Source organism: Tenacibaculum soleae, assembly GCF_001693415.1.
Lineage (GTDB): Bacteria > Bacteroidota > Bacteroidia > Flavobacteriales > Flavobacteriaceae > Polaribacter > Polaribacter soleae.
Map to the genome: position 1 here is coordinate 864,829 of NZ_MAKX01000001.1, position 115,343 is coordinate 980,171.

Below are 115,343 nucleotides of genomic sequence, written 5' to 3' on the forward strand. Positions count from 1 at the left end.
TAACTCCGAAGAAAATACCTAGTAGTAAAAATTTTATATTTTTCATCTTACCCGAAAATTAAAGGGAATAATACCCATGTCATTAGTAAACCACCTATAAAAAAACCAATTACAGCAATTAACGATGGTAATTGTAAACTGCTTAAACCTGTAATTGCATGCCCAGATGTACAACCGCCGGCATATCTAGTACCAAAACCAATTAAAACACCAGCAATTAGTAAAATAGTAAAGCCTTTTAGAGTAAGCATATTATCAACGCTAAAAATTTCACTTGGTACAAAAGTATTTCCTGCATTGGCAAAACCTAACTCAGCTAGTTCTTTTACGGTTTTGGGGTTTAAATCAATAGTATTTGTTGCTGATAAATAATTAATGGTTATAAAACCACCAATAATAAGACCAAGTAAAAAAGTTAGTGCCCAATCGCGTTCTTTCCAATCTTTTTTAAAATAATCAGATACTTTACCCGCACCAGCCATGGTACACATAGTTTCTAAATTGGTAGAAACGCCAAAGCTTTTTCCGAAGTAAAAAAATAGGAAAAGCACTAAGGCAATTAGGGGACCAGCTATATACCAAGGCCAAGGTTGTAAAATAAAATCCATTATAGTGTTTTTTTAAGGTAATCCATTATTTTTTTTGTTGCGCCAAGGTTATCAGTAATATATTGTTGATTGATATTTCCTTGCTTAACTCTTAAATCATCATTGGTTTTTAAAGCTGTAAAAATACTAGAAAATTCATCATTCTTTGTAACAATTGTAACACCGCCTAAAGCAAGTAAATCAGTAGCTTCTTTAAATTTTTTGTATTTATTGCCCCCAATAACAATAGGTACGCCAAAAGTTGCAGGTTCTAGTATGTTATGTAAGCCTGTTTTTAATCCACCGCCAACATAAGCAGCATCGGCATATGAATATATTTTAGTAAGTAAACCGATGGTATCAATAATAAAAACTTGATTTTTAGATAAATCAGCACCATCTTTATCAGAATATAATATTGTTTTTTTGGTAATAGATTGTTGTAATTGATGTATTTGCTTTGTGTTGATGTTATGTGGAGCTATGATAAATTTTTCATTAGCTGGAGCGTGGTTATTAATATAGTTTACTAAAAAGTCTTCATCTTCTTTCCAAGTGCTTCCGGCAACAACTGTGTAGGTATTGTTTTTAAATGCTGCTATAAAATCTAATTCATTGTTTTGTTGTAAAATATCATAAACTCTGTCAAACCGAGTGTCGCCAGCAATGGAAACGTTGTTTATTTTTATGCTTGAGAGTAGTTTTTTTGAGTTTTTATTTTGCACAAAAAAGTAATCAAAAGCGTGTAGTTTGTTACGCATAAAATTACCATACCATTTAAAGAAAGATTGTTTTTTTCTAAAAATACCAGAGATTAAAATAGTTTTTATTTGTTGTTTTTTTAATTCAGATAATAAGTTTGGCCAAAATTCATATTTAATAATAATGGCAATTTCTGGATGTATTTGATTAATGAATTTTTTTACGTTTGATTTGGTGTCTAGAGGTAAGTAGCAAATAACATCTGCTAGCGAATAATTTTTTCGGACTTCATATCCCGAAGGAGAAAAAAAAGTAACTACAATTTTATGCTGTTTGTATTGTTGTTTTAATTTTTCAATAATAGGTCTTCCTTGTTCAAATTCGCCTAAAGAAGCTGCATGAAACCATATAACTTTATCGGCTTTATGAATACTATTTAGTTTAGCAAAAGTTTCTTTTCTTCCATTAACGAATAATTTTATTTTTTTGTTAAATAAGGCTATTATTGGTAGTAAAATGCTTGCTTTTAAAAGTAGTAGATTGTATAATAAATTCATATTGCGAATTTAAGGAATAAAAAAAATCAGTGAGATTAATCACTGATTTTTTTATTTATGTTGAAAATATTATGATTTCATTTCAAAATCTTCCATGAATTTTGTGGTGTAATTACCCGCAATATAATCAGGATGATCCATTAATTGTCTGTGAAAAGGAATCGTAGTTTTAATACCTTCAATGATATACTCATCTAATGCACGTTTCATTTTGTTGATTGCTTCTTCACGCGTTTGCGCTGTAACAATTAGTTTAGAAATCATTGAATCGTAATTTGGTGGAATCATATAACCAGCATATACATGTGTATCTATACGAACTCCGTGACCTCCTGGAGCGTGGTAAGAGGTAATTTTACCAGGCGATGGTCTAAAACCGTTATGAGGGTCTTCCGCATTAATTCTACATTCAATTGAGTGCATTTGTGGAAAATAGTTTTTACCAGAAATAGGCACGCCGCTAGCTACTAAAATTTGCTCACGAATTAAATCGTAATCCACTACTTCTTCGGTAATAGGGTGTTCTACCTGAATACGAGTATTCATTTCCATAAAGTAGAAATTACGATGTTTATCTACTAAAAATTCAACGGTACCAGCACCTTCATACTTAATAAACTCAGCAGCTTTTACAGCAGCTTCTCCCATTCGATTACGTAACTCATCGGTCATAAATGGAGAAGGAGTTTCTTCTGTTAATTTTTGATGACGACGTTGTACTGAACAATCTCTTTCTGATAAATGACATGCTTTACCGTAAGAATCTCCAATAATTTGTATTTCAATATGGCGAGGCTCTTCAATTAGCTTTTCCATATACATATCATTATTACCAAAGGCAGCTTTTGATTCTTGACGAGCTGAATCCCACGCATCTTTTAAATCTTCCGCTTTCCATACAGCGCGCATTCCTTTTCCACCACCACCAGCAGATGCTTTTAACATTACTGGGTAACCGGTTTCTTCGGCAGTTTTTATACAAGCGTCAAAATCTTCAATAACACCTTCACTACCTGGTACACATGGTACTCCGGCAGCAATCATGGTTGATTTTGCGTTTGCTTTATCTCCCATACGGTCTATCATTTCGGCAGAAGCACCAATAAATTTAATGTCATGCTCATCACATAATTTAGAAAATTTAGCGTTTTCTGATAAAAACCCATACCCTGGGTGAATTGCATCAGCATTTGTAATTTCAGCCGCAGCAATAATACGATCCATTTTTAAGTAAGATTCACTACTTGGGGCTGGACCTATACAAACTGCTTCATCAGCAAATCGTACATGTAAACTTTCAGCATCTGCTTTTGAATATACAGCTACAGTTTTTATTCCCATTTCTTTACAGGTTCTAATTACGCGTAACGCAATTTCACCTCTATTGGCAATTAATATCTTTTTAAACATACGTTCTAAAAATTTTAAAACTCCAAACAACTAAGATATACTTGTTGTTTGGAGTTATATGTTACTTAAGATGGATCTACTAAAAATAATGGTTGATCAAATTCTACAGGAGAAGAATCATCTACTAATACTTTAACGATTTTACCTGAAACTTCAGATTCAATTTCGTTAAATAATTTCATTGCTTCAATAATACAAACGGTATCACCTACTTTTACTTCTGTACCTACTTCAGCAAAATTTGGTTTGTCTGGAGAAGGTTTTCTGTAAAAAGTTCCAATAATCGGCGATTTTATAGTAATGTATTTAGAGTCGTCTTCAGCATTTGAAGCATCACTAGCTGGTGTTGCTGCTTGTGCTACAGGTTGTGCAACAGGGGCTTGTGCTACCATTTGAGGGGCAACACCCATTGGTGCAGCTGCCTGTATAATTGTAGTCTCAGGTGTTTCACTTCCAGTTTTAATGGTGATTTTAATATCTTCCATTTCTAACTTTACTTCACTTGCGCCTGATTTTGCTACAAATTTTATAAGACTTTGAATTTCTTTAATATCCATTTTCCTAAATTTTAATTGTTTGGTTCTTTATGAATTGTATGCCCATTTTAAATAGATGGCTCCCCATGTGAAACCTCCACCAAATGCGGCAAAAATTAAATTATTTCCTTTTTTTAATTCTTTTTCATAGTCGGCAATTAGTAGTGGTAAGGTTGCTGAAGTGGTATTACCATATTTATGGATATTTACCATTACTTTTTCAGACGCTAAACCAACTCTATTTGCAGTAGCTTCAATAATTCGGTTGTTAGCTTGGTGTGGTACAAGCCAGTCTACATCTTCTTTAGAAAGATTATTTCTTGTAAGCATTTTTTCAGAAACATCTGCCATGTTAGAAACGGCGTATTTAAATACCGTTTTCCCTTCTTGATGTACAAAATGTTGTCCGTTTTTAAGGGTTTCTTCTGAGGTTGGTAAAAGTGACCCACCAGCTTCAATTTTTAAAAATTCTCTACCAATACCATCACTTCTTAAATATTCGTCTTGTAAACCTAAACCGTCGGTATTTGGTTCAAATAATACCGCACCGGCACCATCACCAAAAATAATACAAGTAGCTCTATCAGTATAATCAATAATTGAAGACATTTTATCAGCTCCAATTAATAATACTTTTTTGTAGCGACCACTTTCTATGTATTTAGCTGCGGTAGACATACCGTATAAAAAGCTTGAACAAGCGGCTTGTAAATCGTATGAAAAAGCATTTACGGCACCTATTTTAGAGGCTGTATATGCAGCGGTAGAGGCAACAAGCATATCTGGTGTTGCAGTAGCAACGATAACCATGTCTATCTCTTTAGGGTCGATATTTGATTTTTGAAGTAAATCCTCTGCGGCTTTTATAGCCATATATGAGGTTCCTTTACCTTCACCTTTTAAGATTCTTCTTTCTTTAATTCCAGTTCTACTAGTGATCCATTCATCATTAGTATCTACCATTGTTTCTAGTTCCTTATTTGTTAAAACATGTTCAGGAACAAATTTTCCTACTGCGGAAATCGCTGCAGTTATTTTAGTCATAATTGTTTGTTTTGTGGTAAAACCAGTTTTCAAAAGTAGTGAAAAATATTTCACTTTTTTAAAGAAAAATTATCTAAAAAGTAAATTTTTAATGATAAAACGTAAAAAAACCCTCTATATAGAGGGTTTTTTAATGTTGTAAAAACTAATTTTTAAGCTTCAGCAACTGCACTTTCTAATACTACTTGTCCTCTGTAGTATAATTTACCTTCGTGCCAGTGAGCTCTATGGTATAAATGTGCTTCTCCAGTTGTAGGATCAACAGCTATTTGAGGTACAGAAGCTTTATAGTGAGTTCTTCTTTTATCTCTTCTAGTTTTCGATATTTTTCTCTTTGGATGTGCCATTTTATGTTTTATTTATCTGTTAGTAAATCCTTTAATTTATCCCATCTTGGGTCTGCTGATGTTTCTTCAACAGGTTTTTCTTCATGTATTCTTAATTCTTCTAATCTTTGTAAAGCGTCAGATTTCATAGTGCCGTTTAAAACGTCTGGATGAATTCTTTTACTCGGAACTGATAATATTGTTAACTCATATATAAATTGAGCCACATTCATTTGATAAGCTTCATGTGGAAGTATCAAAATTTCATCATGTTCGTCATTATATTCAGTACCAAATTTAACAACTAAATTTAAATCACCATCAATTTCTAGGTCAAATAACTCGCCAGTCGTGTCACAAGGTAAATTAACAGTACCTTTTATTGTAAAGTAAAGTTCGAATAACGTACTTTTTTTTACAAAATTTAAACTAGCTTTTACGTTTGTGTTGTTGTATTCATCAAACTGAAATGCTTCAAAGAACTTGTTGTCAATTTGATATTCAAATAAATGACTGCCTTCTTTTAAACCTACAAAAGGTATATTGAATTCTTTTATGTCTTTCATCTTAAGATCAATTTGAGCGGGCAAAGATATAAAAAATGTTTATATTTTTATATTTTCTCTAAAAAAAAATGCTATTTAACTTTTAACGGTTTTTTTGTGAGTTCTGCATATTGTTTTCGGTTCTTAAATATTTGTAATGAGGTAAATAAAGCTTCTTTAAACGAGGTTGAATTTGCTTTATTTTTACCAGCAATGTCAAAACCTGTTCCGTGGTCGGGTGAGGTTCTTATTTTGTTTAAACCAGCAGTAAAGTTTACACCATTGCCAAAAGATAATGCTTTAAAAGGCGCTAATCCTTGATCGTGATACATGGCTAAAACACCATCAAATTGTTTGTAGGTTTTAGAGCCAAAAAATCCATCGGCAGCATAAGGTCCAAAAACTAATTTGCCCGATTCTTTTATTTCTGCAATTGTTGGACGTATCATTTCATCATCTTCATTACCAATAATTCCGTTATCACCACAATGTGGATTTAAACCTAATATAGCAATTTTAGGTTTGGTTATGCCAAAATCTTGTTTTAAAGAGGTGTGCATCGTTTCAACTTTTTCCTTAATTAATTCAGGAGTAATCGTTGTTGCTACTTTTGTGATAGGAATATGACCGGTAATTAAACCTATACGCATTTCATCGGTCATTAAAATCATTAAGCTTTTACCGTTTAAATTAGCTTGTAAATATTCGGTATGTCCCGGAAAATTAAATGCTTCTGATTGTATGTTTTCTTTACTAATCGGTGCAGTTAGTAAAGTGTCAATTTGATTATTTTGTAAAGCTTTGGTAGCAGCTTCTAATGATTTGTAAGCAAATTTACCACCTATTTCGGTAGTCTTACCTAATTCTATTTTTACCTCTTCTTTCCACGAATTAATTAAATTTATTTTACCGTGCGCTATTTTATCAAGCGAGGTAATACCATGAATGTTAGTATGTAATTTTAGATTTTTTTTGTGGTAAGATATCAATTTTGTCGAAGCAAATAATACAGGCGTACAAAACTCCAGCATGCGTTTATCTTCAAAAGTTTTTAAAATAATTTCTACTCCAATTCCGTTGGTATCACCAACTGAAATTCCAACAATAATTTTATCTGTACTATCCATAGTTACTTTCGTAGGTAAAAGTTGTATTTTTGATGTAAACAAAAGTAACTAAAAAAATACAGAATGTTTACTGGAATAATTGAAACTCTTGGAATTGTAAAAAGTGTAGTTAAAGATAAAGAAAACTTACATATTGCCGTTAAAAGTGATATTACTAATGAGTTAAAAATAGATCAAAGTGTGGCACATAATGGTGTGTGTTTAACAGTTGTTGCAATAGCAGATGATGAGTATACCGTTACGGCAATTAAAGAAACGCTTGATAAAACCAATATAGGCGATTTAAAAGAGGGTGATGCAGTAAATTTAGAACGTGCTATGAAATTAGGCGCGCGTTTAGATGGGCATATCGTACAAGGACATGTTGATAAAACTGGTGTTTGTAAAAACATAAAAGATGAAAACGGAAGTACGGTGTTTACTTTTTCGTACAATTTTGATGGAAACAATGTAACTATTGAAAAAGGTTCAATTACGGTAAACGGAGTTAGTTTAACAGTAGTAAATGCTAAAAAAGATGAGTTTAGTGTTGCTATTATTCCGTATACATTACAGCACACCACTTTTAAAAATTTTGTAGTTGGTAGTAAAATTAACTTAGAATTTGATGTAATTGGTAAATATGTTGCCAGATTAAACCAATTAAAATAAATAAAGACAAAATTGTTAAACAGATAGTTGAAATAAAAGCACTTAGTTATACTTAACTAAGTGCTTTGTATTTTTATATAAAACTAGGTTGATATTGTTTGTAAAACAAATACGATATTAACTTTCTTTAATTACATAAACTATTACTCCTATTTGATTCTCTGTATGCTCGCTTGCATCAATACGTTGTATTCTTGCTTCAAATACATGTATACCACATGCTAATAATTTTGCTATGGCAGTATTTTTATCTCTAGGTATAAAGCCTAATTTATGCTTTTTATAATAAATAGCTACAGCATTTTTATCATAAGTATTATGTGGTTCAGTTTTTAAATGTAGTTTTTTACCTATGGTTAATTTATCAAATACAATACAGCCCTCATAATAACTAAATCCAGCTATTGTAAAACGCTCAAAACACACTCTTTTTAAATCACTCATAATCAATCTGTTTTAAATTTCTTGCAATATTAAATCTTAACTATGCAATAGTTGTGCACATATTTTTTTAAGTTTACGTTCATTATTAATAAGCCATGTCTACCAATAAAAATGCAATTATTCGTTACCAAACTTTAGATAGGTGTTTTCAAAACTTTGGAAAACGCTTTTATATTGAAGATTTACTTGCTGCTTGTAATGATGCATTAATGGAAATGAACCCTTTGTCAGAAGGTATTAAAAAGCGTCAATTATATGATGATATTCGTTTTATGGAATCTAGCCAAGGATGGAATATCAATTTAGAAAAAATTAAAGACGGTAGGCGTTCTTACTATCGTTATGCTGATAAAAACTACGCTATAAACCAGCAACCTATTAATGAATTAGAAGCCGAACAACTAAAATCGGCAATGTTAGTATTAAGTCGTTTTAAAGGTTTGCCACAATTTGAATGGATAAACGAATTAATACCTAAACTAAATAAAACCTTTCATTTAAAAGCACAAGAAGATTATATTATTAGTTTTGATACGAATGAGTATTTAAAAGGAAAAGAGTTTATTTCTCCTTTATTTAGCGCTATTAAAAACAAGCAAACTTTACAAATAACATATACCTCTTTTCAAACAAACAAAGCTATCGTTGTAACATTTTCTCCCTATCATTTAAAACAATACAACAACCGTTGGTTTTTATTTGGTAAGCAAGAAGATTTTGATAGTATTACCAATTTAGCTTTAGACAGAATTAATACCATAACACAAAGTACAGCAAGTTACAACGCTAGTTTACACACAAACTTTGATGATTATTTTGAAGATTGTATTGGAGTAACCAAACCTACTGATGCAAGCCTTATTAAAATTGAATTATTAGCAAGCCCAAAACTTGCTCCGTACATAAAAACAAAACCATTACACGGAAGTCAAAAAAAAATAGAAGATAATGAAAACGGATACTTATTTTCTATTGAAATAATACCTAATTACGAGCTAGAAAAACTATTGCTTTCTTTTGGTGAAGATCTTAAAATTATAAATCCTGCACCTCTAAAAGAAAAGCTAAAACAACGCATACAAAAACAATTAGCAAATTACACCTAAAATTAAAAGATAACCTACAATGACCGTCTCCCCTCTAAGGAGGCGGTCTAATTACCAATGCATAACTACTGCATAGTTTAATTTTACATTTGTATCAATATTAAAAAAATAAAGATGAATAAGAACAATAATGTTACTTGCCCTAACTGTAAAGAAATTTTTAAAATTGATGAATCTGTATATACAGATATTATAAAACAAGTAAGAGATAACGAGTTTGAAAACGAAATAAAAACCCGATTAGCTACCGCTGAAAAAGAAAAAGATTCGGCTGTAAAACTTGCAGAAACACAAATAAAAAGCACTTTAGAAAAACAATTAGCTCAAAAAGAAAATGAAATTGATACACTTAAAATTACAAATCAAGCAAAATTAACGCAAGAAGTAGCTAAAAAACAACAAGAAATAGATGCGTTGAAGCTAAAAAATAAAGCCGATTTAATTGAAGGAGTTTCTAAAAAAGACGAACTAATAAGAGAGTTACAATCTAAAATTGATAGCACTGAAATACAAAAAAAGCTAGAAGTTGCTAACGCTATAAACAAAATAGAAAAAGAAAGAGATCAACTTATAGGAGATTTAAAAAGTAAAGACACAGAAAAAGAACTTTTAGAAAAATCTTTAAACGAGCAATTTGCCAATAAACTAGCTATTAAAGAAGAAGCCTTAAAACTTAAAGAAGAAGAAATTGAACGCATTAAAAACTTTAAGCAAAAGCAATCTACCAAAATGATGGGAGAATCTTTAGAGCAACATTGCGAAATTGAATTTAATAAAATAAGAACCACTGCTTTTCCTAAAGCATATTTCGAAAAAGATAACGATGCCTCTGGTGGTACTAAAGGAGACTATATTTTTAAAGAACAAGACGAAAACAATAATGAAATTGTTTCTATTATGTTTGAAATGAAAAACGAAAATGATGCCACAGCTACCAAAAAGAAAAACGAAGATTTTTTTGCTAAATTAGATAAAGACCGTAAAGCTAAAGGTTGCGAATATGCCGTTTTAGTATCTGTTTTAGAGGCCGATAACGACTTTTACAATACAGGTATTGTAGATGTTTCTTACAAATACGAAAAAATGTATGTAATTCGCCCTCAATTTTTTATTCCTATAATTACCCTTTTAAGAAACGCCTCTTTAAAATCTTTAGTTTATAAAAACGAATTAAACATAGCAAGAAATCAGCATATTGATATCGCTAATTTTGAAGATAAAATAGACGATTTTAAAGAGAAATTTGGTAACAACTATCGTATTGCAAGTAATCACTTTAGTACCGCAGTAAAAGAAATTGATAAAAGTATATCTCATCTAAATAAAATAAAAGAAGCTCTTAACGCATCTTCTCGTCAATTAAGCTTAGCTAATGACAAAGCTGTTGGTTTAACTATTAAAAAGCTAACCCACAACAACCCAACTATGAAACAAAAGTTTAACAACTTAAAATAATACCATGATTACAGGAGAATTAAAAAGCAAAATAGATAAAATTTGGAACGATTTCTGGACAGGCGGAATCTCAAACCCGCTAACCGTTATAGAACAATTTACTTATCTTATATTTTTACGTCAGTTAGATGCAAGACAAACCAAGGCAGAACAATCTGCCAACTTATTGGGTATTCCGTTAGAAAACGAAATTTACGCCCCAAAATACAACACCTTTCGTTGGAGCCACTTTAAGCAATTAGAAGCCCAAGAAATGTTTAACATCTTTACCAGACCTAATAAAGATTTAAACGATTTAACCGCTTTTGATTTTATGAAAAACATCGGAAAAAAAGGCGGTGTATTTTCGCAATACATGAAAGGCGCTATCTTTATGATTCAATCGCCAAAACTATTAGACAAAGTAGTACAGCAAATTGATACTATAGATTTAGATAACCGCGATACCAAAGGCGATTTATACGAATACATGCTCTCTAAAATTGCCGAATCTGGTAAAAACGGACAATTTCGTACGCCGCGTCATATTATTCGTATGATGGTGCATATAATGCAACCCCAACAAGAAGACACAATTTGCGATCCCTCTAGTGGTACCGCAGGCTTTTTAGTTGCGGCAGGACAGTATATTTACGATCAACACCAAGATTGGTTTTTAAACGATCAATTTCGTAAACATTTTCACAACCAAATGTTTAACGGTGTAGAGTTTGACCCTACCATGTTACGTATTGGTGCTATGAATATGCAATTACACGGTTTAGACAATCCTAACCTTATTGGTAAAGATGCACTTAGCGAAAGTAACGGCGATATTAACGAACAATTTTCACTAATCTTAGCAAATCCACCATTTAAAGGAAGCTTAGATTATGATGAGGTAGAAAGCAGCTTGTTAAAAGTTACCAAAACCAAAAAAACCGAACTCTTATTTTTAGCCCTCATGTTACGCATGTTAAAAACAGGTGGACGTGCCGCAGTTATTGTGCCCGATGGCGTACTATTTGGTAGCTCTAACGCTCATAAAAGCATACGTAAAGAGTTGGTAGAAAACCAACAACTGCAAGCCGTTATTTCTATGCCTAGTGGCGTGTTTAAACCCTATGCTGGGGTAAGCACCGCTATTTTAATATTTACCAAAACCAACTCTGGCGGAACAGAAAATGTTTGGTTTTACGATATGAAAGCAGACGGACTTAGTTTAGACGATAAACGTAGCTTGTTGATTGATGAAGATGCTTTTGAACAATGCTTTACCCAACCAAAAAACATGGCTGCTAAAGTAAAAGACAAATGCGACATACCACAAATTTTACTAGATGCAAAACAACTATTAAATGTCAATTCGAGTGATTTTGAGAAGGATGAACAAAATAGTATCGAGAATAACTACCAAAACCGCACCCAACAAAGCTTTTTAGTGCCTAAACAAGAAATTATTGATAACGATTGGGATTTATCTATAAACCGTTACAAAGAAATTGTGTACGAAGAAATTGCCTACGAAGCACCCAACGAGCTACTACAACAAATAAAAGAGTTGGATGCCCAACGCAACAAAACTATGTTGAATCTTGAAAAAATGATGGAGTAATGGAGTTAGTTAAGTTAGGGAAAATTTGTGATTTAAAAAATGGTTTTGCTTTCAAGTCTAAAGATTATATAGAAACATCTAATACTTTAAGTTGTAGAATGAGTAGTATTAGACCTGGTGGTAGTTTTGATTTACATCACAATAAAAAATATTTACCAGATAGCTTTGCTTTAACTTATTCTGATTATTTATTAAATGATGGAGATATTGTTATAGCTATGACAGATTTAGCAGGAGATCCAAAAATACTAGGTGTGCCAACAATAGTTAATACCGAAGGTAATAACTTGCTTCAAAATCAAAGAGTTGGGAAATTAATAATAAAAAATAAAGAGAAAATATTTACTCCGTATTTACAATATGCTTTAAATAGACCTGAAAATAAAAACTATTATAAAAAATTTGCTGGAGGAGGTCTACAAATTAATGTAGGTAAAAAAGAAATTTTAAATAATAAAATCCCACTCCCACCCTTAGCAGAGCAACAACGTATTGCGGGTATTTTAGACGAGGCAGACCAACTCCGCCAACTCAACAAACAACTCATTACCAAATACGAGCAACTAAGCCAAAGCTTGTTTTTAGAGATGTTTGGAGACCCTGTGACCAATCCGAAAGGTTGGGAGAAGGTAGAGATGAATAAACTATGTGATTTTTCTAAAACTTCAATAAAACCAGAAAATATAAAACCGAATACAAAATACATTCCTTTAGATGCTATTCAAAAAGAAACAGGAAATATCATAGATTATGAGATGGTTTCTAAGAAAGATGTAAAAAGTAATAAATTTTACTTTAACAATAAGCATATTTTATATGGAAAATTACGACCTTATTTAAATAAAGTAGCACTTCCTCTTCAAGAAGGAATCTGTAGTACAGATATTATTCCTATACAACCTTTAGAAGAGAAAACAAATAGATATTTCATATCTAAAATTATGAAAAATAAAGGTTTTGTTGATTTTGCAAATGAAAGAAGTTCTGGAGCAAATTTACCAAGAATTAGCCCTAAAGAAGTTGAAAAATATAAATGTATAAATCCTCCAATCCAACTCCAAACCCAATTTGCAGCACGCGTACAGTTAATTGAGCAACAAAAACAACAAGCCCAAGAAGCCTTGCAAAAAAGTGACAATTTGTTTAACGCTTTATTGCAAAAGGCTTTTAAAGGAGGGTTGTAAAAGTATATGAATATCGGTAACCAATTACAAAAAAATATTCGTCAACCTGAACTTGTTTCAGGTTCTCATAATAAATAATTGGTTTATTAAGTAATGAATGGAGGAGATTCCGAAATAAATTAGGAATAACGTTTAGGTTTAAAAGTGTACTATAAAACGGTTACAACACAAGTGCTAAGTTTTATAAACAATACCACACATTTATTATAATTTTTTAAAACTATAATTATATATTTATACAAAAATATACATTGCTACTATGACAAATTTTAATTTCTTAAAAGAGGAGTTTCCGCAGCTATATCAAGAAGCTGTAAAAGCAGAACAATACACCTTTAAAGAACCAAAATTTGGCGCATTACAATGCAGAACTGTGTTAGAGCTTGGGGTTAAATGGTTGTACAATAACGATACCGAGTTTACCATGCCTTATGATACTAATTTAAGTAGCTTAATGCACCATCATAGTTTTAAAAACTCCGTTCGTCCAAGCATGTTTACAGAGCTTAACTTGGTGCGTAAAATAGGTAACAATGCCGCTCATGGTAAAAAAGTAGCTAACAGGCAGTCGTTGGCTACTTTAAAAGCAATTTTTTCGTTTTGCGTATATATTAGTAAGTTTTACAGCAAAAACGACCCGAAAATTAGTGTTTTTGAAGAAGCTATTATTCCGTTACCTACTAACCAAACTGCTAAAATTACCACCAAAGAGTTTGAGCAAAAGGTTAATGAAGCGGCAGCAATAACAAAAAAATACCAAGAAGAACACGAAAAACAAAAAGAGTTAGCTAAAAAAAACGAATTGTTACAACAACAATTACAACGTTTAGAAGCTGCCTTACAAGAAAGAAAAACAGCACGTATAACTACGGTTAATCTAACAGAAGATATACCACAGCTTACCCCAGAGGCCGAAACCAGAAAGTTATATATTGATGTGCTTTTAGAAGAAGCAGGTTGGAAAAATTTACAAAATGGTAAAGATATTGAATACGCCGTAACAGGTATGCCAATTAGTACCAATAAATCGGGCAAAGGTTATGCCGATTATGTGTTGTGGGGTAACAACGGTTTGCCTTTGGCAGTAATAGAAGCAAAAAGCACCTTGCAAGAAGTAAGTAAAGGTAAGCATCAAGCAAAACTATATGCCGATTGTTTAGAGCAAATGCACGGGCAACGTCCTATAATTTTTTACACCAACGGATACGAAACCTTTATTTGGGATGATACTTTTTATCATCCAAGAGAAATAGACGGATTTTACACCAAAGAAGAATTAGCATATTTAATTTTTCAACGCGCTAACAGAGAAGATATTCGAAACTTTAAAGTAGATACCGCCATAGCTGGTGGTAATGGTAGAGTATATCAGCTAGAAGCCGTACAAAGAGTTGCCGAAGCATTAGTAACTACTAATACCAATGGCAATTTAACAGGAAAAAATAGAGAAGCCTTATTAGTAATGGCAACAGGTAGCGGAAAAACAAGAACCGCTTGCGCCATTATAGATATGCTAACTAAAAATAAATGGGCAAAACGCGTATTGTTTTTAGCCGATAGAAACGCTTTAGTTAAACAAGCAAAAAATGCGTTTAAAGAACATTTACCACATTTAAGTGGTATCGATTTAACCCAAGAAAAAGAAGATAATGGTACACGATTGGTATTTTCTACCTATCCAACCATTATGAATAAAATTGATGCTTTAAAAAATGAAGATGGTCGTTTTTACGGAGTAGGTCATTTTGATGTTATTATTATTGATGAAGCCCACCGCTCTGTATATCAAAAATACCAAGCTATATTTGATTATTTTGATGCTATTTTAATAGGATTAACCGCTACACCTAAAAAAGAACTAGATTATAATACCTACGGATTATTTAATATTGAAGATGATAATCCAACCTTTGCTTATGAATTAAATGATGCCGTAAAACAAGGCTTTTTAAATCCGCCAAAATCTTATAAAGTACCCGTAAAATTTGTAAGAGAAGGTATTAAATACAGCGATTTGTCAGAAAAAGACAAGGCTAAGTTTGAAGAAAAATTTGGTATTCAATCAGATTCTGAATTAGATGTTACGATTGATAAAAGCAGCATTAACAAATTTTATTTTAACACCAAAACAGTTGATGTTGTTTTAGATTATTTAATGACCCATGGTTTAAAAGTAAACGGAGGAAATACCATAGGTAAAACTATTATTTTTGCTAAAAACCACCAACATGCTGTTTTTATAGAAAAGCGTTTTTACAAAAACTATCCACAATATAGCAGTCACTTTTTACGAGTAATTGATAATTACGAAAGTAAAGCACAAGATTTGTTAGAAAAATTTTGTGATGATAAAGAAACCTTGTTACCACAAATTGCCGTTTCGGTAGATATGATGGATACAGGTGTAGATGCGCCCTCTGTTTTAAACTTAGTGTTTTTTAAAGAAGTAAAATCATACGCAAAATATTGGCAAATGGTAGGTCGTGGTACACGTTTGCGTCCTAATATTTTTGCTCCAGGAAAAGACAAAGAGTTTTTCTTAATTTTTGACATTTGCAAAAACATTGAATTTTTTGAAGCCAATCCTGAAGGTTATAAAAGTAGCGCCCAAAAATCTATTACCTCTCAAGTTTTTGAAGCCAAACTTAACCTAATAATGGCTATTAGAAATTACCATGATGCCAGTAAAGAGGATGATGTATTAGCCAAGCAATACACTAACGAGCTACATACTTCTGTTGTTAATTTAAATCCTGAAAGGTTTGAAGTAAGAAAAGTACAAGCTACCGTAACTAAATATCAACATAAAAATGCTTGGGATAATTTATCGGTAGGTGATATTTCCGAAATTATTACAGATTTATCAGCACTTACTAACAACATTAATACGAATGAAATAGAACTTCGTTTTGAGTTGTTAATGCTTCGTTTTCAATTGGCTTTATTACAACAAACAAAAGCACAAGAAAAATATATTGGTAAAATTTTAGACATTGGTAATCAGCTATACAGAAAAAGAAACATCCCAACAATAGCAGCTAAAATAACTACTATTAATAATATTACTGATGTAGATTATTGGAAAACAGTAGATGTTGCTACACTCGAATCTATTAAAGAAGAACTTAAGGAACTTATAAAATTTTTAGATAAAGATAAAGCTAAAATTGTTTATACCGATTTTGAAGATGTGTTAGACAGCGCTAATGTAGAAGAAGTAGATATTTTAGAAAATTACACAAAATTACAACCGTATAAAGATAGAATTACTACGTTTATTAGAAAAAACAAATCGCATTTAGTAATTGATAAATTACATAAAAACATTCCTATTACCGTTGCGGAATTAGCCTTGTTAGAATCTTTTATATACGAAGAAACCAATAGTACAAAAGATCAATATACTAATGAATTTGGAGGGGTTTCATTAGGTAAATTTATCCGAAATATTATAGGTTTAGACGCAACAGTAGCTAATGAAGAATTTGCCAATTTTGTTAATAGCAAAAACCTAAACAGTTCGCAAATTACTTTTATTACTATTCTTATCGATTTTTTAACAAAAAACGGTACTATTGATAAAGGTTTATTAGTAAAAGCGCCATTTAACAAATCACACGATAATGGAATACTAGGAATATTTGAGAATGATACTAGTAAAATTACAAAGATTGTTTCTATAATAGACCAAATAAATGTAAATGCTGGTTAAAGCAAATACAGTAAAAAACACATAAATTATAACTAATTTAAAAGCGTTTTCTAAACCTTAATTTGAATTGCTGTGTTCAATAATACTTTTTGGCTTAAAGAGTTTTTAAGTTGCTATTTTAAAGTGTTATACTTTTTAATGAATTTTCTTAAAAAAATAAAACCTCATAATCAAAAGATTATGAGGTTTAAATGTGGTCCCACCAGGACTCGAACCTGGGACCACCTGATTATGAGTCAGGTGCTCTAACCAACTGAGCTATAGGACCAGCATAAATGCGGATGCAAAAATAGTAACTTTTTTAAATAAAAAAAGGTTTTTTACACTTTTCTGCTCATTAAATTTTCACCGAACAGTCGTAACCCTTTTTTAGCAGTATCGTTAATGTTTAAAAGGGTTAAGCTTTCAAATGACTTATTTGTGTAGTACTCAATAAGTTCGTGTGTGTAATTAGGTATGTTGTTTTTAGAAAAAATGGCAGAAACAGTGCTGATTTTTTCTGTAATATTTTTTTGCTTTTCGTTATAAAGAGCCATTAAATTTTCTCTATCAGCGTTATTTGCTACTTCTAAAGCTTTTAAATAAAGATATGTTTTTTTGTTTTCAATAATGTCACCACCTACTTGTTTGCCAAAAGTTTCAGGGTCTCCATAGGTGTCTAAGTAGTCATCCTGTAATTGAAAAGCAATTCCTAAATTCAACCCGTAATTGTATAGGTGTTGTGCTTCCTTTTCATCAGCTTTAGCAACTATTGCTCCCATTTTTAAAGCGGCTGCTACTAAAACGGATGTTTTTAAGGTGATCATTTTAATGTACTCATCAATAGTAACATCATTTCTGGTTTCAAAATCAACATCTAATTGTTGTCCGCCACAAACCTCAAGCGCAGTTTTACTAAATAATTGTGCTAATTTTTGAAAAACTTCAGGTTCGTAGTTTTCAAAATGTTGATAAGCTAAAATTAGCATGGCATCTCCTGATAGGATACCGGTGTTAATATCCCATTTTTCATGAACGGTTTCGTGTCCTCTTCTTAGCGGAGCATCATCCATAATATCATCATGAACAAGGGTGAAATTATGAAATACTTCAACAGCTAAAGCAGCAGGCAGGGCTTTTTTGTAATCTCCTGAAAAAATATCTGCCGCGATAAGAGTAAGAACCGGTCTGATTCTTTTACCTCCAAGTTGAAGAATATACTCAATAGGTTGGTATAGGTTTTTAGGTTCTCTATTTATTTTGTTAGAATCTAAATATGATAAAAAGTCTGATTGATATGCTAATATGTCCAAATCTTAATTTTTTTGTAAAAATAAGCTAAACAAAAATTGTAGACTAAACGTAATGTTAAAAAAAGATTAAAACTATGGAAACTTTTTTTGTTTTTAAAGTTTCCTGGCGTACATTTGCACCCGAATTATGAGAGACAAAATTATAGACAAAGCTGGAGTGTTATTTTTAAATTTAGGATTTAAAAGTATAACAATGGATGATATAGCAAAAGAACTAGCAATATCAAAAAAAACACTGTATAAATATTTTTCAAAAAAGACAGAGTTGGTTGATGCTAGTACTGATGCTGTTCATAATACTATAAATGAAGCAATAAATAATATTAAAGCACAAAATTACAATGCAATTGAAGAAGAGTTTGCAGTAAAAGCAGTTTTTAAAGAAATGTTTAAAAATGCAAAAACTTCACCAATGTATCAGTTAAAAAAATATTATCCAGAAACGTACACAAAGCTAATGGAGCGTGAAGAGTGCTTGTTTAGAGATTGTAATATTGATAATTTAATACGAGGTATTGAACAAGGATTTTATAGAAAAAATTTAAAAATTGAGTTAGCTGTAAAGTTTTATTTTACATTGATTTTCGGAGTTTTTGAAAGCGAAATGTACGGTAATGAAATGCAAGAATTAATAAAAATTGAATATGAAATTTTAGAATACCACATAAGAGCAATTGCGACTCCTAAAGGAATAAAAGAATTAGAAAAACAATTAAAAACGATAAATAAAAATTTATAACAATGAAAAAATACATATATAGTGTATTTATATTCTTTTGTACGAGCATTTTGTTTGCACAAGAAGAACTTAATTTATCAATGCAAGATGCAATTGAATATGCAATAAAAAATAATTATGATAATAAAATAGCGGTTAACAATATCGCAGCTGCTCATAAAAAAAAGTGGGAAACAACAACCATCGGTTTGCCGCAAATTGATGGTACGATAGATTATCAAAACTGGTTAAGACAGCAAGTGTCTTTATTGCCGGGAGAAATAGCTGGGGCTGCACCTGGTACGTTTGTGCCCGTAAAGTTTGGAACAAAACAAACCATGAATGCGACAGTTACTTTACGACAATTAATTTTTGATGGCTCTTATATAGTTGGGCTACAATCGGCAAAAACGTATTTAAAAATATCTGAACAATCAAAAGAAAAAACAGCACTAGCAACAAGAGAAGCTGTTATTAATGCTTATGGAAATGTTTTAGTTACCGAAAAAACAATTGCTATTTTAGAAAAAAATAAAGAGGTTGTTCAGAAAAACTTAGTCGAAACCCAAAAAATATATAAAAATGGGTTAACAGAATTAGAAAATGTTGAGCAATTACAAATAACACTTGGTAATATTGAAAACAATTTAAGCAATACTGTTAGAATGAAAGTAATTGCTTACAAAATGTTAAATATTTCTCTAGGAAACTCAATAGATAAGAAAATTAGATTAACTGATACGCTAGATAACTTAGTACTTTCTAATACTGATTTTAGTTTATTAACAAAGGTTTTTGATGTAAACAATCATATTGATTACCGAATGGTTGAGAATGATAAAGAAAGTAAAAGATTGTTAATGCGCTTAGAGCAAAGCAAAGCATTACCTAGATTATCAGCCTTTGTAAATTATGGAGCGTCAGCAAATTCAAATGATTTTACGTTTTTAAACGGTTCGCAAAAATGGTTTTCAAGCTCTTTATTGGGTGTTACTTTAAATGTGCCTATTTTTAGTAGTTTCGGAAGAAGTTCAAGAACAGCAATAGCAAAAATTGAGTTTGAAAATGCTGAAATTCAAAGAGAAAACGTTAAACAACAATTATTGTTAAAAGCAGCGTCAGCAAAAAGTGAATATCAATTAAGTATTGAAAGTTATCAAATAGCTAAGAAAAATTTAGAGCTATCTGAAAGAATTGAGAAAAAACAACAGATAAAATTTTTTGAAGGGATTTCATCAAGTTTTGATTTGTTACAAGCACAAAATCAACTATATAGCCAGCAAAATAGTTACGTACAATCAATGTTAAACGTAATTGCTAAAAAAGCACAACTAGAAAACGCATTAAACATACCACTAAAATAAAATAACTATAATGAGAAAAATATATTCAGTAATAGCAATCGCACTGTTATTAACTTCCTGTGGAGGAAGTAAAAAGCAATCAGTTGAAGAAGTGTTAGCTTCTAATGATTTAACAAAAATTAGAACAAAAAAGGCAGCTTTAGATGCGCAAGTACAAGCTTTATCAGGAGATATTAAGATATTAAATGATAAAATATCGGAGTTAGATACTACTAAAAGAATACCTTTAATAACGGTTATAGACGCAAAACAAACAGTGTTTAATCATTATTTAGAATTGCAAGGAGACGTAAAAACAAAACAAAATGTTTTGGTGTATCCTGAAATGGCTGGGCAATTGTACAAAATTTATGTAAAAGAGGGTCAGTATGTAAAAAAAGGTCAAATTTTAGCAAGAATAGATGATGGAGGATTGTCTAGTCAATTAGCTCAAATTGAAGCACAAGCAGCGTTAGCATCAACTACTTTTGAACGTCAAAAGCGTTTATGGGAGCAAAAAATTGGTTCTGAAATACAGTTTTTACAAGCAAAAACAACATATGAATCACAAAAAAGTGCCGTAAGTCAATTAAAAAGACAATTATCAAAATCAGTAATAACAGCACCATTTTCGGGTGTTATTGATGATGTAATAAAAGATCAAGGAACAGTAGTTGCTCCTGGGCCAGGATCAGAAGTTTTTAGAATCGTAAACTTACAAAACATGTATATTGAAACTTCTGTACCAGAAGGGTATATTACATCAATAAAAAAAGGAAAAAGCGTAAAAGTTGAATTTCCAGTTTTAGGGCAAACTATTGATTCTGAAATTCGTCAAGCCGGAAATTTTATCAATCCAGCAAATCGTACTTTTAAGGTAGAAATAGCTGTAAATAATAAAGATAAAAGTATTAAGCCAAATTTAACAGCAAAGTTAAAAATTAACGATTATACCAATAAAGAAGCGTTGTTAATTCCGTTAAGTATTATTTCTGAAAACGCAAAAGGAGAGCAGTATGTATATGTGGTTACAGATGTGAAAAATAAAAAAGGTATTGCAAAACAAAAAATTATAACTACCGGTAAAACTCAAGGGGATGTTGTAGAGGTTTTAGAAGGTATCGTTATAGGAAGTCAGGTAATTATGGAGGGTGCGCGTAGTGTTCAAAACGGACAACAAGTGCAAATTTTAAATTAATCGATAAGTTAAAAATCATTAAATATGTCTGAAAAAAATAAACAGGTAGATAAAGAATTTGGCTTGTCAACATGGGCAATTAACAACAAAACTACCATGTATGTGGTAATGTTGTTGATCTTTTATTTAGGTGTTTCAGCTTTTTTTGAAATGCCTCGTGAGAGTTTTCCAGAAATTAAAGAAACCAAAATTTATATAAGTACACCGTTTTTTGGAAACACAGCCGAAGATATTGAGAAGCTAATTACCGATCCGTTAGAAGAAAAGCTAAAAACGGTAAGTAATGTTGTAGAAATTACTTCAACATCACAAGAGGATTACTCGATGGTAATTGTAGAGTTTGATGAAAATATTGAAGTAAAAGATGCAAAACAAAAAGTAAAAGACGAAATTGAATCAGAAACATCAGGTGAAGATTGGCCAACTTTTAATGGTGCAAAAGTAGAGCCTAATGTTTTTGCATTAAGTATGAGTGAAGAAATGCCAATACTTAATATTAATATTTCGGGTGATTATACCGTAGGAAAGTTAAAAGAGTTTGGTGAATATCTTCAAGATGAAATAGAGGGATTACAAGAAATTAAACAAGTAGATATTCGCGGGGTACAAGATAAAGAGGTTGAGGTTGCTGTAGATATTTATAAGATGCAAGCAGCAAAAGTTAGCTTTGGTGATATTATAAATGCTATTAATGGTGGTAATTCAACCATGTCTGCTGGTAATTTAATTGCTAGTGGTCAGCGTCGTACGATTCGTATTTTAGGTGAAATTAAAAAGCCTTCAGAGTTAGAAAACTTTGTTGTAAAATCTGAAAAAGGAAACTCTATTTATTTAAAAGATGTTGCCAAAGTATTTTTTAAAGAAAAAGATATAACTTCTTATGCTAGAGAAGAGGGAGCACAAGTAGTTATGTTAGATGTTAAGAAAAGAGCAGGATCTAACATGGTAGCAGCTGCCAATCAGATTAGAGAAATAGTTAAAAATGCCAAAACAACTGTTTTTCCTGCAGATTTAAAGGTTACTGTTGCAAATGACCAATCATCAGTTACAATATCAGCAGTTGATGATTTGGTAAACAACATTATTTTTGGAGTTATTTTAGTAGTAACTGTTTTAATGTTTTTCTTAGGTTTTAAAAATGCAATATTTGTAGGTTTTGCTATTCCTATGTCGATGTTTATGTCGCTTATGATTTTAAACATGTTAGGATATACTTTAAATACCATGATCCTTTTTGGATTAATTATGGGGCTAGGAATGTTGGTAGATAACGGTATTGTAGTGGTAGAAAACGTATACCGTTTAATGGATGAAGAGGGAATGAATAAAGTAGATGCTGCTAAAAAAGGAATTGGAGAAATAGCCTTTCCAATTATTATTTCAACAGCAACAACAGTAGCTGCATTTATTCCGTTAGGTTTATGGCCAGGGGTTATGGGAGAGTTTATGAAACTTTTACCTATTACTTTAGCTATTGTATTAAGTTCATCATTAGTGGTAGCTATCTTTTTTAATTCAGTTTTAGTATCTAACTTTATGAGTACTGAAGATAAAAATATGCCAATAAAGCGTATCATTATTATGACTGTAATTATGGCCGTAATAGGATTGTTAGTATATTTTACAGGAGGAGTATATAGATCTTTAGGAAGCCTGATGATGTTTACCGCGATAATGCTATGGGTGTATAGATTATTTTTACGTAAATGGGCTAATAGTTTTCAAACTAAAGTGTTACCACGTTTAGAAAATTGGTATGAGCGTCAACTACGTAGAGCGTTATCAAAATCAGCACCTTATTGGTTAATTGGAGGTACATTTGCCTTGCTTATTATTTCTTTTATTGCTTTTGGAGCATCTGTAGCTAGCCAACGTACAAAAATTGAATTTTTTCCAGATAATAAACCAAATCAAATTATTGTTTACATCGAGTATCCGCAAGGAACAGATATCGAAAAAACAAATGTAATTACCAAAGAGATTGAAAAAAGAGTGTTTACAGTATTAAATGGTACTCAATATACAGATGGAGATTATAACTTTTTGGTAGAAAGTGCGGTTTCACAAGTAGGTGAAGGAGCTGGTAACCCAACTGCTGATGCTGGCTCAGGAGGAGAACTGCCACATAAAGGTAAAATTACCGCCTCAATGCGTGAGTATAAATATCGTCGTGGAGAAGATAGTGAATTGTTAAGGCAAAAGGTACAAAAAGCTTTAGTGGGTATTTATCCTGGAGTTTTAATATCTGTTGAAAAAGATGCTAATGGACCACCTGCAGGAGCGCCGATTAATATTGAAATAGAAGGTAGTGATTATAATGAACTAATTGTAACTGCCGAAAGAATGCGTGATTTTATTAACTCTAAGAATATTCCAGGAGTAGATGAAATTAAAATCGATGTAAATAAAGATAAACCAGGAATGCAAGTATTGGTTGATCGTAAAAAAGCAGGAGAGTTAGGTGTTAATGCATCACAAGTAGGGCAACAAATTCGGAATTCTATTTTTGGAGCAAAAGCAGGTATTTATAAAGAAGATGGTGAAGATTATGATATTTATGTGCGTTTTAATAAAAAAAACAGGTATAATTCAAGTGCAATTTTTAATCAAAAAATAACTTTTAGAGATAATACAGGTAGTTTAAAAGAAATTCCTATTTCAGCAGTAGCCGAACATACTAATAATTCAGGTTTTAGTGCTATTAAGCATAAAGATGTTAAGCGGGTAGTTACTGTTTATTCGCAATTATCACCTGGTTTTACAGATGCAGGAGCAATTGTAAATCAAGTGCAAAGTGAAATGGCATCGTTTAAAGATATGCCTAAAAACATAAAGATAGATTATACAGGGCAAATTGAAGAACAAAATAAGCAAATGGCATTTTTAATGGGAGCACTGTTAACTGGTTTAGGACTTATCTTTTTCATTTTAATTTTTCAATTTAATTCTATTTCAAAACCAACTATTATAATGATTTCGATATTATTGAGTCTTATTGGTGTGTTTGGTGGAATGGTAATAACAGGTTCATCGTTTGTAATTATGATGACAATGATGGGAATTATTTCTTTAGCAGGTATTGTGGTAAATAACGGAGTAGTTTTGTTAGATTATGCACAGTTATTAATAGACAGAAAAAAGCATGATTTAGGTTTAAAAGAATCAGCTTATTTAGAGACAAATGATTTATTTGAAGCAATTGTAAGAGCTGGTAAAGCACGTTTACGACCGGTATTGTTAACAGCAATTACAACCATTCTTGGATTAATTCCGTTAGCAACCGGATTTAATATTAATTTCTTTACATTATTTGCTGATTTTGATCCTAAAATATACATGGGAGGTGATAACGTAGTGTTTTGGGGGCCATTAGCTTGGACCGTGATTTACGGGTTATTAATAGCTACTTTTTTAACACTAATTGCAGTGCCAATTTTATTTTTCTTAATTACAAAGTTTAAAATGTGGTTAAAAAGGAATGTATAATATATTTCTTAATTTTTGTTAGTGAAAAAGAGTTGGAAACATAAAAGTTTTCAACTCTTTTTTTATTTTTGACTTATGAATAAGAAGGTTTTTACGGTTGATGAGGTTAAGAGAAAATTAGAGCAGTATTGCGTGTATCAAGATCGTTGTCATAAAGAAATAGAACAAAAAATAAAGGATTATAATTTAATTCCTGAAGCTAGAGAGCTAATTCTTTTAAGTTTATTACAAGATAACTTTTTAAATGAAGAGCGATTTTCTAAAAGTTTTGCAAGAGGTAAATTCCGAATTAAAAAATGGGGAAAACAACGAATAGTTAGAGAATTGAAATTTCGTAATATTTCAAAATACAATATAACAATAGCGCTAAAAGAAATTGATGAAGAAGAGTATATTAGTACTTTGTATAGTTTATTAGAAAAAAAGAATAAACTAACAATAGAAACAAATCAATTTAAGAGAAAAAAGAAAATAGCAGATTATTTATTATACAAAGGTTTTGAAAGTAGCCTGGTGTACGAAGCAATTAATACTATTTAAAACCACTAAATAAGCTATCTATTTTATTTGCCTTGTCAAAACTTTTTTTAGCATAAACAGCATTTATTTTATGATTCATGCTGCTAAAAAGAGAAAATATTTTATCTACTTGATTGTTAACCTCTTTTGATGTAATTGACGGTATGTAAGTCATATCAGCTAACCGCAAAACCTCGTTTTCAAACACATTTTCACGGGCCTTAAAAGCAGGTGTTTTAAGAGCTTTAATTGTTAAGCTGTCTTTTAGTTGTTTGGTTAATGTTTTTAATTCTAAAGCATTGTTTAGTGCTTCAGTAGGGCTGGTTTTTCTTAATTGTTGCATAAAATCTTCAACAGTAAAATACTCTTTCCATTGTTTAATTTCTTTGCTAGCAGCAGCATCTATTTTAGTGTAATTAGCATGTTCAACAACAGTGTTCATACCAGTTTTTTGAACAGGAATGTTTTTTTTAGAGGTTTCTTTTTGACAAGAAAAATTTATCAAAAAAACAGAAAAGAAAATAAAAAAATAAGGTCTCATTAATCAATGATATTAAAGAGATAAAAGTACATATTTTACTTGGTTTTTAAGGGGTACGAAAATTATAAGTTTGTAATCAGTTGTTTACAGTGCTATTTTGTTGATAATTAAAAAAGTAGAAATACTTTTTACGAATTATGAAATTTAATAACTTTGCAATCCTATATTTTTGAACTTTTAAGAATGAATGATACTATATTAATTTTAGGTGCTTGTGGGCAAATTGGAATAGAACTAACTCAAAAACTACGTTCCTTATACGGAAATGAACAAGTTATAGCTTCTGATATTAGAGAGGGTGGAACAGAAATGATGAACTCAGGCCCTTTTGAAATTATTGACGCTACAAGTAAAGAGCGAATTTTAGAGGTAATTCAAAAATATAAAGTTACGCAGGTGTATTTAATGGCAGCCATGTTATCTGCAACAGCAGAAAAATATCCATTAAAAGGTTGGGATTTAAACATGACTTCTTTATTAGCCGTTTTAGAAATAGCAAAAGAAAAACATATTAAAAAAGTTTATTGGCCAAGTTCAATGGCTTCTTTTGGGCCGACTTCACCAAAAATAAACACACCTCAACAAACTATAATGGAACCGTCAACAGTTTACGGAATTAGTAAAGTTGCTGGAGAACATTGGTGTAATTATTATCATGAAAAATATGGAGTAGATGTACGTAGTGTTCGTTATCCAGGTATAATTAGTTGGAAAACATTACCAGGAGGTGGTACTACAGATTATGCGGTTGATATTTATTTTGACGCTTTGAAAAAAGGAACTTTTGAGTGTTTTTTGTCTGAAAATACACGTTTGCCAATGATGTATATGGATGACGCTATCAACGCTACAATCCAAATAATGCAAGCTGACGCAGATAAGATTAAAACAAGAACTTCGTATAATTTAGCAGCAATTAGCTTTACACCTAAAGAAATTGCATCCGAGATTAAAAAATACATCCCAGAATTTACAATCACTTATAAACCAGATTTTAGGCAAGCAATTGCAGATAGTTGGCCGCAAATTATTGACGATTCTCATGCTCGAAATGATTGGGGATGGCAACATAAGTTTGATTTAGCATCCATGACAAATGATATTATAACCAATTTAAAAACTTTAAAAAAAGAGCAATTAACCTAAGTGTAAGTTTTTAATTAAAACTACGTCTATAATAACTCTTTTAAATACTGTAACTTTAGTTGCTGAGTGTTTAAAAGGAGAGAAATATATTTGTATCATAAAGTGATTAAGATGAAAAAAGTTATAGAAAATAGTTTGCAGAAAGCAATTTCATATTCAGCGTATAGAAATCTTGTAAAAGATTTATTAGTTAAAGGAAAATCAACAGGCTCAAATCAATCTGACGATTTATTAAATTATAGTTTATTAAATGATAAACGCATGCAACGTTTAGATAAAACTATAAAAATTTCAGAAGAAACAATAGCAAAACTAAAAGATATAAGCGAGCCGCAAACATGGTTAGTTATATCAGAAGGGTGGTGTGGTGATGCTGCTCAAAATTTACCAGTAATTAATAAAATAGCTGAAGAAAATAATAATATTAAGTTACAGGTGGTTTTAAGAGATGAAAACCTTGAGTTAATGGATAATTTTTTAACAAACGGAGGTAGGGCAATACCTAAATTAATTGCATTAGATAAAAATAACGAAGTAATTAATACTTGGGGGCCAAGACCAGATATTGCTACAAAAATGGTGACAGATTATAAAGCCGAAAAAGGCGCTTTAGATGCTGATTTTAAAAAAGATTTACAAGTTTGGTATAACAAAAATAAAGGACTAAATGTTCAAGAAAACCTTATTGCGTTATTAAAATAAAAATAGTTTTTATATAAAATAAATCTCCTTTTTGAATAGCAAAAAGGAGATTTTGTTTTCTGTATATTTGCCAATAAGAAAAAATAATTATGTTAGTAGATTTTAATACGTTGTCTGAAGCGGCAAAAGTTTGGATTTATCCTTGCAGTAGGAAATTTTATCCACAAGAAATTGAAGGTGTAAAAGAACAACTAAAAACATTTATTGAAGGTTGGAAAACAGAAGACGAAAACTTTAAAGCTTCTTTTGAGCTAAGGCATAATCGATTTATTATTTTTTTAGCTGAAGAAAATTCAATTTTATCAAATATAGATGTTGATGCTCAAGTAGGGTTTATTTTACAATTACAACAACAATATGAAGTTGAATTGTTAGATAGGATGAACGTTTGTTTTAAACAAGGAGAGTATACTCAATACAAAGATTTAAAAGATTTTAAGAAGTTAATTAAAAATAAAGCAGTAACAGAAAAAACAATAGTTTTTGATAATTTAATTGAAACAAAACATGAGTTAGATAATTACTGGGAAGTGCCAATTTCAGAAAGTTGGTATCATCGGTTTTTAAAAAAAACTAAATCCAATACCTAACGACACACTATCTAGATTACCATTTTTAAAATTACTGATTTTTTTTCTGTGAAAATCTAGATGAACAACAGCATGCCATCTTTTTGAGCCTCCAATCTGTGTTCCTATACCAAAAGCATAGTATTTTCCGTTTTCATATTTATTAGAAGGTCGCCATAAATTACCATAACTAACTTGTGTAAAAAAGCTATCATAACCATCTTCAGAAATATTATAGCGTAATGTACCAAACATAGGTATTGTGTTTATACCGAATCTAGTATGATAGTCGTATCCTATATTAATAATGCCGGCCCATTTTTTATCAAACTGATACCCTACACCAAAACGAGTCATTAATGCAGAAAACTCTATAAGTTCGTTGTCGTCGTCTGGTTCAAATAAAACATAATTTTTATTGAGAGCAAAAGTAAAATTTAAGCTACCTGTAAAAAATGGGCGTTTTTCTTGAGCGTTTAGTGATAAATTAACTAATAATATTACTGCAATTAATAGTAATAGTTTTTTCATAGTAGTAAAATAATTTTAGCACATTAATTCAAAAATTATTCCACTTCTAAAGAATTTATAAAGTTTTCTATACTTACTGCATTATCAACGTGAAAATTACCAATTTTTGTTCTTCTTAAGGCTGATAAATGAGCGCCTGATTTTAAGGCAACTCCAAAATCATAGGCTAAAGAACGAATATAAGTTCCTTTACTACAAACTACTCTAAAGTTCAGTTTATTGTCATTAATACTAGTAATTTCAAAGGTAGAAATTGTAATTTCTCTTGATTTTATTTCGGTGGTTTCTCCTTTTCTGGCTAATTCATACAGTCGTTTTCCTTCCTTCTTTATAGCCGAAAAAATAGGTGGTTTTTGTTGAATTATTCCTGTAAACTGTTTTGTTGTTTCATGAATTAATTGGTCGGTAATATGATTTGTGGCAAAGGTTTCATTTATTTCGGTTTCTAAATCGTAACTAGGTGTAGTTGCTCCAATTGTTATGGTACCTGTATATTCCTTTACTTGTCCTTGATATTCGTTAATAGTTTTGGTTTTTTTTCCTGTACATATAACCAACAAACCAGTTGCTAGCGGGTCTAAAGTACCTGCATGTCCTACTTTAATCTTTTTAATGTCAAAACGTTTACGAATATGCCAACGGAGTTTATTTACTACTTGAAACGATGTCCATTCAAGTGGTTTATCAATCAATAAAACTTGTCCGTTTTTGTAATCTTCTTCGGTTTTCATAATTAGTTAAATAATGCGTATGCTATTGCAATAAGTCCTACAATGGCACAGTAAATTGAAAAGTAAGATAATTTGCTTTTTTTAACCAAGGCAATCATCCAGTTACAGGCAACTAATCCTGCTAAGAAAGCAGCAATAAATCCAGCAGATATAGGTGCAATCTCAGAAGATTCAAAATTAATATCTCCACTCAAAAGATCTTTTGCTATTTTTCCGAAGATAAGAGGTACCACCATTAAAAAAGAAAAACGAGCTGCTTTACTACGATCTATACCTAATAAAACAGACGTTGATATGGTTGCTCCAGATCTTGAAATACCAGGTAGCATAGCAATTGCTTGCGAAATACCGATAATTACAGAGTTACTAAAAGAAACTTTTTTGTTGGTATTTTTAGCTTTGTCTGCTAATAATAATAATACCGAGGTAATTAAAAGCATTGCACCAACTAATAATATTTTTCCTCCAAAAAATGACTCTAATTGTTCTTCAAACAATAAGCCAATAATTACTGCTGGAATCATAGAAATGATAATTTTTAAAGAAAACTTTGTCTCTTCATTCCATTTAAATTGGAATAGGCCTTTAAAAATCTCGGCAATTTCTTTTCTAAAAACAACCAGTGTGCTTAATGCGGTTGCAAAGTGTAGTACTACAGTAAAAGTTAAACTTTCTTCTGGAATAGAAGTGTCTCCTAAAATAGCTTTGGCTAATTCAAGATGCCCACTTGATGATACAGGTAAAAATTCGGTAAGTCCTTGAATAACTCCAAGAATAATAGCTTCTAGTAAATCCATGCCTATTTTTTAGGATTGGCAAAAATAGCATAAATTTCAATACCTAGCCCAATAATTACTAAGGTTGGTGCTAAACGAATTCTACGCCAGCTATAAATTTCTTCATTAAAAATATTAGGGTTTTCACTTCCGCCGCCGGCCATTAAAATAAAGCCTAAACCAATTACGGTTAAGCCAATTAGCATGATTATATAATTTCGTTTACCGAACAAGAATTCTTGTTTTGGTTGATTGTCTTTTTTCATAAAAATCTTAATAATACAAATCGTTAGTTTGTAGGTTTAAAAAACGTTGTGTGGCAAAAAAGGTGCTTATCCAAGTAATAAAAAAAGCAGTAAATAAAACCCCGCCTGTTACGTATGCTAATGATACGTAGTCGGTTAATAATTCGAGTGTAGGAATGTATTTGTTAAGATAATAAATTACAATAGCTAAACCAATTAAAGAAATAACGGCTCCTAAAACTCCTAGCTTAATACTTTGCCAAATAAAAGGTTTACGAATAAAACTTTTGGTAGCGCCCACCATTTGCATGGTTTTAATGTTAAATCTTTTAGAATAAATAGATAATCTAATAGAACTGTTTATTAAAATAATGGCAACTAAACCAAAAAAACCACTTAAAACTAATAACCAAAAGCTAATTTTTTGAATGTTTTTAGTTAGTAATTCCACTAAAGGTTTATCATAGTTTATCTCAGCAACAAAATCATTTTTGATAAAACCTTTTTTTATTTCGTTCATCTTTTTAGGAGTAACAAAATCCGCTTTTAAGTAGATGTCAATTCCGTTTTTAAGCGGATTGTCTCCTAAAAATTTTATAAAATCTTCACCTAAATCTCTTTTGTAAGTTTTTGCAGCTTCATTTTTACTAATATAAACAACCTTTTTGGTGTATGTTTTCTTCTGAAGAATTTCCTTGAATTTTTTTAACTGGATGTCAGTCACGGCATCTTTTAAAAAGAGGGTCATTACAACTTTTTCTTTGAAATGGTTAGCAACTTTAGTTGATTTTAATAATACCAAGCCTAAAACTCCCATCATAAAAAGTACCAAAGCAATACTAACTACTACAGAAACATAAGAGGATTGTAGGCGTCTTTTTTGAAAAGAATCAAAAGAGTTTGTCATTGTTTAATATGAGTTTAGACTTTGCAAGATACAAATATTTAATAATTTTTTAGCGAATCAATTATTCGATTTCTTGGCATAATTCAATTAAAACACCATTAGTGGTTTTTGGATGTAAAAAAGCAACTAATTTATTGTCAGCACCTTTTTTAGGGGTTTCATTTAATACCGTAAAACCTTCATTTTGTAAACGTTTCATTTCGGCATTAATATCGTTAACAGCAAAAGCTATGTGATGAATTCCTTCTCCTTTTTTATCAATAAACTTAGCTATTGGACTATCGGGTTTTGTAGCCTCTAATAGTTCGACTTTGTTTACACCAGATTTAAAAAAAGAAGTTTTTACACCTTCACTAGCAACTTCTTCAATTTTATAATGAGGTTTGCCAAAAAGTGAAGCAAACAGCTCATTAGATTTTTCTAAATTTTTTACAGCAATACCAATATGTTCTATATTATTCATTTGGTAAAAATAATAAATTCTATCGGTAACTAAGAATAGTAAAAACCAAAGTGTTTGCTATGAGAAATAATTAGTTTAATCATTGATTTATATAAGATGTTTATTTTGGTTTTTATAGATTGGTGGTTTTTTAACCTTATTATACTTGGGGCTTTAATTATAGTGCGTTGCATCTTAAATTGTGAAAGGAGATTTTACAAAAAATAAAGAGGAGAAAGGAATTGATCAAATAATATAAAATTGTATTTTTTAGATAAGCACCCCGAAAAGTAACAAGTTTAATAATAAATTGCTATATTTAAAGGCATAGTATAATCCCCCTTATAAGATAATAGTAACCAAACCTACGTAATTATGAAATATTCAGTTGTAGTTGTAGATGATCATACATTATTGTCACAAGCTATTGAGGGGATGGTAAATACTTTTGAAAAATTTAAAGTATTATATACCAGTAAAAATGGAAAAGAACTAACCGCAAAGTTTTCTGCTTCGCCTAAAAATATACCAGATATTGTATTGTTAGATGTTAATATGCCAATAATGAATGGTATTGAAACAACTGAATGGATAGTTAATAACCATCCAAGCGTAAATGTAATGGCATTATCGGTAGAGGATGCAGATAATACTATATTAAAAATGCTAAAAGCAGGAGCTGTAGGTTACTTGTTGAAAGATACAAAGAAAGAAGTTTTAGAAAAAGCCTTGTTAGAAATGATGGATAATGGTTTTTATCATAGCAAAAATGTGACAAACTTATTGTTAGATTCAGTATCAAGCAAAAATGGAAAGCATAATGTGTCTTTTAAAGATAATGAAATGAAGTTCATGAAGCTAGCCTGCTCTGAACTAACTTATAAAGAAATAGCAGAAAAAATGTTTTTAAGCCCCAAAACGATTGATGGTTATCGCGATAGTTTGTTTACTAAATTGAATATTAGAAATAGGGTAGGGTTGGTAATATATGCCGTGAAAAATAAAATTTACACTCCGTAATTTTATCCTTATTTTTGCAAGATGGAAGAAACGAACAGACAACGAAAAATTGCAGGAGTATTACAAGAAGATTTAGTAGATGTTCTACAGCGAGCTGCGCAAGATGGAATGAAAGGGATTATAATATCTGTTTCAAAAGTGTCGGTTACTGCCGATTTAGGAGTTGCAAAAGTGTATTTAAGCGTTTTTCCTTCTGATAAAAGAGATGAAATTGTTGAGGGAGTAATATCTAATACACCTTTAATTCGTCATGAAATGGCGAAAAGAACAAGACATCAGTTAAGAAGAATGCCTGAATTGTTGTTTTTTGGTGATGATAGTTTAGATTATATTGAAGATATTGATAAATCTTTAAAAGGAGAAGATGTAGATCCTATAAAAAATCCAGATGTTTTACCTCGTCGTCAAAAGCGTTAATGAATTTTATTTAGAATGCTAATATAAAATTTATAGCTAATTGAAATTTTCACTATACATCGCTAAAAGATACCTGTTTTCAAAAACAAGCACAAACGCAATAAATATAATTACATTTATTGCCGTTTTTGGTGTTGTTATCGGAACTTTAGCATTGTTTGTTATTTTATCTGGTTTTTCAGGGTTAAGAACTTTTAGTGAATCGTTATTAAGTGATTCTGATCCTGATATAAAAATAACAACATCAGTTGGAAAAACTTTTGAATATACCGATGAAATACATCAAAAATTAATTGGTCAAAAAGAAATAAAAGCAGTTTCTAAAACTATTGAAGAGCGAGTTTATCTAAAATATAAAGATAAAAATCAAGTTGCTTTTATAAAAGGGGTTGATGAACATTACAATACCATTATCCCAGTAGATTCTTTATTAACTGTTGGAACGTGGATTGATCCTGAGTTTAAAAATACAGCCGTAATTGGTTACGGAATTTCATATAATTTATCATTAGGTATCTTGAATTTTGGAGAGCCATTACAAATTTTGGTACCAAAACCAGGCAAAGGGTTTGTAAACGTAAACAATGCTTTTTATTCGGTTTCAACACAAATAGTGGGTGCTTATGAAGGAACCGAAGAGTTTCAAAATAAGTATGTTTTTACCGAACTGTCTTTAGCGCAAGAGCTTTTGAAGTATCGTAAAAATCAAATATCGGGGGTTGAGCTAAAATTAAATAAAGCAGTTGATTTAGATGATTTTCAACAAAAACTACAACAAAAATTAGGTGAAGATTTTAAGGTTAAAACAAGAGCTCAGTTAAATAGTTTGTATTACAAAGTAATTAATACTGAAAATTTTATTTCTTATTTAATATTTACTTTGATAATAGCCATTGCTTTGTTTAATGTAATTGGATCTATAATTATGATGATTATTGATAAACGTAAAAACCTTAAAACCTTATACAATTTAGGAGCAAGTGTTGATGAAATAAAAAAAATATTTATCCTACAAGGATTTTTATTAACCCTTGTAGGGATGTTTGCAGGAGTTGTTTTTGGGGTTGTTTTAGTGTTAATTCAGCAACGATATGAACTATTTATGATAACAGAAACATTAGCTTATCCAGTTGAATTTAGATGGTTAAACTTATTGGTTGTACTGTTAACAATTGCCACATTAGGTTTTATTGCAGCTAAAGTTGCAAGTTCAAGAATATCTGTTAAATTTATTGAAAAATAAGATTACCCTATTTCAGGAATAATCATATTACCAAAGGTAGCTTCTACTTCATCAAAAGCAGCAAAAACATCTTTTGCATCATCTGAAGTAACCATTTTCATACGGTATTCTTTAAAATGAGGAATTCCCTTAAAATAATTGGTGTAATGTCTTCTAGTTTCAAAAACACCTAACACAGGCCCTTTCCAATCAATAGCCATTTGTAAATGCCTACGTGCCATTTCTACACGTTGTGCAATCGTAGGTTTAGCTAAATATTTACCTGTTTTAAAATAATGTTTTACTTCGTTAAAAAACCAAGGATACCCAATTGCGGCTCTACCAATCATACAGCCATCTAAACCATATTTATCACGCATTTCCATTGCTTTTTCTGGCGAAGTAACATCACCATTACCAAATACAGGAATGTGCATTCGTTGATTGTTCTTTACTTGTGCAATTGGCGCCCAATCTGCATCACCTTTGTACATTTGTGCACGTGTACGTCCGTGAATAGCAATGGCAGCGCAACCAACATCCTGCAAGCGCTCGGCAACTTCAACAATTCTTATCGAATCATGATCCCAGCCTAAACGTGTTTTTACGGTAACAGGTAAATTAGTGTGTTTTACCATGGCTTCAGTTAAAGAAACCATCAAATCAATATCTTTTAAAATACCAGCACCAGCACCTTTAGAAACCACTTTTTTAACAGGGCATCCAAAGTTAATGTCAATAATATCTGGGTTTGATTTTTCAACAATTTCTACCGTTTTTAGCATCGAATCTAAATTTGCACCAAAAATCTGAATCCCAACAGGACGTTCTTTTTCGTAAATATCTAATTTCATAACGCTTTTTGCAGCATCACGAATCAGTCCTTCTGATGAAATAAATTCAGTATATACCACGTCAGCACCATTTTCTTTGCATAAAGCTCTAAACGGTGGGTCACTCACATCTTCCATCGGCGCTAATAATAGCGGAAAATCAGGAAGTTCAATATTGCCAATTTTTACCATGTTGCAAAGTTACTTTTTATTTTTTTATTGAGTAAATTTTTAATTGTACAACGTTTTTCAAAAAAGTATCTTTGTCGGTCATAAGAAGTTAGAACACGAAGCATGAAAAAAATAAGAAACTTTTGCATTATTGCGCATATTGATCACGGTAAAAGCACACTTGCTGATAGATTATTAGACTATACAGGTTCGGTTACCGAGCGTGAAAAACAAAGTCAGCTTTTAGATAATATGGATTTAGAGCGTGAGCGTGGTATTACCATTAAGTCACACGCAATTCAAATGGAATATACGTATGAAGGAGAAGAATATGTACTAAATTTAATTGATACTCCAGGACACGTAGATTTCTCGTATGAAGTTTCTCGTTCAATTGCTGCTTGTGAAGGTGCTTTGTTAATTGTTGATGCAGCACAAAGTATACAGGCACAAACAATTTCTAATTTATATTTAGCGTTAGATAATGATTTAGAAATTATTCCGGTATTAAATAAAGTGGATTTACCAAGTGCAAATCCAGAAGAAGTTACCGATGATATTGTTGATTTATTAGGATGTGACGCCGAAGATGTAATTCACGCAAGTGGAAAAACTGGTTTCGGAGTAGATAATATTTTAGCAGCAATTATAAATAAAGTTCCTGCGCCTCAAGGTAATCCTGATGCGCCGTTAAAAGCCTTAATTTTTGATTCGGTATATAACTCTTACCGTGGAATTGAAACTTATTTTAGAGTAATTGATGGTTCTATCAAAAAGAATCAACGAATTAAATTCATGGCAACAGGTAAAGAGTATGGAGCTGATGAGGTTGGTACTTTAAAGTTAGAACAAGAAGTAAAAAAAGAAGTAAAAACAGGAGATGTAGGGTATTTAATTACAGGTATTAAAGCCGCAAAAGAAGTAAAAGTAGGAGATACAATTACCGATTTTGAAAACCCTACAACCGATACAATTGATGGTTTTGAGGATGTAAAACCAATGGTATTTGCGGGTATTTACCCTGTTGATACAGAAGATTACGAAGAGCTTCGTAACTCAATGGAAAAATTACAATTAAATGATGCTTCTTTAGTGTTTCAACCAGAAAGTTCAGCAGCTTTAGGTTTTGGATTTCGATGTGGGTTTTTAGGAATGTTACACATGGAAATTATTCAAGAACGTTTAGAGCGTGAGTTTAATATGACCGTAATTACTACGGTTCCTAACGTATCATATCATGCTTATACAAAGAAAAATCCAGAGGAAATTGTTTTATTAAACAATCCAACAGATTTACCAGATCCATCAAGGTTAGATCGAGTAGAAGAGCCTTTTATTAAAGCATCTATCATTACAAAGTCAGATTTTGTAGGGCAAGTAATGTCACTTTGTATTGAAAAAAGAGGAGAAATCGTAAATCAAACGTATTTAACAACCGAAAGAGTTGAATTAACATTTGATATGCCGTTGGCAGAAATTGTTTTCGATTTTTATGATCGATTAAAAACAGTATCTAAAGGATACGCGTCATTTGATTATGCTCCCATAGGAATGCGTACCTCAAAATTAGTACGTGTAGATATTTTATTAAATGGGCAACCTGTAGATGCACTTTCGGCATTATTACATGCAGATAACGCCTACACGATAGGTAAAAAAATAGTAGAAAAATTAAAAACGTTAATACCAAGACAACAGTTTGATATTCCTATTCAAGCTGCGATTGGAGCAAAAATTATTGCGCGTGAAACTACCAAAGCATTGCGTAAAGATGTAACAGCAAAATGTTACGGTGGTGATATTTCGCGTAAACGTAAGTTATTAGAAAAGCAGAAAAAAGGTAAAAAGAGAATGCGTCAGGTTGGTAATGTAGAAATTCCGCAAGAAGCATTTATGGCAGTTTTAAAACTAAATGATTAAGTTTTTTTAGGAATTAAAAGCCAAAACGAGAATTAATGAAAAAATCACATTATCAAATTATTGGTATATTTATAATTATCATACTTACTTCTTTTTTAAAGAATACTAATTACCAAGGTTTTTGGTTTTCATTTATTGTAGGGGTCTTATTTATAATTGGTCTTCTGTTTATTTTAGGAACTTTTCCAAGAAAAGAACAAAACGATAACTAATATGTTTGTTCCCCAGTGAAGGCAGTAACCCACGAAGATAAAAATTAAGAGTAGAAAAAAACCTTTTTGAGAAATCAAGAAGGTTTTTTTGTAGCTATTTCCTGCTTTTCATTATATCTTTTTTGAAAAAAACAAAAAAGGATGTCATTTCAATCAGGGCTATACTAGTTTAACAATATATGGCTATTTTAAGAGTAACTAATTGTAAATGTTGGCTTTTGTTTAGTTTTCAAGCCATTTTCTAAAATCAGAAGTAACAGCCGAGCTTGTCATTGATTTTTCCTTTACACCTTTCATGGTAATTAGCAACCGGTTTTTAAAATGACTTTCTATATTATCAATAAAATCGATGCAAATAATTTGACTTCTATTAATTTTAAAAAATTTAGAAGGGTTTAATTGCTGAAAAATGTTTCCTAAAGTTTGAGAAATATTGTGTCGTTTTCCAAAGTTGTCAGTAGCAATGCAAAAATCTCCAGACGCTTCAATCAAACTAATTTCTACAACACTTAATAATTTAATTCCTTTTGTTTTTTTTATAACAAATCGTTTTTTATACGATGTGTTTTCTTCTTTTAATGCTGATTTTAAATTAGATAATGTTTCAGAGTTTAAGTCGTTATAACTACCTTGGTTAAACAAAGATTGGTATTTTTTAATAGCCTTGTTAAAGTCAGATTTTGAATAAGGTTTTAAAATGTAAGCAATTCCGTTTGTATTAAATGCTTTAAATAAATATTCGTTGTGTGCTGAACAAAAAATAATAGGGCAATCAATTGTAACTTCATCAAACAAATCAAAAGAAATTCCGTCTAATAACTGAATGTCAGATAAAATAAAATTATATTTATTTTTAGAAAGAAATTCTTTTCCATCTTTATTAGAGCGTGCTAAATCGTGCGGTATTTCTTTACCAAAAAATTGATTTAAATAATTAACTAACTTTTGGTAAGCTGGTATTTCGTCTTCTAGAATTAAAATTTTCATAAGCTTAATTTTCTTCACTTAAATTAATAGTAGGAATAGATACGCTAAATTCTTTATCGGTATTAATAATAATAACTTCTTTGTCAGAAAGTAGTTTGTAACGAGTTTTTAAGTTGTTTAAACCAGTGTTAAGAGAGTCGCTTTTAGATACATATTTTGATTTTTGATTAACTACCTTTAGCGTGTTCTTTTTAATACAAATATCGGTGTTTATAGCAATGTTGTTTTCTGATTTATTATGTTTTACAACATTCTCTAATAGGGCTTGGATAGCGCCTGTTGGAACAAATTTATCTTTTATTGAAGTTTTTACATTAATAGTAAAGTTGTAGTCATTACCAAAGCGAGTTTTTATTAAAAAAATATAGTTTTCAGCAAACTTTAACTCTTCTGATAACTCCATAACTTCAGCATCTTTTGTTTGAATTAAATAACGATAAATTAATGATAGTCGATTTATATATTCCTTAGCCTTCATTGGATTAAAATCAATTAAAGAGTCTAAAGTGTTTAGATTGTTAAATAAAAAATGAGGGTCTATTTGTGAACGTAATAATTTAAGCTCATTTTCTTTTTGTTGTTTCTCTATTTTTAATAAATCTCTTTGACTTTCATAAAACTTTTTAGTCAGCAATAAACCTAAAGGAAAGCTTATAGCATTTGATGCATAATTAATACTTTTTTTGATGAAGTCCCACCAATTAGGAAACTCCTTCCAAGGATTACTTCCGCTCCAAAATCCTGCAGTGTATTCAAGCCCTCCGCAAATTATTATAGTTAAAAGCCCAAAAAAAGCAAAGTGAAAATATTTTTTATGGTTTACAATATATTTAGGGATTAACCATAGGCTAAATGTTAATACCAAAATAATTGACATTATTATAAAAATTGGAATGTCTATTAAATACTCAATTAAAGCATTATTTCTTTCAGTATAATCATCTATTTCCAATAACATAGAAATACCGTAGTACACAAGTAGTAAAAAATAATCTGATTGGTTAAGTTTGGTATTCATAGTTTTGTTAAGTTATATTTCATTTAAACTAAGTTCAAAGAAAAATATTTTAGAGATTGTTTTTTAGTAAAAACAAAGTTAATTATTATCTTGAATTCTATTTTCTTCCTCATGAGAAGCATTGCGTTTTGATTTTTTCTTTCCAAATTTTGATCCAAAACTATACACTAAGCGTAGTTGGATGTTTTGACGCGAACCATTGCTTTCTACTTTAGCAGATCCATTTCCATAATCAATTTTACCGTTAAATCCTCTGTTTAACATTTTATTAAAACCAAGGTTTACTTTTAGTTTATCGTTCATAAATTTTTTTCCAAAAGAAAAATCTAAACCAGCCAACCAATTTACTTGTATTTGGTCTTCTAATGCACCTGTTCCGTAATTTCCACTCATCTCAAAATTAACATCCCAAGGTAATTTATAGCTTGCTTGCATAAACCAGAATAAATTCCATTTAGATAAAGCTACATTATAAGTTGCTGAGTTGTAACTGTTGTTGTTTACGATAAAACCAGTGTAACCTTCAACTCCTTTTATAAAACTTAATGGAGCGAATAATCTAAAATTCCAGTTAGTGTAATTTTTTACATTAACAGCTTGTTGTCTTATTTGTTTTGTGATGTTATTTTGTTTTATTAAATCAAAAATTACATTATCCGTTTCGCTATAGCCTACCGTAAAAAAAGGTTGTCCGTCGTATGTTAAATTAAATTGATAATTGTTAGTGAAAGCTGGTTTTAAATTAGGATTTCCTTGTTCGGCAGAAAACGGATCTAAATATTCTTCAAATGAATTTAAACTACCATAAGAAGGTCTTCTTATTCTATAACTATAAGATAAACTTGTGCCTAATTTTTCTGTTATTTTTTTTCCAATAGATGCACTTGGAAATAGTTTTTGAATAGGTCTTTTTTTAATTTCAGTTGATGGGATTCCGTTTTTTATAAATTTTGAGGTTCCATTGGTTTTACTATCTTCATAACGTAACCCACCAGAAAAAGACCATTTACCAGAGGTTGCATTGATTTTAGAATATATTGCAAAAATAGTTTCGTCAACTAAAAATTGACTACTACTCTCTTGGTCTAATTCGAATTCGTTTGAGTTGTTTTCAAGAAATGATTGCAAATCATTATTAGTATTTACAATTGCATATTTACCACCGATACTTACTTTTAAATTATCTGAAAAAGTTTTAGTATAGTCTATTTTAGATGTTTTTATAGTATATTTTCCATCTTGCTTATATCTTCTATCTGTAAAAGGAAGTGTGCTCCCTGCAACATCATATAAAGTATTAATGTTGTCATTTTTATAATTTATATAATTAAAATCAAAGATCAGTTTATCGGTATCAGATTTGTACTCGTAATAAGGGTTTATGTTAAAGTCAACACGATGCTTATCATAGCTGTTTTCAGAAAACAAAGTATTTGTTAAATTTGTGTCATAAATTATGGTTTTACTATTTGTAATTCTATCTGATTTTTTGGTATTCAAACGTGCTCCAATACCTATAGAGTTATAATCATTAATATAATAATCTACGTTTCCGTTTATGTTAAAACGATTTGGATTGTATGGTGATTTTGTGGTTTGATCATAAGTTTGATTATCAACGGTTCTAACTAAAAATAAGTCATCTCTCCAAGTTGGTTTAGAGTGTCCTAAACTAGTTTGCCAATTTAGTTTGTTCCTGTAGCTAGCTATGGCAACTTTGGTTCCGTATTCAAAGCCTTCATCTTCACCAATCCAACCAGTAACGCTTCCGTGAGTACCTAAACGTACATTTTTCTTCAAAATAATATTAATAATTGCTCCAGATCCAGTGGCGTCATATTCAGCACCGGGTTGTTCTATAACTTCAATTTTAGCAATATTATCTGCAGGGAAATCTCTTAAAAGTGTTTCTACATCCATATATTCAGTAGTTTTGCCATTAATTAGAATCCTGACACCTCTTTTTCCGGCAATTGAAATTCCGTTATTTGTAACTAATACACCAGGAACTTTTCGCATTACGTCTTGTAGGTTAGAATTTAACATTTCAGATTTTTCTAAATCAACAACCAACTTTTCGGCAGTTTGTTTAATAACAGGTCTTTTAGAGTTTATAACAACCTCATTTAGGGTTAAATTATCTTCATTTAAAGTAAAGTTTAAAGTTTTATTTGTTGATAATTTAAATTCTTTACTTTTTGTTGTTTTGAAGCCTAATGTAGATACAGTGATTTTATAGTTACCATGAGCGATATTTTTTAACGAATAACTTCCGTCGTCGTTAGAAATTGTTCCTTTAGGATTTGCTTCGTCTCCAGTTTTATAAAGTATGATATTTGTATAGGGCAAAGCTTTTTTGTTAGAATCAGTAATTTTTCCTGAAATATTGTATTGAGAAAATACAGAGGTAACTGTAAAAAATAGTAGTAAAGTAGTGATTGTAAATTTCATGTTTTTTTAGTTTAATACCTCAAAAGTGCGTTGTTAATCTAATTTTTGAAATTAAAATCTGATGAATTGGGCTAATTTTCCGATGAACAGCTATTGCTTAGCTATCAAAAAAATGTAGTTATTAGAATAAAAAAAACTCTTAAATTTTATTAAGAGTTTTTGTAGGTGTTATATAATGAGAAAAGTGATTAATCTCTATTTCCTAAAATTTGTAATCCCCAATATAAAAGCATTGCTAAAGAACCTAAAGCAGCAACTAAATAAGTTCTAGCAGCCCATTTTAAAGCATCTTTAGATCCTGCTAATTCTTCACGGGTAACAATCTGTTTGTTTTCTAACCAAGCTAAAGCTCTATTACTTGCATCATACTCAACAGGTAAAGTAATAAAGCTAAATAAGGTACCTATAGCCATAAAAGCTAATCCTGCAATGGCAATATAAAAACCAATTCCTGTATTTCCAGAAGCAGCACCAAAAGCAATACCTCCAATTACCATCCATTGCGAAAAACGTGAAGAAATATTTACCATAGGCACTAACTTAGATCGCATTTGTAAATATTGATATGCTCTTGCATGTTGTACAGCATGTCCAACTTCATGGGCAGCAACAGCAGCAGAGGCAGCATTTCGCTGATTGTAAACAGCTTCACTCAAATTTACCGTTTTATTTTGTGGGTTATAATGATCTGTCAATCTACCAGGGGTCGAAATAACTTGTACGTCATTAATACCGTGGTCGCTTAGCATTTTTTGAGCAATCTCAGCACCACTCATGCCGTTTCTTAAATGAACTTTTGAATATTTATCAAATTTTCTTTTTAGTGTGTTACTTACTAACCAGCTAAATAAAGAGATAATACCAATTAAAATATAAAATCCTATCATAATTTATTTCGTTTTAAAAATTTGTGTCATTTTTGTTGGATAAATTTACAACATAAATTATTCCATAATTAAATTACTTATAACAAAAGTGTCATAATGTCAAATAAACCTAAAATTTTAATAGTTTATACAGGAGGAACCATTGGTATGGTGAAAGATTATAATACAGGAGCTTTAAAAGCTTTTGATTTTAGTCAGATATCAAGTAAAATTCCTGAATTACAACATTTAAATTGTGAAATCACAACCATTTCATTTAGTAATCCGATAGATTCTTCAAATATGAATGTGGATTATTATATTGAAATAGCTCAAATTATTTCTGATAATTACAATAATTATGATGGTTTTGTTGTTTTGACAGGGTCTGATACGATGTCGTACACATCATCAGCAATAAGTTTTATGTTTGAAAACTTACAAAAACCTGTGATTTTTACAGGATCTCAATTGCCAATAGGTGATTTACGTACTGATGCCAAAGAAAATTTAATAACATCAATAGAAGTTGCATCAACATATGAAAACGGAAAACCTGTAATACAAGAAGTTGGGTTGTATTTTGAGTACAAATTATACAGAGCTAATAGAACAACAAAAATAAATGCAGAGCAGTTTGAAGCTTTTGCTTCGATGAATTACCCTGCTTTAGCAGAAAGCGGTGTACATTTAAATTTTAATCTGTCAATGTTATTAAAATCAGACAAACAGGAAGAAAAACTTGTTTTTAGGAAAAAACTGGACAATAATGTTGCAATTTTAAAGTTGTTTCCAGGAATAACAGCATCTGTTGTAAAAAGTTTTATGAACATACCAAACCTAAAAGGAGTAGTTTTAGAGACGTATGGCTCTGGAAATGCCCCAACTGAAAAATGGTTTTTAGATTTGTTAGAAAAGGCGGTAGCTAAAGGGATTTATATAGTTAATGTAACGCAATGTAAAGGTGGGAGTGTTATTTTAGGTCATTATGAAACAAGTTCAGATTTAAAACGGATAGGAATTGTAGACGGAAAAGATATTACAACCGAAAGCGCCATTGCAAAAATGATGTATTTGTTAGGAGAAAAGTTGTCAAAAGAACAATTTAAGTACTATTTTGAAACTTCATTAAGGGGAGAAATCAGTTAGAACGTGTTTTTTCTATTTATTTTTATCACTGTAACTGCTTGAATTAGTAAGAGAAAGAAGAAAAAAAGAACAAATAACATAGTTTTTTTTAATGTACCAAGATTTTTTTGTTACTTGCCACTTTCAAAATTAAAAGTTTAATAAGTACAAGCAAAGAATTACTTTTTAATAAAAAAAACAGTTTTTCTTAACAAAATTTGTATTTTTAACCCGTTAACTATTTAAAATTAATTATAACAAAATGAAGAAAGTAGTAAATTTCCTAACTGTTGCAGGATTTATGTTTTTAGGGGCTATTCAGTCAACTTATGCTCAAGAAGCTGAAAAAACTTTTCACCAAGAGTTAAAACAACGTTTTATTGAAGGAGATCCTAAATTTATGGGGATTGTATTGGTAGCTTTAATTTTAGGTTTAGCAATTGCAATTGAAAGAATCATTTATTTAAACATGGCAACAACAAATACTAAAAAATTAGTAGCAAGTGTTGATGATGCTTTAAGTTCAGGTGGTGTTGAGGCTGCTAAAGAAGTTTGTAGAAATACAAAAGGGCCTGTTGCTTCTATCTTTTACCAAGGTTTAGAAAGAGCAGATGAAGGTTTAGAAGCTGCTGAAAAAGCCGTAGTAGGTTATGGTGGTGTACAAATGGGATTATTAGAGAAAAATGTTTCTTGGTTGTCTTTATTTATTGCTTTAGCACCAATGTTAGGGTTCATGGGAACCGTAATTGGTATGATTGAAGCTTTTGATAAAATTGCAGTAGCAAATGATATTTCACCAGCAGTAGTAGCAGGAGGTATTAAAATAGCACTTTTAACAACTGTATTTGGTCTTGTTGTAGCAATTATTTTACAAATTTTTTATAATTACATCGTTTCTAAAATCGATAGTATTGTAAATAATATGGAAGATGCTTCAATCTCTTTAATCGACTTATTAGCTAAGTATAAAAAATAATAAATCATATGAATAATAAAATATTAACATTACTTACAGCTGCAATATCACTTATTGGTGCAGCATTGTTTGTAAACGTTGTAAGAATAGATAAGGAAAACGTAGAGGCGGTTTCTGATGCTGTTTCTCCATTAGTTACTTATTCATATTATTTATTAATAGGAATAGTAATTGTTGCAGTGGTAATTTCATTACTAAGTATGTTTAAAAACCCAGCTGCCTTAAAAAAGACAGTATTAGGTGTTGCTGCTTTAGGTGTTATCTTTGCTGTATGCTATATGTTGTCTTCTAACGGAAATGTAATTGGAGCAGACGGTGCAGAATTAGTAGGAGAAGGAAGTATTTCTAAATGGGTAGGAACAGGGATTAGCTTTAGCATGACTTTAGGTGCTGTTGCAAGCGTGTTTTTTGTAGTAGATTTATTAAAAGGAATAGTTAAATCGTAAGTTATTATGGCAAGAAGAGAAAACCCAGAAATTAATGCAGGTTCGATGGCAGATATTGCATTCTTGCTACTTATCTTTTTCCTTGTAACAACAACAATGGATGTTGATTCAGGTATTCCTAAAAAGTTAGCTGAAAAAACAGATGTTGAACCACCAATAGTAAAAGAGAAAAATATTTTTCAAGTTAGTATTAACCGTAATAATGAATTATTCGTAGAGGATGAAATTATGGAGTTAAAAGACTTAAAAGATGCTGCTATAAAATTTATAGATAACGGTGGTGGTGTTGGTAACCCAATGCCAGGAAAAGATGCAGGAGCGTCTTGTAATTATTGTAAAGGAGCAAAAGATCCAGAATCATCAGACCACCCAAACAAAGCTATTATATCTGTTGAAAGTGATAGAGGTACTGAATTTGGAACCTATGTTTCTGTTCAAAATGAGTTATTAAAAGCTTATGCCGAATTACGTAATAACCTTTGCCAAGAGAAATATGGTATGAGTTTTACTGAATTAGACAAAGCTTTTAAGGCAAGTGCAAGAAAAGATGATGCACTTAGAAGAAAAGTTGAAGATATTAAATCGAGTTATCCTCAAATTATATCAGACAGCGAGCAAACTAATGTTCAATAGTATTAAAACAATTTAAGTATGTCTAAATTTAAAAAGAAGAAAAAAGAGATGCCTGCAGTGAATACTTCTTCACTTCCTGATATTGTTTTTATGTTATTATTCTTTTTCATGGTAACTACGGTAATGAGAGAAAACGATTTGTCTATCGAAGCTCCTCGTCTGCCAAGTGCAAGTGAAGTTAAGAAACTTGAACGTAAAAGTTTAGTTAGTACTATTTATGTAGGAAAAGCCAAAGACGCTAAATATGGTACAGGCTATAATAGAATTCAATTAAATGATAAGATTGCAACGCCTGATGACGTACCTTCTTTCATTTTTTTAGAAAGAGGGAATGTATCTGAAGCTGAAGTTCCATTTATGACAACTTCTATAAAAGCAGATAAAGAGTCAAGTGTTGGTACATTAGCTGATATTCGTGAGAAATTAAGAGATGTTAATGCTCTTAAATTGAGCTTATCTACTCATAAAGCAAGTGATATTACAAAATAATTACTTACTATATTCACATAAAAGAGCAATCACACGATTGCTCTTTTTTTATATCTAAAATTAGTTAGATTTATATATTATTTTAATTATGAAAAAAACGATAATTTTATTTTTCATCTCAGCTATAGTTTATGGACAAAAAGATTCTTTACAAATAGGTGATCGTTATTGGGATGATCAATTATATATAAATATATCGTATAATACTTTAAATAACCAGCCTGTAAGGGTAAGTAAAAGTGGTTTTTCTTTTGGTATCTCTGGTGGGTATATAAAAGATATTCCTTTTGTTAAAAGTGGTAAATTAGGACTAGGTATTGGTTTAGGTTATGGCTTTGATTCTTTTAATCATAATTTAAAGATTGTTAAAGGAAGCCCGAATAGTTTTCAGATAGACAATAATATCACTCAAAATAAATTTAAAGTACATAATATTGAAATGCCTATTCAATTTCGTTGGAGATCATCAACAGCAAATACTTATTCTTTTTGGCGATTTTATACTGGTGTTAAGTTAAGTTATAATATAAGTAATCACTTTACATATAGTGATTCAGGTACAAGTATTAGTATTTCTAATTTAGATGAGTATCGTAAGTTTCAAACAGGATTTATTGTTTCAGCTGGTTATGGAACCTTTAATTTTCATATATATTATGGCTTGAACCCTATTTTTAAGAGAGCAACACTTAATGATAATACAGTTGATACTAATATTATTCGATTTGGTCTGAGTTTTTATTTATTATAAGATGTAAAAAGTAAAAAAAGGAGCGACTAGGCCAATAAAAAAACCAAGATATACTTCCGTGCTAGTATGAGCTTTTAAATGTAATCTTGAGCTTGCTAGTAGACCAGATAATAATAAGAAAATTATTGTTATTGGAGTAATAGCTAAGCTGTGTAGTTGTTGAAACAATAAAAAATAACCTAGAGCAGCCCCAATAGATAGTAAATGTAAGCTTGTTTTAATTTTAAATACAAATAATATATAAATTAAACCAAGACCTAATACAACTCCAAAAAAGAGATAGCTAAGATCTTTAATAATCGTAGTTTCGTAAAAAAACTTTCCGAGCATAAAAAATAGCGCCATCATAAAAAATATAGGAATCTTACGTTCGCTAATTCTCTTTACTTGATATGAGCTTATGTAACCAATAGATTTTAATAAAATTAATAAAAGTAACGGGATAATATAAGTGCTAATAAATACAACGCTCAAAATTGTATATTGTTGGTGTCGACTTAAATTAACTGGCGTTAAAATAAAGTATAGTAATATACCAATTGTTGGTATTACAATTGGGTGTAAAGCGGTTGATATGAATTTATGCCAGCGCATTATATTTCTTTTCGTAAACGTGCCACTGAAATATCTAACTGTTCACGATATTTTGCAACGGTTCTTCTGGCAATAGGATAGCCTTTTTCTTTTAGTATTTTAGATAATTTTTCATCAGTCAAAGGCTTCCTTTTATCTTCTTCTTGAATTACGGTTTCAAGAATTTTTTTAATTTCACGAGTAGAAACATCTTCTCCTTGATCATTTTTCATTGATTCAGAGAAAAAGACTTTTATTAATTTTGTTCCGTAAGGCGTAGCTACATATTTACTGTTGGCAACCCTAGATACCGTAGAAACATCCATCTGAATTTCGTCAGCAATATCTTTTAAAATCATTGGTTTTAACTTACGTTCATCACCAGTTAAAAAATAAGCTTCTTGACGATGCATAATTGCGTTCATCGTAACCAATAATGTTTGTTGACGCTGTTTTATAGCATCTATAAACCATTTTGCTGCATCTAATTTTTGTTTGATGAACATTACTGCGTCTTTTTGACTCTTACTCTTATTTTTAGCGTCACTATATCCTTTTAACATGTTGTTATATTCTCTTGATACATGTAATTCAGGAGCATTTCTAGAGTTTAAGGTAAGTTCTAAAACACCATCAATAATTTGAATTGAAAAATCAGGAACAATTTGCTCAGCTATTTTATTATTACCTGCATAAGAGCTTCCTGGTTTGGGGTTTAACCTACCGATTTCTGTAATAGTTTCTTTTAAAAGTTCTTCATTAATATTAAACTTTTCAAGAAGTTTTTTGTAGTGTTTTTTTACGAAATGATCAAAAGCATTTTCTAAAATATCTATAGCTAAAACTCTTGTTTCTTTTTCAGGTTTGGATTTTAACTGAATAATTAGGCATTCCTTTAAATTACGAGCGCCAACTCCTATAGGGTCTAGTTTTTGAACAACATTAAGCAAAACATTTTCTACCTTTTCTTCGGTTGTAAATACGTTTTGAGTAAATGCTAAATCATCTACAAGATCAATAACTTCTCTACGAATATACCCGCTATCATCAATACTACCAACTAAAAACTCAGCAATTGCTCGCTCTTCTTCATCAATACGAAAGGTATTTAATTGATTTTTTAAGGATTGATGAAAAGTAGTACCCGCTGCATACGGAACTTGTTTTTCTTCATCATCAGCTGAGTAATTATTTGCTTGTGTTTTATAACTAGGATATTCGTCGTCACTTAAATACTCATCAATATTAATATCCTCAGTGTCTATTTTCTCATTTCCTTCATCATAATCGTCAGCATTGGTTAAGGTATCTTCAAAGTTTTCAGGTTCTTCTTTGCCTGTGTCTAGCGCAGGATTTTCTTCAATTTCTTGTTTTAAGCGTTCTTCAAAAGCTTGTGTTGGTAGTTGAATTAACTTCATCAGCTGAATTTGCTGTGGAGATAATTTTTGAAGTAATTTATAATGTAAACCTTGTTTTAGCATACTTACAAATATATGAAATAGGTTAAAAAGAAATCGCCATTCTGTGAGGAATGACGATTGTAGTATATAATTTTATGATTTTTTTAAAACTCTGCGTTTTGAGGTGTTCTTGGAAACGGAATTACATCACGTATATTTCCCATTCCTGTCGTAAATAAAACCAAACGTTCAAAACCTAAACCGAAACCAGAATGCACTGCTGTACCAAATTTACGGGTATCTAAATACCACCATAATTCTTCTTCTTCAATATTAAGTTCGGCCATTTTAGTTTTTAAAACATCTAAACGTTCTTCTCTTTGGCTTCCTCCAACCATTTCACCGATTCCTGGAAATAAAACATCCATTGCGCGTACTGTTTTACCATCGTCGTTTAAACGCATGTAAAATGCCTTGATAGTTGCTGGGTAATCGAATAAAATAACAGGACATTTAAAGTGCTTTTCTACTAAATAACGTTCATGTTCAGATTGTAAATCTACTCCCCATTCGTTTACTGGAAATTGGAATTTTTTCTTTTTGTTAGGTTTTGAATTACGTAAAATATCAATGGCCTCGGTATATGAAACACGTTTAAAATTATTGTTTACTACAAAGTTTAATTTTTCTAGTAAACTCATGTCACTACGCTGCGCTTGTGGTTTTGATTTTTCTTCTTGTGTTAAACGATTGTCTAAAAATGCTAAATCGTCTTTACAGTTTTCTAAAACATAACCTAAAACAGACTTGATAAAATCTTCGGATAAATCCATATTTGCATCTAAATCATTAAATGCAACCTCAGGTTCAATCATCCAAAATTCAGCTAAATGACGTGTTGTGTTTGAGTTTTCGGCTCTAAAAGTAGGGCCAAAAGTATATACTTTACCAAGTGCCATTGCATAAGTTTCGGCTTCTAATTGACCAGAAACAGTTAAGTTAGTCTCTTTACCAAAAAAATCTTGGGTATAATCTATATTACCTTCTTCGTTTACTGGTGCTTTGTTTGCATCAAAATTAGTTACATGAAACATTTCTCCAGCTCCTTCAGCATCAGAACCTGTAATGATAGGTGTGTTAACGTAGTTAAATCCGTTTTCTTGAAAGTATTTATGTACTGCAAAAGATAAAGCAGAACGTACTCTCATTACCGCACTAAAAGTATTGGTTCTAATACGTAAATGTGCATTTTCTCTTAAAAATTCTAAACTGTGTTTTTTAGGCTGAATAGGGTATTCATCTGGATTAGAATCTCCTAATATTTCTAATTTTGTAACTTTAATCTCTACAGTTTGTCCTTTACCTTCACTTTCAATTAAAGTACCGGTAATGCTTACAGCAGCACTTGTAGTTATTCTTTTTAAAAGTTCTTCATTGGTGTTTTCAAAATCTACAACACATTGAATATTATTAATGGTTGAACCGTCATTTAAGGCAATAAAACGATTGCTTCTAAAAGTTCTAACCCATCCTTTAACATGTACTTCTTGTAAAAATTTATTAGAATGTAATAATTCTTTAACGCTACTTCTTTTCATCTTTTAAAAATTGAGAAGCAAAGATACTTTTTTGAACTAAAACAATCAATGTAGATTATAATTGATTTTTAATAAGTTTTTTTTAAAAGTGATGTATTTTTACAGTTATACTTTATAATGATGCGTAAAATTAATAAGAAAACTATTTTTAATCAGTTTAAAAAAGATTTAATAGGGAAAGATTCTCATAGAGGAGTTACCTTAACTTATTCGTGGTTAGCAAATCAATTTGGGCATATTGCACTGGGTTTTGTTCCTTCTTTTATTTTACATGATAATATTAATCATATAAAAACTTATCAAAATCCTGTTGTTGCTAGTGCAATAGTAACTTTTTTTTGGTTTTTATTTGAGTTGTATAATTTTTTAGGGCCATTATTAACTAAAAAAAAATCATTAAATAATCATTTTTTTATTCCAAATAACAAGAGGTATGTTTTTAATCCGAAATGGTTAAATATAGCTTATGATACAATTACCGATGTTGCTTTTTTTAGTTTTGGAGCCTTTTTGTACAGTTTTTACATAAATGGATTACAAGATAAAATTACAATAGTTGCAATAATTTTGCTTTTTTTATACTTGTTAAGAGCTTCTAGTTATTGGTATTTAACTAAAATGTATCAACATTATGCAAATTATCCATTTCAATTTCGATTGAGTCAATGGAATTTTACTATAAATGATGAAGGAAAAAAAGAGGTTTTTAATTTTATAGAAGCTAATGATTCAGGAAATCATTTGTTAATTTTTGGTTCACAGTTTTGTGGAAAAACAAGTTTAGGGGTTGGTGTTTTAAATGAATTATCGATTAAACATAAAATATGTTTGTATACCAGTGCAATGAAATTATTTAGCCTTTTTTTTATTGAAGAAAACACAAAATTAGATATCCATAGAATATGGTCGTGGAAAGAAAGTAATTATCTTGTCATAGATGATGTAAACCCAGGTAAACCTATTGATGAAGAGTTGGTAAATCCTAAAAAAATATTGCAGTTTTTAGATCCTACAGCATCTGGTAAAATGAATGAGGAGTACTGTAAAATAATAGCAAATAAAAATGTTATTTGGATTTTAGGTAATGACTATAACTTGAATCAAGACGATGAATGGACACAAATGTTAGTTAAAATAGGGGTTGATGCTCTTAAGATTAAAAAAATAAATTTAGTTCATTAAATTATTATAAAATATGATTTGTGTATGCAAAACTTATTAAATGGGGTAAACTTTTTACTTTAAATCGTTTGTATAAAGGAATAATTCGTTTTTCAATTGCAGATTGACTTACGTTTAATTTATAAGCAATTTCCTTAAAAGCCAATCCTTCAGCAGCTAAACTAAGAGCCTCTTTTTCTTTTCTTGAAATAGCAAAATGATTAAATAATTCTTTATTTAATGTTTCTTCAAAATCAGAAGTGTCGGGGCCATAAGCGGCATATTGCATAACATTACTATGTTTGAGCGATTTTATAACTTGAGAAACTCCGATAATTTCTTCAACGTTACCATTTGCCGATTTAAAAACACCAACTCTTGAAAATAAAGGAATAATTTCTCCATTCTGATTTATTTTTTCAAGTTCAAGTGTAAAGCTATATTTTTCTAATTCTTCGTTTTTTGTTTTCAAAAATTGAAGTGCCTTGTCGTTAAGTTCATTAGAAAATTGAAAGTGTCTTGGTGAAGTACAACTTACTATTTTAAGCATAGTTATTTCTTCATCTTTATACCCTAACAGTTCCTCCCATCCATGCGCATATAACATTTTGTTTTCTTTAAAAGAATAAATATATAATGCTTCACCAACAAATTTAGGAATAGTTGCTTTATAAAAATTATAAGTTTCAGTGGTTATATCTAATGGAATATCAGAAACTCTTTCCTTGGTGTATTTTCCAATATTATTTTGTGTTGTACTCATAAAATTACATAAACTGCGTAAAAACACAGTTGTCTAAATATTAAATTGAATGTACATTTGTAGTGTACTTTAAGGGATTAAAAAGTAAAAATATGCAACAATAGTAGGTATATTTTTAGAAAATAAAAAATTAGTTATGAAAAACTATATTAAAGTATATGAAAAAGAATGTAAAAAGGGTTAGCAACTGCTAACCCTTTTTTGTATTTTATCAATTAAAGAATATTTTTATAAGCTTTAATATTCTTCTTCTTTTGGGGGTAGTATTTTAAAATTTGTTTCTTTTAATACTTTTTTATTTGCTATTTTCTTTTCAAAAGATAGTAAAAGCGATGGTAATAATAATAGATTAGATACCATTGCTAATAACAAGGTTACAGATACTAAGCCTCCTAAAGCAATTGTACCTCCAAAGCTAGAAAGAGTAAATACTAAAAAGCCAAAAAATAATACAATTGAAGTATAAAACATGCTTACACCAGTTTCTTGAAGAGCTGAATAAACAGCTGGTTTAACTTTCCAATTATTGGCAAGTAATTCTTGTCTGTATTTTGCTAAAAAATGTATAGTATCATCAACAGAAATACCAAAAGCAATACTAAATACTAAAATGGTAGATGGTTTTATTGGAATACTGAAAAAGCCCATTAACCCGGCTGTTATCAATAAAGGAAGCATATTAGGTATTAATGATATAAAAATCATTTTGTAAGAACGGAACATCCATGCCATAAAAATTGAAATTAATAATATAGCAAGTGATAATGAAATAACTAAATTTTTAATAAGATAATTGGTTCCTTTTAAAAAGACTAAAGCTTTCCCTGTCATGGAAACCTTAAATTTTTCTTCAGGAAATTGTTTTTTAATAACTGCATTTAACCGATCCTGAATAATATCCATTTTATCTGTACCCACATCTTTCATAAAAGTGGTAATACGTGCATAACGGCCCGTGTTGTCAACAAAGTTTTTTAACATACCAGAGTTACTGTCCGAGTTTTTAGTGTATGCAAAAATGTGTGCTTTTTCTTGACTTGTAGGTAATTGGTAATATTTAGGGTTGCCTTTGTAATAAGCCTGTTTAGAATATTTAACTAAGTTTGTAATAGAAATAGGCTTTGATAATTCAGGAAAAGTTTCAATTGTTTCATTAAGTTTTTCCATCTTTTTTAAAGTAGAAAGTTTCATAACACCTTTCTCTTTTTTGGTGTCAATCAATATTTCTAGAGGCATTATTCCACCAAATTCAGTTTCAAAAAACTTAATATCTTTATAAAACTGCATTCCCTTAGGCATATCTTCTATTAAGCTACCAGATACTCGAATTTGAAAAAGACCAATCATACTTAATATAATTACAACTACGGTAGTAATATAAACTGAAATTCGTTGGTTTTTTACCATGCGCTCCATCCATGAAACTACATTTCCCATCCACTTTTTTTCTAAGTGATTTAGATGCTTTTTTTCAGGTAATGGCATGAAACTATAAATAATCGGAATTATTAATAAGGCTAAAATAAATATGCTTACAATGTTTACGGATGCTAAAACACCAAACTCTCTAAGTAATTGACTTTTAACAAAAACAAAGGTTGCAAAACCAGATGCAGTGGTAATATTTGTCATCAAAGTGGCGTTACCAATTTTTGAAATTACACGTTGTAAAGATTTTGCTTGATTACCATGTTTTTTTATCTCTTGTTGATATTTATTAATTAAAAACACGGCATTAGGTACTCCAATAACGATAATTAAAGGCGGAATTAAAGCAGATAAAACAGTAATTTCATATCTAAATAGACCAATAAAACCAAAAGCCCAAATAACTCCAATACCAACAACTAATAATGTAATAAAGGTTGCTCGGAATGAACGGAAAAAGAAAAAGAAGATAATGGCAGTAATTCCTAAGGCACCAAATACGAAAAGACTCATTTCATCAATAATGTTTTGAGAATTTATAGTTCGTATATAAGGCATTCCAGAAATGCGAACATCAATTTGATATTCTTTTTCAAACTCTTCTACATTAGGAAGTAGCACATCTGCAACAAAATCTCTTCGTTCAGGGGTGTTTACAATATCTTTATCTATATATATTGCTGTTTGTATGGTTCCTTCTCCATTATAAAGCAAATTGTCGTAAAAAGGTAATTTTTCAAATAATTGTTTTTTGATTTTTGTTACTTCTTCATTTGTAACAGGTGCTTTATTAAATAAAGGTTCAAGCACAAATTTACGTTCCTTTCTATCAGCTTTTAATTGTTTAACATCTGCAATTGATAAGGTGAAATCTACTTGTTTTACACTATCAATTTTTTTTACAAGTTTGTTCCAAGCATTAAATTTTGATGGAGTGAAAATTGTTGAGTCTTTAACTCCTAGAATTACTAGATTGCCTTCTTCTCCAAAAATTTCTAAAAACTTATCATATTGTATGTTAGCTTCATGGTCTTTGGGCAGTAAATTGGCTTCAGTATATGAAAAACGCATATACTTCATTTGAGTAACTAAAAGTCCTGTAATAACAGCTATAGCTATTAAAACTAAATATCTATTTCTTAATATAAATCCTGCGATTTTAGTCCAAAAAGTCATTCAAATATTTTTTGTAAAGTTATGGTAAATGAAACAATTAAACGAAAAAAAAGAGTGTCGTAAAACACTCTTTTTTATGTTTTTGAAATATACTTAAACAGTCATTATTTCTTTTTCTTTTACAGAAAGTTTTTCGTCAATGTTTTTAATAAATGTATCAGTTAATTTTTGAACATCAGCTTCAGCATTTTTTTTCAAATCATCAGAAAGATCTGTTTTTTTTATTTCGTTATTAGCATCTTTACGAGCGTTACGAATACCTACTTTAGCATGTTCAGCTTCACCTTTTGCTTGTTTTGCTAATTCTTTACGACGCTCTTCAGTTAAAGCAGGTACATTAATAATAATATTATCACCATTATTCATTGGGTTAAAGCCTAAATTAGCAAGCATAATAGCTTTTTCAATTTCTTGCAACATGTTTTTTTCCCATGGCTGAACTGTTATTGTTCGAGCATCAGCAGTACTTACGTTAGCAACCTGACCTAATGGAGTTGCAGCTCCATAATAATCTACTTGTACATTCGCTAACATTGCTGGTGATGCCTTACCAGCTCTAATTGCACGTAATTCTTTTATTAAATGCTCTATTGCGTTATTCATTGCCTCTTTGGCCGAATCTAAAATAAAATCAATTTCTTCGTTCATTTTGTTCGTATTTATTACTTCTAATAATGGTAGAAGTTATTTTTTGTTATTTATCAACTATGGTACCTATTTGTTCTCCAGAAACCAACTTTAGTAGGTTACCTCCTTTGTTCATGTCAAAAACGATAATAGGAAGTTTGTTTTCTTCACTTAAAGTAAAAGCAGTCATGTCCATTACTTTTAAACCTTTATCAATAACATCTTTAAAAGTAATTGTTTCGTATTTTATAGCGTTTTCATCTTTTTCAGGATCTACATTGTAAATACCATCGACTCTAGTTCCTTTTAAGATTGCATCTGCATTTACTTCAATGGCTCTTAGTACAGCAGCAGTATCTGTTGTAAAATAAGGGTTTCCTGTTCCTCCACCAAAAATAACAACACGTCCTTTTTCTAAATGACGATTTGCACGACGTTTAATATATGGTTCTGCAATTTCTTTAATTTCGATAGCAGTTTGTAAGCGAGTATGAATTCCTTCATCTTCCAAAGCGCTTTGTAAAGCTAAACCATTGATACAGGTTGCTAACATTCCCATATGGTCTCCCTGTACACGATCCATACCATTACTAGCACCAGCAACACCTCTAAAAATATTACCACCACCAATAACAATGGCAACTTGAATACCTTTGTCAATTACTTGTTTAATTTCTTGTGCGTATTCTTTAAGTCTTTTAGGATCGATACCATATTGGCGATTTCCCATTAACGCTTCTCCACTTAATTTTAAAAGGATTCTCTTGTATTGCATAATTTTTTTGAAAGTTATGCAAAACTACGTATTTTTTTTGAGTTTGAATTTTGATAAAATAAAAAACCATCCAAAATATGGATGGTTTTAAATATATAAGACTGTTTTGAATTATCCTAAAGTAACTCTTACGAAGTTTTTAACTTCTACATCACCAAATGAAGAAACATATTCTTCAACAGTTTTCTTTTCGTCTTTAATAAACTTTTGATCTAATAAACATTGTTCTTGATCTAAAGTTGTGTTATCAGAAATAAATCTTTCCATTTTTCCTGGTAAGATTTTATCCCAAATTTGCTCTGGTTTTCCTTCTGCTTTTAATTGCTCTTTAGCAGCTTCTTCAGCTTTAGCTAAAGCATCGTCAGTTAATTGTAATCTAGATACGTATTGAGGAACGTTTTTTAACGTTTTACCTAAACGAACTAATTCTTCATTATCTTTTACGATTGCAGCAATTCTTGCTTCAGTTTCAGATGCTACATAAGCAGGATCAAAACCTTTGTAAGATAAAGAAGTTGCACCCATAGAGGCAGCTTGCATAGCTAAATCTTTTGTTAATTCAGCAGCTTTATCTATTGAAGCAGATAAACCAACCATAGCAGCAATTTTACCAACGTGTGTATAAGAACCTACGTAAGGAGCTTCAAGTCTTTCGAAAGAAGTAATATCGATTTTTTCACCGATAACTCCTGTTTGTTCGATTAGTTTTTCAGCAACAGTAACACCACCAAAATCGGCAGCTAAAAATTCTTCTTTAGTTTTAGTATTAAAAGCAATAGCAACAAATTGAGCAGCTAATTCTTTAAAAGAATCGTTTTTAGATACGAAATCTGTTTCACATGCTAATACAATAGCAACACCGTAAGTGTTGTCATCACTAATTTTAGTAATAGCTACACCTTCAGTAGATTCTCTATCTGCTCTTTTAGCAGCGATTTTCTGTCCTTTTTTACGTAAAACTTCAACAGCTTTATCAAAATTTCCTTCTGCTTCTACTAATGCATTTTTACAATCCATCATACCAGCTCCGGTACTTTCTCTTAATTTTTTTACGTCTGCAGCGCTAATTTTTACTGACATTTCTATCGTTATTTTAAGTTGTAAATATTTTTTTTAATAAAATTTAAAGGCTTCAAGTTATATTGAAGCCTTTAAAGGTAAATTATTTTGCTTCTTCTTTAGCTGGTGCTTCAGTAGTAGCTGCTTCTGATTTAGCAGGAGCTTTTTCAACTTTTGCTTTTTCTTTGTCAGCTTTTCTTTCAGTTAAGCCTTCATTGATTGCATCTGTGATGTATGATAATACTTTATCGATAGATTTTGAAGCATCATCATTTGCAGGGATTACGTAATCTACTGGTCTAGGATCAGAGTTCGTATCAACCATTGCAAAAATTGGAATGTTTAATTTTTGAGCTTCTGCAATAGCAATATGCTCTTTTTTTACATCAATTACAAATAAAGCGGCAGGTAAACGAGTCATATCAGAAATAGAACCTAAATTCTTTTCTAATTTTGCTCTCTGACGGTTAATTTGTAATTTTTCTCTTTTTGATAATGCATCAAAAGAACCATCTTGCTTCATTCTATCAATGTGAGCCATTTTTTTAACAGCCTTACGAATAGTAACGAAATTTGTTAACATACCTCCTGGCCAACGCTCAGTAATGTATGGCATGTTTACATTTTCAGCTCTTTCAGCAACGATATCTTTAGCTTGCTTTTTAGTTGCAACGAATAAGATTTTACGTCCAGAGTTTGCTATTTTTTGTAAAGCTAAAGCTGCTTCATCAATTTTAGCTGATGTTTTATACAAATCGATGATGTGAACACCATTACGCTCAGTATAAATGTATGGAGCCATGTTAGGGTTCCATTTTCTAGTTAAGTGACCGAAGTGCACTCCACTTTCTAATAATTCTTGAATGTTTGCCATTTTAATAAAATGTGTTTACGTTCTGTTTTCACAATATTTCAGTAGTTATATTAAGTCTGAAATATTTAGATACTAAACTGTTAAAAATTAATTTGTAACAGTCTCTTTTTGAAAATACACAACCAAAGCTTTTTGTAAAGCAGTGATAAATATTAACGCTTAGAGAACTGAAATTTCTTACGTGCTTTCTTCTGACCGAATTTCTTACGTTCAACCATTCTAGGATCACGAGTTAATAAACCTTCTGGTTTTAATACTGCTTTGTATTCTTCGTTAATAGCTACTAATGCTCTAGTAATTGCTAAACGAATAGCTTCTGCTTGACCAGTAACACCACCACCAAAAACATTTACTTTAATGTCATAAGACTCTAAGTTCTCAGTTAACATTAAAGGTTGCTTTACTTTATATTGTAAAGTAGGTGTTGTTAAATAGTTGTTTAAATCTTTTTTGTTAACAGTGATATTTCCACTTCCTTGAGAAACGTAAACACGTGCAACAGCTGTTTTTCTTCTACCTATTTTGTGTACAGTTTCCATTATTTAAGATCGTTAAGGTTAATAAGTTTAGGGTTTTGAGCAGTTTGTTGGTGCTCAGTACCTGCGTATGCATACAAGTTTTTGTATAATACACTACCTAATTTATTTTTAGGTAACATTCCTTTTACTGCTTTTTCGATTAATCTTGTAGGATCTTTTTCGAACATTTCTGTAGCAGTTAATGATCTTTGACCTCCTGGATATCCTGTGTGACGGATGTAAGACTTGTCAGTCCACTTTTTACCAGTTAAGTTAATTTTGTCTGCGTTGATCACAACCACGTTATCTCCACAATCTACGTGAGGAGTGTAATTTGGTTTGTATTTACCTCTAATTAGCATTGCTATTTTAGAAGCTAGACGACCCAACGTTTGCCCGTCCGCATCAACTAAAACCCACTCTTTGTTAACAGTGTTTTTGTTTGCTGATACCGTTTTGTAACTTAATGTGTTCATAATTACACGATTAGTTTTTGTTTATTAATAAAAAATTTTATCCTTAAAAAAGGTCTGCAAATGTACAACTAATTATTTGGTATACAAATAGCTAATAAGTTTAATTTGTAGCTTTTAATTTTCCGTTTTTAAAGAGATCAAAGGCAGATTGATAGTAAGATATTGTTTCGTTTAAAAATAGCGAATCTGTTTCGGTTATTGTTATTTCGTTTTCCTCTTTATCCCAATGGTAAGATTTATGTTGTTTGTTGGTTTCTAATAAGAGTAGTTTCCCTTTTTTTAATAAGCCTACTTTTCTATGATTTCCTATAAAAGCACGTTCATCATTTATTTGCATTTTGTTGATGTCTTTACCATAAAGTGCTGTTTTGTATGACCAATTTAAGTATCCAAAAAGTGTTGGAAAAATGTCTATTTGCGAACTTAATTTGGTTATTTTTTTAGGTTCTTGATTTTGCAAATTTAAAATGAAAGCAGGTATATGGTGGTTTTCTACATTTATTTCGGTTCTACCAGCACTAAAGCCGCAATGGTCAGACATGATTACAAATACGGTGTTCTTATACCATGATTTTGTTTTTGCTTTTTCTAAAAATTCACGTAAGCTTTTGTCTAGGTATTTGATAGATCCTACTACACTTGTGCCTGAAGGGGTGTCAACAACATTGTCTGGGTAGGTGTAAGGTTTGTGGTTAGAACTTGTCATAACAAAACTAAAAAAAGGTTGTTTTTTTTCTGCTTTTTCATCAGTAATCTTTAATACTTTGTTAAATAAATCTTGATCACAAACTGCCCAAGCATTTTCAAAAGTCATTTCATCATCTTCAATACGTGTTCTTTTTGTAGGTAAATCTTCTTGTAATCGATGTTTTTTTCTTCTATCAACAATATCAAATCCGTTGTAACTAAAGTAGTTTGTCATATTGTCAAAATGACCGTCACCTCCATAAAAAAAAGTTCTACTATATCCTTTTTGTTTAAAAATTTCGCCAATAGTAGCTAGGTTATCGTTGTTTTCTCTTTTTACGATACTTCTTCCTGGTGTTGGTGGAATGGCTAAACTGATGGCTTCAATTCCACGAATAGTTCTGGTTCCAGTTGCATATAAGTTTGTGAAAAAAATAGATGCTTTAGCAAGCGAATCTAATGTTGGAGTCCAGTTTTTTTTACTTGTAAAGCTTTTCATAAAACGTGCATTAACGCTTTCTAAACCTATAAAAATTACATTAGGTTTTAATTCGGTGCTATCATTTTTTGTATGTCGATAAATATTATTTTTTGATAACAAACTATCGTTAATTGCTTTTATGTTTTTAGCCAGTAGTTTGTATGTTTTTTCTTTAGGAAGTGTAGCATAAAAATCGTTATAGTTTAATTCATTACTTTTATAAGCTGCAAAAAATGAATACAGACCTGATTTGGCTAACTCATTTTCATTAATATTTGAAAAAATTTCAGCTTTGTTATTAGTGTTGTAGTTGTGGCATAATAAAAAACTACTTATAATAAGTAAACAAGGTGTTAATTTAGCTTTAAAAGAGTCAGAATTGTTAAAAGTATCTTTGTAAGCGTTCTTTTTTGATGCGTATCGAATACTAAGAATAAGTATAAAAACAATAATACCAATTAATAAAGGTAATGGGAAAGATTGATGAATGTTTTCAACAACTTCGTAGGTATATAAAAGATAATCAACCGCAATAAAATTATAACGTCTTTGGTATTCTTGCCAAAAAGGAATTTCGGCTAAAAATGAAAAAATAAAAACGAATAAAAAGAGTCCGTAAGAAAATTTGGTAACAATTTTATCAATAATACTTCCGTGAAATCTTGCAGGGATTATTAATAAATAAATGGCATAAATGCTTAATAGATATAATAAAGTATTGAGGTCAAAAAATAAACCAACTAAAAAAATTTTAAAAAAATTGATTATCGAAAAATCAAAATAGTTAACTGCTAAAATGTATAAAATACATCGTATGATAAAAGCAAAAAGCAATACGGTTAAACTAAATGTTTTTAAGAGTTGAAACCTTTTAGGTAAAAGAATACTTTGCATAGTATGTTTGATTATAAACAACAAAGAACGTTCCTTTTTTTGAAAAAAAAAAGACTACTTAAACAAGTAGTCTTTTTTAATGTTTTTAAGAATGATGTTACTCTGCTTTTTGCTCTAACAATTCAAAAAATTGATTTAAACGAGGAAGAATAATAATTTTAGTTCTTCTGTTTTTTGCTTTATTAGCAGGAGTATCATTGGCAACCAAAGGTACAAAACTACCTCTACCAGCTGCAATTAACCTACTAGGCGCTACTTTGTGTTTGTTTTGTAGTTCGCGAACGATTGATGTTGCTCGTAAAACACTTAATCCCCAATTGTCTTTCAAGGCAGATCCTTTGGAAACAGGAGTGTTGTCTGTATGTCCTTCAATCATAACATCCATTTCTGGCTGTCCGTTTACAACAGTAGCAACTTTAGCTAACACTTTAGAGGCTTTGTCAGAGATATTATAACTACCACTTTTAAATAATAATTTATCAGAAATAGAGATAAAAACTACTGTTTTTTCAACATTTACAGTGATATCTTCATCGTTAATTCCATCTTGTAACTCTTTCTTTAAGTGAAAAGCAACTACTAAGTTTAAAGAATCTTTTTTAGATGCAGCAGCTCTAATTTTATTAATGTATTTGTCTTTTTTGCTTAACTGAGTTAGTGTTTCTTTAATGTTGTCATTGGCTCCTTTTGTTAAAACTGTTAAGTTTTCAACCTGTTGTAGCGTATTTTTTTTATCAGCTTTCAAATCACCTACCGAGGCTTGTAGCGTAGAAACTTTATCTTCACAACTTTCTTTTTCAACCAAGCACTTAGTTAAATTTGCTTTTACAGTTAATAATTCTTCTTTTGTTTTTTCATGTTTTGTTTTTAAAGCATCTAACTCTTTCGTAGAAGCACAAGATGCTAATAGGATAGAAGCTGTAAGGAATAAGAAAATTTTTTTCATCTTATATTGTTTTTTACAATGTTATTAATGTAATTGTAAAACAAAGTTATAAAAATGAAGCTACAAAAAAGATAATTAACAATCTTTTATGATGTGATAATAAATTATTTTTGCCAATAAATTTTTAAAGATGATTAAAAAGATATTTTATTTTGCGGTTTTAATTGTGTCTCTTTCTTGCAAAAATGAGTCAAGAATTTCAGAAACTAAATTAGAAGGTTTTGTTTTCGGAACTACCTATCACATTACTTATGTAGATAAAGTTGATTATCAACAATCAATAGATAGTTTGTTTACTTTGGTAAATAAATCGCTCTCAACTTATATGCCTACTTCTGATATTTCTAAAATAAACAAAGGGGATTCGACGATTGTTGTTGATGATATGTTTATAGAAGTTTTTAGCAAGGCAAAAAGAATTTATGAAGAAACGGATGGATATTTTGATCCTACGATTGGTAGGTTAATTGATGCTTATGGATTTGGTTCCGGAAAATCAAAAAAAGAGCTGTCTAAAGATGAAATTGACTCATTAATGAAAGATGTTGGTTTTGATAAGGTGAGATTGGAAGATAGAAGGGTTTATAGAGATAATCCGAATATTGAATTTAATGTCAATGCTTTTGCTAAAGGATATGGAGTTGATGTTATTGGGCGGTTTTTAGAAAGTAAAAACATTTCAAATTATCTTGTTGAGATCGGTGGAGAAATTAGAGCAAGAGGTAAAAAACAAGGAAAGTTGTGGAAGGTAGCTATTGAAGAACCAAATACTGACGGAACAAGATCGGTTCAAAAAATAATTGAATTAGATAATCAATCTATGGCAACTTCAGGAAATTATAGAAAGTATAAGGTAAGTGACGAGGGAAAAAAAATAGTACACACTGTAAATGCAAAAACAGGGTTGGCCGAAGAAAGTAATTTACTAAGTGTATCAGTTAAGTTAAAAGGAGATTGTGCTGATGTAGATGCCTACGCAACTGCTTTTTTAGCAATGGGATTAGAGCGTACAAAAGAATTTTTGGTAACACATCCTGAGTTAAAAGTAGTGTTGTTGTATAATGATAAAAATAATGAATTAATGGAGTTTGTGAATTAACCCTTAAAACACACGGGCAAAATTTCGCCTTTCATTAAAGCAAATCGTTCTAGTTTTTCTGGAGCGATTTTTTTTGTAAAATCTACTTCATCAACTTTAAAACCTATAGAGCGAAGTTTATCAAAATAATCACGGCCATACACGCGTACATGATCGTATTGGCCAAATATTTTAGCACGTTCTTTACGATCGGTAATAGAATCATCTTCAAAAGTCATTTCTCTATTTAAGTCTTGTGGAATCTGAAAAATTCCGAATCCTCCAGGTTTTAATACGCGATATAATTCTTGCATTGCTTTGGTGTCATTCGTAATATGCTCTAAAACATGATTGCAAAAAACAACATCAAACTCATTGTCTTTAAAAGGTAAATCACAAATATCTGCTTTCACATCTGCAATTGGCGATTCTAAATCTGAAGTAATATAATCTAGGTTTTTTTGTTTTCTAAAAATGTCTAAAAAACATTGTTCAGGTGCAATATGTAATACTTTTAATTTTTTATCCGAAGAAAAAAAATCGGTTTCATTTTGCAAGTACAACCAAAGTAAACGATGTCTTTCTAATGATAGTGTAGAAGGAGAAAGTGCATTTTCTCGTTGTATACCATAACCATAAGGTAAAAATTTACGAAATGATTTACCATCAATAGGATCGGTAAATTTATCGCCTTTTAACCACCACGCAATTATTGGGCTAACCCAATAGCTAGCTTTAATTAATAAAGGTCTTGGAATGGTGTTTAATATGGATTTAAAAAAAGACACAGATTTCTCGAATTTACACTAACTTATTTAAAATTACCCTTTTATATTTAAGGCTATCTTCGCCAAAATTTATAAGTAGCCCTAAGTTTAATTTAGAGGTAGCTAAATAATTTAATGTTTGTTTTATATGACTAGAATTTAATTCTTTTATAGCTTTAACCTCTAAGATGATTTTATCATATATTACAAAATCAGCAAAATAAAAATGAGGAATTATTTTGTCTTTATATGTAATATTAAACTTAACCTCTCTTTTGTAAGGAATATTTTGGGATGTAAACTCTATTTCTAAAGCATCTCCATATACTACCTCATTAAATCCTTTTCCTAACACTTTGTGAACTTCCATACAACAACCAATAATCTTATAGGCTTCATCTTTGTATAAAAGGTTATTATTCATAGTTTAATTTGTGCTAATTAGAGTAATTCGCGTCTAAACTCATCCTCTTCATTGCTTTCAATACCTAAAGCATCATAAATATATTTAAAGGTAGATAATAATTCAGGTTTACCGTTAACAATAGCAACATCGTGCTCAAAATGGGCAGAAGGTTTACCGTCTAAAGTAGTAATTGTCCAACCATCATTATGTTGTAATATTTTGTGAGTTCCTAGGTTTGTCATAGGTTCAATGGCAACAACCATCCCTTCAATAAACTTTTTACCACGACCTCTGCGTCCATAATTTGGCATTTCAGGATCTTCGTGCATTACGCGTCCTAAACCATGACCAACCAATTCACGAACAACTCCGTAACCATGTTTTTCGGTGAAATTTTGAATAGCAAAACCAACATCACCAACGCGATTACCAACTTTAAGCTCACGAATTCCTTCGTATAAACTTTGTTTAGTAACGTCTAGTAACTTCTGTGTTTCAGTAGCAATTTCACCTACTGCAAAAGTATACGCATGATCGCCATAAAAATCATTTTTAATAGCACCACAATCAATAGAAATAATATCACCTTCTTGTAAAGGGGTTTTGTTAGGAATTCCGTGTACTACTTGTGAGTTCGGGCTCATACAAAGTGTGTTCGGAAAATCATACAATCCTAAAAAACCAGGAATAGCTCCTTGTTCACGAATAAAATCTTCAGCTAACTTGTCAAGTTGTAAAGTACTAACTCCAGGTTTTACCTCTTTAGCAAGCATACCTAAGGTTTTTGATACTACTAAGGCACTTTCGCGCATGATTTCTATTTCTTCTCTAGTTTTTGCTTTGATCATCTTAAAAATATTGAGGCGCAAATTTACGGTTATTTTTGATACGGATGTGTATATGGTTTACCAGAAACTATTTTTAAAATATCTTCTTCAATTGAGCTTCCATCAACAGGGTGTTCTACAAAACGACCAATTTCTTTTCCGTCTTTATAAAAGATAAAAGTTGGAACTCTAACTACATTAAATCCTTTTTCTAACCCGTTAGCCTTTTTTTTACGATTAACTGTTACCAACTCAAGGTTTCGGTAATTAAAATTTGATTGATCTAATAATTTATAAAAATTAGGAATTTCTCTTTGGCTATCGCCACACCAAGTTCCCATAAAACCTTTAATAGTTACCTCTTTTAAATAGGATTTTAATTGAGTAATAGTATTTTTATCTGTTTCATAATAGCTGTAAAAATCATTAAACCATTCAGAAGCATAAGGTTCTTGCTGAAAATCTTTTTTTGTAGCAATACCAACTAAATTACCGTCTTTGTCTTTTACTGCTGGCTTTTTTTGTTGGATTTTTGCACAAGAAGTAATCAATATGGCAATTAAAATATAAGTGATTTTTTTCATCATTTGTTTTTAAATAAGTGAGTTTTGAGTCATTTCTTTAGGTTGCCCTACATTCATTAGTCGTAAAATAGTTGGAGCAATATCACCTAAAACACCATTTTTTATCGATTTTAATTCTTTGTCAATTAAAATCATAGGAACCGGATTTGTAGTATGCGCGGTATGTGGTGTTCCGTCAGGATTCATCATTGTTTCACAATTACCATGATCGGCAATCAAAATAGTGGTGTAGTCATTTTCTAAAGCGGTTGTTACAACATCTTTAACACAATTATCAACAGTTTCACATGCTTTAACGGCAGCTTCAAAAACACCAGTATGACCAACCATATCGCCATTAGCAAAGTTTAAGCAAACAAAATCAACCGCTCCTTCTTTTAATTCAGGAACTATGGCATCGCGAATTTCATAAGCGCTCATTTCGGGTTTTAAATCGTAAGTAGCAACTTTTGGAGATGGACAAAGTAATCTTTTTTCACCATTAAATTCTTGTTCTCTTCCGCCAGAAAAGAAAAATGTTACATGTGGATATTTTTCAGTTTCGGCAATTCTAATTTGAGTTTTTCCAGCTGTTTCTAAAACTTCGCCTAAGGTATTTTCAATATTATTACTGTTGTAAATTACGTTGATGTTTTTAAAAGTTTCATCATAATTTGTCATGGTAACAAAATATAATGGAACCTTTTTCATATTAAATTCAGGGAAGTCTTTTTGACTTAAAGCTTCTGTTAATTCACGGCCTCTATCGGTTCTAAAATTAAAAAAAATAACCACATCATCTTCCTTAATTGTTGTTTTTGGGTGCTCATTTTCATCAACCATAATAATAGGTTTAATAAACTCATCGGTAACAGTTGCATCATAGTTTTCTTGAATACTTTTTATAGCATCTGTTGAAAAAGTTCCTTTACCATTTATCAAAGCATCGTAGGCTAATTGCACACGTTCCCAACGATTATCACGATCCATAGCATAATAACGACCTGTAATTGAAGCCAATTCCCCAGTCGTTTTTTGCATGTGTTCCTGAATATTATTAATAAAATATTTTCCTGATTTCGGATCACAATCTCTACCATCAGTAAAGGCATGTAAAAAAACATTCGACAAACCAAAATCATCAGCAGCGCTAAGTAATCCTTTTAAATGATTGATGTGTGAGTGAATACCACCATTAGAAACCAATCCTAAAAAATGAACGTTTTTGTTGTTTTTTTTAGCGTATTCAAAAGCGTTTAATAATTCAGTTTCTTGTGCTAAGGTGCCATTTTTAACAGCTTTGTTAATTTTAGCCAAATTTTGATATACAATTCTACCCGCACCTAAATTCATGTGTCCAACTTCCGAATTTCCCATTTGTCCTTCAGGTAAACCAACGTGTTCACCGTCGGTTCGCAACTCGGCATGCGGAAATTTATCGTATAACGAATTTATAAAAGGAGTTTTGGCGTTGTATATGGCAGATACTTTAGGGTCTTGGGTAATTCCCCAACCATCTAATATCATTAAAATTACTTTCTTGTTCATTTGTTGTGTGTTAAAAAACAAAAGTAAGAAAGATTTTTTCTTGATTTTTAAAAAATAACGAAATCGATTGTTTGTTGTAAATGATGTGAAGCTGTTTCCCGCTTTCCGCACTCGCTTTTTTTAAGAAAAATAAAAAAGAGCTCAAACAAATGCTTCAATCGGGGCTAGGCTTATTTGTTGGTTGTAGTTTTAAATTAAGGAATTTTGTGTTTTTAATTTATCAAAAAGACCTCACAGGTTTTTAAAACCTGTGAGGTCTAAATTTTCATTATATTATTTACAGCAACTACCCTTTATATTTACGAATAGCCTCTTTTATTTTTTCAATTCTATTTTCAGGATCGGGGTGTGTACTTTTAAATTCAGGGGTTCTATCAGGTCCAGCGGCTTGTTTTAAAATTTCCATTACGCCAATTAAACTTTCAGGGTTGTAGCCTGCATCAATCATTAATTTCACGCCTAAATCATCACTTTCCAATTCGTCACTTCTCCCATACTTCATGTTAATTACATTTGCAATAGATGCCATACCTTGTGCTGTGTTAGGATCAAAACCAACAGCAGCGCCTGAGAGTATTCCTTGCGTTAAATCTTGCTTAGCCATACGAGCTGCCGAATGTCTACCAATAACATGCCCAATTTCATGCCCTAAAACACCAGCTAGTTGATCTTCGTTTTTTAATTTAGAAAACAATGCAAAAGTGATAAATACTTGTCCGCCAGGTAGGGCAAAAGCATTAATGGTTCGTTCATCTTTTAATAAATGAAAGTCAAAAGGATATCCAGAGTTTTTGGCAATGCTGTTTCTAAGTAATTTTTCGCCAACCCGATCTACCAAGTCTTGGTATTTTTGACTCGGATATAAGCCACCATGTTGTTGTGTCATTTGCGGCGCACTACTTAAACCAATCGCAATTTCTTGCTTTGGCGATATAGAAATATGTTGTGTTTTACCAGTATACGGATTCGTTTCAGAACTAGCACAGTATTTAAATAAAGCAAACAGTGCAATGGCAGCACCAATTAAAAGTCTAACTTTTAAATTTCCGCGATTTCTCATAGTTTTTAATTTTGACGATAAAGTAAATGTACAAAATATATAATTTAACGAATATCGATTTTTTGTGAACTATAAAAAACTTAAATTTACCAAGCAAAATAAACAACAATATGGAATCTCATTTTGAACTAAATGAAATCACAAAGAAATTACCAAAACACTTACATAAATTTGTAGTGAAACAACCGTACCATGAATACACGGCGCAAAATCAAGCAGTATGGCGTTATGTAATGCGTATGAATGTTGATTATTTAAGTAAAGTTGCACACGCTTCGTATTTAAAAGGCTTAGAAAAAACAGGAGTTTCGGTTGAAACGATTCCTTACATGGAAGGGATGAATCGTATTTTAAAAGAAATTGGTTGGGCAGCAGTTTCAGTTGATGGCTTTATTCCGCCAAATGCATTTATGGAGTTTCAAGCTTATAATGTATTGGTAATTGCTTCTGATATGCGAACCATAAATCATATCGAATATACACCTGCACCCGATATTATTCATGAAGCTGCAGGACATGCACCAATTATTGCTAATCCTGAATATTCTGAATATTTACGTCGTTTTGGTGAAATAGGATCAAAAGCAATTTCGTCATCAAAAGATTACGAAATGTACGAGGCTATTCGATTATTATCTATCTTAAAAGAAAATCCAAATTCAACTGAAAAAGAAATAAATGAAGCGCAAAAAAAGGTAGAGTGGTTGCAAGATAATATGGGTGAATTATCTGAAATGGCGCAAATAAGAAATTTACATTGGTGGACGGTTGAATATGGATTAATAGGAACACTTGATGATCCTAAAATATACGGCGCTGGTTTATTGTCATCTATTGGTGAAAGTAAATGGTGTATGCAAAATGAAGTTAAAAAAGTGCCATATTCTATTGAAGCTGCAAATGTAAGTTTTGATATTACTAAGCCACAGCCACAGTTGTTTGTAACGCCAGATTTTGCATATTTAAGCCTGGTCTTAAATGAGTTTGCAAACACCATGGCGCTTAGAACAGGAGGCTTAAAAGGTGTTGAAAAATTAATCGATTCTAAAAATTTAGGAACTGTCGAATTAAGTACTGGAGTTCAAGTTTCAGGAATATTTACAAATGTAATTGAAGATGCTAAAGGAAAAGTAGCATACATACAAACTACAGGGCCAACAGCTTTAGCAAATAGAGACAAAGAATTGATAGGTCATGGAATAAGGTATCATGCTGAAGGTTTTGGTAGTCCGGTAGGAAGGCTAAAAGGAATTAATTTGCCTATTGAAGATATGAGCCCGCGTGACTTAAAAGCTTATGGTATTTATGAAGGTGAAGAATTAACATTAGAGTTTGAAAGCGGAGTTGTGGTTAAAGGAAAAGTAATTACAGGAACTCGTGATTTAAGAGGTAAAATTTTAATTATTTCCTTTAAAAACTGTACCGTAACTTATAAAGAGCAAGTGTTGTTTCAGCCTGAATGGGGAATTTATGATATGGCAATAGGGAAAGAATTAGTATCGGCTTACTCTGGGCCAGCAGATGTTGAGTCTTTTCAAGATTTAGGAAAAGTATCTGAAACAAAAACACATAAAATCGAATATACTCCTTCGCAAAAAGAACTGTATAGTTTATATGAAGAGGTTAGAAAGATGAGAGATATTGATGAGGTTTCTGAAAATAAACTTGATGATATTTTTAAAAAATTAAAGAATAATTTTAATGAAGATTGGTTGTTGTCTTTAGAATTGTATGAATTAGCTTTAAAAAATAATTTTACAATACAAACAGTACTTAAAGAACATTTAGAAAACTTAAAGAGTAACAAGAGTTACAAAAATTTAATTGAAAACGGATTACATTTGTTGTCTTAATAAGCATAAAACAAATGGGGTTATTTAATTTATTTAGAAAGAAAAAAATGACAAACGAAATACAAGAATATTTAGCTAAAGATGCAGTAGTGTTAGATGTACGTACTTTAGCAGAATGGAATGAAGGACATAGTGAAGGAGCAAAACATATTGTTTTAACAGTTGTGCCTTTAAATGTAGAAGAAATTAAATCGTGGAATAAACCAGTAATTGCTGTTTGTAGAAGCGGTGGTAGAAGCGGACAAGCAATGCAGTTTTTACAGGGGCATGGAATTGATGTAATTAACGGTGGTCCTTGGCAAAACGTAGATCAGTACCTTACAAAATAATAAAATTTAAAATTTCATAAAAGGAAATGCTTTAACAAGTGTTTCCTTTTTTTGTTCAATATTTTTTAAGAATTTTAAATGTGCTTCAGAAGTAGGGTTAAAAGAACGATGCGTAATTCCCTTTTGAATAGTATTTACTTTTTCCATAGTTTGTTGAGTTTCTTGAGAAAACCAAACCTCGGTATATTTTTTCCAAATATAATTAATAGCAGTTTGGTTTGGATGAATCATATCTTCTGCGTAAAAACGATAATCGCGCAATTCATCCATCATAATTTCATAAGCAGGAAAGTATGTGATTTTGTTGCTTTGTGTAAAGGAGGTAATTTCATGAATTGCAGATAATAAATGAGATTTACTACGCTTATTTTCGATAAAACCATCTTTTATGTGGCGAACTGGAGAAACAGTAAAAGTAATTATAGCATTATTATTGATTGATTTAACTAAGGTTGTTATCGCTTCTAAACTTTCATAAACTTTATCAACGGGTAAAATTTCTTTTAAAAATTGTTTCTGCGATATTTTATGACAATTAGCTACAATGTTATCTGATGAAATTCCTCTATAAACCCAAGAAGTACCTAGTGTAATAATAATATGCGACGCTTCGTTTAATTGCTGATATGTTTGTTGTATCGCATTGTTTAAATTACTTAATAATTCGTTTTTATTAGAAGAACTTAAACTAGAATGTGCATCAAAACAATGCCAACGTTCGTTATGAAAAAAGATATCTTCCTCACTATATTTTTTTTGATTTATAGCATTTGTAATTAGTTTTTCAATGGCTTTTGGATGAAATAAAATTCCGAAAGGATTTTGATTCGATTGAAATTTATAATACGCTAATTTATTGCCGATATTTTCAGAAAAACAAGATCCTAGTAATAGTAGCTTTGAGTTATAATCAATTTGGTCATGTTGCTGTTTTTTTAAAGGAATTTGTGTTTGAAAAATCATACTAAAAGTAAAATAAAGTTTTTTCAAAAATAATTAGATTCTATTAATTAGATAATTTTTATTAAAGTTTATATATTTGTTGAATAAAAAAATAAAAAAATTGAACAATATAAAAAGTGTATTTACGATAAAGGATCTCGAAAATATTTCAGGTATAAAAGCTCATACTATTCGTATTTGGGAAAAACGCTATAATTTATTACAACCACAAAGGACAGATACTAATATTAGGTACTACTCTTCATCTAGTTTGCAAAAATTGTTAAATATAGTGTTGCTAAATACTAATAATATAAAGATTTCTAAAATAGCGTTAATGTCTGATGAACAAATTATTGTTAATGCGAGAGAAATAGCTTTTAAAAAAGCAGTTAATGATGAGGCGATAAATGCTTTTAAATTAGCAATGTTTCAGTTTGATAAAGTCTTGTTTAATAAAACATATAATAAACTATTACATCAAAAAACATTTCGAGAAATTTTTAAAAATATTTTTATGCCTTTTTTGAATCACATAGGTCTTTTATGGCAAACAAGTACTTTAATGCCTGCTCATGAGCATTTTATATCTAATTTGATTTCTCAGAAAATCCAAATAAATATTGAAAACTTGGCATATACTATAACAGATTCAGCCAAAACTTACGTGTTGTTTTTACCTGAAAATGAAATTCATGAATTAGGATTATTGTATTTAAATTATGAGTTAGTTTTAAGGGGGTTTAATACGGTGTATTTAGGGCAAAGTTTGCCAATTAATAATTTAAATTATTTTTTTGAAAGCGACGCTAAAATATGTTTTGTAACATCTTTAACTGTTATGCCTCAGGCAGATAAAGTGTCCGATTATTTTAAAAAATTGGATGAAGCATTAAAGGGTACTCAACATGAATTAATTGCCATTGGTAAAAAGGTTTTAGAGGTTGAAAATGATTCATTTGTCTCAGATATAAAAACTTATGAATCAGTGATTGATTTGCTTAAAGTGATGTAATTTTTTTTGTTTTTTAAAAAAAAATGTTTAACTTTTATTTGTTTTTGTTAAACAAAAATTGTTATATTTGTACACGGTTTGGTGTTAATGGATACAAAGTTAATTTCTTGATTGTTTTTGAATTTATTTTCTAACAATCATTTTTTTTGATCAAACATCAAACTGTTTATCTTTTTAGATAAAACAATAAACAAAAAATGTTTGCGGTAGCTGAAAAGCAAACTATAAAAAACTAAAGAGTAAGCATTAATTTAATTTTAAAATTATGAAATTCAAAAGTTTATCAGTCTTGTTTCTAAGCCTTTTTGTAGGTTTAACAATGTTTACATCGTGTGATGACGATAATGATTCTATACCAAAAAGAGAGAGTATTGTTGAGATAGCGTCAAAAAATACAGATTTAAGTATTTTAGTAGCAGCTCTGCAAAAAGCAGATCTAGTTTCAGCAATAGATACCGATGGTCCTTTTACCGTTTTTGCACCGACAAATGAGGCATTTCAAGGGTTATTAGATTCAAATAATTCATGGAATTCGTTAGAAGATATTCCAGATGCTACATTAAAAGCAGTGCTTTTATACCATGTGGTTTCAGCGCAAGCACTTTCAACTGACTTATCAAACAATCAAGAAATAACAACTTTAAATGGGGCTAATATTACAATAGATTTATCTTCAGGTGTTATGATTAATACTGGTTCAGGTCAGTCAGTATCAGTAGTTCAAGCTGATGTGTTAGCAGATAACGGTGTTGTACATGTAGTTGATGAAGTAATGTTACCAAATCAATTATTCATGAGTATTGTAGAGATAGCATCTGCTAACAATAGCTTTTCAACATTAGTTGCGGCTTTGCAAAGAGCAGATTTAGTTTCAACATTGCAAGGTGATGGTCCATTTACTGTTTTTGCACCAACGAATGATGCTTTTCAGAAGCTTTTAGATTCTAATAACTCTTGGAATTCATTAGAAGATATTCCAGTAGAAACTTTAAAATCAGTATTATTATATCATGTAGTAGGAGCTCAAGCTTTTTCTGGTGATTTATCAGATGGACAGGAAATAACAACAGTAGAAACAAGTACTGTAACTGTTGATTTAAGCAACGGAGTAAAATTAACTACAGGAGCAGGGCAATCAGTAGCTGTTACAACAGCAGATATTCAAGCTTCTAATGGTGTTATACATATAATTGATGATGTGATGTTAATGTCACCTTTATTTGATAGTATTGTGGAAATAGCATCAGGAAATGATAACTTTACTACATTAGTTGCGGCTTTGCAAAAAGCAGATTTAGTATCAGCTTTACAAGCAGATGGGCCTTTTACAGTATTTGCACCAACAAATGATGCTTTTCAAGCATTGTTAGATTCTAAACCAGAATGGAACTCATTAGACGATATTCCTGTAGAAACATTAAAGTCAGTTTTATTGTATCATGTGGTAGGAGCTGAAGCTTTTTCAAGTGATTTGTCAGATGGACAAGAAATATCAACTTTAGCAGATGTTAATGTAACTATTGATTTATCAAACGGAGTAGAATTAATTACAGAAGCAGGCCAGTCAGTAGCTGTTACAACTGCAGATTTACAAGCAATAAATGGAGTTGTTCATGTTGTAGATGCTGTTATGTTACCAATGGTAATTCAAGATATTACAGAGTTAGCAATTACAAATTCAAATTTGTCAACACTTGTAGCTGCTTTACAAAAAGCAGATTTAGTATCGGCTTTACAAGCAGATGGGCCTTTTACAGTATTTGCGCCAACAAATGATGCTTTTCAAGCTTTATTAGATTCGAATAGCTCTTGGAATTCATTAGATGATATTCCTGTTGAAACTTTGAAATCAGTATTGTTATATCATGTTTTAGGGAGTAAAGTAATGTCTAGTGATTTATCAGATACTTATGTAAATACGTTGGCAACCGGACCAGATACTAAAAACTTATCACTTCAAGTAGAGGTAACTGGAGGGGTTGAGTTTAACGGAGACGCTAAGCCTGTAGCAATAGATATAATGGCAACAAATGGTGTTGTTCATGTGATTGATAAAGTAATGCTACCAGCTGATATTGTAACTGTTGCGTTAAATAATGCAGGTTTTTCAACTTTAGTTGCAGCTTTAACAGATGACAGACATACAACAGATTTTGTTGCTTTATTACGCGCCGATGGTCCATACACAGTATTTGCACCAACAAATGATGCTTTTCAAGCTTTGTTAGATTCAAATGATACTTGGAATGGTTTGGGAGATATTCCTATAGCAACTTTAGATGCAGTGTTAAGGTATCATGTTTTCGCTGGTGGTAATGTGCAATCATCACAATTAACGGATGACCAAGAGATAACTATGTTTGATGGAAACATGCTAACAGTAGATCTTTCTAGTGGTGCTAAGTTAGATACTGCGTCAGGGCAATCGGTAATGATTTCTGTAGTAGATGTACAAGGAACTAACGGGGTTATCCATGCAGTAGATACTGTTTTACTACCATAAAAAATAAAAAAAAACACAAGTGTAATATTGCTTGTGTTTTTTTACTATATTTAAAAAACTTCAAAATTGAAAAAAAAAGTATATATAATAGGTTCGGGTTTTTCTTCTTTATCAGCTTCATGTTATCTTGCAAAAGCAGGGTTTGATGTAGTTGTATTAGAAAAAAATAATACAATTGGAGGTCGAGCTAGACAGTTAAAAAAAGAAGGTTTTACTTTTGATATTGGGCCTACTTGGTATTGGATGCCAGATGTTTTTGAGAAATTTTTTGCTGATTTTGGAAAAAAGCCTTCAGATTATTATAAATTAGAAAGATTAACACCTGCTTATCAAGTATATTTTGATAAACAAGATTCAGTAACAGTCCCTAGTACCTTAGAAGAAATTTATCAAATATTCGAAACTGAAGAAAAAGGTAGTTCAAAGCATTTAAAATCTTTTTTAAAATCAGCAAAGTATAATTATGATGTTTCAATAAATGATTTAGTTTATAAACCAGGAGTTTCACCTTTAGAATTAGTAACTCCTGTAACTATTGGTAAAATAACACAGTTTTTTTCAAGTATAAGAACGCAAGTCAGAAAAAAAATTAAAAGTAAAAGATTAATTCAAATTTTAGAATTTCCGGTTTTATTTTTAGGTGCAAAACCGAGTAATACACCAGCTTTTTATAATTTTATGAATTGGGCTGATTTTGGATTAGGTACTTGGCATCCCAAAGGAGGTATGTATGAGGTTATTGATGCTATGGAAACTTTAGCAAAAAGTTTAGGTGTAGTATTTAAAACTAACGCAAACGTTCAGGAAATTGTAGTAAATGAAATAGGCGAGTCAATTGGTTTAATTGTAAATAATGAATTTGTAGACTCAGATATAGTTTTAAGTGGTGCAGATTATCATCACACTGAAACATTATTGCCAAAAGAATTTAGGCAGTATTCTGAATCGTATTGGGATAAAAAAATATTTGCACCTTCTTCATTGTTGTTTTATGTTGGTTTTGATAAAAAACTAGAAAACGTATGCCATCATACGTTGTTTTTTGATACAGATTTCGATGAGCATGCAAGAACAATTTATGATAATCCGAGTTGGCCAAAAAAACCATTGTTTTATGCTAGTTTCCCATCAATTACAGATGATTTTTTCGCGCCAAGCGGTAAAGAAGCTGCAACATTTTTAATTCCACTTGCACCAGGAATAGAAGATACACCTCAGATTAGAGAAAAATATTTTAATTTAATTATCGAAAGGTTAGAAAAGTTAACGGGTCAATCTGTAAAAGAACACTTAATTTTCAAAGAAAGTTTTTGTGTAAATGATTTTGTAAAAGATTATAATTCATACAAAGGTAACGCTTATGGGTTGGCAAATATCTTGACACAAACAGCCTTTTTACGACCAAAAATTAAGAGTAAAAAAGTAGATAATTTATTTTTTACAGGGCAGTTAACAGTGCCAGGACCAGGAGTGCCTCCGTCATTAATTTCAGGAAAAATTGCTTCAGATTTAATTATTAAAAACCACCATTAATTATGAAAAAACAACTGTTTGATGAAGTTTCTTATGCAAGTAGTAAGCTAGTAACAAAAAGTTATAGTACATCTTTTTCGTTGGCTACAAGAATGCTAGCACCAAGTATTAGAGGAGCTATTTATAATATTTATGGCTTTGTTCGGTTTGCTGATGAAATTGTAGACTCTTTTCATGAATTTGATAAAGAGACGCTATTATTAGCGTTTGAAAACGATTACTACTCAGCTAAAAAAAGTGGTATTAGTTTAAACCCTATTGTAAACTCTTTTATCCATACCGTTAATAAATATAATATACCAAATAGTATGGTTGAGGCTTTCTTAAAAAGCATGAAGGCAGATTTGTATAAGACAGAATATCAAACAGAAGATGAGTATAAGGACTATATTTATGGTTCGGCAGATGTTGTTGGTTTAATGTGTTTAAAAGTTTTTGTTAATGGGAATCAACAAAAATATGACGAACTTAAAGATGCAGCACAGCGGTTAGGATCTGCGTTTCAAAAAGTGAATTTTTTACGTGATTTAAAAGATGATTTTGAAGAGTTAAATCGTTCATATTTTCCAAATGTGAATTTTGGTGATTTTAACCAGCAATCAAAAGAAGAAATTATAAAAGATATTGAAGCAGATTTTGAATATGCCTTTAAAAATGGAATTTTAAAATTACCTGTTGAAGCAAAGTTTGGTGTATATATGGCTTACCGATATTATAATAGATTGTTGAAAAAGTTAAAAGCTGTACACCATACCGAAATTATGGAAACAAGAGTGCGTATTTCAAATTCAATGAAGCTAAATTTACTAGCCAGAAGTTATGTAAAGTATAAACTAAATTTAATTTAATGAATTTAAATTTTTTATTACTGTTATGTTTTTTTTTAGTTAATTATCAAGATGTCACCCCAGATTATGTTGTTAAATATCATAGTGTCTTATCTAAAAAAGATGAGTTGAGGTATATTGAAACATATCAAGAAAATAAAGACATAAATATACATGCATATGTAATTTCACTACAAATGAAACAAGCAAAGTATAAAACTTTTCCTTGGAGTAAATTAAGTATTTTTAACAAAGAAAAGAAGAGGTTAGATGAGTTGATTAAAACTCATCCTAACAATATCCATTTAAGATATGTTAGATTAGTTATACAAGAAAAAACTCCTAAAATTTTAGGATATAATAAAAAAATACAAGAAGATAAATCATTCTTGAAAATAATGCTTAAAAAGAAAGATAGCTCTGATTATTTAGATAAATTTATCATTAAAAATACTTCACTATGATTTTGTTTTACTACATGTTAATTACACTAGCTGTGTTTATAATAATGGAAGGGGTTACTTGGTGTACCCATAAATACATAATGCATGGCTTCGGCTGGTTTTTACACGAAGATCATCATCAGCCAGGATATCCACATGTTTTTGAAAAAAATGATGCCTTTTTTGTTGTATTTGCAACGCCCAGTATTATGCTTTTTTATTTTGGAATTAGACCGGAACTAAATTACATGTTTTTCATAGGGTTGGGTATCTTATTATATGGATTAGCCTATTTTTTAGTACATGATGTTTTAATTCATAGACGATTTAAATGGTTTAAAAACACCAATAATCAATACTTAAAAGGATTAAGAAAAGCACACAAAATTCACCATAAACATTTAGGTAAACCAGATGGTGAATGTTTCGGAATGTTATTTGTACCTTTTAAATATTTTAAAAAAAGACAATGAGTCAATATTTATATCTCATATTAACATTAGGTAGTTTAAGTATTCCGTTATTGTATAGTATAATTGAAAAAAAATTCCATTTTATTCAATACTTTAAACAAGCTTTTATAAGTATATTATTGGTTGCAATTCCTTTTTTAATTTGGGACGGATTGTTTACAAAATACGGAGTTTGGGGGTTTAATTCAAATTATCATTTATCAATAGAAATTTTTAAAATGCCTATTGAAGAATGGTTGTTTTTCTTTTGTATTCCCTACGCTTGTTTGTTTACTCATGAAGTATTAAAATATTTAGTACCCAAATTCAAATTATCTAAAGGGGCGGCAATAATTATCAGTTTTTTATTGATTCTTACAGCATTAGTTTTATTGATTTTTAATTTCGGAAAACTATATACAACGATAAACTTTATACTCTTTTTAGTATTAATTTTTTACGGATTAAGATATCATTTAACAACATTACAAGAGTATTTTCCTAGTTTTTTAGTCATCCTAATTCCATTTTTAATCGTAAACGGAATTTTAACAGGGAGCTTTATAGATGAACCAGTTGTTTGGTATAACAATGCTGAGAATTTAAATTTTAGATTGTTTACAATTCCATTTGAAGATGTTTTTTACGCATTTAGCATGTTGTTTTCAGCACAATTGATATTCAATTATTTAAAAATTAAAAAGTTTGAACAAAATAAATATATACGGTTTTTATTATTTCTAGTAGTTAATTTTTTAGCATTAGGTATAGGAACTTTGTTAATGGAAAATGGCCCTCAAAAAGATTGGTATCTTTCTTTAAATAAAGCACCATGGACACCCGAAGGTTGGGTTTTCGGAGCGGCTTGGACAACAATAATGTTATTGTTTTCATTTTATATGACCAAATTAAGTTTCGAGTATAAAATTTTAGATAAAAAATTACTTCTACTATATACAACTCAGTGGATTCTAAATGTAAGTTGGAATTACTTTTTTTTCAACCAGCAATTAACAATTGTTGCCCTAATTTCAATCACTTTATTATGGTTGTTAATCGGCTATTTTACGTTTGAACACTTAAAAAGATTAAAATTATTCACATTACTAATACTTCCGTACTTAATATGGATGACTATTGCAACAAGTTTAAACGCGTATATCGTATTTAATAATTAAGATTATGGCAAAAAAAAAGAATATTACCCAAGAGAAAATAGTAGAATGGTATATGAACTCAGTTTTAATATCAGGAAAACCATCTTCTATTTATTCATTTGCAGAAGATAATAATTTTGAAGAGTCAGAGTTTTACAAGCACTATTCAAGTTTTGAAAGTTTAGAAAAATCAATTTTCGCAATTTTTGCAAAAGAAACAATTCATTTATTGCATAAAACCGAAGCTTACAAAGAGTATTCATCAAAAGATAAATTACTAAGCTTCTATTATACTTTCTTTGAATTGTTAACAGCAAACAGATCTTACGTTTTGTTTCAGTTTAAAGATGTGAAATCAAACTTTTCAAAATTATCAATGTTAAAAAAATTACGAACAGAGTTTGTACATTTTGTAAGTGGTATTAGTTTAGAGAAAATAGATTTTAAGAATGATAAAGTAAACGAAATTCAAGATAAAACAATCTCAGAAGGTTATTGGATTCAGTTATTAATGGTGCTGAAATTTTGGATTGATGATGAGTCATCAAACTTTGAAAAAACGGATGTATTTATAGAGAAATCGGTTAAAGCGAGTTTTGATATTCAGCAAATTGCACCTGTAAAGAGTGTAATAGATTTAGCAAAGTTTTTGTGGAAAGAAAAAGGAGCATCTGTATGAAAAGGCTAGACAAAATACCCACATCTAAAATAGAAAGAGCAACCAAATTAGTTACTACAGGAATTAAAGTAGGAGTAAACTATGCTAAATACTATGGAAATAAAATAACAAAAAGTGAAGAAGAAGCACGAAATCAATTAAATGAAGACAATGCAACTGATATTTACGACGGTTTAAAAGAATTGAAAGGATCGGCATTAAAAGTAGCGCAAATGCTAAGCATGGAAAAAAGCTTGTTGCCAAACGCTTATGTAGAAAAGTTTTCATTATCGCAATTTTCAGTTCCGCCTCTTTCTGGTCCTTTAGTTGTAAAAACATTTCAAAAATATTTTAAGAAAACACCTGAAGAGGTTTTTGATACGTTTACAGTAGCATCTGTAAATGCGGCAAGTATCGGTCAAGTGCATAGAGCTACAGTAAACAATAAAACATTGGCAGTTAAAATTCAATACCCAGGTGTTGCGAATAGTATCTCTACCGATTTAGCAATGGTAAAACCAATTGCAATGAAAATGTTTAATATAAAGGGTGAAGGTTCTGATGAGTATTTTAAAGAGGTTGAAAATAAATTATTAGAAGAAACTAATTATATACTAGAATTAGCTCAAAGTAATGAGATAGCAAATGCATGTAATAAGATACCAAACTTAAAATTTCCGAAGTATTACGAAGAATTCTCTTCTGATCGAATTTTAACGATGGATTGGATGGATGGCGTTCACCTTTCTGAGTTTACCCAAAAAGGATTGAATCAAGAAACGTCAAACAAGTTAGGACAAGCATTATGGGATTTTTACATGTACCAATTACATGTCTTAAAAAAAGTACATGCCGACCCTCATCCTGGTAATTTTTTGGTTTCACCAGAAAACGATCTAATTGTTATTGATTTTGGGTGTATGAAAGAGGTTCCTCAAAGTTTTTATGTACCATATTTCGAATTAGCAGTGCGAGATAATATCGATAATCCAGCTTTTTTTGAAAGCAAGTTATATGAATTAGAAATTTTAAGAAAGGATGATACTGAGGAAGAAATAATCTTTTTTAAAGAATTGTTTTATGAGATGCTATCTTTATTTACGCAGCCGTTTCAACAAGAAGAATTTGATTTTTCTGATGAAAATTTCTTCGGTAAAATAGCAGCGTTAGGCGAGAAATATTCTAAAAGTACAGAGTTGAAAAAAATGAATGGAAATAGAGGCTCAAAGCATTTTATTTACATTAACAGAACATTCTTTGGGCTGTATAATTTAATGCACGATTTAAAAGCTACAAATATTAAAATTAATAATTATAAAAATATATAATGCATTTATCTAGAGCGGCAATAGATGAGATGGGGCATCTATACAAAATTAATTTAATGAACAGTATTTCTGGTTATAAACCAGCAAACCTTATTGCTACGAAATCTGAAGATGGAGTAACAAATTTGGCAGTTTTTAGTTCAGTGGTTCATTATGGTTCTAGTCCTGCAATTTTAGGATTTGTATTACGTCCTACCACAGTAGTTCGTAACACATACGACAATATAAAAAAAACAGGTTTTTACACTATAAATGCAATTTGTGAAAGTATAATTGAAGATGCGCACCATACATCAGCGAAATATGAATCAGGAATATCAGAATTTGATAAAACTGATTTATCACCAGAATATAAAGATAATTTTCACGCTCCATACGTAACAGAGTCACCTTTGCAAATAGGAATGAAATTTCTAGAAGAATATCATATAAAAGCAAACGGAACTATTTTGGTTTTAGGAGAAGTAACCGATTTGTATTTTAAAGATTCAATGCTTTCAGAAGATGGTTTTTTAAATCTATCAAAAGAGAAAATTGCAGCAGTAAATGGTTTAGATACCTATATGGTTGCAGAGAAATATAAACGATTATCATATCAAAGACCAAAATAAATGAAAATTCTAATCACAGGAACCACAGGTTATATAGCTAAAAGATTGGTGTTAAAATTGCAAGAAGCAGGACATCAATTGGTGTGTTGTGTGCGTGATTTAAATCGAGTTCCTGATGAAATAGAATATAAAAAAAACATTGAGTTTATAAAAGTAGATTTTTTAAACACCGAGGATGTTGTTTTTCCTTCAGATATAGATGTTGCCTATTATTTAATACATTCAATGGCAACTGATGCTATTAATTTTGAGGATTTAGAACAACGTTGCGCTAAAAATTTTAAAAACTTAGTTGAAAAAACGAACTGTAAGCAAGTTGTATATTTAAGTGGTATTGTTAATGATAGTTCTTTATCTAAACACTTAGCTTCTCGTTTTCAGGTTGAGGAGAACTTGCAATCAAAAAAATACGCACTTACAACATTTAGAGCTGGTATTATTGTAGGTAGTGGTAGTGCATCTTTTGAAATTATTAGAGATATTGTAGAGAAATTACCATTAATGGTTACTCCAAAATGGTTAAATACTAAATCACAGCCAATTGCAATTAGAGATGTGTTAGCTTTTTTAGAACGTGCGGTTGGAAATAAAGAATTATACAATAAGTCTTTTGATATATGTGGCACAGAAATACTTACTTATAAGCAAATGCTTTTGCAGTTTGCAGAAGTAAGAGGTTTTAAAAGATACATTTTTACATTACCGTTGTTAACTCCAAAATTATCATCGTATTGGTTGTATTTCGTTACATCAACATCATTTAATTTGGCACAAGCATTAGTGGATAGTATGAAGGTTGAAGTAATTGCTAAAGCGAGTAATATTAATCAACTTTTAGATATAAAGCCTATTTGTTATAAAGAAGCAGTAAAATTAGCATTTCAAAGAATAGAACAAAACGCTGTTGTATCAAGTTGGAAAGATGCAATTAGTAGCGGTATTTTTAAAGACCAATTGTCTGATCATATTCAAATGCCACAGTATGGTTGTTTTAAAGACATTCGTTCTGTAAAAATCACAGACGAAGACCTTACAATAAGCAAAATTTGGTCTATCGGAGGTAAAAATGGATGGTATAGCTTTAATGGCTTGTGGAAAATAAGAGGGTATATAGATAAGATATTTGGAGGTGTAGGTTTACGAAGAGGGCGTAGGCATCCAACAGAATTAGAACCAGGAGATGCTTTAGACTTTTGGAGAGTATTGTTAGCTGATAAAAAAAGTAAAAGGTTGCTTCTTTTTGCAGAAATGAAACTTCCAGGTGAGGCTTGGTTAGAGTTTAAAATTGAAAATGATATTTTATACCAGAAAGCAGTGTTTAGACCTAAAGGTATACTTGGTAGAGTGTATTGGTATGCTGTACTTCCTTTTCATGGTTTAATTTTTAAAGAACTTATACGTTTTTTATCCAAATAATTTTTTTTGAAAAAACAACATTTGCCATCTAAAATATGTAAAGTATGTGAGTTACCTTTTTTTTGGAGAAAAAAATGGGAAAAAAATTGGGAATATGTTAAGTATTGTAGTAAGAGATGCAGGAAAAGCAAGAATGTACTTTAGTTTGGTTTCGTAATGATTTACGGATAAATAATAATGAACTACTTAAAAAAGCAATTGCTACTCAAAAAAATATTATAGCTATTTATATTTTTGATGATGTGCTTTTTGAAAAGCAATATTCCTTTGTTAGAACTGGAAAGTTTAGAACTTCTTTTTTAATAGAAACATTAATTGAGCTTGAAGAAAACTTAGCAATTTATAATATTCCGTTATTAGTTTTTTTTAAATCAATAATTTGTGAGTTAAAAAAACTAAAAAGTAGGTTTTTGGTTAAGAATATAGTACTTCAAGAAGATTCTACTTTTGATGAGCGAAAAACTGAAAAAAAAGTTTTAAAAGAATTTTCTGAAGAAACACAAGTATTAAAAGTTTCAAACCAGTATTTGTATAATCCATCACAAATTGATGCTGTTTTTAAAAACGGAATTCCAAAATCATTTTCCTCTTTTAGAAAAATAGTTGAAAAGAAATTAAAGGTTGAAAAAAATGTGGTATACCAGATTCCAGAGCAAAAAAGACTATGTGTGTCGAATTTAAAATTCCCAAAAACCACACATTTTAAAACGCCATCTTTTTCTGCATTTCCTTTTAAAGGCGGAGAAAATGAAGCCATAAAACGTGTAAAATCTTATTTTTTTAAAACAGAAGCGGTTTTAAATTATAAGCAAACCAGAAATCAATTATTAGGTGCAAATTATAGTACCAAATTATCAAGCTGGTTAGCTAATGGCTCTGTAAGTGCTAAGACTATTTATTGGGAGTTGAAGGGGTTTGAAGAAAGTGTAGGTAAAAATGATTCAACTTATTGGGTTTATTTAGAACTGCTTTGGAGAGATTTTTTTAAGCACACGGCACGTTATCAAGGGATTAAAATATTTACTCTCGGCGGAATTCAGGATAAAGAAATTTTAAATTCTACAAAAGATGCTTTATTAATTCAGAGTTGGATTGATGGAAAAACAGCTAGTGATTTTGTAAATGCCAATATGATTGAGCTAAAATATACAGGTTTTATGAGTAATAGAGGAAGGCAAAATACAGCGTCTTATTTTATACATGAATTAAATCAAGACTGGCGAGTTGGAGCAGCTTATTTTGAATCTATATTACTTGATTATGACCCTCATAGTAATTATGGAAATTGGATGTATATCGCTGGTGTAGGAAATAGTGCTCAACAAAAAAAGTTTGATGTGGTTTGGCAAGCAAATACATATGATGTTAACAGAGAGTTTACGAATAAATGGATAAATTTTAGATGAATAAAGTATTACGAATTATTTTAGGAGATCAATTAAATGAAAATCATAGTTGGTTTAAAGAGCGTGAAGAGCATGTTGTATATGCAATGTTTGAATTAAAACAAGAAGCGAACTATGTTAAACATCATATCCAAAAGTTGGTTGGCTTTTTGTTAGCAATGAGAAATTTTGCAAATCAGCTAACCTCTAAAGGGTTTAATGTTGAGTATTTTAAAATATCGGATACTCATAATTCACAAAATTTCATTGATAATATTATCTTTTTAATTAATAAACATCAAATTACTAAGGTGCAGTATCAGTTGCCCGATGAGCATCGTTTGGATAGTTATTTAAAAAAAGAGTTCGCAAAATTGTCTATATCAATTGAGGTTTTTGATACAGAGCATTTTTACACATCAAGAGAAGAATTAGTTAGTTTTTCAGAAGGTAGAAAAAAAACGGTAATGGAAGATTTTTACCGATACATGCGTAAAAAACACCATGTTTTAGTAGAAAATCAAAAACCAATTGGAGGTAAGTGGAATTATGATGCTTTAAATAGAAAAAAATGGAACGAAGATGAATTAATTCCGTTGCCTTATGAACCTAATAATAATTGTGTAGATATTATAAAGGAGATAACCGACGCTAATATTAAGACTTTTGGTAAAGTTGGTGCTGAGTTTAATTATCCTATTTCAAGAGCGCAAGCATTAATGCAATTAAATTATTTTTGTGTTTATTTGTTGCCTTTTTTTGGAGATTATCAAGATGCAATGCATACTTCTCAAGATTTTTTATATCATTCAAAATTATCATTTGCATTAAATATAAAATTAATTAGCCCTAGAGAAGTGGTCAAAGCTGTAGAGGATACCTTTTATAAAAGTAAGGATATTCATATATCACAGGCCGAAGGTTTTATAAGGCAAATTTTAGGATGGAGAGAATATATGCGAGGTATGTACTGGCAGCTGGGAGAAGATTTTAAGAAACAAAATTTTTTTAGCAATACAGCAAAATTACCAGAGTTTTATTGGACAGGAGATACTAAAATGAATTGCTTAAAGCAATCTTTAAAAAATTCCTTAGAAAACTCATATGCACATCACATTCAGCGTTTAATGATTTTGGGTAATTTTGCGTTACTGCTAGGTGTGCATCCCGATGAGGTTGATTTTTGGTTTTTAGGTGTTTATGTCGATGCTATTGAATGGGTTCAGTTACCAAATACAAGGGGAATGAGTCAGTTTGCTGATGGTGGATCTATTGCAACAAAACCTTACGTTTCTAGTGCTAGTTATATTAATAAAATGAGTAATTACTGTAAATCATGCAGTTACAATTATAAAACAAAAACAGATAACGATTCTTGCCCGTTTAATACTTTGTATTGGAACTTTTTAGATGCTAATAAACCGTTATTAGAAAAAAATCATAGAATGCGCATGATGTATAGCTTGCTTAACAAGATGCAATTAAAAACTCAAGATTTTACTAAGATTTTAGAAAAAGCAGCTGCTATTAAGTTGAATATCAGTGATTATTAAATTTTGTTTATTTTTTTAAACAAAACATTAAACAAAATTTCGTATATTTGATTCAACTTAAAATATTGAATTGAAAAATAAAGAGCAAATATCTGTAGTATGGTTAAAAAGAGATCTTCGTTTAAACGATAATGAAGCTATTTTTAATGCCATAAGCTCAAAAAATAGAGTTTTGTTTGTTTATCTTTTTGAAGATAGTTTACAAGAAGATTTACATTATTCTGAGCGACATTGGAACTTTATAAAACAGTCTTTAGTAGATCTTAATACTAACTTAAAGCAGTACAACACAAAAGTTTTAACCGTTCAATCTGAGGTTTTATCTTTCTTTAGGTATGCGTTGTTAAAATTAAATATCACAGAAATTTTTTCACACATAGAAACAGGTATTTTAAAAACTTACGAGAGAGATAAAGTAGTAAAAAGGTTTTGCCGAAATAACACTATCAATTGGGTAGAGAATGTACATAATGGTGTTTTTAGAGGAAGAGAAAATCGAGATAATTGGCAAGAAGATTGGGAGACTTATATGAATTCTAAGCAATTTGATTTTAATCCAGAACCATCAGTTTTTATAAGTTCACAAGAAATAGATGAGCTCTTTAAAGAGTTAACAACGGTAAGTTTATTAACCGATAATAAGACTCTTTTTCAAAAAGGAGGTAGAAATTTTGCGCTAAAATATGCAAATAGTTTTTTTAATACTAGATATAAAAACTATGCTAAATATATTTCTAAACCAACCGAAGCAAGAGAAAGTTGTAGTAGGTTGTCTCCTTATATTGCTTGGGGTAATGTTTCAATTAGAGAAATTTATCAGAAAGCAAAACAAGTAAAAGCTACGGCTACAAACAAACGTGCTATAGACGGGTTTATATCAAGGTTACGCTGGCAAGCTCATTTTATTCAAAAATTTGAAATGGAATGTGTTATGGAAACCGAAAGTTTAAATAAAGGTTATAAGAAACTCAAAAAAAATATTTCAGATAGTTATATAAAAGCCTGGGAAGAAGGTAATACAGGTATTCCTTTTATAGATGCATGCATGAGGTGTTTAGTAGCTACTGGATATTTAAATTTTAGAATGCGCGCAATGTTAGTTTCTTTTCTTACGCATAATTTATGGCAACCTTGGCAAGAAGCATCTAAACATTTATCTAGATTGTTTTTAGATTTTGAACCAGGTATTCATTTTCCTCAATTACAAATGCAAGCGGGTGAAACGGGTATTAATGCAATAAGAATATATAGTCCTATAAAAAATGGTTTAACTCATGATTCAGACGCTTTGTTTATAACAAAATGGGTACCTGAGTTAAAAAAATTACCATTAGCTTTTAAACATGAGCCTTTTAAAATGACTTTCTTAGAACAAAAATTATATGATTTCGAATTAGGTGATAAGTATCCAAATCCTATTGTTGATATGAAAATTTCGAGAAAAAAAGCATCTGATTTAATTTATGGTATGAGAACTGATCCAGATGTTATAAATGAAAGTTATAGAATCTTAAAAAAACATATTGTAAGGCAATAGCGTCATTTAATTAAGTATGCCTAGATAATTTTTATTAGTACTTTCTAGATTTTTAAAATTAGGAGTAGAAGATTCTGAAATAATAGTTATTGATAGTGTATGTGTGAATTTAAAATGTAAAACAACTCAAAATCATTTTTATGACAGTAATAGAGATAGATAGAATTATTGAAATGGCTTGGGAAGACAGAACTACTTTTGATGCTATTAAGTTTCAATTCGGATTAAAAGAGCAAGAAGTAATTGCTTTAATGAGAAAAGAACTGAAGCTTTCAAGCTTTAAGCTTTGGAGAAAAAGAGTACAAGGTAGGGCTACAAAACATCAAGCTAAAAGAATATTTAATAAAGGTAGATTTAAGTGTAGTAGACAAACAAATATAAGTAATAACAAGATTTCCAAGCGATAAAATAAATGAAAAAAATAGCTATTACAAGAAGAGAGCATTTTAACTCAGCCCATAGACTTCATAATTCTAACTGGTCAATAGAGAAAAATAAAGAAGTATTTGGTAAATGTAATAACGAAAATTACCATGGCCATAATTATGATTTAGAAGTAAGTATTATAGGTGCAATTAATCCAGAAACAGGTTATGTAATTGATACCAAAATACTTTCAAATCATATTAAAAGAGAGATACTAGAGCCTTTTGATCATAGAAATTTAAATCTTGATACCAAGGAGTTTGAATATTTAAATCCAACTGTAGAAAATATAGCAGTAGTAATTTATAATAAGTTAAGAAAAGTAATTAGTAACCATTTAGAAATAAAAATTAAACTTTATGAAACACCTAGAAACTTTGTTGAATATCCCTGCTAAAAATGGTTATAAAGGTTTGTCTGCAGATGAGATAGGAGACAATCACTTATCTGTTGGTATAGATACTCCAATGACACCAGATGCATTTTTAGTTTCAGATGAAGAAAAGAAGCAAAAAATAGCAATGCATTTTAAAGAAATTATGAAAACAATGGGTTTAGACCTAGATGATGATTCTTTAAAAGGCACACCAAATCGATTTGCAAAAATGTATATAGATGAGATTTTTTCAGGATTAAATCCTAAAAATAAGCCTAAAATAGCATTGTTTGACAACAAGTATCAATATAATCAAATGTTGGTAGAAAAAGACATTACTTTTTACTCTAATTGTGAACATCATTTCGTTCCAATAATAGGAAAAGCGCATATAGCTTATATTTCATCGGGTAAAGTAATAGGACTTTCTAAACTGAATAGAATAGTACAATATTTTGCAAAACGTCCACAAGTACAAGAGCGTTTAACAAATCAAATTGCAAAAGAATTAAAAGAAATATTAAATACTGAAAATGTTGCAGTAATAATAGATGCGAAACATTTATGTGTCTCATCCAGAGGGGTAGAAGATAATGCATCATCTACGCTAACCTGTTATTATGGAGGTGTTTTTAATACTTCAGAGAAAATTGTAGAACTTCAAAATTATTTAAAATGAGTACAGTAAATTTAGTAGAACAAGCATTAGATTTTGAAAAAAATTACAAATCTTTTAGAACAAGAAATGAAAAAATATTAGCCTCAAGAAAAGCTAAAGAAATAGTTTTAGCGATAAATGAAATTTACAAGAATAGTAGCGACAAAAAATTAATGGATATAATGAAACGTATTACATTAATTAAACAGAAAGTTGAGAAAAGATTAAAAGGGAGATTATGAAGACTATAGTTGTAGTAGGAGGTAGTTCAGGTGTAGGAAAAGCAGTTGTGAGCAAATTAAAAGAGACTCATAAAATTATAAATATTAGTAGAACCGTACCTGAAGAACACGTAAATGTAAAACATTACTCATGTGATGTTTTGGAAGATGAATTACCTGCTGTAGACGAGGTTCATGGCCTTGTGTATTGTCCTGGGAGTATTAATTTAAAATCATTTACTCGACTTAAAGAAGCTGATTTTAAACAAGATTTTGAAATTAATGTTATTGGAGCTATTAAAACGTTAAAAGCATACGAAAGTAATTTATCGAAAAATAATGGTAGTGTGGTGTTGTTTAGTACTGTAGCAACATCTTTAGGAATGCCATTTCATGCAAGTGTCGCTACAAGTAAATCAGCGGTAGAAGGGTTAACAAAATCATTAGCTGCAGAATATGCAACAAAAATCCGCTTTAACGCAATTGCGCCAACAGTAACAGACACACCGTTAGCAGCTCGTTTATTAAGAAATGAAAAACAGCAAGAAAGTATGCAAGATAGGCATCCGTTAAAAAAGTATTTAAAACCAGAAGAAGTAGCAAGTTTAGCCTGTTACTTATTGTCAGACGATGCGGGTTCAATTACAGGTCAAATTATTCCTTTAGATGCAGGAATTGTAAGTGTTAAAATGTAAAATAATAGCAAATGAAATGGTTGGTAATACTTAGTGTTTTTTTATGTATGAATGATGAAATTATAATTTTTGATAAAAATAGTAGTAACCAAAATTGGTACATAACTAATGATGACGTTATGGGAGGAGTATCTAACTCTTCAATGAAGCTTGATGAAGAAAAAAAGATGATTTTTTCTGGTAATGTTTCTTTAGATAATAATGGCGGATTTGCAATGACTCGATTGCCCGTGAATATTAATTTTAATACGAAAAAAACTAAAGTTGTTCTCAAGCTAAAAGGAGACGGTAAAAAATATCAGTTTAGAATTAAAGCTAAAAATAATCAGCGATTTTGGTACATCCAATCTTTTCAAACATCAAAAAGTACAGAAGAAATAGAATTACCATTAAATAAATTTTATGCTTCTTTTAGAGGTTATAAATTAAATGTTGACAATTTTTCGGCAACTACAATAACCGAAATAGCTATTCTGATAGGGAATAAAAAGAATGAAAATTTTAAACTATCAATAGAAAAAATAGCACTTAAATAAATGAAAACATTAAAAATAACTATACTTATGGCATTATTTAGTTTTTTAGGAAACGCACAAACTGTAGCATCTAAAGAGTCTTTGTATGATATAAAGATTGAAGGAATTGATGGGAAACAATTAGATCTTAACCAATACAAAGGAAAAAAAATATTATTCGTTAATGTAGCTTCTAAATGCGGATTTACAAAGCAATATGATGGTTTACAAGAGTTGTACGCTAAGCACAAAGATAAATTAGTAGTTATAGGTTTGCCATGTAACCAATTTGGTGGTCAAGAACCGGGTAAAGAATCAGAGATACAATCATTTTGTCGTTTAAATTACGGCGTAGATTTTCCTCTGACCGAAAAAATTGATGTTAAAGGAGATAAGCAACATTCATTATACCAATGGTTAACACAAAAAAGTAAGAACGGTAAAATGAATTCTTCAGTAAAATGGAATTTTCAAAAGTATTTAGTAGATGAAGAGGGAAGATTTATTGATGTTTTCTATTCAACCACAAAGCCTATGAGTTCAAAAATTACAAAACTATTATAAATGGAAAAAAAACCAGACAATGTAGTTTTTAACAGTGATACTAATACTTATGATGCGTTTTTAAAACCGTATGCAACTAGTTTTACAGCTCCGGCAATAAAAGCAGGAAATGCTGTAAACTGGAAAAATCAACAAATTAAAAAAGCAAATTCTCAATTTTATACGATTTTTAATGAAATAAAAGAGCAGTATAACGCTTTACAAAAGCAGCATCAATACAACGAGATTATTTATAATGCTAAGTTTAATTTTCAACCAATTGTTGGAGAGCTATATCATTTGTACAAAAGGAAAAATCAAGAGTTCTTTCTTTCGATATTAGCTCCTGAAGAATGTAATTTTAATTTCGTAGGAAGCTTTCAATTAAACTCAGATCAAATCTGGATGAAAAAACAATAAAATGATTCATTTTAAAAAACACTCTGGTATTTATACACTAACAGCCAAACAAACTATAGATGTTTCTTTAGAAAAGGCATGGGGCTTTTTTAGTTCGCCAGAAAATTTAGAAAAAATAACGCCACCTCACATGGGGTTTAAAATAACAACCAAAGTTGATAAAAAAGCATATGCTGGCCAAATAATCACTTATAAAGTTGGAATTTTACCAGGAATTAAATTGAGTTGGGTAACAGAAATCACTCAAGTAAAAGACAAAGAATTTTTTATAGATGAGCAACGTTTTGGACCATACAAAATGTGGCATCATGAACATTGGTTTAAAGAATTGCCAAACGGAAAAACCTTAATGGAAGATAAAATTTCATATAAAATTCCGTTTGGTTTTTTAGGACATATAGCGCAAGCAATATTTATAAAAAAACAATTAAAAGGGATTTTTGAGCATCGTTTTGTAACTTTAGAAAAACTATTTAATGGAAAGTAAAATATCTTTTTTTTGGTTTCGTAGAGATTTACGATTAGAAGACAACAAAGGTTTATCAGAAGCTTTAAAAGCTGGAAGTAAAGTAATTCCTGTATTTATTTTTGATGAAGAAATTTTAGATAAACTGCCTAAAGATGATGCACGAATCTCATTTATTTACAGAGCTTTAAATACGATTGATGAAAAATTAAAATTACAAAAATCTTCGTTATTAATTGAAAAAGGAAGTCCTATTGAGGTTTGGAAAAAGTTATCTAATGTTTACCAAATTGAAGCTGTTTATACAAATAAAGATTACGAACCTTATGCTATAAAAAGAGATGCGAAAGTTGATGAGGTTTTAGCGTCTAAAAATATTCAGTTTAAAACTTTTAAAGACCAAGTAATTTTTGAAGAAACTGAAATTGTAAAAAATGATGGTTTGCCTTACACTGTTTTTACTCCTTATAAAAACAAATGGTTGCAGCATTTTTCAGAAGAAAAAGACACAGAAGAATATAAAATTGAGTTTCATAATTTTCATCAATTCAATGCCGATTTTCCAAGTTTAGAAACAATCGGTTTTCAAGAAAGTTCTATCAAAGTAAAACCATATAATTTATCAAATTTAGATGAGTATGATACTGTAAGAGATTTTCCATCGCAAGATAAAACATCTTACTTATCACCGTATTTTCGTTTTGGTTTGGTAAGTGTACGTAAAATGGTGCGTTTTGCTTTAAACACTAATGCTACTTTTTTAAGTGAGTTGATTTGGAGAGAGTTCTTCATGCAAATTCTATTTCATTTTCCAAAAGTGGTAACTAATAATTTTCGTCAAAAATATGATGCTGTTCCTTGGAGAAATAATGAAGAAGAGTTTAAGAAATGGTGCAAAGGAGAAACAGGATATCCAATGGTTGATGCAGGTATGCGACAACTAAATAAAACAGGCTATATGCACAATCGTGTACGAATGATTACAGCAGGTTTTTTGTGTAAACATTTGTTAATTGATTGGCGTTGGGGAGAAGCATATTTTGCTGAGAAGTTATTAGACTATGAGCTATCTGCAAATAATGGAAATTGGCAGTGGGCAGCAGGTACAGGCTGCGATGCGGCACCGTATTTTAGAGTTTTTAATCCAGAAGCACAGTTAAAAAAGTTTGATAAAGATTTACAATATATTAGAAAATGGGTTGAAGATTTTGATGAACTAACATACCCACAACCAATGGTTGAACATAAACTAGCAAGAGAAAGAGCGATTGCAACTTATAAAAAAGCATTAAATTAAGAGCCTATTTAATATTAAATATAGACTAAGTTCTCGTCATGCTGAATTTAATTCAGCATCGCATAAAGATAATAACTAAAGCAAATTAGGGGGTGAAACAGAAATAAATTCAGTTTGACGATTCTTTTTTTTAGCTACAAAACATTTTTTAAATCAAATTTAAACAGGCTTAAGTGGAAAATAAAAAGGTTCAAAGAATTAAATCTTTGAACCTTTTTAATATTATTTTTATTTGAAGCAATTTCCCGCTTTACGCACTCGCTTTTTTTGAAGAAAAATCAAAAAAGAGCTCAAACAAACGCTTCAATCGGGGCTAAACTTATTTATAATTTTTTAGCTGCTATAAAGTATTGTTTGTATTATGATTAAACAATATAGTCTTTCGCTTTTTCTAAAGCTTTCGGAATTCCGCCTGGGTTTTTACCACCAGCAGTAGCAAAGAAATTTTGTCCACCACCACCACCGTGAATCAGTTTTCCTAGTTCTCTAACTACTTTTCCAGCATCATAACCACGTTCTGCAGCTAATTCTTTAGAAATATAACATGTTAACATTGCTTTGTCAGCTTTTTCTGATGAAGCAAAGAATAAAAATAAGTTTTGAAACTCTTTACCTAAAGCAAAAGCTAAGTTTTTAATTCCGTTAGCATCTAAATCTACTTTAGTTGCTAAAAACTGTACTCCATTTACTTCTTGTAATTGATTTCTTAATTCACCAGATAAGTTTTGAGCTTTTTCTTTTAATAATTGCTCTACTTGCTTTTTTAAAGCTGCATTTTCATCTTGTAAACTATTTACAGATTTGGCAACATCTTTAGGATTTTTTAATAATTGTTTTACCGCAGAAAAGTTACGTTCAACATCCTCAAAATAATTTCCAACAGCAACATTTGTAATCGCTTCAATTCTTCTGATTCCAGAAGCAACAGCTCCTTCAGATTTAATTTTAAAATACCAAATATCACCAGTTTGTGCTACGTGAGTACCTCCACATAACTCCATAGATTGCCCAAACTTAATAGCTCTTACAGAATCTCCGTATTTTTCTCCAAATAAAGCAATAGCACCTTCGTCAATAGCTTGTTGCATTGGTATGTTTCTTCTTTCAACTAAAGAAAGATTTTCACGAATACGAGCATTTACAAAGTTTTCTATTTCTTGTAATTGATTAGCATCTACTTTAGAAAAATGAGAAAAATCAAAACGTAAGTGTTTTGGACTTACTAATGATCCTTTTTGTTCAACATGTGTTCCTAAAATAGTACGTAATGCTTGATGTAATAAATGCGTTGCAGTATGATTACTAGCAGATAAATTTCTAGCTTCTTTGTTTACAACAGCTTTAAATTTTTCAGATAAATTACTAGGTAAGTTTTTAGTGTAGTGAATAATAAGGTTGTTTTCCTTTTTAGTGTTAACTACATATATAACATCACCGTTAGCTGTTTCTATGTAACCTACATCACCAACTTGCCCTCCACCTTCAGGATAAAAAGGTGTCATATTAAATACCAATTGGTATTGCTCGCCATCTTTTTTTGTAGTTACTTTTCTGTAACGTGTTAACTTAACATCGGCAGTTAAAGTGTCGTAACCTATAAACTCTTCCTCATCATCTTCTATTAAAACATTCCAATCGTCAGTTTCAATCGCAGTTGCAGCTCTTCCTCTATCTTGTTGCTCTTTTAAAGCTGTTTTATATTCTTCTTCATTGTAGCTAAATCCTTTTTCAGATAAAACTAAAGCCGTTAAATCTTCAGGAAAACCATAAGTATCTTTTAGTTCAAATACCTTTTTTCCAGAAATTAATTTATCAGCAGCATTAGCAGTTATCGTATCTAATAAAAGCAAACCTTGTTCTAATGTTTTTAAGAAAGAATGCTCTTCTTCTTTAATAACATTATGCGCTAACTGTTCCTGTGCTTTTATTTCAGGGAAAGCATCTCCCATTTGTGCACTTAACGTTTCTACTAATTTGTAGATAAAAGGCTCTTTTTGGTTTAAAAAAGTAAAACCATAACGAATAGCTCTTCTTAATATTCTTCTAATAACATAACCAGCCCCAGTATTACTTGGTAACTGACCATCGGCAATAGAAAATGCTACAGCACGAACATGATCGGCAATAACACGAATTGCAATGTCAGTTTCGTCTCCAGAAACGGTAGTATCTTCATATTTTACACCTGTAATGGTTTCGATTTCTCTAATAATCGGTGTAAATACATCCGTATCGTAATTAGATTGCACACCTTGCAATGCCATACATAAACGTTCAAATCCCATACCGGTATCAATATGTGTTGATGGTAAGTTTTCTAAACTTCCGTTTGCTTTACGGTTGTACTGCATAAAAACTAAGTTCCATACTTCAACAACATGTGGGTGATCTAAATTAACCAGTGATGCACCCGATACTTTTGCTTTTTCTTCCGCAGAGCGGATATCTATATGAATTTCTGAACAAGGTCCACAAGGTCCTTGCGCTCCCATCTCCCAGAAATTATCTTTTTTATTACCTAATAAGATACGATCTTCAGCGATGTATTGTTTCCAAATATCATAAGCTTCAGTATCTTTTTTTAATCCTTCTTTTTCGTCGCCTTCAAAAATAGTAACATATAAAATGTCTTTATCTATTTTATATACTTCAGTAAGTAACTCCCAAGCCCAAGCAATGGCTTCTTTTTTAAAATAATCACCAAAAGACCAATTTCCAAGCATTTCAAATAATGTATGATGATACGTATCTTTACCAACCTCTTCTAAATCATTATGTTTTCCAGAAACACGCAAGCATTTTTGAGAATCGGCAACCCTACTACTTACAACTTTTTTTTGTCCTAAAAAATATTCTTTAAAAGGTACCATCCCTGCATTAACAAACATTAAAGTAGGGTCATTTTTTAATACCATTGGTGCAGACGGAACTATATTATGGTTTTTAGATTTATAAAATTCTAAAAATTTTGATCTTATTTCTTGAGATTTCATACGATTTGAGCTCGAAATTTTGTTAAATAATCATTAAAAAACAACTAAAGAAAAGTAGTTTTAAAACATTTTGTAAATTTGTGTGTTTCCAAACATAACCCCTTAAATAAAGTTGCTTGTTTAACGAGCACAAAAATAGTACATTTAGCATTATGGCGAAAGTAAAATATTATTACGATCCCGAGACGTTGTCGTATCGAAAAATAGAGTCAAAAAAAAGCGAAACATTTAAAAAGTCTTTCTTAGGAATTGCTGGAACTTTGTTAATAGCCTTTTTTGGATTTATTGGGTTTAGCCAATTTTTAATGTCGCCGAATGAGCGAGCGCAAAAAAGAGAATTAGAAAACTTTAAGTTGCATACAGAGTTAATGTCTAAAGAATTAGGCGTGTTATCTGAAAGGTTAGCTGAATTACAAGAAAGAGACGACAATATATATAGAACTTATTTTGAGGCAAGCCCAATACCTGACGAGCAACGTAAAGCAGGTTTTGGAGGAGTAAATAGGTATAAGCATTTAGAGGGATTTAAGAATAGCGCAATGATTACTAAGGTAACCAGAGATATTGAAATTTTATCAAAACAAATGGTGGTGCAATCAAAATCATTAGATGAAATTGTTTCTTTAGCAAAAGAAAAGGAAAAAATGTTGGCTTCAATACCTGCAATTCAGCCTGTTAAAAATGAAGATTTAAAAAGAATGGCTTCTGGTTATGGTATGCGATTACATCCGATTTTAAAATCGTGGAAAATGCATAACGGAATGGATTTTACCGCACCAAAAGGAACTCCGATTTTTGCTTCAGGAAATGGCGTCATAAAAAAAGCACATCGAAGCGCAACTTTTGGAAAAGTAGTATACATAGAGCATGGTTACGGGTATCAAACTATTTACGCACACATGAGTAAAATGGCAGTAACAAAAGGGCAAAAAGTTAAACGTGGTGATATTATTGGTTACGTAGGTAATACTGGACGTTCAGCAGCTGCGCATTTACATTATGAAGTGCATAAAAACGGAAGGCCTGTAAATCCTATTTATTATTATTACGGCGATTTAACTCCAGAAGAGTTTATAGCGATGCAAAAAGCGTCACAACAAAAAGGACAATCATACGATTAATTTGAATTTGTTAAGATGTATGTAGAATTACCTGAAAAGAGATATTATAAAATAGGTGAAGTATCTAAAGCATTTGGCGTAAATGTATCTTTAATTCGTTTTTGGGAACAAGAGTTTGAGGTAATTAAACCAAAAAAAAATGCCAAAGGAAATCGTTTATTTACTAAAGAAGATGTTGATAATTTTAAATTAATTTTTAACTTAGTAAAAGAAAGAGGGTTTACTTTAGAAGGGGCAAAACAAAAATTAAAAAGAAATCCTGAAGATGTTATTAATAAACATGAAGTTATTAGTAGATTAGAAAAAGTAAAAGCCGAATTACAAAAAATCAAAAATCAATTATAAAAAAACAGAAATTATGAAAAAATGGTTAGTGCCTTTAGTTATTGTTGGAATCATTGTATTTGCAATCTTTAAATGGGTAGTTGGATTTAATAATACAGCAGTAAGATTAAATGAAAATATTGCAGAAGCTTGGGGTAATGTAGAAACAGCTTACCAACGAAGAAGTGATTTAATAGGTAACTTAGTAAAAACCGTACAAGGAGCTGCTGATTTTGAAAAATCAACACTTACTGAAGTTATTAATGCAAGAGCCAAAGCAACCTCAATGAATATTGACCCTTCAAAAATAACACCACAACAATTAGCCGAATTTAATAAAGTTCAAGGAGGTTTAAGTGGTGCTTTAAAAAGTTTACTGGTAACAGTAGAGCGTTATCCTGATTTAAAAACGAATCAGAATTTCTTAAAATTACAAGACGAATTAGCAAGTACAGAAAATCAGATTCTTACAGTTAGAACTCGTTATAACGAGGCTATAAAACCTTATAATAATCACGTAAAAGTATTTCCGAACTCAATCTTAGCAGGATGGTTTGGTTTTGAAGGAAAACCTTATTTTGAAGCAGAAGCAGGAGCCGAAAAAGCACCAGATGTTAACTTTGATTTTGGTACTAAAAAATAACAATGTCTAAAGTAGAAGATTTTCTTACCCAAAAAGAAGAGCAAGAAATTGTTGCAGCTATTAGAACAGCTGAGTTAAATACTTCTGGCGAAATACGAGTACATATAGAAGCATCCTCAAATAATGAGGATGCTTTTAATCGTACTTTAGAGGTATTTCATTCTCTAAAAATGTTTGAAACCAAACAAAAGAACGCTGTTTTAATATATGTTGCTGTTGAAGATCATCAGTTTGTAATTTACGGAGATGAAGGTATTAATAAAGTTGTACCAACTAATTTTTGGGATACTACAAAAGATGTAATGCAAAATCATTTTAAAAAAGGCGCTTTTAAAAAAGGTATTGTTGGAGGAATTTTAAAAGCAGGAGAAGAATTAAAAACTCATTTTCCTTGGCAAACTAATGATGTAGATGAATTGTCTAACGAAATATCTAAAGGATAAATAATCTTGAAAAAATCAGCACACATTTTATTTTTTGTAATTGGATTATTATTTATTCAAACAACATTTTCTCAAGGATATAAAATTCCTGAAAAACCAAAAAAACAAACTAGTGTTTATGATTACGTTGGTTTACTTTCTGATACCCAAAAAGCAAGTTTAGAAAATAAATTAATTAAATATTCTGATACTACTTCTACGCAAATTGTGGTAGGAATTATCGATACAACCAACGGAGAAAGTATCGGAATTTTAACTCCCAGATGGGCACATAAATGGGGAATTGGTCAGGCAAAGGAAGATAACGGTGTTTTTATACTTTTAGCAAAGAACGATCGAAAAATATGGATTTCTCCTGGATACGGAGTAGAACATAAATTAACAGCTGGAATTGTAGGTGAAATCACCAGAAATTATATTATTCCGCAATTTAAAAGAGGTGATTTCTACGCTGGATTAGACGCAGGTTCGAATGCTATTTTTAAAGTTTTAAATGGTGAGTATAAAGGTGAACGTAAAAAAAAGACGAAAGGTTTTGACCCAAGTTTTATCTTTTTTATAATTATTGTCATCATCTTTTTTATCGTTATTTCCAGAGGAAACAAAGGAAATAGAGGAGGAGGAAAACGAAATTACAAGCGTTCAACATCAAGAGATATTTTAGAAACCATAATTTTAAGCAATTCAGGTCGTGGCGGATTTGGAAGCGGTGGTGGTTTCGGTGGCTCGTCTGGAGGATTTGGCGGCGGATTCGGTGGTGGATTTGGCGGCGGCGGATTTAGCGGTGGTGGTGCCGGTGGTAGTTGGTAAAATTAAATATAGATGGTAAAAAAAAGTCTCATTTATCTTTCTTTATTATGCTTTGTTAGTTGTCAAAATTTTGGGCAATTAAAAGTGCTAGCCAATTTGCCAAATTCTTTACATGAAGTTTCTGGAATTGAAAAAGTAAAAAACGCTGATTTGCTTTGGATGTTGAATGATAGTGGTAATAAGCCAATTATTTATGGAGTAGATAACCAAGGTAAAATAATTAGAGAGATTATTGTAAAAGCTAAAAATAATGATTGGGAAGATATTACATCAGATGAAGAAGGAAACTTATATATAGCCGATTTTGGAAACAATAATAATAAGCGAAAAAATTTAAGAATACTTAAAATTAAGCACCAAGATTTATTAATAAAAGATAAAGTTGAGGTTGAAAAAATTAAGTTTTCATATCCGAATCAAATTAAATTTCCGCCGAAAAAGAAAGATCGTTTTTTTGATGCCGAAAGCTTGGTGTATAAAAGCGGTTTTTTATATATTTTTACAAAGAGTAGGGTTAAAGGTAAATACGGTAAAACGATTTTGTATAAAATTCCAGCAGTAAAAGGAAGTTATGAAGCAAAACGCATTTCAACTTTCGAAAATTGCACTGATTTAAAATGTTCGATAACAGGAGCATCAATTTCTCCTAACGAAAAAAAAGTAGCTTTGTTAAATCATCAATCTGTATTTATATTTACCAATTTTGTTGATGATGATTTTTTATCTGGTGATGTAAAAGAATTTCCTTTAGGGCATGTTTCTCAGAAAGAAAGTATTAGTTTTATAGACGATACAACACTTTATATTGCCGATGAAAAAACAAAATCGTTAGGCGGAAAATTATACGAGTTTTCTTTAAATTAATCGTAATTCGTTTTTTGATACTCATCTATCCACTCTTTCGGAAACTTGTTATACAAATCAATTAAAACGGGTTTATTTATCTCCTCAGATTGAAAATCTTTATAAAAACTCCCTAATAACCAAACTTGTGTGTTTTTTAGTTCTTTTTTATGTAAATTTAGTAATGCTTTTTTAGAAGTTTCATCAGCGTCTAATAACAAAAGAACAAGTGAAGCCGCAGTTTCAAAATTACTATCTAAATAAAAATCTAAACCATTTTTAATACGAGTTAAAAGCAGTTTGTTTGATAAAAAAGGAGTAAAACGAATTCTTTTTTTACGTAGATTCGGGTAGCATGAATAACTATTACTTAAATTTAAGAATTTAATTGATGCTATATAATCCTTATAAGAGAGAGTTGCTATTTTAGGTAAATCACTATTGTTTTTAAAGTCGAAAAGTAAAAACATTTTAGAAGCGCTAACATAGGTTTTATCCATGTCATTGTCTAATATGTTTTTTTCTACAGCAGCCAAAAATAAAGGGAAATTTAGTTTGCTAGGTACATCCCAAATACCTAATTTTATTCTATAATAATAGGCGAGGTAAATATTTTTTTGAGATATTTTTGTCATCTTCGTTTTCATTACTCTGTTAATTTCATAATGAAACGAAGGGTAAAATTGTCCCTGAAAATCATGTAAACGAGCTTCTTCTTCGCTATCAATAAAATTTTGAATGATGCCGTTGTTATCTTTTTTTATAGCTACTGCAAAATTTAAGTTGTTGTAACGTTTTTCTTGCTGTTTTATTAAGTGTTCTTTATCCATTGTTAATAAGATATGTTTTCTATTTGTACTTCTGATGCTAATAAAGTGTTATTTTTTTTACTTCATAGTATGAAATTATAGCGTTTTTCTCTTACTAAGAGAATGATTTTATAAGTGCTATTGCCTATTTTATATTTGAATAAAAGTAAGTGGTATTTTTTAAAATCTGCCATTATTATGGTTATTTTAGCTGTTATAAAAAAATAGAATAACCTTTTATGTATTCCACTTTTAGGCGTTTTTTACAAGTTGTTTTTGTGTTTGTTTTTTGTGTGTTTGTAATAAGATGTTCTAGGTCTAATAGTATTAGACCAGTATTAGAAAAGCAATTGTTATCATTACAAGAATACTCTCAAAAGCAACCTGAAAAAACAATAAGAAAAATTGATAGTTTACTGTTAAATGTTACTGACTTAAATACTGCGGAAGAAGCGCTACTTTTATTTGAAAAAGGGGAAGTGTATTATTTGAATGATGAGTTTATAAAAGCAAAAAATATTCATTTAAAAACATACACGCTATTTTCTAAATTTAACGACAACTATAATAAAGGAAGAAGTTTAATAACGTTAAGTAATACCTGTATTAAATTAAGAGAATTTGAAAAAGCACAAAAATACGCTATCGAGGCTTTGCATATTGGTGAACTTATAAATAATAATAGACTACAGGCAAAAGCAAACAATCAATTATTTCAATTACATTTTAGACTAAAAGATTACAAAAAGGCATTAGCATATATAAATCAATCAGAAAAACTATTTTTAAATTCTGAAGACATTACATCTATTATTGCTGTAAAAGGAAACATAGCAACGATACACTTACAGTTAAAAGAATATAATAAAGCATTGCAAAAATTTTCAGAAGCTTTAAAATTAAGTGAGAAAATTAAGGATCCTAAAACTATTGTACGGGTTTTAAATAATATAGGATTTACTTATTTAGAAGCGAGGGAGTTTAAACAATCAGAAAAATTTTTAAGAGGAGCTATTACTTTAAATAAAAATATTAAAGCTATAAATGCAGCACCTTATAAAGGTTTAGGAGCTTTGTTTTTAGTAACGAATAGGTTAGATTCTGCTAAAGTAAATTATAAGAAGGCGTTAAATATTTATAAAGATAAAGGTAACATAGAAGAAGAAACAGATATTAGAGATAAATTAATTGCTGTTGCTCTTTTAGAAAAAAACTTTGAAGAAGCTTTATTTCATCAAACGATACGTGATAGTGTTAAAATTCAATTGAATAAAAGTGAGAAAGAAAAACTACTTCATTTTGCGAATGTAAATTATAAAGTAAAAGAAAAGGAGATCGCTTTAAAACATCAAAAAGAAACAAGTAAGCAAAACATGCTTTTAGGTGTAAGTGTTATTGTTTCGTTAGTATTACTACTTATTATAGCTGTTTTTTTTAATTACAATAATAAACTAAGAGCTTTAAATAAAGCATCGAAATTAGAGCAACGTTTGTTAAGAGTACAAATGAACCCTCACTTTATATTTAATACTCTGGCAGCAATTCAAAACATCATTTTAGAAGGGGATTTTTTAAAATCTTCGAATTATATAGCTAAATTCTCTAAATTAATTCGTCAGAATTTCGATTATGTCAGAAAAGAAGAAATATCATTAGAAGAAGAAATAAAAATGATTTCTAATTATATTGAAACACAACAACTACGTTTTAATAATGCATTTAAGTATACAATAGATATATCAGAGAATTGTAATATGAAAGAACTTAAAATGCCTCCAATGCTTTTGCAACCTTTTGTAGAAAATGCGATTGAGTATGGTCTTAAAGGCAAAAAAACAGACGGTGTTTTAGCTTTAAAAATTGATAAAGAAAAAGAGGGTTTATATTTTGAAATTCTGGATAATGGAGTTGGAAGAACTATAAAACAAAAAGATGTTAAAGTATCAGAAAAATTGCATGCAACAGCTGTTTTTATAGAACGATTAAAAACAAGAGGCAAAGGAGAGGAAAAGTCTTTTAAGATTGAAGATTTATATAATGATGAAAAAAAATCAATAGGAACAAAAGTGTTTTTTAAACTTACCGTATAAATGATAAAGACAGTATTAATAGAAGATGAGTTTAATGCCTTAAACACGTTAACCAAACTAATTCAATATACCCAAAAAGATATTGAAGTTATAGCAACAATAGATAATGTAAATGATGCTATTGTATTCTTAAAAAACAATACACCAGATTTGGTTTTTATGGATATAGAATTAATAGGAGGTTCTGCTTTTCAAATATTAGAAGCCCTAGAAACTATTAATTTTAAAATAATATTTACAACTGCTTTTGATGAGTTTGCTATAAAAGCTATAAAGTTTGATACTGTTGATTATTTATTAAAACCAATAGATTCAGATGAGTTAAGTAAATGCATAGAACGTTTTAGAGTTGGTTATGAAAAAGAACAACATTATTTAAAGATTGTAGACAAGGTTGTTGAATTAGATAAAAAAGAAGCGCAAAAAACACTGCTAATAAAAACAACGGATGAACAACATTTTTTGCAAGTAGATGAAATTATACGCTGTCAATCAGATGGGAGCTATACTACCTTTCACACTAAAAGAAAAAAAATAATGAGTGCAAGAAATTTAAAATATTACGAAAATATTTTAAGCGAACATACTTTTGTTAGAATACATCAATCTCATTTAATAAATATAAAATACATAGCTTCGGTAACAACAAATACAGTTGTGTTAACAGGAGGAGAGAAGATACCATTGGCATCTAGAAAAAAGAGTTATTTAAAGCAGTTTCTAAGTCAATTTCAGCAAATACAAAACAAGAAGTAACGATTATAAAACCGTTTTTTAAAAGCTATTTTTTCGATATAGTTTTGAGGTATAAATAAAAAATAACCTTAAAACAATTAAAATGGGACTTAAAGAAAAGAGATTTACAAAAACGTTTCAAGAAGAGCAATACCCAGCTTTAAAAGAGCAAATTAATGTAGCAGCTGGTTTTGATATAACTTTAGAAACAGCGTGGGAAACTTTATTTGAAGATCGTTTTTTACATTTATATAGCGATAGCTATCCTAAAATTTACTTTCAGCCATTAATTGAAAGCTTTTCAGCTATAACGGCAGATGATATGGGTAAAGAAGCTTTGAAAGAAAGCTTAAAAAAAGTAGTAATTGTTAATAATGACAATCATCACAACCCAACAAACGCATATACTTTTTCAGAAGGAGTTTTACAAATAAACCATAGTCCGATTTTAAATGCGGATGATGTAAGTTCAAGAACTAAGGTACTTACTAGCTTATTAGAAAATAATTTATAAAAATAAATCCTCCTTTTTTAATTTAAAAAAGGAGGATTTAAAAAAAAAATAAGATATGTTAAAAGGGCTATACCTAGGAGTATTTTTACTAGTTATCAGTACGTTTTATTCATGTGGTATAGCAACTAAAGTTGCTAAAAAAAGTTTAGTGGAGTATTTAGAGTTACATCATAAAGGAAAATACGAAATTGTTGTGTTCAAACGTAATTTTAATACAACGAATGTAAATTTCAACCTGTTTCTAGTAGCGTTAAGATTGGTAGAAATAAAAACAGTTTCAATAGTATTTGAATGGGATCCTAAATTGAAAAAATTACATAGGCCTTATTATAAAGAAGGAAATTCTAGAGCTTATTTAACTTCAAAAAATATTAAAGAGGTTTGTTAATTAATCGTTTTATGGCTATTTCATTTTAACACTTTCTTCCACCTTGTTTTTTTCTAAATAAGAGCAATACCTGTCTCTTTAAAATTATAAAACTAGTCAAGTTTTATTTACGCTCAATAATTAAATAAAAAAGAATGGATACATCATATATAAATAAGTTTAAGGCAAAGTCACCTGCTGCAATAATAGATCTTATTTTTAAAGAGAAAGAAGAAGTAGCAATTACTTTAACGCTTAAAAACGGAACATATTTAGAGGGTTTTATTGTTGATGTATTAAAAGAAGAATATCAAATAGCGGTATGTTTAAGAACTCAAAACAATGAAGTTTTCTTTTTTAATGTTCAAGAGGTTTGTTTATTAGGTATTAAATATCCGAAACAAATAGCTGTAGCATTGTCTGACGGTAGTGTGAGCAGACCCATTAATTCTAATGAAACAATAAGTGGTTTAGAGTTAAAAAGATGGGTTAATAAACAACAAGAAATATTAAATGTACCAATTAATCTAAGTATAGATAAAGTTGCATTACAAGAGTTAAACGTTCGGTTGAATTGTAAAGATATAGTAAACTCTCTTTTACAAGCAGTAACATTGGTGTGTAATGACTCAATGGCATTAGATATATGGAAAACTATAACAAGTATAACTATTGTTCAAGCAGCAAATTTTAAAGTAAAGAAGGTAGATAATGTTTTAGAGATTTCTATTGACACTAAAAAAGCATTACCAGAAAAATTAGAAAATATTCTAGTAGAGAAAATTGAATCAGTTTTGTGAGATACGCTTATAAAATGAATTACCGCGTATATAAAAGCAATAAAAGGGAGCTAATCATTAGACTTTATATTTGAATAAGGATTAAGAAAATTATAAGAAAACATACATAATATTACTATGGGACTAAGAGAAAAAAGAATTATTAAAGCATTTCAAAATGAGTTATACCCAAAAATTGAAGAGCAGATTTTTAAAGCAGCAAATTTTGATGTACTAATTTCTATCGCATGGAATACTTTACAAGAAGATCGTTTTTCACATTTATACAACGATACTTTTGTTAAAGTTTACTTTCAGCCATTAATAGACGGGCTAAAAGCTATTAATATAGACGAACTAGGGGGAGAATTATTAAGAAAAGGATTAAGAAAAATTGTTATTGAAAACAGTAAAAATGAAAGTAACCCAGAGAATGCGATTAGTTTCGAAGAAGGGGTTTTAAAAATAGATCATAGCCCGGTTATTAATGCTGATGCGATAGAAAGTAGAACTAAACGCATTATTACATTATTAGAGGATAATTTAGAGCGTTTTTCAGAAGCAGATGAAAACCTAAATGACATCTCTGTTGATTTTAATAAAAATAAAAATGCTTTTTCATTTGAAGAAGTTAATGGGGCAATAACAATTACTAAGTACAATGATGGACAAACAACAATTGTAATTCCTGAACTGATTAATAATAAGAAGGTAACAAAATTAGCTCCGTATTCATTTCAAGAAATGAATTTAGAGAAAGTAGTACTTCCTAAAACATTGTTAAGTATAGGAAAGCAAGCATTAGATGGTAATAAACTTACTCATATTAATTTACCAGAAGGTTTAATTGAAGTTGGTGAAGATGCTTTTTATGGAAACGAACTACAAACGCTTACTTTACCTGATAGTCTTGTTGTAATTGGAGACGGTGCCTTTTCTAGAAATACTATTTCGACATTGACTCTTTCGGAAAGTATGATAGAAATACCAAACTACTGTTTTTCTAATAGTGGTATTACAGAAGTAAAATTACCATTAAACCTTAAAAAAATAGGAGAATCTGCTTTTACAGGGAATAACTTAGCATTTTTGAGTATTCCAGAAAGTGTAGATTCTATTGGACCACAAGCATTTTCTGAAAGTAATAGATTAGAGAAAGTATCAATGCCAATAATATTCAAAGAAAGGATTGAAAACATTTTTTTTCGATCTGAAATTAATAATATTTCATTTGAATATCCAGGTACAGATTTAGTTAATAAAAGGGAAGAAGAACAAATAAAAGAGGGGGCTAAAAATGAACAACCCAAAGTAAATTTATCACAATTACATAACCAGTCGGTAGCATTAACTTTTGAACGTCAAGACCATTTTCAAGAAGTTGTTGAAGATTTAGGTTGGTCTTGTGATATGTTAGAAGGAACGGTAACATATGGTGAGCATGTTTTTAGAATGCAGGTGCTAGGAACATATTCTGAAAAAGAACAATCATGGCTTTGGGCATGGGCAAATAAACAAAGCGGAATTCCAGAGCAATTTTTAGAAGCTTCTTTAGCTTTAAAAAAAATAGGCGAAAAATATGGTATTGAAGATTTAACAATGCCAAAGATTGAAACAGAAAATGATCCAGGGCATTATTTTTCTTTTGTAGCTAATGGTGTCGTTGTATCGAGTTGTTATGCTCCTTTAAATTTTAAAGGAATAAAAGTTTATGTATTGCTAACATCTGAGTTAGTAGACGCGAAAGAAATTACAGAACCTGCTCTTATTTGTTCACATTTTGCAAAGGTTACCACCAGAATGAAATTTAGTCATAAACATGCTTTGTTCTCTTATTTAAATCAAAAAGGGTATAAAGTAGAATTGTCTGGTAATAATATTTTGGCTACTAAAGGGAACGACCAGATTCTAGGGATTTTCGACTTGAAAAATCGCTTATTAAAAGCATCTAATTCTAAAATAGCAACAAACGTATAGTAAGGTTACGTGTAAATAGGTAAGTCTAATATTTTAAATAAAAAAAATGAACGAATATAAATCTAAAAGTTTAACTGAATTAGAAAAAGAGCATCAAGAAGCACTTACTATTGCTCAGAATAAGATGCTAGAAGATTTAGCTGAAGCACAAGCAAATGGTGATACAGAAAAATTACAAGCTGTAAGCACTGCTTTTCAGGATACAGCACAACAATTAATAGAGCAATATACAAAGGGTATTGAAACAATAAATGCCTTAAACTTAAAGAATATTACTGAAAATATCGTTGAGGTTTATGATAATTCTAGAGCAGATATTGATTTAAATGCGTTGGTTTATGATGGTGATAGAGATTATGTTTTAACTTTTCAAGAAGATGAGTTAATTCAAAAAATATTAACCAAAATAAAAGATAACAACCCTGTTTTTAAATCACGTCGTCATTTATTAAAATCAAGTTTACGATTAACAAAAACCTTGGCACCTGTTTTACATGAAATAGGTTTGCATTGTAAAGAGGTTTTAAAGTTGAAATCTGATATAGAATTTTTTGTGTATCAAAGTGATACTTTTAATGCAGCTTGTTATCCGCCAGATGAAGACAAATTATACATTATTTTATCTTCTGGTCTTTTAGAGCGTTTTAAAAAGGATGAATTGGCCTTTGTGGTAGGTCATGAAATTGGGCATGTGCTTTTTGAGCATTTTAACTACCCAGTTAAGCACATTTTAGATGAAGGAGAAAACGAATTAGCGCCAATCTATGCAATGAAATTATATGCATGGAATAGAAATGCCGAAATTAGTGCAGATAGGGCAGGATTGTTATGTTGTCAAAGCTTTGAAGCAGCAGGACGTACATTTTTTAAACTATCATCAGGAGTAACTACAGATTCATTAGATTTTAAACTAAACGCATACATAGAGCAGTTTTCAGATTTAGAAGCAGTTTTAAAAGACGATACACACGACCCATCAGATTGGTATAGTAGTCATCCGTTTAGTCCACTTAGAATTAAAGCCCTAGAATTGTTTAATAAAAGTGAAACCTATGGTTTATTTAATCCATCTATAAAAGGAGAGATTACAGAAGAAGCTATGGAGTTAGAAATTAAACGAATTTTATCTCTAATGGAACCAGAAGATTTAGAAAACGAAACTGAGCATTCTGATAAAATACAACGTTTTATGTTTTTAGGTGGGTATATGATTTCTAAAGCTGATGGAACCGTAGACGATTCTGAAATACAAGCCTTAAGTAGTATTGTTTCTCCTGCAATTTTTGCAGAATGTATGTTAACAGTTAAAGGATTAACAGAAGATGATATTATTACAGAGATAATTGATTTAGCAAAAGAATTAGATGTTGTACTATCTGTAATGCAAAAATTAAATATGCTTAGAGATTTATCTATAATCTCGTATGCAGATGGTCAAATAGATGCAGAAGAAGTAAATGTACTGCATAATTTAGCAAAACAACTATATATAAAAACAGAGTTTATAGATAGAGTGATTAGTGATGCTCAAAATGTAGATTAAAAATACCCTTATCCCCATGAGGCTTATTTTGCTGTTAAACTGTAAACTGTTAAAAGTTTACAGTTTGACTTATTTGGTATATTAATGTAGCCCATCCAGTAACTAATAATAAACCTCCTAATGGTGTTATTGGACCAAGGAATTTCATTTTTTTGCCTTTTGCGTCAGATAAGACCAATCCGTAAATACTAAAAGAAAAAAGAATGATGCCAAAAATAAAAGAGTAGTTCATTAATTGATTAGAGCCTTTAAAATAGCTTCCTACAAATAATAAAACAATTGCGTGATACATTTGGTATTTTACACCTGTTTCAAACGATTTTAGTTGATCTTCAGATAAAATTTTCTTTAAAGCGTGCGCGCCAAAAGCACCAAATATTACTGCTAATAAGCCGAAAACAGCTCCTGAAATTAAAACAATTTGTTGTGTCATTATAATATATATGATTAATTTAAATGTGTTTTATAATAGTTTTTAGATTTGATTTTCATCATAATTTATTATTTATTGAAAAACATATTTAAAAATTAAATCCGATGCTAAAAGCAACTCTGTCTTCTGATGAATCTCCTCTAAAATAAGAAACATTTGCAGTAAATAAGTCAATTCCACTAATCCAAAGAGAACCACCATAACTAGTATGCCATTTTTTAGAATCAGGTGAATAAGGTGACCATATTTTACCGTAATCAAATCCACCCGTAATTCCAAGTTTTAAAGGGATAATATTGTTTTTTATACGTCCAAAGCGTAAACGAATATCGTTACTATGGTAAAAACTTTGTGTCCCTGTAAAGCGCTCTCTATTAAATCCTCTTAAATTACGATCACCACCTAAAGTGGCAGCTTGATATATTTCAAAACGATTTCCAATATTTAAATGTGTGCCAACTTCAGAAGCATAAACCATCGATCGGTTAGGAACTAAGTTTTGATAAATAGCCATTGAAGTTTTAAAATACCCAAAACGTCTATTAAAATCATCAAAATTTGCTTTGGCCCCCAAAGTAAGATCAAAATTCATTCCTTTGGTAGGAAAACTAACGTTGTCAACCCTATTATGGTTAAAATTTAATTCTCCTCCCCAAAAATAATTGGTATCGAATATTGATGTTGGTTGTGCATTAAAATTAGTAATGTTTCTTGTAGGAATATCTTCAATCTCAATAGCTTCAAAAATTCCTGTAAGTCTAAATTTACTTCCTCCTCGCAATCGTTTTAATAGTGAAGGAGAAAAGCTAATTTCTTCTTTTTTTACTCGATAATGATCTAAATCATAAGTTTGATTGTAAACAGATTCATTCCCCCATCCGAAGAAATTAAAGGAATAATTGTTACTGGTTACTTTTGCACGTAATTCTAAGTTCCAATTACCAATAAACTCGGTAAATTCACCTTTATATTCTAAATCATAACCATTGGTGGCAGAATAGTAATTTGCAGTAATTATTTGTTGATTTGCAAAAGGAAGTTTTTTAAACCCGTAGTTGGTAAAATTAACAGAGGCTCCGAAGAAAAAACCATCATCAGGGTTGCTCCCTAAACTAGGAGTAACAACGGTAGTATTGTTGTTAATGTCTCTGTGGTTATAAGTGTTTTTAAAATAACTGTTTGAGCGTAAATCAGCCGTTTCACTACTTTTATTTATGGTGTTTTTCTTGGCTTTAAAGTCGTAAATTTTTGTTTTTTTACTCCAGCCAGCAACAGTTGATTTATCGGTATATACATCATGATTTTGACCGCCTATTAATCGAATTAAAATTCCGTCATTAACATCACCAGAAATTAAAAATTCATCATCACCATTTAATCCATAGATTTGAATTTCTTTGGTTTCTTTGGTTTTTAAAGTGCGATTGTAAATTTCATTTTTACCCCTTAAAACTGTAACATTTGTTTCGTTGTCGTTAATACGTTTTATGGTAAAAACATCGTCTTTATCTGTACCGATAATGTATACTATGTTAGCATATTTGTTGTAGTAACGTTTAGCAATTTCTTTTAGCTTGTTTCTACGTGATTTTAGTTTAGCAATAGTTTCTTCACTATCTAATTTGTAAACAGCTTCGGGTAGTTGTTTAATCGCTTTTTCGATTACAGCATCTGTTAGATGTTTTTGAATATAATCGGCTTGTTTGTACCAGTCTTCTATTGTCAGTTCGTTTAAAAATTCAGCGTCAAAAAACCGAGGATAATTGTTGTACCATTTCATGTTTTTGATGTCATGATCAAACGTTTGCATATTTTTTACTAGGGGTGCAAATTGTTTAAAAATAGGAATCATAATACCATCAAATTTAGAAAATGGTTGGTCTCTATCTCTTGGTATTGGGCGATAAAATGTTTTACCTTCATCGGTTTTAAATGAAGCCCAACGCCATTGATCTTCATGCCTATCCCAATCGCCAATCACCATATCAAACAGTCTAGAACGAACAGCCCATTCTTGGTCTACACTATGTTTACCGTTTTTTCTAATTTTTTCTAACACATCAAAAGTGCTAATAATATCTTTAGAGTTACCAAAATTATCGAGGTCACTTCTGTCTTTAGCAGGGCGTTCTTCTAGCAAATATAATTCGCCACCAAAAATATCATTATAAGTTCCTAAAGCAGGTTGTTTAGGCATGTAATACAATTTAGGGTTTGTGTGATAAATATTTACAGCACTTGCCATATCAGGAATTACAAATGCACCAAAAGGGTGCGACATGGTAAAAATATCATGTAAAACATCAACCACAAAAGTACCTTTTAAAACACCACCCATAATACGACTACCGTCTTTTACCATAGATCGTAAAACGTATTGTTTACCATTGGTATTTTGTAATCGTAACGAGTTTGTTTGATTACCACCACCTCGTCTAATAGGTTTTATACCTCCAAAAACACTGTCGAGATTAAGAACAGGAACTTTAATTTTAGTGCCGTATTTTTTACGATGTAAATCTCCCCAAATAAATTTATGAAAATCACTAACTTCAGTTGTTTTTGGATTATAAATAGATGTTTCTATAAATTTTTGGTGTTTGTCAAATTCAGAAAAATGAATGTGATTTTCTTGTTTTTTTGGTTGTACTATTTGTTTGCTAAATAATAACTTATTTTGATCAGTTGTATTGGCTGCATAATATTCAATTATAGCAGAACCATCTTTATAATAATTTAATTTAGCGTACCCATGATTACCATACGTAAACTGAGCTCCGTGTCCAACTAAGGCGGCAGATTGTTTGGATCCAGATCCGCTGATTACTTGTTTAAAACCATGTTTTTCAATGTACTGTAAATTATGTTCATGCCCAGAAACAAAAACAACATTTTGGTTGAAATCAGCAGAAATACTTTGTATTTGGGTTATAAAATTATTGTAGTTTTCATTGAAATTATCGGTTTGAATACCTACATGCGACCGAATTACATTTTTAAGGGTTCCTAATACTGGAACTGGGCTTAAGTGATCTTTTACAGAAAAACTCCCTCCATGAGGGCCATTACTGTATAAAGGATGGTGCATTGCTACCACTACATTTTTATACCTATTTTTTTTAAATAAACTAGATACTTCATCAATAAAACGTTCGCGAGTTTTAATGGTGCAATTATCATTAATTTTAGGTTCTTTATCCCAGTTCATAATAAACCAACGGCTATCAATAATGATTAAAGTAATATCATCTGAGATATCAACTTTTTTTAATCCGCAACCATTTTCTGGTAAAAATGAACCTTTACCTAACGCTTTTTCAACTAATTTTTCCTGTCGCTTTAATCCATCAACACCATTGTACCAATCGTGATTTCCTGGAATAAAAATACTTCTCCCTTTTTGATCTTTAACAGCATTAATTTGTGTTTGTATTCGATGTTTGGCTAAAGTATAAGCCTCATTTTTTTCAGGAGGAATACCATAAGGGTATACATTATCACCTAAAAATAAGGCAGTCGAATTTTTAGATGCTTGTTGTAATTCTTTTTCAAAATAGACTAACGACGGAATCGTTTTTCCTTCTTCGGCATTACCAGCATCACCAATTAAATAAAATGAGTGTACGAGTTCTTTATCAGTATTAATTTTTTTTGATAAATTTTCATCAATGTATTTTGCTTGGTAAGAAGCACAGCCTGTTAAAATTATAACAGCAATAAAATAAATAAAAGCTCTAAAATTCATAAAACAAATTAATTTGAATGCAAAAGTAATTTATATTCCTTAAAAGGATGTTCTTTAATAGGGCTTATATAATTACTTAACAAGGTTTTTATAATCTTCTCTCGTGTCAATATCAATTAAATTAAAAGTGGACATTTTTATGATTTCTGATAAATGCATTTTTAAAAAATCCTTTGCCCCATTATCTCCTTTTAAATTTATTAATTTATTAAAATATTGCCTTGGGAATAGGACAGGAACCCCCATTTTATTTCCATAATTAGAAACAACAATTTTACTGTTATTCTCTTCGGATGTAATTATCAATTGGTTTAAATAGTCAGTAGTTACATTGGGTTGATCTGCTAACATTATTAAAACAGAATCGAAATTTTTATCTTTTAAGTGATTAATTCCAGCAATAATACTAGTGCTTAGTCCGTTGTTGTAATCTACATTATAAATAGTTTCAACTAAATAATTTTCAATTGATTTTTCAATAATTTCTGAATTAGCTCCTAGCACACAAAACACAGTATTTGCTTTTGATTGTTTTGCTTGTTCAATAGCCCAACCTAATAACGTAGTTTTTTTGTAAGAAAGCAGTTGTTTTGTGCTTCCCATTCGGGATGATTTTCCTGCAGCGAGAATTAAAATTGCTGTTTTTTTCATCTTTTTAGGTATG

The 115,343-nt window shown here is 30.4% G+C and carries 116 protein-coding genes and 1 tRNA gene (2 of these 117 only partly in view); 67 read left to right on the forward strand and 50 right to left on the reverse strand.

All coding sequences use genetic code 11. From position 1 onward, the window contains the following. From BA195_RS03995 to pdxA, 9 genes are all read right to left on the reverse strand, one after another. A protein-coding gene (locus BA195_RS03995) for a DUF6691 family protein (protein WP_068702677.1) crosses the window boundary here: on the reverse strand, positions 1–46 show its beginning. Its footprint begins 368 nt before the window's first position; only the first 46 of its 414 coding nucleotides appear in the window; its start codon is at positions 44–46; its stop codon lies off the left edge, out of view. Between the two features lies 1 nt (position 47). Further along, positions 48–608, reverse strand: a complete 561-nt coding sequence (locus BA195_RS04000) for a YeeE/YedE family protein (RefSeq protein ID WP_068702679.1) — start codon at positions 606–608, stop codon at positions 48–50. Continuing rightward, complete coding sequence (locus BA195_RS04005) at positions 608–1,846, reverse strand: 3-deoxy-D-manno-octulosonic acid transferase (RefSeq protein ID WP_068702681.1); 1,239 nt, start codon at positions 1,844–1,846, stop codon at positions 608–610. The genes BA195_RS04000 and BA195_RS04005 overlap by 1 nt, the downstream gene beginning before the upstream one ends. A gap of 69 nt (positions 1,847–1,915) precedes the next feature. After that, on the reverse strand, positions 1,916–3,256 hold the full coding sequence (gene accC / locus BA195_RS04010; RefSeq protein ID WP_068702683.1) for an acetyl-CoA carboxylase biotin carboxylase subunit: 1,341 nt from the start codon (positions 3,254–3,256) through the stop codon (positions 1,916–1,918). A gap of 65 nt (positions 3,257–3,321) precedes the next feature. Next, positions 3,322–3,813 (reverse strand): acetyl-CoA carboxylase biotin carboxyl carrier protein, encoded by a 492-nt coding sequence (accB, locus tag BA195_RS04015; RefSeq protein ID WP_068702685.1) that lies wholly within the window; start codon positions 3,811–3,813, stop codon positions 3,322–3,324. Positions 3,814–3,840: 27 nt separating this feature from the next. Further along, positions 3,841–4,836, reverse strand: coding sequence for a beta-ketoacyl-ACP synthase III (locus BA195_RS04020; protein WP_068703923.1), 996 nt, complete (start codon positions 4,834–4,836; stop codon positions 3,841–3,843). A 152-nt stretch (positions 4,837–4,988) separates the two neighbouring features. Then, positions 4,989–5,183, reverse strand: coding sequence for a 50S ribosomal protein L32 (rpmF, locus tag BA195_RS04025; protein WP_068702687.1), 195 nt, complete (start codon positions 5,181–5,183; stop codon positions 4,989–4,991). Between the two features lie 8 nt (positions 5,184–5,191). Then, positions 5,192–5,728: a YceD family protein gene (locus BA195_RS04030; protein ID WP_068702689.1), complete on the reverse strand. Its 537-nt coding sequence runs from the start codon at positions 5,726–5,728 to the stop codon at positions 5,192–5,194. Between the two features lie 71 nt (positions 5,729–5,799). Next, positions 5,800–6,834: a 4-hydroxythreonine-4-phosphate dehydrogenase PdxA gene (gene pdxA / locus BA195_RS04035; protein WP_068702691.1), complete on the reverse strand. Its 1,035-nt coding sequence runs from the start codon at positions 6,832–6,834 to the stop codon at positions 5,800–5,802. A 63-nt stretch (positions 6,835–6,897) separates the two neighbouring features. Between pdxA and BA195_RS04040 the strand changes: the two genes are divergently transcribed. Further along, positions 6,898–7,485 carry a riboflavin synthase gene (locus BA195_RS04040; RefSeq protein WP_068702693.1) on the forward strand — a complete coding sequence of 196 codons (588 nt, stop codon included), beginning with the start codon at positions 6,898–6,900 and terminating at the stop codon, positions 7,483–7,485. A 117-nt stretch (positions 7,486–7,602) separates the two neighbouring features. Here the strand turns inward: BA195_RS04040 and BA195_RS04045 are convergent, their stop codons facing one another. Then, a complete protein-coding gene (locus BA195_RS04045; RefSeq protein ID WP_068702695.1) occupies positions 7,603–7,929 on the reverse strand; it encodes an HIRAN domain-containing protein in 327 nt (108 codons plus the stop codon). A 95-nt stretch (positions 7,930–8,024) separates the two neighbouring features. Between BA195_RS04045 and BA195_RS04050 the strand changes: the two genes are divergently transcribed. The 5 genes from BA195_RS04050 (at position 8,025) to BA195_RS04070 (ending at position 16,980) form a co-directional block, all read left to right on the forward strand. After that, positions 8,025–9,035 (forward strand): helix-turn-helix transcriptional regulator, encoded by a 1,011-nt coding sequence (locus BA195_RS04050; protein ID WP_068702697.1) that lies wholly within the window; start codon positions 8,025–8,027, stop codon positions 9,033–9,035. A gap of 114 nt (positions 9,036–9,149) precedes the next feature. Continuing rightward, complete coding sequence (locus tag BA195_RS04055) at positions 9,150–10,490, forward strand: DUF2130 domain-containing protein (protein ID WP_068702699.1); 1,341 nt, start codon at positions 9,150–9,152, stop codon at positions 10,488–10,490. Between the two features lie 4 nt (positions 10,491–10,494). Then, the gene (locus BA195_RS04060) at positions 10,495–12,084 is read left to right on the forward strand and encodes a type I restriction-modification system subunit M (protein WP_068702701.1); all 1,590 of its coding nucleotides are present in this window, start codon (positions 10,495–10,497) and stop codon (positions 12,082–12,084) included. After that, complete coding sequence (locus tag BA195_RS04065; protein ID WP_068702703.1) at positions 12,084–13,268, forward strand: restriction endonuclease subunit S; 1,185 nt, start codon at positions 12,084–12,086, stop codon at positions 13,266–13,268. The genes BA195_RS04060 and BA195_RS04065 overlap by 1 nt, the downstream gene beginning before the upstream one ends. A gap of 259 nt (positions 13,269–13,527) precedes the next feature. Then, entirely contained in the window at positions 13,528–16,980 is a 3,453-nt protein-coding gene (locus BA195_RS04070) for a DEAD/DEAH box helicase family protein (protein WP_068702705.1), read from the forward strand. 194 nt (positions 16,981–17,174) lie between these two features. On the opposite strand, the gene BA195_RS04075 is transcribed toward BA195_RS04070, so the two are convergent. Beyond that, positions 17,175–17,248: transfer RNA gene (locus tag BA195_RS04075), tRNA-Ile, on the reverse strand. 52 nt (positions 17,249–17,300) lie between these two features. Next, complete coding sequence (locus BA195_RS04080) at positions 17,301–18,272, reverse strand: polyprenyl synthetase family protein (protein WP_068702707.1); 972 nt, start codon at positions 18,270–18,272, stop codon at positions 17,301–17,303. A 127-nt stretch (positions 18,273–18,399) separates the two neighbouring features. Between BA195_RS04080 and BA195_RS04085 the strand changes: the two genes are divergently transcribed. The 5 genes from BA195_RS04085 to BA195_RS04105 all read left to right on the forward strand — a co-directional run bounded on the left by BA195_RS04085 (position 18,400) and on the right by BA195_RS04105 (position 25,557). Beyond that, positions 18,400–19,011, forward strand: a complete 612-nt coding sequence (locus BA195_RS04085; protein WP_068702710.1) for a TetR/AcrR family transcriptional regulator — start codon at positions 18,400–18,402, stop codon at positions 19,009–19,011. 2 nt (positions 19,012–19,013) lie between these two features. Further along, positions 19,014–20,354: a TolC family protein gene (locus tag BA195_RS04090; RefSeq protein ID WP_068702712.1), complete on the forward strand. Its 1,341-nt coding sequence runs from the start codon at positions 19,014–19,016 to the stop codon at positions 20,352–20,354. A gap of 10 nt (positions 20,355–20,364) precedes the next feature. Then, a complete protein-coding gene (locus BA195_RS04095) occupies positions 20,365–21,531 on the forward strand; it encodes an efflux RND transporter periplasmic adaptor subunit (RefSeq protein WP_068702714.1) in 1,167 nt (388 codons plus the stop codon). A 24-nt stretch (positions 21,532–21,555) separates the two neighbouring features. Then, positions 21,556–25,017, forward strand: a complete 3,462-nt coding sequence (locus tag BA195_RS04100; RefSeq protein ID WP_068702715.1) for an efflux RND transporter permease subunit — start codon at positions 21,556–21,558, stop codon at positions 25,015–25,017. Positions 25,018–25,092: 75 nt separating this feature from the next. After that, on the forward strand, positions 25,093–25,557 hold the full coding sequence (locus BA195_RS04105; RefSeq protein ID WP_068702718.1) for a regulatory protein RecX: 465 nt from the start codon (positions 25,093–25,095) through the stop codon (positions 25,555–25,557). On the opposite strand, the gene BA195_RS04110 is transcribed toward BA195_RS04105, so the two are convergent. Beyond that, the gene (locus BA195_RS04110; RefSeq protein ID WP_068702720.1) at positions 25,550–26,077 is read right to left on the reverse strand and encodes a hypothetical protein; all 528 of its coding nucleotides are present in this window, start codon (positions 26,075–26,077) and stop codon (positions 25,550–25,552) included. The genes BA195_RS04105 and BA195_RS04110 overlap by 8 nt on opposite strands. Before the next feature lie 183 nt (positions 26,078–26,260). On the opposite strand from BA195_RS04110, the gene BA195_RS04115 reads away from it, so the two are divergent. The 3 genes from BA195_RS04115 to BA195_RS04125 all read left to right on the forward strand — a co-directional run bounded on the left by BA195_RS04115 (position 26,261) and on the right by BA195_RS04125 (position 28,515). Then, complete coding sequence (locus tag BA195_RS04115; protein WP_068702721.1) at positions 26,261–27,223, forward strand: NAD-dependent epimerase/dehydratase family protein; 963 nt, start codon at positions 26,261–26,263, stop codon at positions 27,221–27,223. Positions 27,224–27,334: 111 nt separating this feature from the next. Further along, on the forward strand, positions 27,335–27,925 hold the full coding sequence (locus tag BA195_RS04120; protein ID WP_068702723.1) for a thioredoxin family protein: 591 nt from the start codon (positions 27,335–27,337) through the stop codon (positions 27,923–27,925). An 89-nt stretch (positions 27,926–28,014) separates the two neighbouring features. Beyond that, complete coding sequence (locus BA195_RS04125; protein ID WP_068702725.1) at positions 28,015–28,515, forward strand: ABC transporter ATPase; 501 nt, start codon at positions 28,015–28,017, stop codon at positions 28,513–28,515. On the opposite strand, the gene BA195_RS04130 is transcribed toward BA195_RS04125, so the two are convergent. The 6 genes from BA195_RS04130 to mce all read right to left on the reverse strand — a co-directional run bounded on the left by BA195_RS04130 (position 28,489) and on the right by mce (position 32,147). Further along, on the reverse strand, positions 28,489–29,025 hold the full coding sequence (locus BA195_RS04130; protein WP_068702728.1) for a hypothetical protein: 537 nt from the start codon (positions 29,023–29,025) through the stop codon (positions 28,489–28,491). The two genes, BA195_RS04125 and BA195_RS04130, sit on opposite strands and share 27 nt — an antisense overlap. 35 nt (positions 29,026–29,060) lie before the next feature. After that, entirely contained in the window at positions 29,061–29,756 is a 696-nt protein-coding gene (truB, locus tag BA195_RS04135) for a tRNA pseudouridine(55) synthase TruB (RefSeq protein WP_068702730.1), read from the reverse strand. 2 nt (positions 29,757–29,758) lie between these two features. Next, on the reverse strand, positions 29,759–30,553 hold the full coding sequence (locus BA195_RS04140) for an undecaprenyl-diphosphate phosphatase (RefSeq protein WP_068702732.1): 795 nt from the start codon (positions 30,551–30,553) through the stop codon (positions 29,759–29,761). Between the two features lie 2 nt (positions 30,554–30,555). Continuing rightward, positions 30,556–30,798, reverse strand: coding sequence for a DUF3098 domain-containing protein (locus BA195_RS04145; protein WP_068702734.1), 243 nt, complete (start codon positions 30,796–30,798; stop codon positions 30,556–30,558). 7 nt (positions 30,799–30,805) lie between these two features. Continuing rightward, on the reverse strand, positions 30,806–31,684 hold the full coding sequence (locus BA195_RS04150; protein WP_068702736.1) for a cell division protein FtsX: 879 nt from the start codon (positions 31,682–31,684) through the stop codon (positions 30,806–30,808). A gap of 61 nt (positions 31,685–31,745) precedes the next feature. Beyond that, positions 31,746–32,147 (reverse strand): methylmalonyl-CoA epimerase, encoded by a 402-nt coding sequence (gene mce / locus BA195_RS04155; RefSeq protein ID WP_068702738.1) that lies wholly within the window; start codon positions 32,145–32,147, stop codon positions 31,746–31,748. A 351-nt stretch (positions 32,148–32,498) separates the two neighbouring features. Between mce and BA195_RS04160 the strand changes: the two genes are divergently transcribed. The 3 genes from BA195_RS04160 to BA195_RS04170 are packed head-to-tail and all read left to right on the forward strand — an operon-like array spanning position 32,499 to position 34,806. Then, positions 32,499–33,146 (forward strand): response regulator transcription factor, encoded by a 648-nt coding sequence (locus BA195_RS04160; protein WP_084443052.1) that lies wholly within the window; start codon positions 32,499–32,501, stop codon positions 33,144–33,146. A 21-nt stretch (positions 33,147–33,167) separates the two neighbouring features. After that, entirely contained in the window at positions 33,168–33,563 is a 396-nt protein-coding gene (gene rbfA, locus BA195_RS04165; RefSeq protein WP_068702742.1) for a 30S ribosome-binding factor RbfA, read from the forward strand. Between the two features lie 40 nt (positions 33,564–33,603). Continuing rightward, entirely contained in the window at positions 33,604–34,806 is a 1,203-nt protein-coding gene (locus BA195_RS04170) for an ABC transporter permease (protein WP_068702744.1), read from the forward strand. Between the two features lie 2 nt (positions 34,807–34,808). On the opposite strand, the gene dusB is transcribed toward BA195_RS04170, so the two are convergent. Beyond that, on the reverse strand, positions 34,809–35,810 hold the full coding sequence (dusB, locus tag BA195_RS04175; protein WP_068702746.1) for a tRNA dihydrouridine synthase DusB: 1,002 nt from the start codon (positions 35,808–35,810) through the stop codon (positions 34,809–34,811). A gap of 102 nt (positions 35,811–35,912) precedes the next feature. Here dusB and lepA point away from each other — a divergent pair, with 102 nt between their 5' ends. Together lepA and BA195_RS14330 are read left to right on the forward strand one after the other, a co-directional pair. Continuing rightward, the gene (gene lepA, locus BA195_RS04180; RefSeq protein WP_068702748.1) at positions 35,913–37,709 is read left to right on the forward strand and encodes a translation elongation factor 4; all 1,797 of its coding nucleotides are present in this window, start codon (positions 35,913–35,915) and stop codon (positions 37,707–37,709) included. A 35-nt stretch (positions 37,710–37,744) separates the two neighbouring features. Next, a complete protein-coding gene (locus BA195_RS14330; RefSeq protein WP_176714950.1) occupies positions 37,745–37,921 on the forward strand; it encodes a hypothetical protein in 177 nt (58 codons plus the stop codon). A gap of 222 nt (positions 37,922–38,143) precedes the next feature. On the opposite strand, the gene BA195_RS04185 is transcribed toward BA195_RS14330, so the two are convergent. The 4 genes from BA195_RS04185 to BA195_RS04200 form a co-directional block, all read right to left on the reverse strand. Continuing rightward, a complete protein-coding gene (locus BA195_RS04185; RefSeq protein WP_084443054.1) occupies positions 38,144–38,908 on the reverse strand; it encodes a LytR/AlgR family response regulator transcription factor in 765 nt (254 codons plus the stop codon). A 4-nt stretch (positions 38,909–38,912) separates the two neighbouring features. Further along, the gene (locus BA195_RS04190; protein ID WP_068702750.1) at positions 38,913–39,926 is read right to left on the reverse strand and encodes a sensor histidine kinase; all 1,014 of its coding nucleotides are present in this window, start codon (positions 39,924–39,926) and stop codon (positions 38,913–38,915) included. A gap of 78 nt (positions 39,927–40,004) precedes the next feature. After that, positions 40,005–42,377 (reverse strand): TonB-dependent receptor, encoded by a 2,373-nt coding sequence (locus BA195_RS04195; protein ID WP_068702752.1) that lies wholly within the window; start codon positions 42,375–42,377, stop codon positions 40,005–40,007. Between the two features lie 188 nt (positions 42,378–42,565). Next, positions 42,566–43,264: a zinc metallopeptidase gene (locus BA195_RS04200; RefSeq protein WP_068702754.1), complete on the reverse strand. Its 699-nt coding sequence runs from the start codon at positions 43,262–43,264 to the stop codon at positions 42,566–42,568. Between the two features lie 96 nt (positions 43,265–43,360). Between BA195_RS04200 and BA195_RS04205 the strand changes: the two genes are divergently transcribed. The 6 genes from BA195_RS04205 to BA195_RS04230 all read left to right on the forward strand — a co-directional run bounded on the left by BA195_RS04205 (position 43,361) and on the right by BA195_RS04230 (position 47,666). Further along, positions 43,361–44,392, forward strand: coding sequence for an asparaginase (locus BA195_RS04205; protein ID WP_068702755.1), 1,032 nt, complete (start codon positions 43,361–43,363; stop codon positions 44,390–44,392). A gap of 241 nt (positions 44,393–44,633) precedes the next feature. Further along, positions 44,634–45,347, forward strand: a complete 714-nt coding sequence (locus BA195_RS04210; RefSeq protein ID WP_068702757.1) for a MotA/TolQ/ExbB proton channel family protein — start codon at positions 44,634–44,636, stop codon at positions 45,345–45,347. Positions 45,348–45,355: 8 nt separating this feature from the next. Beyond that, positions 45,356–45,793: a hypothetical protein gene (locus tag BA195_RS04215; RefSeq protein ID WP_068702759.1), complete on the forward strand. Its 438-nt coding sequence runs from the start codon at positions 45,356–45,358 to the stop codon at positions 45,791–45,793. 6 nt (positions 45,794–45,799) lie between these two features. Beyond that, positions 45,800–46,426, forward strand: a complete 627-nt coding sequence (locus tag BA195_RS04220; RefSeq protein ID WP_068702760.1) for an ExbD/TolR family protein — start codon at positions 45,800–45,802, stop codon at positions 46,424–46,426. 18 nt (positions 46,427–46,444) lie between these two features. Further along, on the forward strand, positions 46,445–46,915 hold the full coding sequence (locus BA195_RS04225; RefSeq protein WP_068702761.1) for an ExbD/TolR family protein: 471 nt from the start codon (positions 46,445–46,447) through the stop codon (positions 46,913–46,915). 88 nt (positions 46,916–47,003) lie between these two features. Beyond that, complete coding sequence (locus tag BA195_RS04230) at positions 47,004–47,666, forward strand: porin family protein (RefSeq protein WP_068702762.1); 663 nt, start codon at positions 47,004–47,006, stop codon at positions 47,664–47,666. Here the strand turns inward: BA195_RS04230 and BA195_RS04235 are convergent. From BA195_RS04235 to asnS, 3 genes are all read right to left on the reverse strand, one after another. Next, positions 47,661–48,260 (reverse strand): hypothetical protein, encoded by a 600-nt coding sequence (locus BA195_RS04235; RefSeq protein WP_068702764.1) that lies wholly within the window; start codon positions 48,258–48,260, stop codon positions 47,661–47,663. The genes BA195_RS04230 and BA195_RS04235 overlap by 6 nt on opposite strands. After that, the gene (rpoN, locus tag BA195_RS04240; RefSeq protein ID WP_068702766.1) at positions 48,260–49,720 is read right to left on the reverse strand and encodes an RNA polymerase factor sigma-54; all 1,461 of its coding nucleotides are present in this window, start codon (positions 49,718–49,720) and stop codon (positions 48,260–48,262) included. The genes BA195_RS04235 and rpoN overlap by 1 nt, the downstream gene beginning before the upstream one ends. 83 nt (positions 49,721–49,803) lie before the next feature. Beyond that, positions 49,804–51,237, reverse strand: coding sequence for an asparagine--tRNA ligase (asnS, locus tag BA195_RS04245; protein ID WP_068702769.1), 1,434 nt, complete (start codon positions 51,235–51,237; stop codon positions 49,804–49,806). Between the two features lie 117 nt (positions 51,238–51,354). On the opposite strand from asnS, the gene BA195_RS04250 reads away from it, so the two are divergent. After that, positions 51,355–52,419, forward strand: a complete 1,065-nt coding sequence (locus BA195_RS04250) for a hypothetical protein (protein WP_068702770.1) — start codon at positions 51,355–51,357, stop codon at positions 52,417–52,419. A gap of 4 nt (positions 52,420–52,423) precedes the next feature. Here the strand turns inward: BA195_RS04250 and BA195_RS04255 are convergent, their stop codons facing one another. The 10 genes from BA195_RS04255 to BA195_RS04300 all read right to left on the reverse strand — a co-directional run bounded on the left by BA195_RS04255 (position 52,424) and on the right by BA195_RS04300 (position 63,102). Further along, the gene (locus BA195_RS04255) at positions 52,424–53,161 is read right to left on the reverse strand and encodes a LuxR C-terminal-related transcriptional regulator (protein WP_068702771.1); all 738 of its coding nucleotides are present in this window, start codon (positions 53,159–53,161) and stop codon (positions 52,424–52,426) included. Positions 53,162–53,398: 237 nt separating this feature from the next. Next, the gene (locus BA195_RS04260) at positions 53,399–55,765 is read right to left on the reverse strand and encodes an efflux RND transporter permease subunit (RefSeq protein ID WP_068702772.1); all 2,367 of its coding nucleotides are present in this window, start codon (positions 55,763–55,765) and stop codon (positions 53,399–53,401) included. A gap of 93 nt (positions 55,766–55,858) precedes the next feature. Then, on the reverse strand, positions 55,859–56,413 hold the full coding sequence (frr, locus tag BA195_RS04265) for a ribosome recycling factor (RefSeq protein WP_068702774.1): 555 nt from the start codon (positions 56,411–56,413) through the stop codon (positions 55,859–55,861). Positions 56,414–56,459: 46 nt separating this feature from the next. Further along, positions 56,460–57,167 carry a UMP kinase gene (pyrH, locus tag BA195_RS04270; protein ID WP_068702775.1) on the reverse strand — a complete coding sequence of 236 codons (708 nt, stop codon included), beginning with the start codon at positions 57,165–57,167 and terminating at the stop codon, positions 56,460–56,462. A gap of 111 nt (positions 57,168–57,278) precedes the next feature. Beyond that, positions 57,279–58,247, reverse strand: coding sequence for a translation elongation factor Ts (gene tsf, locus BA195_RS04275; protein ID WP_068702776.1), 969 nt, complete (start codon positions 58,245–58,247; stop codon positions 57,279–57,281). A gap of 82 nt (positions 58,248–58,329) precedes the next feature. Further along, a complete protein-coding gene (gene rpsB, locus BA195_RS04280) occupies positions 58,330–59,100 on the reverse strand; it encodes a 30S ribosomal protein S2 (RefSeq protein ID WP_068702777.1) in 771 nt (256 codons plus the stop codon). A 152-nt stretch (positions 59,101–59,252) separates the two neighbouring features. Next, a complete protein-coding gene (rpsI, locus tag BA195_RS04285; RefSeq protein WP_068702778.1) occupies positions 59,253–59,639 on the reverse strand; it encodes a 30S ribosomal protein S9 in 387 nt (128 codons plus the stop codon). Beyond that, positions 59,639–60,094 carry a 50S ribosomal protein L13 gene (gene rplM / locus BA195_RS04290; protein WP_068702780.1) on the reverse strand — a complete coding sequence of 152 codons (456 nt, stop codon included), beginning with the start codon at positions 60,092–60,094 and terminating at the stop codon, positions 59,639–59,641. The genes rpsI and rplM overlap by 1 nt, the downstream gene beginning before the upstream one ends. A gap of 100 nt (positions 60,095–60,194) precedes the next feature. Then, positions 60,195–62,156, reverse strand: a complete 1,962-nt coding sequence (locus tag BA195_RS04295; RefSeq protein WP_068702781.1) for an LTA synthase family protein — start codon at positions 62,154–62,156, stop codon at positions 60,195–60,197. A gap of 97 nt (positions 62,157–62,253) precedes the next feature. After that, a complete protein-coding gene (locus BA195_RS04300) occupies positions 62,254–63,102 on the reverse strand; it encodes an OmpA/MotB family protein (RefSeq protein WP_068702785.1) in 849 nt (282 codons plus the stop codon). Between the two features lie 130 nt (positions 63,103–63,232). Between BA195_RS04300 and BA195_RS04305 the strand changes: the two genes are divergently transcribed. After that, the gene (locus tag BA195_RS04305) at positions 63,233–64,201 is read left to right on the forward strand and encodes an FAD:protein FMN transferase (protein ID WP_068702787.1); all 969 of its coding nucleotides are present in this window, start codon (positions 63,233–63,235) and stop codon (positions 64,199–64,201) included. Here the strand turns inward: BA195_RS04305 and BA195_RS04310 are convergent. The 6 genes from BA195_RS04310 to BA195_RS04335 all read right to left on the reverse strand — a co-directional run bounded on the left by BA195_RS04310 (position 64,198) and on the right by BA195_RS04335 (position 69,351). Continuing rightward, the gene (locus BA195_RS04310; RefSeq protein ID WP_084443056.1) at positions 64,198–64,968 is read right to left on the reverse strand and encodes a class I SAM-dependent methyltransferase; all 771 of its coding nucleotides are present in this window, start codon (positions 64,966–64,968) and stop codon (positions 64,198–64,200) included. The genes BA195_RS04305 and BA195_RS04310 overlap by 4 nt on opposite strands. A gap of 13 nt (positions 64,969–64,981) precedes the next feature. Next, entirely contained in the window at positions 64,982–65,371 is a 390-nt protein-coding gene (locus BA195_RS04315; protein ID WP_068702788.1) for a GxxExxY protein, read from the reverse strand. A gap of 17 nt (positions 65,372–65,388) precedes the next feature. Beyond that, the gene (map, locus tag BA195_RS04320) at positions 65,389–66,201 is read right to left on the reverse strand and encodes a type I methionyl aminopeptidase (protein ID WP_068702789.1); all 813 of its coding nucleotides are present in this window, start codon (positions 66,199–66,201) and stop codon (positions 65,389–65,391) included. A gap of 29 nt (positions 66,202–66,230) precedes the next feature. Beyond that, on the reverse strand, positions 66,231–66,767 hold the full coding sequence (locus tag BA195_RS04325; protein ID WP_245662314.1) for a TlpA family protein disulfide reductase: 537 nt from the start codon (positions 66,765–66,767) through the stop codon (positions 66,231–66,233). A 6-nt stretch (positions 66,768–66,773) separates the two neighbouring features. Beyond that, on the reverse strand, positions 66,774–68,291 hold the full coding sequence (gene gpmI / locus BA195_RS04330) for a 2,3-bisphosphoglycerate-independent phosphoglycerate mutase (protein WP_068702793.1): 1,518 nt from the start codon (positions 68,289–68,291) through the stop codon (positions 66,774–66,776). 286 nt (positions 68,292–68,577) lie between these two features. Continuing rightward, a complete protein-coding gene (locus tag BA195_RS04335; protein ID WP_068702795.1) occupies positions 68,578–69,351 on the reverse strand; it encodes a M48 family metalloprotease in 774 nt (257 codons plus the stop codon). A gap of 110 nt (positions 69,352–69,461) precedes the next feature. Here BA195_RS04335 and BA195_RS04340 point away from each other — a divergent pair, with 110 nt between their 5' ends. Both BA195_RS04340 and BA195_RS04345 read left to right on the forward strand, forming a co-directional pair. Then, entirely contained in the window at positions 69,462–71,204 is a 1,743-nt protein-coding gene (locus BA195_RS04340) for an aromatic amino acid hydroxylase (RefSeq protein ID WP_068702796.1), read from the forward strand. 47 nt (positions 71,205–71,251) lie between these two features. Further along, positions 71,252–71,533 carry a rhodanese-like domain-containing protein gene (locus BA195_RS04345; protein ID WP_068703932.1) on the forward strand — a complete coding sequence of 94 codons (282 nt, stop codon included), beginning with the start codon at positions 71,252–71,254 and terminating at the stop codon, positions 71,531–71,533. A gap of 6 nt (positions 71,534–71,539) precedes the next feature. Here BA195_RS04345 and BA195_RS04350 read toward each other — a convergent pair whose 3' ends face one another. Next, complete coding sequence (locus BA195_RS04350) at positions 71,540–72,496, reverse strand: GSCFA domain-containing protein (protein ID WP_068702797.1); 957 nt, start codon at positions 72,494–72,496, stop codon at positions 71,540–71,542. 100 nt (positions 72,497–72,596) lie between these two features. On the opposite strand from BA195_RS04350, the gene BA195_RS04355 reads away from it, so the two are divergent. From BA195_RS04355 to BA195_RS04470, 25 genes are all read left to right on the forward strand, one after another. Then, positions 72,597–73,490, forward strand: a complete 894-nt coding sequence (locus BA195_RS04355) for a MerR family transcriptional regulator (protein ID WP_176714951.1) — start codon at positions 72,597–72,599, stop codon at positions 73,488–73,490. Positions 73,491–73,809: 319 nt separating this feature from the next. Then, positions 73,810–75,993, forward strand: a complete 2,184-nt coding sequence (locus tag BA195_RS14530; RefSeq protein WP_245662315.1) for a fasciclin domain-containing protein — start codon at positions 73,810–73,812, stop codon at positions 75,991–75,993. Positions 75,994–76,059: 66 nt separating this feature from the next. Continuing rightward, positions 76,060–77,526: a phytoene desaturase family protein gene (locus tag BA195_RS04365; protein ID WP_068702799.1), complete on the forward strand. Its 1,467-nt coding sequence runs from the start codon at positions 76,060–76,062 to the stop codon at positions 77,524–77,526. 2 nt (positions 77,527–77,528) lie between these two features. After that, entirely contained in the window at positions 77,529–78,374 is an 846-nt protein-coding gene (locus BA195_RS04370; RefSeq protein WP_068702802.1) for a phytoene/squalene synthase family protein, read from the forward strand. Next, on the forward strand, positions 78,374–78,817 hold the full coding sequence (locus BA195_RS04375; protein WP_068702803.1) for a hypothetical protein: 444 nt from the start codon (positions 78,374–78,376) through the stop codon (positions 78,815–78,817). The genes BA195_RS04370 and BA195_RS04375 overlap by 1 nt, the downstream gene beginning before the upstream one ends. Further along, positions 78,814–79,269 carry a sterol desaturase family protein gene (locus tag BA195_RS04380; protein WP_068702804.1) on the forward strand — a complete coding sequence of 152 codons (456 nt, stop codon included), beginning with the start codon at positions 78,814–78,816 and terminating at the stop codon, positions 79,267–79,269. Before BA195_RS04375 ends, BA195_RS04380 begins: the two co-directional genes overlap by 4 nt. Then, entirely contained in the window at positions 79,266–80,426 is a 1,161-nt protein-coding gene (locus BA195_RS14605) for a lycopene cyclase domain-containing protein (RefSeq protein WP_338116833.1), read from the forward strand. The genes BA195_RS04380 and BA195_RS14605 overlap by 4 nt, the downstream gene beginning before the upstream one ends. A gap of 4 nt (positions 80,427–80,430) precedes the next feature. Then, the gene (locus BA195_RS04390; protein WP_068702808.1) at positions 80,431–81,084 is read left to right on the forward strand and encodes a TetR family transcriptional regulator C-terminal domain-containing protein; all 654 of its coding nucleotides are present in this window, start codon (positions 80,431–80,433) and stop codon (positions 81,082–81,084) included. Further along, positions 81,081–82,391, forward strand: a complete 1,311-nt coding sequence (locus BA195_RS04395; RefSeq protein WP_068702810.1) for an ABC1 kinase family protein — start codon at positions 81,081–81,083, stop codon at positions 82,389–82,391. The genes BA195_RS04390 and BA195_RS04395 overlap by 4 nt, the downstream gene beginning before the upstream one ends. After that, complete coding sequence (locus BA195_RS04400; protein WP_068702812.1) at positions 82,391–83,002, forward strand: flavin reductase family protein; 612 nt, start codon at positions 82,391–82,393, stop codon at positions 83,000–83,002. Before BA195_RS04395 ends, BA195_RS04400 begins: the two co-directional genes overlap by 1 nt. Beyond that, on the forward strand, positions 83,003–84,418 hold the full coding sequence (locus BA195_RS04405; protein WP_068702814.1) for an SDR family oxidoreductase: 1,416 nt from the start codon (positions 83,003–83,005) through the stop codon (positions 84,416–84,418). It abuts the gene before it with no gap. Between the two features lie 6 nt (positions 84,419–84,424). Further along, positions 84,425–84,562 (forward strand): DUF2256 domain-containing protein, encoded by a 138-nt coding sequence (locus tag BA195_RS14165; protein ID WP_084443058.1) that lies wholly within the window; start codon positions 84,425–84,427, stop codon positions 84,560–84,562. Continuing rightward, positions 84,535–85,824: a DASH family cryptochrome gene (locus tag BA195_RS04410; RefSeq protein WP_068702816.1), complete on the forward strand. Its 1,290-nt coding sequence runs from the start codon at positions 84,535–84,537 to the stop codon at positions 85,822–85,824. Before BA195_RS14165 ends, BA195_RS04410 begins: the two co-directional genes overlap by 28 nt. Further along, on the forward strand, positions 85,821–87,356 hold the full coding sequence (locus BA195_RS04415) for a cryptochrome/photolyase family protein (protein ID WP_068702818.1): 1,536 nt from the start codon (positions 85,821–85,823) through the stop codon (positions 87,354–87,356). Before BA195_RS04410 ends, BA195_RS04415 begins: the two co-directional genes overlap by 4 nt. A 70-nt stretch (positions 87,357–87,426) precedes the next feature. Then, positions 87,427–88,893 carry a cryptochrome/deoxyribodipyrimidine photo-lyase family protein gene (locus BA195_RS04420; protein WP_141677647.1) on the forward strand — a complete coding sequence of 489 codons (1,467 nt, stop codon included), beginning with the start codon at positions 87,427–87,429 and terminating at the stop codon, positions 88,891–88,893. 140 nt (positions 88,894–89,033) lie between these two features. Beyond that, positions 89,034–89,300 (forward strand): TIGR03643 family protein, encoded by a 267-nt coding sequence (locus BA195_RS04425; RefSeq protein WP_068702825.1) that lies wholly within the window; start codon positions 89,034–89,036, stop codon positions 89,298–89,300. 5 nt (positions 89,301–89,305) lie between these two features. Further along, positions 89,306–89,716, forward strand: coding sequence for a 6-pyruvoyl trahydropterin synthase family protein (locus tag BA195_RS04430; RefSeq protein WP_068702826.1), 411 nt, complete (start codon positions 89,306–89,308; stop codon positions 89,714–89,716). Then, positions 89,679–90,374 carry a GTP cyclohydrolase I FolE gene (gene folE, locus BA195_RS04435; protein ID WP_068702827.1) on the forward strand — a complete coding sequence of 232 codons (696 nt, stop codon included), beginning with the start codon at positions 89,679–89,681 and terminating at the stop codon, positions 90,372–90,374. The genes BA195_RS04430 and folE overlap by 38 nt, the downstream gene beginning before the upstream one ends. Further along, positions 90,371–90,595 carry a hypothetical protein gene (locus BA195_RS04440; RefSeq protein WP_068702828.1) on the forward strand — a complete coding sequence of 75 codons (225 nt, stop codon included), beginning with the start codon at positions 90,371–90,373 and terminating at the stop codon, positions 90,593–90,595. Before folE ends, BA195_RS04440 begins: the two co-directional genes overlap by 4 nt. Beyond that, positions 90,592–91,269 (forward strand): SDR family NAD(P)-dependent oxidoreductase, encoded by a 678-nt coding sequence (locus BA195_RS04445; protein WP_068702829.1) that lies wholly within the window; start codon positions 90,592–90,594, stop codon positions 91,267–91,269. The genes BA195_RS04440 and BA195_RS04445 overlap by 4 nt, the downstream gene beginning before the upstream one ends. Positions 91,270–91,280: 11 nt before the next feature. Further along, positions 91,281–91,805, forward strand: a complete 525-nt coding sequence (locus BA195_RS04450; protein WP_084443060.1) for a CIA30 family protein — start codon at positions 91,281–91,283, stop codon at positions 91,803–91,805. A gap of 27 nt (positions 91,806–91,832) precedes the next feature. Next, entirely contained in the window at positions 91,833–92,348 is a 516-nt protein-coding gene (locus BA195_RS04455; protein WP_245662330.1) for a glutathione peroxidase, read from the forward strand. Then, entirely contained in the window at positions 92,349–92,747 is a 399-nt protein-coding gene (locus tag BA195_RS04460; protein WP_068702832.1) for a DUF2452 domain-containing protein, read from the forward strand. A gap of 1 nt (position 92,748) precedes the next feature. Further along, the gene (locus tag BA195_RS04465) at positions 92,749–93,234 is read left to right on the forward strand and encodes an SRPBCC family protein (RefSeq protein ID WP_068702833.1); all 486 of its coding nucleotides are present in this window, start codon (positions 92,749–92,751) and stop codon (positions 93,232–93,234) included. After that, positions 93,224–94,510, forward strand: coding sequence for a cryptochrome/photolyase family protein (locus BA195_RS04470; protein ID WP_068702835.1), 1,287 nt, complete (start codon positions 93,224–93,226; stop codon positions 94,508–94,510). The genes BA195_RS04465 and BA195_RS04470 overlap by 11 nt, the downstream gene beginning before the upstream one ends. 365 nt (positions 94,511–94,875) lie before the next feature. On the opposite strand, the gene alaS is transcribed toward BA195_RS04470, so the two are convergent. Then, complete coding sequence (gene alaS / locus BA195_RS04475; RefSeq protein ID WP_068702839.1) at positions 94,876–97,503, reverse strand: alanine--tRNA ligase; 2,628 nt, start codon at positions 97,501–97,503, stop codon at positions 94,876–94,878. Between the two features lie 152 nt (positions 97,504–97,655). Between alaS and BA195_RS04480 the strand changes: the two genes are divergently transcribed. The 6 genes from BA195_RS04480 (at position 97,656) to BA195_RS04505 (ending at position 101,708) form a co-directional block, all read left to right on the forward strand. Beyond that, positions 97,656–98,624 carry a M23 family metallopeptidase gene (locus tag BA195_RS04480; RefSeq protein WP_068702841.1) on the forward strand — a complete coding sequence of 323 codons (969 nt, stop codon included), beginning with the start codon at positions 97,656–97,658 and terminating at the stop codon, positions 98,622–98,624. Positions 98,625–98,639: 15 nt separating this feature from the next. After that, the gene (locus BA195_RS04485) at positions 98,640–98,969 is read left to right on the forward strand and encodes a MerR family transcriptional regulator (RefSeq protein WP_068702843.1); all 330 of its coding nucleotides are present in this window, start codon (positions 98,640–98,642) and stop codon (positions 98,967–98,969) included. A gap of 13 nt (positions 98,970–98,982) precedes the next feature. Next, on the forward strand, positions 98,983–99,591 hold the full coding sequence (locus BA195_RS04490; protein WP_068702845.1) for a LemA family protein: 609 nt from the start codon (positions 98,983–98,985) through the stop codon (positions 99,589–99,591). 2 nt (positions 99,592–99,593) lie between these two features. Continuing rightward, positions 99,594–100,034, forward strand: coding sequence for a TPM domain-containing protein (locus BA195_RS04495; protein WP_068702847.1), 441 nt, complete (start codon positions 99,594–99,596; stop codon positions 100,032–100,034). Between the two features lie 6 nt (positions 100,035–100,040). Continuing rightward, on the forward strand, positions 100,041–100,844 hold the full coding sequence (locus tag BA195_RS04500) for a TPM domain-containing protein (protein WP_068702849.1): 804 nt from the start codon (positions 100,041–100,043) through the stop codon (positions 100,842–100,844). A gap of 96 nt (positions 100,845–100,940) precedes the next feature. Further along, a complete protein-coding gene (locus BA195_RS04505; protein ID WP_245662316.1) occupies positions 100,941–101,708 on the forward strand; it encodes a hypothetical protein in 768 nt (255 codons plus the stop codon). Here the strand turns inward: BA195_RS04505 and BA195_RS04510 are convergent. Further along, entirely contained in the window at positions 101,705–102,517 is an 813-nt protein-coding gene (locus tag BA195_RS04510; protein WP_068702852.1) for a hypothetical protein, read from the reverse strand. The genes BA195_RS04505 and BA195_RS04510 overlap by 4 nt on opposite strands. 218 nt (positions 102,518–102,735) lie before the next feature. Between BA195_RS04510 and BA195_RS04515 the strand changes: the two genes are divergently transcribed. The 7 genes from BA195_RS04515 (at position 102,736) to BA195_RS04545 (ending at position 110,501) form a co-directional block, all read left to right on the forward strand. Further along, positions 102,736–104,586, forward strand: a complete 1,851-nt coding sequence (locus BA195_RS04515; protein WP_068702853.1) for a tetratricopeptide repeat-containing sensor histidine kinase — start codon at positions 102,736–102,738, stop codon at positions 104,584–104,586. Next, a complete protein-coding gene (locus tag BA195_RS04520; RefSeq protein WP_068702859.1) occupies positions 104,587–105,342 on the forward strand; it encodes a LytR/AlgR family response regulator transcription factor in 756 nt (251 codons plus the stop codon). Positions 105,343–105,424: 82 nt separating this feature from the next. Next, positions 105,425–105,835 carry a hypothetical protein gene (locus BA195_RS04525; protein ID WP_028890295.1) on the forward strand — a complete coding sequence of 137 codons (411 nt, stop codon included), beginning with the start codon at positions 105,425–105,427 and terminating at the stop codon, positions 105,833–105,835. A gap of 55 nt (positions 105,836–105,890) precedes the next feature. After that, positions 105,891–106,223, forward strand: a complete 333-nt coding sequence (locus tag BA195_RS04530; protein WP_068702860.1) for a hypothetical protein — start codon at positions 105,891–105,893, stop codon at positions 106,221–106,223. A gap of 134 nt (positions 106,224–106,357) precedes the next feature. Beyond that, complete coding sequence (locus BA195_RS04535) at positions 106,358–107,002, forward strand: hypothetical protein (protein WP_068702861.1); 645 nt, start codon at positions 106,358–106,360, stop codon at positions 107,000–107,002. Between the two features lie 117 nt (positions 107,003–107,119). Then, positions 107,120–108,958, forward strand: a complete 1,839-nt coding sequence (locus tag BA195_RS04540) for a leucine-rich repeat domain-containing protein (RefSeq protein WP_068702862.1) — start codon at positions 107,120–107,122, stop codon at positions 108,956–108,958. 46 nt (positions 108,959–109,004) lie between these two features. After that, on the forward strand, positions 109,005–110,501 hold the full coding sequence (locus tag BA195_RS04545; protein WP_064966625.1) for a M48 family metallopeptidase: 1,497 nt from the start codon (positions 109,005–109,007) through the stop codon (positions 110,499–110,501). Between the two features lie 49 nt (positions 110,502–110,550). On the opposite strand, the gene BA195_RS04550 is transcribed toward BA195_RS04545, so the two are convergent. The 4 genes from BA195_RS04550 to BA195_RS04565 all read right to left on the reverse strand — a co-directional run. Beyond that, a complete protein-coding gene (locus tag BA195_RS04550) occupies positions 110,551–110,934 on the reverse strand; it encodes a DUF423 domain-containing protein (protein WP_068702867.1) in 384 nt (127 codons plus the stop codon). 88 nt (positions 110,935–111,022) lie between these two features. Next, the gene (locus BA195_RS04555) at positions 111,023–114,679 is read right to left on the reverse strand and encodes a metallophosphoesterase (protein WP_068702868.1); all 3,657 of its coding nucleotides are present in this window, start codon (positions 114,677–114,679) and stop codon (positions 111,023–111,025) included. A 72-nt stretch (positions 114,680–114,751) separates the two neighbouring features. After that, the gene (locus BA195_RS04560; protein ID WP_068702870.1) at positions 114,752–115,330 is read right to left on the reverse strand and encodes a nucleotidyltransferase family protein; all 579 of its coding nucleotides are present in this window, start codon (positions 115,328–115,330) and stop codon (positions 114,752–114,754) included. 4 nt (positions 115,331–115,334) lie between these two features. Then, on the reverse strand, positions 115,335–115,343 hold the 3' end of the coding sequence (locus BA195_RS04565; protein ID WP_068702872.1) for an XdhC family protein. It continues 1,011 nt past the right edge of the window; the window shows 9 of its 1,020 coding nt (coding positions 1,012–1,020); the start codon falls outside the window, past its right edge; its stop codon occupies positions 115,335–115,337.

What these genes read in the sequence shown, in the direction of transcription:
- BA195_RS04510 (WP_068702852.1), bottom strand. Translation starts at nt 102,517, where the DNA reads ATGGATAAAGAACACTTAATAAAACAGCAAGAAAAACGTTACAACAAC.
- BA195_RS04140 (WP_068702732.1), bottom strand. Translation starts at nt 30,553, where the DNA reads ATGGATTTACTAGAAGCTATTATTCTTGGAGTTATTCAAGGACTTACC.
- BA195_RS04055 (WP_068702699.1), top strand. Translation starts at nt 9,150, where the DNA reads ATGAATAAGAACAATAATGTTACTTGCCCTAACTGTAAAGAAATTTTT.
- BA195_RS04255 (WP_068702771.1), bottom strand. Translation starts at nt 53,161, where the DNA reads ATGAGTACAACACAAAATAATATTGGAAAATACACCAAGGAAAGAGTT.
- BA195_RS04260 (WP_068702772.1), bottom strand. Translation starts at nt 55,765, where the DNA reads ATGACTTTTTGGACTAAAATCGCAGGATTTATATTAAGAAATAGATAT.
- BA195_RS04455 (WP_245662330.1), top strand. Translation starts at nt 91,833, where the DNA reads ATGGCATTATTTAGTTTTTTAGGAAACGCACAAACTGTAGCATCTAAA.
- BA195_RS04370 (WP_068702802.1), top strand. Translation starts at nt 77,529, where the DNA reads ATGAAAAAACAACTGTTTGATGAAGTTTCTTATGCAAGTAGTAAGCTA.
- rpoN (WP_068702766.1), bottom strand. Translation starts at nt 49,720, where the DNA reads ATGCTAAAACAAGGTTTACATTATAAATTACTTCAAAAATTATCTCCA.
- accC (WP_068702683.1), bottom strand. Translation starts at nt 3,256, where the DNA reads ATGTTTAAAAAGATATTAATTGCCAATAGAGGTGAAATTGCGTTACGC.
- BA195_RS04210 (WP_068702757.1), top strand. Translation starts at nt 44,634, where the DNA reads ATGAAGAAAGTAGTAAATTTCCTAACTGTTGCAGGATTTATGTTTTTA.
- BA195_RS04050 (WP_068702697.1), top strand. Translation starts at nt 8,025, where the DNA reads ATGTCTACCAATAAAAATGCAATTATTCGTTACCAAACTTTAGATAGG.
- BA195_RS04085 (WP_068702710.1), top strand. Translation starts at nt 18,400, where the DNA reads ATGAGAGACAAAATTATAGACAAAGCTGGAGTGTTATTTTTAAATTTA.
- BA195_RS04520 (WP_068702859.1), top strand. Translation starts at nt 104,587, where the DNA reads ATGATAAAGACAGTATTAATAGAAGATGAGTTTAATGCCTTAAACACG.
- alaS (WP_068702839.1), bottom strand. Translation starts at nt 97,503, where the DNA reads ATGAAATCTCAAGAAATAAGATCAAAATTTTTAGAATTTTATAAATCT.
- BA195_RS04190 (WP_068702750.1), bottom strand. Translation starts at nt 39,926, where the DNA reads ATGAATACCAAACTTAACCAATCAGATTATTTTTTACTACTTGTGTAC.
- BA195_RS04325 (WP_245662314.1), bottom strand. Translation starts at nt 66,767, where the DNA reads ATGATGAAAAAAATCACTTATATTTTAATTGCCATATTGATTACTTCT.
- BA195_RS04250 (WP_068702770.1), top strand. Translation starts at nt 51,355, where the DNA reads ATGATGCGTAAAATTAATAAGAAAACTATTTTTAATCAGTTTAAAAAA.
- BA195_RS04335 (WP_068702795.1), bottom strand. Translation starts at nt 69,351, where the DNA reads ATGAGAAATCGCGGAAATTTAAAAGTTAGACTTTTAATTGGTGCTGCC.
- BA195_RS04125 (WP_068702725.1), top strand. Translation starts at nt 28,015, where the DNA reads ATGTTAGTAGATTTTAATACGTTGTCTGAAGCGGCAAAAGTTTGGATT.
- BA195_RS04090 (WP_068702712.1), top strand. Translation starts at nt 19,014, where the DNA reads ATGAAAAAATACATATATAGTGTATTTATATTCTTTTGTACGAGCATT.
- BA195_RS04480 (WP_068702841.1), top strand. Translation starts at nt 97,656, where the DNA reads ATGGCGAAAGTAAAATATTATTACGATCCCGAGACGTTGTCGTATCGA.
- frr (WP_068702774.1), bottom strand. Translation starts at nt 56,413, where the DNA reads ATGAACGAAGAAATTGATTTTATTTTAGATTCGGCCAAAGAGGCAATG.
- BA195_RS04495 (WP_068702847.1), top strand. Translation starts at nt 99,594, where the DNA reads ATGTCTAAAGTAGAAGATTTTCTTACCCAAAAAGAAGAGCAAGAAATT.
- BA195_RS04150 (WP_068702736.1), bottom strand. Translation starts at nt 31,684, where the DNA reads ATGACAAACTCTTTTGATTCTTTTCAAAAAAGACGCCTACAATCCTCT.
- mce (WP_068702738.1), bottom strand. Translation starts at nt 32,147, where the DNA reads ATGAATAATATAGAACATATTGGTATTGCTGTAAAAAATTTAGAAAAA.
- BA195_RS04200 (WP_068702754.1), bottom strand. Translation starts at nt 43,264, where the DNA reads ATGATAGGATTTTATATTTTAATTGGTATTATCTCTTTATTTAGCTGG.
- BA195_RS04305 (WP_068702787.1), top strand. Translation starts at nt 63,233, where the DNA reads ATGATTAAAAAGATATTTTATTTTGCGGTTTTAATTGTGTCTCTTTCT.
- BA195_RS04405 (WP_068702814.1), top strand. Translation starts at nt 83,003, where the DNA reads ATGAAAATTCTAATCACAGGAACCACAGGTTATATAGCTAAAAGATTG.
- BA195_RS14530 (WP_245662315.1), top strand. Translation starts at nt 73,810, where the DNA reads ATGTTTACATCGTGTGATGACGATAATGATTCTATACCAAAAAGAGAG.
- BA195_RS04470 (WP_068702835.1), top strand. Translation starts at nt 93,224, where the DNA reads ATGGAAAGTAAAATATCTTTTTTTTGGTTTCGTAGAGATTTACGATTA.
- BA195_RS04485 (WP_068702843.1), top strand. Translation starts at nt 98,640, where the DNA reads ATGTATGTAGAATTACCTGAAAAGAGATATTATAAAATAGGTGAAGTA.
- BA195_RS04110 (WP_068702720.1), bottom strand. Translation starts at nt 26,077, where the DNA reads ATGAGACCTTATTTTTTTATTTTCTTTTCTGTTTTTTTGATAAATTTT.
- BA195_RS04540 (WP_068702862.1), top strand. Translation starts at nt 107,120, where the DNA reads ATGGGACTAAGAGAAAAAAGAATTATTAAAGCATTTCAAAATGAGTTA.
- BA195_RS04450 (WP_084443060.1), top strand. Translation starts at nt 91,281, where the DNA reads ATGAAATGGTTGGTAATACTTAGTGTTTTTTTATGTATGAATGATGAA.
- pyrH (WP_068702775.1), bottom strand. Translation starts at nt 57,167, where the DNA reads ATGCAATACAAGAGAATCCTTTTAAAATTAAGTGGAGAAGCGTTAATG.
- BA195_RS04445 (WP_068702829.1), top strand. Translation starts at nt 90,592, where the DNA reads ATGAAGACTATAGTTGTAGTAGGAGGTAGTTCAGGTGTAGGAAAAGCA.
- BA195_RS14330 (WP_176714950.1), top strand. Translation starts at nt 37,745, where the DNA reads ATGAAAAAATCACATTATCAAATTATTGGTATATTTATAATTATCATA.
- BA195_RS04300 (WP_068702785.1), bottom strand. Translation starts at nt 63,102, where the DNA reads ATGAAAAAAATTTTCTTATTCCTTACAGCTTCTATCCTATTAGCATCT.
- BA195_RS04130 (WP_068702728.1), bottom strand. Translation starts at nt 29,025, where the DNA reads ATGAAAAAACTATTACTATTAATTGCAGTAATATTATTAGTTAATTTA.
- BA195_RS04465 (WP_068702833.1), top strand. Translation starts at nt 92,749, where the DNA reads ATGATTCATTTTAAAAAACACTCTGGTATTTATACACTAACAGCCAAA.
- BA195_RS04145 (WP_068702734.1), bottom strand. Translation starts at nt 30,798, where the DNA reads ATGAAAAAAGACAATCAACCAAAACAAGAATTCTTGTTCGGTAAACGA.
- BA195_RS04530 (WP_068702860.1), top strand. Translation starts at nt 105,891, where the DNA reads ATGTTAAAAGGGCTATACCTAGGAGTATTTTTACTAGTTATCAGTACG.
- lepA (WP_068702748.1), top strand. Translation starts at nt 35,913, where the DNA reads ATGAAAAAAATAAGAAACTTTTGCATTATTGCGCATATTGATCACGGT.
- BA195_RS04440 (WP_068702828.1), top strand. Translation starts at nt 90,371, where the DNA reads ATGAGTACAGTAAATTTAGTAGAACAAGCATTAGATTTTGAAAAAAAT.
- BA195_RS04220 (WP_068702760.1), top strand. Translation starts at nt 45,800, where the DNA reads ATGGCAAGAAGAGAAAACCCAGAAATTAATGCAGGTTCGATGGCAGAT.
- BA195_RS04350 (WP_068702797.1), bottom strand. Translation starts at nt 72,496, where the DNA reads ATGATTTTTCAAACACAAATTCCTTTAAAAAAACAGCAACATGACCAA.
- BA195_RS04415 (WP_068702818.1), top strand. Translation starts at nt 85,821, where the DNA reads ATGAATAAAGTATTACGAATTATTTTAGGAGATCAATTAAATGAAAAT.
- BA195_RS04060 (WP_068702701.1), top strand. Translation starts at nt 10,495, where the DNA reads ATGATTACAGGAGAATTAAAAAGCAAAATAGATAAAATTTGGAACGAT.
- BA195_RS04235 (WP_068702764.1), bottom strand. Translation starts at nt 48,260, where the DNA reads ATGCGCTGGCATAAATTCATATCAACCGCTTTACACCCAATTGTAATA.
- rbfA (WP_068702742.1), top strand. Translation starts at nt 33,168, where the DNA reads ATGGAAGAAACGAACAGACAACGAAAAATTGCAGGAGTATTACAAGAA.
- BA195_RS04425 (WP_068702825.1), top strand. Translation starts at nt 89,034, where the DNA reads ATGACAGTAATAGAGATAGATAGAATTATTGAAATGGCTTGGGAAGAC.
- BA195_RS04225 (WP_068702761.1), top strand. Translation starts at nt 46,445, where the DNA reads ATGTCTAAATTTAAAAAGAAGAAAAAAGAGATGCCTGCAGTGAATACT.
- BA195_RS04065 (WP_068702703.1), top strand. Translation starts at nt 12,084, where the DNA reads ATGGAGTTAGTTAAGTTAGGGAAAATTTGTGATTTAAAAAATGGTTTT.
- BA195_RS04375 (WP_068702803.1), top strand. Translation starts at nt 78,374, where the DNA reads ATGAATTTAAATTTTTTATTACTGTTATGTTTTTTTTTAGTTAATTAT.
- BA195_RS04380 (WP_068702804.1), top strand. Translation starts at nt 78,814, where the DNA reads ATGATTTTGTTTTACTACATGTTAATTACACTAGCTGTGTTTATAATA.
- rpmF (WP_068702687.1), bottom strand. Translation starts at nt 5,183, where the DNA reads ATGGCACATCCAAAGAGAAAAATATCGAAAACTAGAAGAGATAAAAGA.
- accB (WP_068702685.1), bottom strand. Translation starts at nt 3,813, where the DNA reads ATGGATATTAAAGAAATTCAAAGTCTTATAAAATTTGTAGCAAAATCA.
- folE (WP_068702827.1), top strand. Translation starts at nt 89,679, where the DNA reads ATGAAACACCTAGAAACTTTGTTGAATATCCCTGCTAAAAATGGTTAT.
- BA195_RS04410 (WP_068702816.1), top strand. Translation starts at nt 84,535, where the DNA reads ATGCAGGAAAAGCAAGAATGTACTTTAGTTTGGTTTCGTAATGATTTA.
- BA195_RS04295 (WP_068702781.1), bottom strand. Translation starts at nt 62,156, where the DNA reads ATGCAAAGTATTCTTTTACCTAAAAGGTTTCAACTCTTAAAAACATTT.
- BA195_RS04555 (WP_068702868.1), bottom strand. Translation starts at nt 114,679, where the DNA reads ATGAATTTTAGAGCTTTTATTTATTTTATTGCTGTTATAATTTTAACA.
- BA195_RS04395 (WP_068702810.1), top strand. Translation starts at nt 81,081, where the DNA reads ATGAAAAGGCTAGACAAAATACCCACATCTAAAATAGAAAGAGCAACC.
- BA195_RS04205 (WP_068702755.1), top strand. Translation starts at nt 43,361, where the DNA reads ATGTCAAATAAACCTAAAATTTTAATAGTTTATACAGGAGGAACCATT.
- BA195_RS04005 (WP_068702681.1), bottom strand. Translation starts at nt 1,846, where the DNA reads ATGAATTTATTATACAATCTACTACTTTTAAAAGCAAGCATTTTACTA.
- dusB (WP_068702746.1), bottom strand. Translation starts at nt 35,810, where the DNA reads ATGGTAAAAATTGGCAATATTGAACTTCCTGATTTTCCGCTATTATTA.
- BA195_RS04390 (WP_068702808.1), top strand. Translation starts at nt 80,431, where the DNA reads ATGGCAAAAAAAAAGAATATTACCCAAGAGAAAATAGTAGAATGGTAT.
- BA195_RS04560 (WP_068702870.1), bottom strand. Translation starts at nt 115,330, where the DNA reads ATGAAAAAAACAGCAATTTTAATTCTCGCTGCAGGAAAATCATCCCGA.
- BA195_RS04040 (WP_068702693.1), top strand. Translation starts at nt 6,898, where the DNA reads ATGTTTACTGGAATAATTGAAACTCTTGGAATTGTAAAAAGTGTAGTT.
- BA195_RS04535 (WP_068702861.1), top strand. Translation starts at nt 106,358, where the DNA reads ATGGATACATCATATATAAATAAGTTTAAGGCAAAGTCACCTGCTGCA.
- BA195_RS04000 (WP_068702679.1), bottom strand. Translation starts at nt 608, where the DNA reads ATGGATTTTATTTTACAACCTTGGCCTTGGTATATAGCTGGTCCCCTA.
- BA195_RS04185 (WP_084443054.1), bottom strand. Translation starts at nt 38,908, where the DNA reads ATGAAAATTTTAATTCTAGAAGACGAAATACCAGCTTACCAAAAGTTA.
- BA195_RS04115 (WP_068702721.1), top strand. Translation starts at nt 26,261, where the DNA reads ATGAATGATACTATATTAATTTTAGGTGCTTGTGGGCAAATTGGAATA.
- tsf (WP_068702776.1), bottom strand. Translation starts at nt 58,247, where the DNA reads ATGTCAGTAAAAATTAGCGCTGCAGACGTAAAAAAATTAAGAGAAAGT.
- BA195_RS04400 (WP_068702812.1), top strand. Translation starts at nt 82,391, where the DNA reads ATGCATTTATCTAGAGCGGCAATAGATGAGATGGGGCATCTATACAAA.
- BA195_RS04230 (WP_068702762.1), top strand. Translation starts at nt 47,004, where the DNA reads ATGAAAAAAACGATAATTTTATTTTTCATCTCAGCTATAGTTTATGGA.
- rpsI (WP_068702778.1), bottom strand. Translation starts at nt 59,639, where the DNA reads ATGGAAACTGTACACAAAATAGGTAGAAGAAAAACAGCTGTTGCACGT.
- BA195_RS04545 (WP_064966625.1), top strand. Translation starts at nt 109,005, where the DNA reads ATGAACGAATATAAATCTAAAAGTTTAACTGAATTAGAAAAAGAGCAT.
- BA195_RS04525 (WP_028890295.1), top strand. Translation starts at nt 105,425, where the DNA reads ATGGGACTTAAAGAAAAGAGATTTACAAAAACGTTTCAAGAAGAGCAA.
- BA195_RS04430 (WP_068702826.1), top strand. Translation starts at nt 89,306, where the DNA reads ATGAAAAAAATAGCTATTACAAGAAGAGAGCATTTTAACTCAGCCCAT.
- BA195_RS04460 (WP_068702832.1), top strand. Translation starts at nt 92,349, where the DNA reads ATGGAAAAAAAACCAGACAATGTAGTTTTTAACAGTGATACTAATACT.
- BA195_RS04105 (WP_068702718.1), top strand. Translation starts at nt 25,093, where the DNA reads ATGAATAAGAAGGTTTTTACGGTTGATGAGGTTAAGAGAAAATTAGAG.
- BA195_RS04315 (WP_068702788.1), bottom strand. Translation starts at nt 65,371, where the DNA reads ATGAATAATAACCTTTTATACAAAGATGAAGCCTATAAGATTATTGGT.
- gpmI (WP_068702793.1), bottom strand. Translation starts at nt 68,291, where the DNA reads ATGAACAAGAAAGTAATTTTAATGATATTAGATGGTTGGGGAATTACC.
- BA195_RS04515 (WP_068702853.1), top strand. Translation starts at nt 102,736, where the DNA reads ATGTATTCCACTTTTAGGCGTTTTTTACAAGTTGTTTTTGTGTTTGTT.
- BA195_RS04345 (WP_068703932.1), top strand. Translation starts at nt 71,252, where the DNA reads ATGACAAACGAAATACAAGAATATTTAGCTAAAGATGCAGTAGTGTTA.
- map (WP_068702789.1), bottom strand. Translation starts at nt 66,201, where the DNA reads ATGATCAAAGCAAAAACTAGAGAAGAAATAGAAATCATGCGCGAAAGT.
- BA195_RS04095 (WP_068702714.1), top strand. Translation starts at nt 20,365, where the DNA reads ATGAGAAAAATATATTCAGTAATAGCAATCGCACTGTTATTAACTTCC.
- truB (WP_068702730.1), bottom strand. Translation starts at nt 29,756, where the DNA reads ATGAAAACCGAAGAAGATTACAAAAACGGACAAGTTTTATTGATTGAT.
- asnS (WP_068702769.1), bottom strand. Translation starts at nt 51,237, where the DNA reads ATGAAAAGAAGTAGCGTTAAAGAATTATTACATTCTAATAAATTTTTA.
- BA195_RS04045 (WP_068702695.1), bottom strand. Translation starts at nt 7,929, where the DNA reads ATGAGTGATTTAAAAAGAGTGTGTTTTGAGCGTTTTACAATAGCTGGA.
- BA195_RS04340 (WP_068702796.1), top strand. Translation starts at nt 69,462, where the DNA reads ATGGAATCTCATTTTGAACTAAATGAAATCACAAAGAAATTACCAAAA.
- pdxA (WP_068702691.1), bottom strand. Translation starts at nt 6,834, where the DNA reads ATGGATAGTACAGATAAAATTATTGTTGGAATTTCAGTTGGTGATACC.
- BA195_RS14605 (WP_338116833.1), top strand. Translation starts at nt 79,266, where the DNA reads ATGAGTCAATATTTATATCTCATATTAACATTAGGTAGTTTAAGTATT.
- BA195_RS04030 (WP_068702689.1), bottom strand. Translation starts at nt 5,728, where the DNA reads ATGAAAGACATAAAAGAATTCAATATACCTTTTGTAGGTTTAAAAGAA.
- BA195_RS04195 (WP_068702752.1), bottom strand. Translation starts at nt 42,377, where the DNA reads ATGAAATTTACAATCACTACTTTACTACTATTTTTTACAGTTACCTCT.
- BA195_RS04490 (WP_068702845.1), top strand. Translation starts at nt 98,983, where the DNA reads ATGAAAAAATGGTTAGTGCCTTTAGTTATTGTTGGAATCATTGTATTT.
- rplM (WP_068702780.1), bottom strand. Translation starts at nt 60,094, where the DNA reads ATGAACACATTAAGTTACAAAACGGTATCAGCAAACAAAAACACTGTT.
- rpsB (WP_068702777.1), bottom strand. Translation starts at nt 59,100, where the DNA reads ATGGCAAACATTCAAGAATTATTAGAAAGTGGAGTGCACTTCGGTCAC.
- BA195_RS04550 (WP_068702867.1), bottom strand. Translation starts at nt 110,934, where the DNA reads ATGACACAACAAATTGTTTTAATTTCAGGAGCTGTTTTCGGCTTATTA.
- BA195_RS04100 (WP_068702715.1), top strand. Translation starts at nt 21,556, where the DNA reads ATGTCTGAAAAAAATAAACAGGTAGATAAAGAATTTGGCTTGTCAACA.
- BA195_RS04120 (WP_068702723.1), top strand. Translation starts at nt 27,335, where the DNA reads ATGAAAAAAGTTATAGAAAATAGTTTGCAGAAAGCAATTTCATATTCA.
- BA195_RS04215 (WP_068702759.1), top strand. Translation starts at nt 45,356, where the DNA reads ATGAATAATAAAATATTAACATTACTTACAGCTGCAATATCACTTATT.
- BA195_RS04070 (WP_068702705.1), top strand. Translation starts at nt 13,528, where the DNA reads ATGACAAATTTTAATTTCTTAAAAGAGGAGTTTCCGCAGCTATATCAA.
- BA195_RS04020 (WP_068703923.1), bottom strand. Translation starts at nt 4,836, where the DNA reads ATGACTAAAATAACTGCAGCGATTTCCGCAGTAGGAAAATTTGTTCCT.